This window comes from Pseudoalteromonas sp. S554, assembly GCF_005930865.1.
Taxonomy (GTDB): Bacteria; Pseudomonadota; Gammaproteobacteria; order Enterobacterales; family Alteromonadaceae; genus Pseudoalteromonas; species Pseudoalteromonas marina.
Genome location: NZ_PNDV01000064.1, coordinates 1 through 109,777, shown reverse-complemented (window position 1 = coordinate 109,777; position 109,777 = coordinate 1). Strand labels below are relative to the sequence as shown.

The window sequence follows — 109,777 nt, the reverse complement described above, 5'->3', positions numbered from 1 at the left end:
ATCAACTTATTTCTATTATCAAAACACTGAATCAGTAGTCTGTACAAGTTACCCGTTCGATTTGGTTAGGCTGCACTACCTCGTTTACAACACTTTATTTTTTCCTGATAAATTAATTTTAATCTACATAAATAATGTTGTGATCTGATAGTGTTTATATTTACAAAGTTGCTGATCATTTAACTATACCTGCCGTATAACCCACTTATTAGTTCACTCATCGCTATCTATGTAATGTTATGTAAAGTAAGTTGAGCAAAATTAGTCAAGGTGCTTGAATTACATTCATAAATAGCAGTAATTTAGGTTAAATTATGATTTGGCAATGTAAGCCAACTTTATTGGCACTTAGTGTGATTCTGCTCAGTGGCTGTGCGAGTAATATAAATCCACAGGAGCGCCAACAAGCACCCAGTAATGTTCCTAAGCAGTGGCAACAACAAGCAGCAAGTTCAGTTTTGCAAGTGGATGATGAATGGTTAACGCAACTAAACACGCCATTGCTGAAAAAATATGTTAACCAAGCGCTTAAAAACAATCAGCAACTATTACAAACCAGCTACGATGTTGCCATTACTAAGCAGCAACTTATTGCGTCCGGGGCAGACCTTTGGCCTAGCTTAGATTTATCTACGCGTACTAGTCGAAGTAAAGATAATCGGCCTGTTAGTTATAATAATGCTAGCTCCGTAAGCTTAAACTTAAATTATGAAGTTGACTTATGGGGCAAACTGTCAGATTCAAAACGTGAAGCTAACCTTTCATATTTAGCTCAAAAAGCGCGTTTTGAACAGGCTAAACAGCAGCTTGTTTCGGATGTTGTTCAAGGATGGTTTGATGTTGTGTCTGCACAGCAGCTACTCGATTTATATAAACGCCGTGAAGAAAATGCTAAGCAAAATCTCGATATAATTGAATCGGGTTACCGCCAAGGTATAAACGAATCGCTCGATGTTTATTTAGCCCGCAATGAGCTAAATAACGAACGTTCACGCATAGCTACTCAAACAGCCAGCCTATCCAGTGCTGCAAGACTACTGGAGCGTTTATTAGGTGAGTACCCAAAAGGAGCAATTTCTGCAAGTAATGACTTACCGGTTATTAACACAGAAATTCCACTGGGAATTCCATCTGAACTTATTACCCGAAAGCCTGCATTACTTGCTAGTTGGTACGAACTATTGGCGACCGATGCGTCATTGGCTTACGCACATAAACAGCGCTTTCCTAGTTTAAATTTAACTGCAAGCTTAAGTGATAGCACAGACAGAGTGAGTGATTTATTTTCTCCTTCAAGCCTTGCATGGTCTTTGCTAGGAAGTATTTCGGCACCTATTTTTGAGGGGGGACGTTTACAAGCCAATGAAGAAATTGCACGCCTAAATACACAAAAGCAAGAACAGCAATATCTGCAAACTCTGTACGATGCATTTGGCGATGTAGAAAACGCGATTTCGCAGCAGCAATCTTTAAAGGCTCAATATACAAGCACACTTGAAGCGCAAAAAAATGCACTTGCTGCCGAGCAGTTATCATTTGAGCAATATCAAAGTGGCTTAGTCACTTACACCACAGTATTGGATGCACAAGATCGCTCATTCGATGCGCAAAGTTCATTAATACAAATTAAGAATCAATTAATTGCAAATAGAATCAACCTACATGTTGCCCTTGGTGGTGATTTTGAAAAACCATCAAGCGACCTAAAGAGTAACAACGATGAAAACTAAAACAGCTAAAATTATTATTCCAGCCGCGGTTGTTGTTACCGCTCTTTTAATTGTGTTTTTTATCAAAAGTAACCCGCCAGAAGCGAGGCGTTTTGGCTCAGCACCAAAAGCAGCTATTAGCGTGTCGGTATTAGAGGTTGTGCCTCAAAGTTACCAAGTAATGATAGACAGCTACGGTACAGTAAAGCCTCGCACACAAAGCTTACTTGTTGCTCAAGCATCAGGGCAAATCATCGACGTGAGTGATGAGTTTAGAGAAGGTGGTTTTTTTGAAAAAGGCGACGTGTTACTAAAGCTTGATGATAGAGATCATCAGGCAGAGGTTAAATCTGCACAAGCTAACTTACTCACAGCAGAACAAAGCTTTCTGGAAGAAAAAGCCCGCGGGCAACAAGCACTGACTGATTGGAAGCGCCTTGGTGGTTCAAGCCAAGCCAGCAGCTTGGTACTACGTGAGCCACAATTGGCAGCGGCACAGGCACAAGTGTTATCAGCACAAGCTACTCTTGAAAAAGCAGAGCTTGATTTAGAGCGTACAAAAGTGACTGCACCCTATGCTGGGCGCATACTAAGTCGCAGTGTCGATTTAGGCCAAGTAGTGAGTAACAATACCCAACTTGCCACTATTTACGCTATTGATAGCGTAGAAATTCGTTTACCAATAAAAAATAAAGACCTTTCGTTTGTAAACCTGCCAGAGCAATACCGTGATGGTGCTAAAAACCAAGCCGGTTCGTTAGTCAAATTTAGCTCTGATTTAGTGGGCGAACAAACATGGCAAGGCCAACTTGCACGCACTGAAGGCGCAATTGACGAAAACGCGCAACAACTTTACGTGGTGGCAAAAATAGACGACCCATATAAATCAACCGAGAGTAACCAATACCCAATTAAAATAGGGCAATACATTAAGGCACAAATTGCAGGCAAAACGGTACAAAATGCGTTGATCATTCCCAACAGTACAATTTATCAAGGCACCTATGTTTACGTAGTTGAGGGTGATGCACTAAAACGTAAAGACGTTACTTTTGCATGGCAAAACGCAAACCAAGCAATGATCAAAACAGGATTAAAAGCAAACGACAAGTTGGTTATCACGCCACTTGGTCAAGTGAGTTCGGGCACTAAAGTGAGTATTTTAGGTGAAGAGCCAAAGGAAAAAAAACCTAAAGGTATGCGCCCGTCGCGAGAGCAACTTGAGCAAAAAGCAAAAGAGCTTGGTATCAGTGTTGAAGAGTTAATAAAAAAACGTCGCGCAGCCAATCAAGGAGATAAAGCATGATTGCTTGGTTTACCAAAAACCATGTTGCTGCCAATCTATTGTTAGTAACTTTGTTGTTGTCGGGGCTATTTAGTTTATCGAGTAAAATACCACTTGAGGTGTTTCCGTCTTTCGAAACAGACATGATAAGCGTAGGTGTTAGCCTGCGTGGTGCAACCCCTGAAGATGTAGAGCAGGGCGTAACAATTCGTATAGAAGAAGCGGTACAAGACCTAGAGGGTATTAAACAAATATTTAGCCGCTCGTCAGAGGGCTCAGGCTCTGTAACCATTGAGGTTGAAAGTGGTTACGATCCTCGTGAACTGTTGGCTGATATTAAAAGCCGAGTGGATGCGATTAATACGTTTCCTGGCGATGCCGAAAAACCAATTGTTGCGCTGGCTGAGCGCAAAAGAGAAGTAATAGCTGTTACTGTATCAAGTGATTACGGCGAAAAAGAAACGCGTGAATACGCAGAAACAGTGCGAGATCAAATACTGCGTTTGCCTAATGTAACGCAGGTAGAGCTAAGTGGTGTACGAGATTATGAGTTAGCCATTGAAGTTAGCCAAGACACACTTCGCCAATATAACCTAACCCTTGCGCAAATATCGAGTGCGATTGCTAATTCAAGTTCTGATATTTCTGCCGGTAACTTAAAAACAGAAGGTGGCGATGTACTGATCAGCTCAAAAGGGCAGGCTTACCGCAAAGACGAATTTGCTAGCATAGTAGTAAAAAACCAAGCCGACGGAACAATTATTCGCCTAGGTGATATTGCTACAATAAAAGACGACTTTGAAGAAACGCCAGTGCGTACCCGTTTTAATGGTAAGCAAGCAGCGTTTATAGACGTTTACCGAATTGGCCCGCAAAGCGCGATAACCGTGGCAGACGATGTTAAAAACTATATTGAAGAACAGCAGGCCACGCTACCACAAGGTTTTAAACTAAGCTATTGGGATGACGATTCAGAGTTAGTTAAAAGCCGTATAGCAACCTTAACCAGTAATGCTCTACAAGGTGGTATTTTAGTTCTGGCACTGCTCACGCTATTTTTGCGCCCAGCAATTGCATTTTGGGTATTTATTGGTATTCCAGTATCGTTTATGGGCGCATTTATCGCGATGCCAATTTTTGGTGTAACGCTAAATATAATGAGCTTATTTGGCTTTATTTTAGTGCTCGGTATTGTAGTAGATGACGCCATAGTAACCGGCGAAAACGTGTATACCCATTTAAAAACGGCAAAATCGGGTGAGCAGGCTGCTATATTGGGTACTCAAGAAGTGGCTACTCCCGTTACCTTTGGTGTGCTGACTACGGTTGCTGCCTTTTTACCTTTAGCATTTATTGAAGGGGCACGCGGCGCCTTATTTGCGCAAATTCCGGTAGTCGTCATTCCGGTGTTATTGTTCTCGCTAATTGAGTCTAAATTTGTGTTGCCAGCACATTTAAAATACATAAAATTACGCCACCAAAAAGGTGAACCATCGAAGCTTGAAGCAATTCAACAACGCTTTGCAGATGGCTTTGAAAGTGCAATTTTAAAATATTATCAACCTATCTTAAATACTGCTTTACGCCATAAATTAGCAACGGTAAGTTTATTTGTTGGGGTATTTTTTATAATTTTAACCATGATCACAAGCGGTTGGACTAAGTTTATCTTTTTCCCACGAATTCCGAGCGAAACCGTACGGGTTAACCTAACACTGCCAACGGGTACACCGTTTGAAGTAACCAATAAATACGTGATTGATATGTCTGAAAAGGCCCAGCAATTACAAGATAAATATCGCGACCCTGATACAGGCGAAAGCGTTATTTTAAATATACTCGCCACTACAGGCGGGCGCGGTGGTGTATCCAACTCTGGGGCGGTACGCTTTGAAATTACACCTGCAGAAAAGCGTGAATCAGACATAGGCTCACGCGAGCTTGCAAGTGAGTGGCGCGATTTAATAGGTGTGATCCCTGGCGCTGAAAGCTTAACATTTAGAGCTGAAATTGGTCGAAGTTCAGACCCAATAGACGTTCAATTAAGTGGCACCTCGCTAACAATACTGCAAGATGTGGCTGATAATATTAAAAACCGTTTAGCAACTTACCCAACAGTGTTTGATATTGCCGATAGTATGTCTGATGGTAAAGAAGAGTTACGTATAGAGCTTACACAACAAGGTTTAGCGCTTGGTTTAAATCGTGTAAATGTGGCAGGCCAAGTGCGAAATTCGTTTTTTGGTTCGCAAGTTCAACGTATCCAACGCGGACGAGACGACGTGCGTGTAATGGTGCGTTTACCTATTGATGAGCGCCGCTCGATAGCTGATTTACAAAATATACTAATAAACACCCCCGATGGCGGTTCTGTACCATTGTCGCATGTGGCAACGCTTACGGCAGGGCAAAGCCCATCGACTATAAACCGTATTGATCGTTACCGCACACTAAACGTGACGGCTGATATAGAAAAAAACAACACCAACATGACGGTGCTTCAAGCCGACCTCGCACAATACTTAGACGAGCTAATGCAGCAATACCCGGGGGTTGATTATAAACTTGAAGGTGAAGCTAAAGAGCAAAGAGAGTCGTTTGGCTCACTGGCTTGGGCGTTAGTGTTTGTATTTTTTATAATTTATGCGTTATTGGCTATTCCGTTTAAGTCATACATGCAACCAATTATTGTTATGAGTGTTATTCCATTTGGCATGATTGGCGCAGTAGTCGGGCACTGGATAATGGGGATGGATTTAACCATTATGAGCCTACTAGGTATGCTTGCGTTAATAGGTGTCGTAGTGAACGATTCGCTTGTGCTGGTTGACTTTATTAATAAAAAACGCAGCGAAGGTGGCGATTTAATAGAGGCCGTTAAACTTGCTGGTGCATCGCGCTTTCGCCCAGTTATGCTCACCAGTTTAACCACTTTTATAGGTTTAATGCCGCTGCTGTTTGAAAAAGCCACACAAGCGCAGTTTTTAATACCTATGGCCGTTAGTTTAGGGTTTGGGATAATTTTTGCGACCTTTATTACTTTATTGCTAGTACCAGTCAATTATATGTTGATGGAACGATTTCAAGGCTGGTTTAAATAATACACAAAACGTGTTGATACAAAAGCTGTAGGTATTCAATTGCCTGCAGCTTTTTTGTTTTTAGCTATGCAAAATTGAAAATTATTTAAGGCGTTAAATAGATAAAAGTAGATGTATAAAGAGGTTTGAGTGTGCGTGTTAAAACGCGAGTAGATGATGGTGTTCCCCAAGATACGGTACTCGGTTTCAGTCCTGAAACCAGAAGGTTTCAGGGCGGGAATCTGCGGTTTACCGTAGGCTTCTCGGTACATGCCAAGCTTGCACAATAGTAAACGAACAGAAACCCTGGTATAAAATTTATCGGCTCAGGGACTTAACCCAGCTCCAGTATCCCAGGGAACAAATTAAGTATATAAGACATATGCCAATCCTTAAACCCAAAACGTAAAAAATTAAGTCGTTCGCTTAGTTTTCCCACACCTTTAACTCGCTGTTTACTTTATTGCGTAGTTTTTGAGCGTGATCATACAATTAATTGGAGTTGCTTTTTATCGAGTGGTAGCATTGCTTTAACTAGCAAAGCGAAGGCTTGATTATGAACGATTTACCAGATTACGAAAAAGCTCAACTACTTTTAGAAAAAAACGAAATATTTGTTTCTCCTGCCGAAGCGCATGGTGTTATTAGTGGTTTATTAGCATGTGGACTAAGTATTGACGACAAGGAGTACCTAGGCCTTTTAAGCGATGTATTCAACGATGGTGAATCGTTCGGTAATGGTTTAAAAGCATTCTTTGGCACTATTTATAAGCAAGTTGTTGCAAGCTTTAATGATGAAGAGTTTCAGTTTGATTTATTTTTACCAAGTGATGACGAAACACTCATCGATCAGGCTAATGGGCTCGTATCATGGGTATCGGGATTTATGCTTGGTTTTGGTTTAAAGCAAAAAGATTACGGTAAGCTGTCGGCTGACGTGAAAGAAGTAATTAGCGACTTTAGCGAAATAACACGCCTAGATACCACTTTCGAAGAAACCGAAGAAGATGCTAACGCACTTCACGAAGTTATTGAATATGTACGTGTATCGGCACTACTTTGTTTTGCCGAGCTTGGTAAAGAGCAAAGCAGCCAAAGTGATAAAAAAACGCTTCATTAAACTTAATTAAAAAGTACAACGGGTTAGCTAATAATGGTTGAAATAAAAAAGTCAGAGTTTAAAGCACGTAGAGAACGCTTACTTGCACAAATGGACGATAACAGCATTGCGCTTGTTCCGGCTGCTAGCGAAGTAACGCGAAGCCGCGATACTGACTATGCTTTTAGACAAGACAGCGACTTTTTTTATTTAACTGGTTTTAACGAACCCGATGCTGTATTGGTGCTTTGTAACAACAGCGATACACCCAGCACCTTATTTTGCCTTGATAAAGACAAATTAGCCGAAATTTGGCATGGCCGACGTGTTGGTTTTGATAAAGCCAAAAGCGACTACTTATTTGACGAGGCTTACCCATTAAGTGATTTAGAAGAGCAACTGCTTGAGCTACTAAATGGTAAAAATGCGATTTATTTTGCACAAGGCGCTTATGATTCATTTGATAGTAAAGTGTTTACGCTTTTAGGTACACTTCGTGGCGGGGCTCGCAAAGGCCTTAAAGCACCGAGTACGTTAAAAGAAATTCGCGGCCTTATCCATGAAATGCGTTTGTTTAAATCGCCGAGTGAAATAGAGGTAATGCGCGAAGGCTGTGAAATTAGCGCCCGTGGCCACATGCGAGCTATGCGCTTTTCACATGCAGGAGCAACTGAGTTTCAATTAGAAGCAGAGCTTCATCATCATTATGCAATGAACGGCGCACCTCATCCGGCTTACGGCACAATTGTAGGTAGCGGCGATAACGCTAATATTCTGCATTACACGCAAAATAGCGATGTGCTTAAAAATGGCGATCTAGTACTTATTGATTCAGGTTGTGAGCTACAAGGCTACGCAGCCGATATAACGCGTACATTTCCGGTAAATGGCCAGTTTAGTGAAGAACAAGCCGCGCTTTATAATATTGTTCTTAACGCACAACTGGCTGCCTTTGAAGAAATTAAACCCGGCGGGTTTATGTCGCATGCTAATAAATTAGCAATGGAAGTATTAACGCAAGGCTTACTTGATTTAGGTATTTTAACTGGCGACTTTACTGAACTAATGGCGCAACAAGCCTGTAAAGAATATTACATGCACGGCCTTGGGCATTGGCTGGGGTTAGACGTGCATGATGTCGGTGATTATAAAATAAATAACGTTGAGCGAGCATTTGAGCCTGGTATGGTTTTAACCATAGAGCCAGGACTTTATATAAGCGAAGACTCAAACGCGCCACAAAAGTACAAAGGTATTGGTATTCGTATAGAAGATAATTTACTCGTTACCGAGTCAGGCCATGAAAACCTTACTTTAAGCGTGCCTAAAAGCATTAGCGATATTCAAGCACTTATGCAACAAACTACAAGCGCATAACGGGTGGAGAGCACAATGGCTAAGCAGTTTGATGTTGTAGTAATTGGTGGTGGTTTAGTTGGCGCAAGTTGCGCACTTAGTATTGCTAAAATAAACCCCTCAATAAACATTGCTGTGGTAGAAGCAAGCCAAGTAACCGATGAATACCATCCAAGCTTTGACGACAGAAGTATTGCGCTTGCTCAGCAATCAGTAGAGTATTTACAAACACTTAATTTATTTGATCAAAATGCCCCTTACACCTCTGCTATTAAAAAAGTGAGCGTGTCTGATAGAGGTCATTTTGGTAAAACCCATATTCAAAGCACTGAATTTGCAAAACCTTCTTTAGGGTATGTAGTTGAAGTTAATCCATTTGGGCGCGCGCTTCATCAGCGGTTAGTGCAATCAAGCATTAGCATATTTTGCCCTGATAGCGTAATCGAAATAAAACAAACGTTACATAGCAACGCACTGACTTTGCAAAGTGGCGAACAACTTAATGCCAAGCTAATTATTGTAGCCGATGGCGCGCAATCTCCTACACGCCAATTGCTGGGCCTTAATTTTAATACTCAGCCTTATGAGCAAGGCGCTATTATTGCCAATATAGAAGTAGCCGAAGGGCATAATAACCATGCCTTTGAACGTTTTACTCAGCATGGCCCTATGGCACTATTACCGATGAGCAATAACCGCTATTCATTGGTGTGGTGTATGGAAAAAGAGCAAATTAATTCATACATGGACTTAAATGAAATCGAGTTTTTAAGTGCATTACAATCAGCCTTTGGTTACCGCGCAGGGCAATTTGTTAAAGTGGGTATGCGCGCAAGCTACCCGCTGGTATATGGACAAGCCGAATCGTTAATAGCTCATCGAACGGTGGTTATTGGTAATGCTGCTCATGCTATTCATCCCATTGCAGGTCAAGGCTTTAATTTAGGCTTGCGTGATGTACAAGTACTGAGTGATTTAATTGCCAATAGCCCTAATGAGTTAGGGAGCTATGCGTTTACACGCGAGTATGGCCAGTTGCGCAGCCAAGATATAAAAACAGTGATGACCTTAACAGATGCCTTAGTAAGGTTATTTTCAAATTCATCTCGAGTATTAGCGCTTGGGCGAAGCATTGGCTTGTTTTCAATGGATTTATTCCCCGCATTAAAAGCTCCGTTAGCAAAACAATTAATGGGGCAAGTTAAACAAGGTTCACGTTTATGAAGCAAACACAGGTGTGTATTGTTGGTGGTGGTTGCGTGGGGCTAACGTTAGCCCTTGGGCTTGCTAAGGCTAATATTAGTGTTGTGGTACTCGATGCAGCATCAACACAAGCCCCTCCAACTGATGAATACGGCTTACGCGTAAGCGCACTTAGTATTGCAAGCCAAACATTATTAGAGCAATTAAACATTTGGCCTGAAATTATTGCTCAGCGTGCATGTGCATATACCCATATGGATGTTCGCGATGCCGACAGCTTTGGTAAAATAACCTTTAATAACAAACAACTTGAGCTCGACCATTTAGGTCATATAGTTGAAAACGATATTATTCGCTTTGCACTTATTAAACAGTTAGAGCAGCAAAGCAATGCTACGCTAATGTTTGATACCGAATACCAGCAAATACATCAAAGTGAATCAGACGTATTTATAACCCTTAAAAGCGGCGAGCCTATTATTGCTAAGCTGCTGGTGGCGGCTGATGGCGCAAATTCAGCTATTCGTAAACAATTTAATATGGCGCTGACCTTTAAAGATTACGATCACCATGCATTGGTTGCTACAGTAAAAACAACAGAGCCACACGCAAATACTGCGCGACAAGTGTTTTTACCAACGGGGCCATTAGCATTTTTACCACTAAGCGATGACAATACTCATTCAATAGTGTGGTCTACCAGCCCCCACCATTGCGATGAATTACTAGCAATGGACGACACTACTTTTAATAAAGCTGTAATGGCTGCCATAGATGGCCAATGCGGCCTGTGTGAAGTGCAAAGTAAACGCGCGGCATTTCCACTTAAAATGCGTTACGCCCAGCAATGGGTAAGTGGCAAAGTAGTATTAATGGGCGATGCAGCGCACACTATTCATCCATTGGCAGGGCTGGGTATGAACCTAGGCCTAAAAGACGCCGCGTATTTAATTGAGCTACTTACAAGTGAGAGTAAAGAATTTGCAAGCACCCGCACACTTCGTGATTACGAGCGTACACGCAAGCTCGACGCGCAAAAGCACATAGCCTTGATGCAAGGGCTTAAAGAGTTATTTGAAGGTGCTAACCCAGTTAAAAAGCTAATACGCGGAGTTGGGCTGTCACTCGTTGATAACCTAGGCCCAATAAAACACCTATTCGCCAAAGAAGCGATAGGTAAATAAGTAGGTTGGGTTGAGCGAAGCGAAACCCAACAGGTAAAGTGGTTAGTTTTTAGCTGTCAGCTTTTAGAAAAGAAAAACCGATGTTTAATTTAAACATCGGTTTTTGTTTATATTCTAATTGAGCTTTCTAGTTTTTTCACAAGTATAAAGAACTCAACAAAGTATTCCTTATCAAAAGTAAACCTTCCACAGTGTTCCAAGTTGTCTCCGCAAAATCTCATGTAATTTGAATATTCAATTTCATAAATTAGTTTTACTAGGTTTATATCTAACAAGTAGAGGTAAGGCTTAAGATCTCCTAGCATAATTTTGATTGGAGAAGTTGTATTTAATATTAGCGCATCACTGTTGGTTTCTATTTCAGCCGAAATTTTGTTTCTAGGGTAGTAGGTTCTAGGACCGCCAATAGGAGCATTTAGAACACTATCTGTTAAGTAATTATAAAGTTGTTCCTCGGTTAAAGTTTTACTATTAGGTATTGATCGAGTAGATTTATTTGGCAATAAGATTGAATTATGAATCCCACTCTTTAAAGTATCTACGATCTGGGTAATTAGTGGGTTGCTAATATCCTTAACTTTTTTCTTCTCAGAGCGTTCCTTTAAAGTAATTGTTAAAAAGAAAAATATATAGCTTGAGAGCATTGATATAACTATTGCGCTAATTGCAGACCCTATTGAGCTTGAGCCAACTATAAAACCAGCTGAAAAGCATACGCACACCAAAGCAGAAAAAGTAAAACCCACGGGGAAGTCAAATTTAGTCATTGATTATTATTCCTCACTTTAAGCGCTCCATATTTGCATTTTTATCTTTAACTATGGTCTCTAATTAATTTGCGCAGGTAAAACCTTTTAAGCATCTCGTTAGCTAAAAAGCGCTTTGCGTTAAATCAGTTACAAATTATTTTGTGTTTCCTTCACCATATCTTGCAGTGCATCAATTAACAGTGGGTCGCGCGAGTTTTGTTTAGCAAGTTCTAATGCGTGTTTCATACTAGTAACAGCCTCCTTAAATTGTTTGTCAGCCGTGTAGCCTTGCGATAATCGCATGTGGGAGTAAGCAGCATTTGGGTAACCGCGAGTAAAGTGTTTAAGCGTCGTTATCGCTTTTTTAGTATTACCAAACTTTTGCTGGCGGTGGGCAAATTCTACGTACACATCTTGTGGAATTTTAAGCTCAAATCCGTACTTATCGCTCAGAGCTTGGTAGTAACCGGTAATAAGCGATACATCAGCAAATTTTCCATGCTCGTTTGTTACTTTAAATATTAGGTCGCTAAACAAGTGAATCAGGCTATCGCTAATTGCTGGCAGTATGGTGCCCATATGACTAAAAGTAGGGTAATGCTTATATTCCCACTTTAGCTGTGTGGGCATTTGTTGTTCTATATTTACTAACGTATTTAATGCGCCTGTATAAAAACGTGCGCCTTCACTCGCTACACTAATAAATAACTCTTGAGCACCTTTAGGGTTTTTAGTGTATTTAATAATATTATTTTTTAACTCTTCGTCACTCCACCAACTATTTGGGCTAATAGCTATGTAGTTGTCAAACAATTCAGGCTGATTAACTAAAGTATAAAGCGCTAATGTACCAGCGTTAGAGTGACCAATTAAAGTGTTGTAGCCGTTAGTTGAGTAATTATTGTTTATGTATGGCATGAGTTCATCAGACACAAACTTTAAAAAGTTGTCGGTTTGCCCAGCGTCAGGCCATTTATTTTTAACAAAGGTTTGAAACTCCGTTTTAGGCTCGCCTTCTACTTTGGGTAAGTAGTCACGAATACGGTTAGTTGTATCAATAGCAACAAGCATGGCATTAGGTATTTGCTCGTAATCAACAAGGGACTTTATAACGCCAGACGCCGTATGAAAGTGCTCAACACCATCAAGTAAATAAATAACATAAAGCGGCTGGTCGTCTTTTACAGTGTCAGGTATGAAGATGCTGATTGGCCTATCTTCGTTAAGTATTTTTGATTGTAGAATAACTTTTTTACCAACGGTTATGTCGGTTGTAGCGGTGTTTGAATAGCTAAAAAAAGAGGTGCTAAAAGTAAGTATCAAGGCAAGCGATAATAAAAGCTTCATAAATATCCTTATTTAATAATGTGTTGCTTAATAATTGCACGGCTTTAGGCTTGAGTAAACGTTTATATTTTAGGAGCACATACAGGGCTTTATTAATTAAAAGCTTTGATTTTTTGTGCGAGCAAGCTCAGCGACTTCCAAAAAACGAAGGCACTTACTTTCAATTTACTTATTGATAAAGGGGTATCGAGTAACGCCACCCTGATAGCTTTAACACTTATCTATTAAAGCTTAAAAAACCTGCTTGCTTAATTATCCTACTAAGCGTAAAATGCGCGCTCATTTCGGCTTTTAAACTATTAATTCCTTGCCTTAAACCGACCGGCCGAAACGGTAGAAGGCTCTATTAACCGTAAGGAATATCCATGCGTCATTACGAAATCGTATTCATGGTTCACCCAGATCAGAGTGAGCAAGTTGCTGGTATGATCGAACGTTATACTGGTTCTATCACTGAAGCTGGTGGTTCAATCCACCGTCTTGAAGATTGGGGCCGTCGTCAATTGGCTTACCCAATTAACAAGCTTCATAAAGCTCATTATGTTCTTATGAACGTTGAAGCACCTACTGAAGTAATCAGCGAGCTAGAAACTACTTTCCGCTACAACGATGCAGTGCTTCGTAACTTAGTTATCCGCACTAAATCTGCAGTAACTGAAGCGTCTCCTCTTGCAAGAGAAGAGAAGAAAGAAGCACCAGCTGCTTAATTGTTTTGAGTCCAAGCATGGCGTTTAACTGGCGGTAAATATAAATGGTTAGCCCTTTTATGAATCAGCTGGTTTTATCTGGGGTAGTTTGTAAAACACCCAAGTTAAGCCAAAGCCCTGCTGGCATCCCGCATTGCATTTTTGTTTTAGAACATAAATCGATGCAAACCGAAGCAGACCTTAACCGTAATAGTTATGTAAAGCTTCAGGTTGTTGCCAGTGGAAAGCAAATGCAACAACAGACTCAACATTTGCACGTTGGGCAGGCATTGCAAGTGAGTGGTTTTTTAAATCGCCACGAAGGTCGTAACGGCCTTAGCCAATTGGTTTTGCATGCTCAGCATATAGAAAGAATTATTTGAGGAATTAATCTCATGGCACGTTATTTCAGACGTCGTAAGTTCTGCCGCTTTAAAGCGGAAGGCGTACAACAAATCGATTACAAAGATCTAGCTACTCTTAGAAACTATGTTACAGAAAGTGGCAAAATCGTACCTAGCCGTATTACAGGTACTAGCGCTAAATTCCAGCGCCAGCTAGCAACTGCTATTAAGCGTGCTCGCTACTTAGCCCTTCTTCCATACACTGACTTACATAAGTAAGCAGCGGATTAACAGTTTTTAAAAGGTGTAGAAACATGCAAGTTATTCTACTAGATAAGATCGCTAACCTAGGTAGCCTAGGTGAACAGGTTGTAGTTAAATCTGGTTTCGCACGTAACTTCCTTTTCCCTCAAGGTAAGGCAGTTCCTGCGACTAAAGCTAACATTGAAACGTTTGACGCTCGTCGCGCAGAACTTGAAGCGAAAATCGCTGAACAGTTAGTTGCTGCACAAGCACGCGCTGAAAAACTAGAAGCATTAGCAGAAGTTACTTTAGTATCTAAAGCTGGTGACGAAGGTAAGTTATTCGGTTCAATCGGTACTCGTGACATCGCTGACGCTATCTCAGCTGTTGGTGTTGAAGTTGCTAAGTCAGAAGTTCGTTTGCCTCTAGGTACTATCCGTGAGACTGGTGAATTTGACGTATCAATTTCTGTTCACACAGACGTAACGGCTACTATCAAAGTAATCGTAATCGCTGAAGCTTAATTTTAAATTAAGCGACAAAAGCCGTGCTTTTAGCACGGCTTTTTTGTGCCTAAAATTCAGTGTTTATATTATTAATGTGGTAAAGCCTCCTAATACTCTTCTTATTTAGAATTTAAATTCTTTAAATTTATTTTCATTTCATTCAAACCTTTTACCGCTGTTATTGCGTCTAACTTATCAATACACTTGAAATGGTACCAATACCATAATAATTAAAAGGTGATATCACGGATGTTACACGTTAAACCCGATCAACCCGCTGAATGCGAAAATGCATTGATTGAGCGCGTAAAGTCGGGTGATCAAAGTGCATACACAATGCTTTACCAATTGCATATTAAACGCGTTTACGGTTTGTGCTTGCGCTTATTAGCTGATCAGTCACACGCTGAGGATGCTGCGCAAGAAGTGTTTGTTCAGGTGTGGCACAAAATAGCAATGTTTGATGGTCGTTCGCAGTTTTCTACTTGGTTATACAGTGTGGCGAGTAATATTGCGATTAACTACTTACGTAAACAAAAAAGCTGGGTACAAAAAGTCGTTAGCATTGAACAAGGCGGTATGGATGAGCAATCGGCTAAAGACTGTAAAGGCTTAAACGGCTTAGATAAGCTAATTGTTAGGTTACCTGAGCGTGCACGGATGGTGTTTGTATTGTTTGCAGTAGAAGGTTATCGACATGAAGAAATAGCAGAACAATTGGGTATTGCCGTTGGATCAAGCAAATCACAATATCATCGAGCAAGGCAGTTATTACAAGAGTGGTATGAAAATGAATAAACCAAACTTTGACGACTTTTTAGATAAATCATTAAACACGCTTGATAAAGAGATAACGCCACAAAAAGATCTGTGGGCAGGCATAGAAAGAGCCATTGTAAATACCAATGAGCCTGAGCAATCAGCCGTTACTTTATGGCCAAAGTTAAGCGCAATTGCGGCATGTACCGTTGCTGCACTAGTGGCGCTCAATATGTTTGTAATCAACCCTAAACCACAACCGGTTGTGGCCATAAGTGACTATTTTGCACAGCAAAAGCAAAGCTTACTGGTGCAGTATAAAAATCAAGACGCCTTAACCGATAATTGGCAAACACAATTACAAGAGCTTGAGGAGGCAGAGTATGCTATTAAGCAAGCACTTAAAAACGAACCCCAAAACCAGGCATTGCTAACAATGTTAGCGCAGATTTATCAACAACAACTTGATTTGATTAATAAGGTGCATGCACCTCGTTGGCAAAGTATTTAGGAGAAAAACATGAAAGCAATTTTACTAGGATTAAGCTTATTTCCACTTGCTGTACTTGCAGGAGAAAAAATTGATAAACAAATAGAGGTGCCAAAAGAGGGTACTGTTTTTATTGAGAATCAGCGTGGTGATGTAAGTATTGCAGGTTGGGATAAAAGCGAGTTTAAAGTAGTGGGCGAGCTTGATGATAAGGCAGAAGGTTTTGAGCTCGAAACAAGAGGCGACAATACATATTTTGTTGTGAAAATGCCACGTAAAATGGGCTGGGGCAGTAATGGCGATGGCTCTAAACTAACTATTTTTATGCCGCATAGCAGCGCATTAGACTTTCGTGGTGTTAATGTATCGGTAATAGCTAAAGCACTTAAAAATGGTGCAGAAGTAAATGTGGTTAATGGTGAAATTACCGCACAAAATTTAGCAGGTAATATTAAGCTAACCAGCGTTAACGGTGATGTGAATGCACAAAGCCTGAGCGGTAATATTCAACTTGAAACGGTAAATGGCGAAATAAATGATGAACAGTCTAGTGGTGAGTTACGCTTTAGCGCTGTGAATGGTGATATTAAGTCGTCATCAAGCGCGAGCGATGTTCGTCTTGAAAATGTGAACGGTGACATAAACTTTAAGCTGGCTAGCATCAAAAACCTACGTATAAACACTGTAAATGGTGAAGCTGAAGTTCGTATTGGTGAGCTACTGGACAGTGCAGATGTACGTTTCGAATCAGTAAGTGGCGATGCAGAGTTTTTCTTCCCTACTAATGTATCGGCTAAATTTGAGATTGAAGCCCATGCCAATGGCAAAATTATTAATGAGCTTAGCGATGACAAAGTAAAAAAAGCCAAATATGGCCCAGCCAGTGAGCTTGAGTTTGTTATTAATGGCGGCAATGCAGACGTTGAAATGGATACTATAAGTGGCCGTATTGAGCTTAAAAAGTAAATCGTAAACTTTTGAGTTACAAAAAGCAGGAAAAGATTTCCTGCTTTGCTATTTGCACAACCCCGGCAAGTCGATAGAATAGAGCCATTCAATTTTAGTACTGTGAAGTTATGGCCAAACCAGATAAGCAAGTCGATACCCTTAAAGTTCCTCCCCATTCAATAGAAGCTGAACAATCTGTTTTAGGTGGCTTAATGCTTGATAACCAAGCATATGACCGCGTAGCCGAACTTGTTGTATCTCAAGATTTTTATACTCGTACGCACAAGCTTATTTTTGAAGCAATGACAGAGCTTGCAGAGTTGGGTGATCCAATCGATTTAATTACGATTTCTGAAAGCCTTGAAAAAAATAATAAACTGGCAGGAATTGGTGGTTTTGCTTACTTAGCCGAAATAGCCAAAAATACACCGAGTGCCGCTAATATCGATGCGTACGCTAATATTGTACGAGAGCGTGCGGTTGTGCGTGAAATGATTGGTGTAGCAAATGAAATAGCCGAGGCCGGTTTTAATACCGAAGGGCGTACAAGCCATGACTTATTAGATTTTGCCGAGAGTAAAGTATTTAAAATTGCTGAGCAGCGTTCAAAAAGCACCGAAGGTCCGCAAAGCATACACAACATACTCGAAAAAACCGTTGATAAAATAGAAGAGCTATACCAATCTCCGCAAGATGGTGTAACAGGCGTAAGTACCGGCTATGCTGACTTAGATAAAATGACCACAGGTTTACAGCCTTCAGATTTAATTATTGTTGCAGCACGTCCTTCAATGGGTAAAACCACCTTTGCGATGAACCTTGCAGAGCATGCAGCAATGACACAAGACAAGCCTGTGCTTATTTACTCATTAGAGATGCCCTCTGAGCAAATCATGATGAGGATGCTGGCATCACTTGGTCGTATTAACCAAACTAAGGTACGTACTGGTCAGCTAGACGATGATGATTGGGCGCGTCTTTCATCAACCATGGGCTTGTTGATGGAAAAAGGTAAAATGTACGTTGATGATGCATCAGGGTTAACACCTACCGATGTTCGCTCACGTGCACGTCGTATTGCGCGCGATCATGGTGGTATCAGTATGATCATGGTTGATTACCTTCAGCTTATGCGTGTGCCGAGCTTGTCGGATAACAGAACACTTGAAATTGCAGAAATTTCACGCTCTCTTAAATCACTGGCAAAAGAATTAAAATGCCCGGTTGTTGCGCTTTCGCAGCTAAACCGTACGCTTGAGCAACGTGCTGATAAACGCCCAATTAACTCAGATTTACGTGAATCTGGCTCGATAGAGCAGGATGCCGATTTAATCATGTTTATATACCGTGATGAAGTCTACAACGAAGACAGTACTGAAAAAGGCATCGCCGAAATAATCATAGGTAAACAGCGTAACGGTCCAATTGGTAAAGTGCGCTTGACGTTCCAAGGGCAGTTTTCTCGCTTTGATAACTACGCAGGTCCTGCGATGGATGACGAGTATTAATGCGCTTAGCTACTGCTGAAATTAACTTAACGGCACTTGCGCATAATTTAGCGCAGGTAAAGCGTTTTGCACCAAACAGTAAAGTTATGGCGGTATTAAAAGCCAATGCTTATGGCCATGGTTTGGTTAAAATTGCACAACATTTAAATGATGCAGACGCATTTGCAGTAGCACGTATAGATGAAGCTTTAGCGCTTCGAGCTGGCGGGTTAACAAAACCGATTGTGTTACTTGAAGGCTTTTTTAATAAAGACGATTTACCTATTTTATTGGCCAATAACTTTCAAACTATTATTCATGATGAGTATCAGCTTGCCGCTTTGGAAGAGGCTGAGCTTGAAGCGCCTTTATTGTGCTGGCTTAAAGTAAATACCGGCATGCATCGCCTGGGTATTGCCCCAGAGCAGTTTGATGAATTTTATAAGCGCCTGCAAAAAACACCCAATGCCAATAACACCGTTAATTTAATGACCCACTTTGCATGCGCGGACGATGTAAATAACACCAAGACAGCACAGCAAATTTCACAGTTTGACTGCCTAGTAAATAATATTAACCAAGCACATTGCTTATCTAACTCGGCAGGCATTATTGCTTGGCCGAATGCTCATGGCGATTGGGTACGCCCTGGTTTAATGTTATATGGGGTATCACCTATGGCAAACGCATTGGGTGAGCAGCACCAGCTTAAACCCGTTATGCGTTTAACGACACGTGTTATAGCAGTGCGCCATGTTCCAGCTAACGAGGCCGTAGGATATGGTGGGCGTTGGAAAAGCGATAAAGCGACTCAGTTAGCTGTGGTTGCTATGGGATATGGTGACGGTTACCCGCGACACGCAAAAGAGGGTACACCAGTGGTTATTGGCAAGCAGCGCTATGGTATTGTAGGTAGTGTGGCAATGGATATGATTAGCGTAGACATAGGCCAAAACGAGCACAACATAAAAGTAGGCGACAGAGTCACAATGTGGGGCCCAGAGCTACCAGTAGAAGAAATAGCACAGTGCGCCGATACCATTCCTTACGAGCTTTTGTGTAATATTACACCGCGCGTAAGTTATGAGTATCAGCCATAATTAAATAGTGGTAATTACTCTTTAATAAAGTAAATATCACTAAAGCCCATGCGGGCAAATTCTTGATCACGAAAGTTACGAACAGAAGCTGACCCTTTAGAGGTCATTTCTATTTGCTGTACCATGCTTAAGTAATTCGTTAAATCAATGCCTTCGGCAGCAGCAATTGCTTGATACATGTCGTGGTATTTATCTTTAGCAAAATTTATTTCGCGCGGTTGGTTTTTAAATTTATAGGTTATTCTGCGTGCCATATTACGCTCATTGTAATTGAGTATTAAAGCGATTTTACACTGTATTTAGTAGCGGCTCTAGCATTGAATGACACGATATAACTAGGCACTCAAACCATAGGGTTAATAATGAAATTATCAGTAGAGATTAGTAAGTACCCACTTCACCAAGATTACATTCCTTTTATCAAAGGCTTTATTGATCGATTAAACGAATACGATGGTTTAAAAGTGATTACTAATACACTATCGACACAAATTTTTGGCGATTATGATTTAGTGATGCAAGTACTCAATACCGAAATTAAACGTTCATACGAAGAGTTTGGCAAAGCTATTTTTGTGTGTAAGTTTTTGTCTGGCGATTTATCGCCTCAGTAGTTTTTTCGCCACAATTTAACGGTAACAGCACACTATGGAATTTATAACAAAAACGTTAAGCGGTTTTACTGCCATGTCGCATTGGGAATATATTGCGGTTGTGTTATCAATTGCTTATTTATTGTTAGCTATAAAAGAAAGCCTGTGGTGCTGGCCTGCTGCGTTTTTTAGTACGCTAATTTACACTATCATGTATTGGAATGGCGCATTGCTAATGGAGTCATTACTCAACTTTTATTACATGTATATGGCTGTATTTGGCTGGGTTGTGTGGCGAAAAGGCAAAGCTAATAATAACAACCTGAGTATTAGTTCTTGGTCTATGGAACGTCATGCGCTTTTAATCATACTTACCTCTATTGCGGCAACAGGCATTGGGTATTTTATGACTAACTATACGCATGCTGATTTTGCCTACCTCGATAGCTTTACAACCTGTTTTGCCGTTGTGACGACTTACTTAGTTGCCAAAAAAATCCTTGAAAACTGGTTGTATTGGATAGTCATAGACGCAGCGTCTATGTATTTATATTACGAAAAAGGCTACTACCCAACATTAGCGCTTTTTGTGTTTTACACCCTTATGGCAGGGTGGGGCTTTAAAACCTGGTATGAAGAATACGAGCAAAGCCAAGCTAAGCCACTTGCACAGCTTTAATTCATGAGTGATTACAATGCACTTATAAATAAATGCCGTGCGTTTATAGCGCCAAGCAGCGTTATTTCATGTGTGCCTTTATCACAAGGTTTAAGTAACGAAAATGTGTTAATAAATACGGCTCAAGGGAAGTATTTATTAAAGCGTTACAAAGACCATTGGCCAGAATATGCCTTAGAAGCGCAGCGTCGCCTGAGTGCGTCAAATATATGTCCTTCGCCTGTATGGCTTGATAAACAAAATCAACTGGCTGTGTTTAATTACTTTGACGGTAGTTCCGCAAATAGTCTATCAATCGACGACGTGATTAAAAAGCTTGTCACTGTCCATGCTTACTCAGCTAGCACTGAGCCAATGAACATAGCCCAGGAGCTAAGCTGTTACAAATGCTCACCAGTGTATTTGGAGCATCAGCAGCAAATTAGTGCAGCTGTTAACTTTATTGCAGCCATGCCTATCGAGCTAGGTTTTTGCCACAACGATTTAATTAAAGATAATTTAATAGTGAATGAGTCAGGCAGCTACTTAATTGATTTTGAGTACGCTAAAACTAACGACGTGTATTTTGATTTAGCGGCGCTAAGTGTTAGCTTTGAGCTAAATAAAAATAACGATAATGCGTTATTAAATAGTTACGCTAAATATAAAGATAAACAGGTAGGGTTTGTAACATCAAGCGATAAGCTTAATTGTTATAAGCTGCTATTTTTGATTTTATCTATTGGGTGGTATGAGCAGCGCGACATAAGAGCTCCAGCAAAAAAATTACGCGCGCAGCTGCTAAAACTTATTGCAGCATGTGGCTTTTAAAGGCCACCAAAACGCGCTGCTAATTCTTTATATTTTGCTACTTCATCTGCATCAAACTGCGGTTCGCCGTTTTCATCTTCTGACTTAGCGATTAATAAACTTTCACGTGCAAGACGTTTTACGCGCTCCTCTTTTACACCTAAAAATTCTGCAACTTGCTCCGTAGACATCAAACTCATTATTAATTCCTCTTTTAAATATTTTCATTACTGTGACAATGATAGTTAAAATGTTGCTAAAGCGTAACTATTTTTATCGAATATTAATAAATAACGCGTTTTTATAAAATAGTCACATGTTTTATTCAAAAGTGCATAATTAGTAATCATATAAACTAATGTCGCTAGCATTTGTGTAAAGATGGCTTTATCATTAGCGCATGCTAACACATTGATATCGCGAGTTGATGTGGCGGCAGCAAATGTGCTCTCGTGGTGAAATGGATATCACGTGGCCCTCCGGAGGCTGAGTTGTAGGTTCGATCCCTACCGAGAGCGCCATTTGATTTAACTATGCCCAACACCTTACCTGCGTTTCACTCCTTTTCTAAGTATTAACCATCTTGCTTAAATAGACTTTACTGCCTATTGTTTTGATTATGATAGATATCTAATTACGCCATTGGTGCGTTGTGTTTGTGTTATTCAAATACATCAACAGAACAAAGGTGTATTAATACATTCGTACTTTTGGGAAACACAGTGAATGGATAGTATTGAGCAGCTTAAATTTGATCTGGCAAAGGCAGATGCCAAAATATCTGAGCTAGAAAAAAACGCCTGTTGTAATGATTTATTTATACATATATTTAACTCTTCCCCTGTCCCATTTGTATTGAATGACGCTCACAACACTATTGTCCATGCTAATGATACGTTTGTTAATATGTTTGGTTATGGAGTAAGCGATATACCCACATTAGATGAATGGTGGGGCAAAGTACTTCCTAATAGCCATTATCGCGACTGTGTGATGAACTTGTGGCACAAAAAATTAATCGATTCAAAAAAAATGAATACTCGTTTTGAGCCAATGCAGCTAACTATACAGTGTAAAGATGGGCGTAAACGTACTGTACTTGGCAGTGCCGTTCCTTTAAAAAATGGGGATACCGGTATCATATTAAATATTTTTTATGATATTACTGAACTTGAGTATGAAAATGGCCAAATACGTGAGCTATCTAATATCATTACTGAATTAACCCTTTCTTTAGAACAGCAAAAAAACGATCTCATACTCGAAAAACAAAAAGCCTCAGTAAACACAGAGCGGTTAAGTTTAGCCATGAAGGGCGCTAATGATGGACTTTGGGATTGGGATATTGCTAACGAAAAAATGTATTACTCACCGCGATGGAAATCGATGTTGGGGTATAAAGAAGACGAGCTTACAAATAGTTTTGCTACATGGGAAAGGCTTGTTCACCCTGACGATCTAGCTCCAGCAGTTGCTAAAATCCATTCGTTTATGGAATCTAAAACTAAGCACTATGAAGCTGAGTTTAGAATGCGCCATAAAAATGGTAGCTATGTAAATATTTTGTCTCGTGCTTTTGTTGTTGAAAGTGAGGAAGGTGAAATTACTCGTTTAGTGGGCACTCATGTAGATATTACAGCAAGAAAAAAATCAGAAGAAAAACTCAGCTACCAATCATCTCATGATTCACTCACTGGTTTAGCAAATAGAAGAGAGTTTAAGCGTCGCGTTGAGCTTTTATTGTCAGTAGCTGCTGAAAAACGAGTTGATCATGCTTTATGTTATATGGACCTTGATCAATTTAAAGTAGTGAATGACACCTGTGGTCATTTAGCTGGCGATGAATTACTTCGTCAGCTCGGTTCTTTATTGCAAAAAGTAGTAAGAAAAACAGATGTGGTAGCACGCCTCGGGGGGGATGAGTTTGCTGTATTGATGGAAAACTGCTCATTTGATAACGCCCATCGTGTAACTAGCTTAATTCAAAAAGAAATTGAGGATTATAGATTTGTTTGGGAAGGTCGCAGCTTTCGTATAGGTGTAAGCATGGGGTTGATCCAAATTACCGATAAATATGTGGATTTTACAGAGGTGCTAAAGTTAGCTGATGTTGCTTGTTATATAGCAAAGGAGAAGGGACGAAATAGAATCCATGTTCATTATGATGATGACGAAGAGCTCGCAGTGCGCCAAGGCGAGATGCAGTGGGTAAATAGAGTTCAAGATGCAATAGATGAAAACCGCTTTAAAATATACGCACAATTAATTGAGCCACTCGCTTGCGATAAAAATAAACATTATGAATTGCTATTGCGCATGGTCGATGATCAGGGAGGTATAATTCCTCCGGGTGCTTTCTTACCTCCTGCAGAGCGCTATCAACTGATTGTTAAAGTAGATAGTTGGATGATTGAAAACGCATTTAAGATGATTCTAAATAACCCTAACTTTCTCAAAGGGGTTAACTTCTTGTCTATTAACCTTTCAGGACAGTCACTTACTAATGAGGACTTTTTAAAATTTGTTACAGAGCAACTCAAACTACTGGGTGAACATAGTGAAAAGATTTGTTTTGAAATAACCGAAACAGCCGCCATTTCAAACCTAGAACTTGCCAGTAAGTTTATTACCCAATTAAAAGTGCTAGGGTGCCGTTTTGCACTAGATGACTTTGGAAGTGGCTTATCATCATTTGGGTACCTGAAAAACCTCAAGGTGGACTACCTTAAAATAGATGGGATTTTTGTTAAAGATATTGAGGTTGATCCGATTGATCATGCAATGGTAAAATCAATAAACGAAATTGGCCACGTTATGGGTATGAAAACTATTGCTGAGTTCGTCGAAACTTCACAAATTAAGCAAACTCTATTAGAAATGGGCGTAGATTACGCGCAGGGTTATGCTGTTCATAAACCACAGCCAATAGAGGAACTATTAAAATAATTAGCTTCGAGCAACTAGATTAAAGCCACCTAATTAATAGCGTGGTAAATTTATTTAAATGTACTTTTTTAAGTGAGTGATAAGCAATCCTTTATAGTCATTTATTAACGTAAATGAAACAAATGTTAGACTTGTACAGGTGTAAAATGCTATCAATGGTGTTTAATTACCTATTTTAAATACCTTTATGCTTATTACTCTACCTATCACTGAACTTGTTCCCGGCATGTATGTCGATAGCGTAACTAAGCAACATGAAGGTGTTAATGGAATAAAAATTAAAACCAGTGGTTTGGTTCGTGAAAAATCGATTATAAAACGTTTAGCTACAGAAGGCGTGCTTGAGCTATTAATTGATTTTACTAAAGGCGATGTAGCCATCCCCGCTAAGTACAAGCCAACTTCCAAGTCCCCTGAAAAAAATAAAAATCTAGCGTCTACAAAACTAAGTGATCAAACAAAGGCAAAGCCTGCCAAGGATAAATCAAAACTCGTAAATACACCTGCAAGTATAACGCTTGAGCAAGAGTTTGCTGCAGCCAGTGAAGGTTACGAGCGCCATAGTAAAAAATTAAAGTCGCTATATGGAGATATAACCGCAGGCATGGCCGTTAATGTAAAAGTACTTGATGAAATAGCCGGTGAGATAGTTAGCTCCGTTTTTCGAAATACCAACGCTATGACCATACTTACGCGCGTAAAAGACAAGCACAATTATAACTGGCGACATATGATCAATTGTGCCATTTTTACCGCCGTGTTTGCTAAGTACTTAGGTTACAAGCAAGGGGTTGTTCAACAATTGGCAATGGGCGCATTACTCCATGATTTAGGCCAAGCTAAAATACCACAAGGTATACTATCAAAACCCTCTAAGCTGACCGAATTTGAAATGAGCGCGGTAAAAAAGCATGTATCTCAAGGGCTGATATTAGCAAAAGAGGAAGAGGGTGTAACGCCACTCATGTTAGACATGATAGTAAATCATCATGAGCGATTAGATGGCTCAGGTTACCCCAGAGGTGTAAGTGATCAAAAGCTCAGTCGTGCTGCCCGTATTATGGCTATTGTTGATGTATATGATGCGATGACCGCTGATAAGCTATACAAAGAAGGCGATGAGCCTATTAATGCATTACGTTACTTATTGGCTAGCAACAAGTTATTTGATGCTGAGTTAGTGCAGCGCTTTATAAAGTGTTTAGGTGTCCACCCTGTGGGAAGTATTGTTAAATTAACTAACGAGCGTTTAGCAATCGTGTTAGAGGGAAATACCCAAAACCCTATTAAGCCAAAAGTTAAATTATTTTATAATGCAAAGCATAATCATCACGTAACGCCTAAAGATATAGATTTGAGTACCGACAACCAAGAGCTTAAAATTTTAGCGAGTGTAAAGCCCATGGATTATCAAATTAACTTATCTCGTTTGTTAAAAGATCATCTTCTCGTTTAGCCTTAATACATTGTCGCTTTTGGTTTGCCTGAGCTGATATAAACGCGCCTAAAAAACAACTTCCCATTAGTACCAACCACAACAAAGTGCCAAGCTCTACATGTAAAGCTGTGCAGCAAAATATGAGCGATACAACAGCATTTAACATAGCGCCTAGCCAGTAACGATTAACAGGGTTGTCGCATTGTCCGGCCTGTGTGCATGCGCAGTAATTTGCCTTGTAAAAGAAAAATACACTGGCTCCACAAAAAATGAGACCCACCATAATTAGAACAATCAGCACAGTTTTAACCCGTTGGTTATTTTAAAAAGAGTTTAAAATGCGGCGTAATTTATGTCAATCTAAATGATAATTAATTACATTTAGAGTAATTGCTCTAATAACACATTTCTTGTCCGATGAGTTTTAAATAGTTGTTAAAATGTAGTTAAAAAACGTGTTTTTTAGGTGTTTTTGGTGTGATCATGAAGTTTTTTTCTAAAAATTAATGTAGTGTAGCCGGGTTTTGAATATAAGTAACAACACACATAGCTACCCAAACAGTGAGTTTGGTTAAGGACACAACAATGAAATTTTCTAAAACGCTTATCGCAGCCTCGCTTGCATTTGTTTCAGCTGACTCTTTTGCAGCTGCGTTTCAATTAGCTGAGCAAAACGCATCAGGTTTAGGCCGTGCTTATGCTGGTGAAGCATCTATCGCAGACGACGCGTCTGTTGTTGCACGTAACCCTGCTTTAATGACTTTATTTAAAGATAAGCAACTAAGTGTTGCTGCTATAGCCGTTGTTCCAGATGTTAGCCTTGAGGGCACTGGTACAAACAATGGCATCGACCCGAATGCATTAGATGACGACAGCATTGCGCCTAGCGCCGTTATTCCAGCAACTTATTTCACTATGCCAGTAAACGACAGAGTATCAGTTGGTTTTGGCGCATTTGCTAACTTTGGTTTAGCAACAAAATTTGATGACGACTACGCGGCAGGTCAAATTGCGGGCGAAACAGAAATTGTAACCGTAAATATGAACGCAAGCGTTGCCTATAAAGTAAGCGAGCAGTTCAGCTTTGGTATTGGCTTAAATGCAATTTATGCAGAAGCTAAAATTATTCGCAAGTTTGGTGCTTCAGCTTTACCAATCCCTGCTTCAACGGATGCAGTAAACCTTGAAGGTGATGATATTGGTTACGGCTTAAATGTTGGTTTAATGTACCAATTAGACGAAAACAGTCGTTTTGGTTTTAACTACCGTACAGAAACTGACATCACGTTTGAAGGTGAATACTCAAACGAGCTTCCTTCTGCATTTATTCCTGGTGGATTAGACGGACAGCTTGAACTTCCAGGTTCGGTTGAAATAACGCTACCTGCTATTGCTGAGTTTTCTGGTTCACATCAGTTAGACGAAAAATTAGGCTTACATTACAGTGTATTGTGGACTGGCTGGAGCAGCTTTGATTCATTAGAAGCACAAGTAACAGCACCAACGGGTGATAAGTTTAGCGCATTTGAAAAAACAGAAGATTTCTCTGATGCACTTCGTTACTCAGTAGGTACTGACTACCAGTACAACGAAAACCTATTGTTACGTGCAGGTATTGCGTTTGACGAGTCGCCTGTATCACAACAGCATTTATCAATCTCGATTCCAGACACAGACCGCTTTTGGTTCTCTTTTGGTGGTAACTACATCATCGATAAAAACTCAAACGTTGATTTAGGCGTGAGTATTATTCGTGGTAAAACACAAAACTACACTGAAAAAGATAACTTAGGCTCGCAGTGGTCTTTTGAATCTAAAGGTCATGCTACGCTTATTGGCGCGCAGTACAACTACACGTTTTAATGTAAAAGTGCTTTTAGCTTAATCATTAGGCACAAAAAAAGCCGCTCACTTTTATTAAAGTGAGCGGCTTTTTAATGCCTGCTAAATTGCTTTAGCAGGCAGGTGACTAAAATTATAAGCTTTCAATCTTCGTTTTTTGCTCAAGCAGCTTAGTTTTAGCATCGGTGAATTCAGCTAACTTAGCGTTTTCTTTTGCAAGAACGGCTTCTGGTGCATTGTTTACAAACTTTTCGTTAGCGAGTTTGTTTTGCACTTGCGCTAGGCCTTTTTCTGCTTTTTCGAGTTGCTTGTTGATACGTGCAAGCTCTGCTTCAACATCAATTAAGCCCGCCATTGGGATCATAATTTCAAGGTTGCCAACATAAGAGGTTGCACACGCTGGTGCGTCGTCTTTGTTTTCAAGCATTGTAAACTCTTCAAGCTTAGCCAATGATGCCAAGAACGATTTATTTTCTTCAATACGGCGCACATCTTCGCTCGATGCATTGGCAAGTAATACGCTCAGTGGCTTGCTTGGGCTAATATCCATTTCACCACGAATGTTACGAATAGCTAAAATGAATTGTTTAACCCACTCTAAGTCTTCCATCGCTTTGGCATCAACGCTTGCTTCATTATAAACAGGGAAGCCTTGTACCATAATGCTAGTGCCCGCTGTTTCAAGGCCTGCAAGTGGTGCAACACGTTGCCAAATAGTTTCTGTGATGTATGGCATCATTGGGTGCATTAAGCGCAGTAGGCTTTCTAGTACCGTAATGAGTGTATTACGTGTACCGCGCTGCTGTGCTTCACTGCCTTTAAATAATACAGGCTTAGTTAGCTCTAAGTACCAGTCACAGAACTGGTTCCATGTGAATTCGTAAAGCGTGTTTGCTGCTAAATCGAAGCGGTAGTTATCAAGGTGCTCAGTGTAGGTTTTAACGGTGGCTTCATATTGGCCTAAAATCCAACGATCGGCTAACGAATACTCTTTTTGTGCATCGTTTGCAAAACCACAGTCTTGCTCTTCCGTGTTCATTAATACGTAACGGCTCGCGTTCCATAGTTTATTACAGAAGTTACGGTAACCTTCAAGGCGGTTCATATCCCAGTTAATATCACGACCGGTAGATGCCATTGCTGCAAGGGTAAAGCGAAGCGCATCGGTACCGTGTGCTTCAATACCATTTGCAAATACTTTGCGCGTGTCTTTTTCAATTTTAGCGGCAAGTTTAGGCTGCATCATGTTACCAGTACGCTTTTGTACTAGGTCTTCAAGCTCAATGCCGTCAATCATGTCTAGCGGGTCAAGTACGTTACCTTTTGACTTAGACATTTTATCGCCGTTGTCGTCACGTATTAGGCCAGTAACATACACTGTTTTAAACGGCACTTGTGGTTTACCATTTTCATCTTTTATAAAGTGCAGCGTCATCATGATCATGCGCGCAACCCAGAAAAAGATAATGTCAAAACCCGTTACTAACACGTCAGACGGGTGGAAGGTTTTTAAATCATCGGTGTTTTCTGGCCAACCTTGCGTTGAGAACGTCCAAAGTGCTGACGAGAACCAGGTATCAAGTACATCTTCGTCTTGGCTAAGTGCTACGCTATCTGCAATGTTGTTATCGCGGCGAACTTCCGCTTCGTCGCGACCAACGTATACGTTGCCTTCGCTGTCGTACCAAGCTGGAATACGGTGACCCCACCAAAGCTGACGTGATATACACCAATCTTGTACGTCGTTCATCCATGAAAAGTACATATTTTCGTATTGCTTAGGCACAAATTGAATGTCGCCGTTTTTAACTGCATCTTTAGCAGGTTCTGCAAGTGGCGCAACACGTACATACCATTGGTCGGTAAGTAGTGGCTCAATGACCACACCAGAGCGGTCGCCGTAAGGAACAGTTAGGCCGTGATCTTCAATTTTTTCAAGTAGGCCAAGTTCTTCAAATTCAGCCACAATCGCTTTACGCGCTGCAAAACGATCAAGCCCATGAAAACGCGCTGGAATTGGCGCATCAAGCTCAAGCTCTTTGCCGTCAAAGGTGTAAGTTTCACCTTGCGTTAAAATAGCGGCGTCTTTATCGAAAATATTGATCATTGGCATTTTGTGACGCTTACCAACTTCGTTATCGTTAAAGTCGTGAGCTGGGGTTATTTTTACACAACCTGTGCCTTTATCTTTATCGGCGTGTTCATCAGCAACAATGGTAATACGGCGATTAACGATAGGTAATAAAATGTCTTTACCAATTAAATCTGTGTAGCGCTCGTCATCTGGGTTTACTGCAACACCTGAGTCGCCTAGCATAGTTTCTGGGCGCGTAGTTGCGACTACAATGTAGTCTTTACCGTCTTGTGTTTTAACGCCATCGGCTAGTGGGTAACGTAAGTTCCACATGTGGCCTTGTTTGTCTTTGTTTTCAACTTCAAGATCAGAAATAGCAGTGTGTAATTTTGGATCCCAGTTTACTAGGCGTTTACCACGGTAAATTAGGTTTTCTTTATGAAGGCGAACAAATACCTCTTTAACCGCTTCAGATAAACCATCGTCCATCGTAAAACGTTCACGGTCCCAATCAACTGATGCGCCAAGACGACGAAGCTGTTTAGTGATTGTGCCGCCCGATTCGTTTTTCCATTCCCAGATTTTATTAATAAAATCTTCGCGGCCTAAATCGTGGCGTGTTTTACCTTCTTCAGCATGCAGTTTACGCTCAACCAACATTTGCGTTGCGATACCTGCGTGGTCAGTACCTACTTGCCATAATGTGTTGTTACCTTGCATACGTTTAAAACGCGTAAGGGTATCCATTATTGTATCTTGGAAAGCGTGGCCCATGTGTAAGCTACCCGTGACATTTGGCGGCGGGATCATAATAGAATACGGTACGCCTTGGCCAGATGGCTTAAAGTAGCCTTTTTGTTCCCAGTCTTGATATAGAGACTGTTCAATATCTTGCGGATTGTAGGTTTTATCCATTACACAGAACCTTAAATAAGTACTTAAATTAGTTGGTTAGTTTGCCTGAGTGGCTAGCTATTAATATCTTGCGTGGTGAGATTGGCACCGAGTTGGCGTAGCTTTTTAAAACGCTCGCGGGCTGCTTGTTTAGCAACAGGTTCTACGGGGACAAAATCAAAAACTTGGTTAAATCGGCGAATATAATCAGGTAGCTGAGTGGCCAAGTTTATTAAAACTTTTCGGTTGCCAACAGGTGGCGTAATACCAATTTCAACAGGGGCTCCGCCTTTAGGGCCTTCACCTTGTAAATTGTGTGGTACAAAACTGTCTGGGTCGAATGCCCAAATAATTTCATCAATGGCACAGGCTGTATCGTTATCGTTTACACAAATAAATACACGTTGCCCATTACGATACTGATCGGCCGCTATTTGTGCAGCCAAAGCAAAATGATCATCAGCCTGGGCTTTAGACTCATCTTGTTGCTTTAGAACGAAAAATTTAGCGTTCATGTTCATTGTATCGGGCTTTCCCATGGCATTGAATGTGTACTAGATTAATACACATAAATTAAGAGGCAGATTTTGCCATATAACGGGGTTTGCTTCAATTAATACACAAATAAATAAGGCGCCTAGTGGCGCCTTATTTTGAACTAAACAGGTAATTAATCGTGTGCTGCTTCGCTTACACCCGCTCTGTTCAATAAATACTGAGTTAGCATAGGAACAGGGCGTCCTGTTGCGCCTTTATTTGCACCACTTCGCCATGCAGTACCCGCTACATCTAAATGCGCCCAATTATATTTTTTGGTGAACTTAGATAAAAAACACGCTGCGGTAATTGTGCCTGCCGCGCGCCCACCTAAGTTAGTAAAATCAGCAAATGGGCTTTCTAGTTGGTCTTGGTAATCGTCCCACAGTGGTAGCTGCCATGCACGGTCGCCACTTTGCTCAGACGCTTTCAATAAGTCGTGGGCAAGGGGGTTATGGTTTGCAAGCAAGCCTGTTGCATGAGCACCTAATGCAACAATACATGCACCTGTAAGGGTGGCTACATCTATGACGGTATCTGGGTCAAAACGCTCTACGTAGGTTAACGCATCACATAATACTAAACGACCTTCAGCATCGGTATTAAGTACTTCAACCGTTTGCCCCGACATCGTTGTTAAAATATCACCTGGTCGGTAAGCATTTGAACTAGGCATGTTTTCACAACCAGCTAAAATACCTATTACGTTTATAGGTAATTGCATTTGTGCCAAAGCGCGCATTGCACCTATAACACCTGCAGCACCGCCCATATCGTATTTCATTTCATCCATGGCTTCGCCAGGTTTAATTGAAATACCGCCGGAGTCAAAGGTTAAACCTTTACCAACTAACACAATTGGCGCTTGCTCGTCGCTTGCACCTTTGTAGTTAATAACCGACATAACAGATTCGTTATCACTACCACGGCCAACCGCTAAGTACGAGTTCATACCAAGCTCAGCCATTTTTTCTTCGCCAATAATATCAACGGTGATGTTATCAAAATTGGTAGCTAGCTCTTGCGCTTGTTCGCCTAAATACGCAGGGTTACAAATGTTGGGTGGCATGTTCGCAACGTCTTTACACAACTTGCTGCCAGCAGCGATAGCTAAACCGTGCTCAATCGCACTTTCACCAATAGTGAGTTCGCGGCGCGTGGGTACGTTAAATACAATTTTTCGAAGTGGGCGACGCGGGTCTACTTTTTTACTTTTAAGTTGATTAAACGTGTATAAGCAATCTTGCGTTGTTTCTACGGCTTGGCGTACTTTCCAATAAGTATCTCGGCCTTTTACGTGTTGCTCTGTTAAAAAGCATACCGCTTCCATAGAGCCTGTATCGTTTAGGGTATTTATTGTCTTAGAGATAATTTGTTTGTATTGCTTGTCATCAAGCTCGCGCTCTTTACCGCAACCTACAAGCAAAATACGCTCGCTTAACACGTTAGGGACATGGTGCAATAATAAAACTTGGCCAGGTTTACCCTCTAGGTCGCCACGGCGAAGTAAATTTGAAATATAACCATCACTGATTTTATCGAGTTGTTCACCAATGGGGGATAACCTGCGTGGTTCGTACACGCCAACGACAATACATGCGCTGCGTTGTTTTTCTGGGCTACCACTTTTTACGCTAAATTCCATTGTTGCTCCTGGTTGTGAGTCATTTAAACTAATAAATAAGGCCAAAAATAATATTTTCTAGTCTTAGTAGCTAAGCTTATGTAGAGATAATACTCATTTTAGCTGATTTTTACCGACTCTTACTGTGTAATTGAACTTTATATGCTTAAGGGCTACTAATGCAACATTATATCTTGCACTTAGGTAGGATAATTAATTTTGATGGCTTATAATAATAGCCTATTTGTCGGTATAAACTGTGCAAAATAGCTATTTAACTATTCGACACTCACTATTGTAGTGAAATACTAAGTTTAACAGGGGCGAGCATTGCTTATTTTTCGTTATTTGACCGCTGAGGTTTTAAAATCGCAGGTCGCCGTATTTTTAACTTTAATGACCATTTTTTTATCACAAAAGCTGGTGGTTATTTTAGGTGACGCATCAGAGGGAAGCATTCCTGCTCAATTAGTGCTGTCGATGATTGCGTTAAAGTTACCACAACTTGCCTCGTTAATTCTTCCATTGAGTATATTTTTAGGCATTATTTTAGCGTATAGCCGTATTTACGCCGACAGCGAAATGACGGTATTAAAAGCATGTGGTGTGAGCGAATGGTATGTAGTGCGTGTAACTTTAATATCAAGCGCAGGTTTAGCGCTTTTGGCTGGCGCATTAACTATGTACCTAGCACCGTGGGCCAGTGAGCAAGAGTATCAATTAAAAGAACAAGCTAAAGCTGACGCTGGGCTGTCAGCATTAAGAGCCGGTCGTTTCCAAGAAACAGGTAACGAAAAAGCCGTGGTGTTTATTCATAATATTGAAAATGGTGGCAAAGAGCTAAACAAAGTGTTTGTTGCACAGCTACCAAATAGTGATAACGATGAATTAGCTCGACTAGTATACGCAGAGCAAGGCGTAGTAATTGAAGCGCAAAACGGTGAGCAACAGTTAGTGTTAACCGATGGGAAACGATACGAAACCGACGCAACAACACCAGCATTAAACCTGACCGAGTTTGATGGCTACAGTGTGCAAATTCGTGAACAAGAAATAGAACACCAACGCCGTAAGTTAGAAGCTGTGCCGACTAATCAGTTGCTTGCTATTAATACGCCTGAGTCTATTGCTCAATGGCAGTGGCGTATTGCTATTCCTCTTTCTATTCCACTGCTTACTTTACTAGCAGTGCCGTTAAGTGTGGTTAATCCTCGTCAAGGTAAATTTGCTAAATTGGTACCCGCTATAAGTTTGTATCTTGGGTATTTTATTTTATTAAATGCCGCAAAGTTCGCGATAGAAGATGGCAAAATACCACCGTCAATCGGGCTTTGGTGGATTCACTTGAGTGCCTTATTTATTGGTGGCTTATTAATTATTAAAGGCCGCCCAATAGGCGCTTTGCTTAAAGCTGTTGTCACTAAGCGGGAGTTAAGCTCATGATGAAAACACTCGACTGGTATTTAGGCCGCAGCATTTTACAAACAACAGGCTTTGCTTTATTGGTTTTAGTTGGCATCAGTACCTTAATTAAATTTATTGAACAGTTAAAATCGGTCGGGCGTGGTAGTTACGATTTGATTACCGCCATGCTGTATACGCTGTACAGTATTCCTGGTGATTTAGTGGTGTTTTTCCCTATGGCTGCGCTCATTGGGGGCTTAACAGGGCTTGGTGCGCTTGCTTCAAATAGTGAATTAGTGGTTATGCAAGCTGCGGGTATGTCACGGTTGCAAATTATTGGTTCGGTGATGAAAACCGCCATGTTTATGGCCATTTGTATGATGGCGCTTGGCGAATGGGGAGCACCAGAGGCACAGTTACGTGCACAAGAAATGCGAAACCAAGCTATACATGGCGGAGATGTGTTTAGCGCACAAAAAGGGGTTTGGGCGAAAGATGGAAATAACTTCATAAATATAGAAGATGTGGATGAAAGCGGTAAGCTTAACGGTTTGCACATGTACTATTTTGATAGCTCACTTGAACTTACTCAAATTACTAAAGCTAAAGAGGCAATTAGCCGAAAAGATGGGTGGCTTTTACGTGATGTAAACAAAGTCATTATTACGGATGAGTTAATTACAACTGAACTACACCCAGAAGAGTTTTACCCATCGCAACTAACCGCTGAAAAGTTAGGTGTTGTATCTGTAAAGCCAGAATCGCTGTCATTTACAGGGCTATGGTCGTACTTAAGCTACTTAGAGCAAAATGAGCAAGATACCAGTACTTATGATCTTGCTCTTTGGCGAAAGTTTATGCAACCCGTGTCGGTTGCGGTTATGTTATTGGTTGCGCTTTCTTTTATATTTGGCCCATTACGTACTGTAACTATGGGCGCACGAATAATTATGGGTGTTGTAACAGGCATTGTATTTCATTTAACAAACGAGATATTTGGTCCCGTGGTAATGGTTTACCAAATACCTGCCATAATTGGCGCCGTGCTGCCTAGTGTTATTTTTATAGGCTTTGCGACCTACTTAATGAATAAACGGGTATAAGCGATTATATCTAAAAATAAAAAAGGGTGACTAGTAAGTCACCCTTTTTTGTTTTTAGAGGTTTTATTACTGTGTATATATTAATCGAGCTCGCGGTATATACGTTTGTTCTCTTCTTTTGAAAGAGCAACAACCTCTGTTTTAGATAAGTAATCTTGTAACGCTTTTTTGTTTTTAAAATCAACTAACACAACTAAGTTACCTAAACCAAGTAACGCGCCCATGCAGCGAATAACTGATTGCGACCAACTAATTAAATTGCCATCGTTAGTTTGTACTCTTAATCGCCACGCTCGCATACCAATTGTTTGACCACTTTTGGTCCAAAAGTAACTAAAAAATATAACATTTACGCCCACAAACAACGCACTGCGAATGCCATCTAGTAAAGGTGAATTTTCTATAAATGCAGCAGGGTCTTGACCTTCGGTTTGTTCAATAAGGCCCGTAGAAATTAAAACTTGAATTGCAGCAAAGTACAAAATAGCGGTTAGCATAGATAATGAAATGACGACTAAAGAGTCGTATATTAGCGACGCAAAACGGCGCCAAAAACCAGCACGTGGAAACTCACCCGACATAAAAATACTCTCACTGTTAATGTGTGGCTAGTTTAGCAAAAAAGCGCAAAAATACTAAGCGCTATAGTATGTTGGTATCATTTAACTATTGGTTTAAATAATATCTGTATTTTTAAAGTGCTTTATTTACATGACGCTTTAATTTTTTTAAATGTTAAGAGTTGCCTAAATGTTAAGCGGTTGATCATGCTTATGTAATAAAAGGCTTGCTGCTAACCCTATTGTTTGTATAATGCTTGGCATAGAGACGAAGGCACATAAATAATCCTAAGCTCTAAAGTGGTTTTTCTTTATCTTCTCGTGTTTAGAAGGTTAAAGAAAAATGATGCCAGCGTGATGAAATTGGTAGACATGGGGGATTCAAAATCCCCTTCCGAAAGGAGTGCCGGTTCGAGTCCGGCCGCTGGTACCACTTTTTATAACCTCTGCTAGATTTAGCAGAGGTTTTTTTATGTCTAAAATTTGTGATGACGGACTCGAGCGGCACTCAAGTGCGCAGGTATAAGTTAAAGTCCGGCCGCTGGGTGAGAGTAAACCGAAACGAAGTTTCGCAGTTATTCGAAGTGAGTTCATGGATGAACGATGGATGTAGCTTCATGGACGAATTAATTACTCTGTAATGGGGCTTTTACTAATAGGCTCGAGCGGCACTCAAGATGATATTCTAAATAGTCATATCACTTTGCGTGGCTGTTTTTTCGTATTAGCTTTGTAAATGAATCAGAGGGCATAGGACGGTACATAAAAAATCCTTGCGCCATTTCGCAGTGAGTCTTTGATACGTAATCAAGCGTTTCTTGATCCTCTATTCCCTCTGCAATAATAGCTAAATCTAAGTTATGACCAATATCGATAATACACTTGGCAATGGCAGCGCTTTGTTCATCAGTAATGACATTTTGTAAGAACGATTTGTCGATTTTTAAGTAATCGATAGGCAATAACTGTAAATAACTAAACGACGAGTAACCTTTACCAAAGTCATCCAATGCAAACGCAACACCATAGTGTTTGAGCTTATGCATGGTTTTACTCATCTTCTCTTTATTTTCCATAAAAATAGATTCAGTTAACTCAATAATTAATTGATCGCCACTAATTGATGAGTTTGAAATACTTTCAATAATGTAATCAATAAAATGTTCGTCCTGAAATTCAATAATTGATAGGTTAACTGCAAGCTTTAAAGGCGCGATGCCCTCTAGTTGCCATTGCTCTAATAGCGATATAGCCGAGCTAATAGCAAACTCACCTATTTTTTTTATTAGCCCAGTTGATTCAGCAATAGGAATAAATAAATCGGGCGGTATAGACTCTCCGCTAGCCGTAAACCAGCGCATCAACACTTCAGCTCCCAAAATCTGATTGCAGTCTAAACCTATTTTAGGTTGTAGGTATATTTCTAATTCTTGGTTGTTTATTGCTTTGCGAAGTTCGCGCTCAATATCCATTTGTTCACGGGCATGAGCTTCTAATTTCCTATGATAAAAACGGTAGGCATTTTTGCCATTATTTTTGGCGTCATACATCGCCATGTCGGCATTACTAAGCAAGGAGTCGGGCGTAATACCATCTTGTGGATATAACGCAATTCCAATGCTTGATGATACATATTGAGGTCGACCATTTATAATAAATTCTTTACTTATTGTCTCTAACAACGCCTCGCACAAGTTTTCAATATTATTTTTTGACTTAACAAGCTCAACAAGAATTACAAACTCATCACCACCTATTCGGGCAAGTGTGTCTTGCTCTCTTAAACGGTGGTTAATACGCTCTACCATTTTGATTAGTAGTTCGTCGCCGCCTTTGTGGCCTTCAGTGTCGTTAACTCGCTTAAAGTTGTCTAGGTCTAAAAAGAGCACAGCAGTCATCGAATCATCGCGTCTTGCAAGCGTTAGTGAATGCTCAAGACGGTCCATAAATAATTGACGGTTTGCTAATCCAGTTAGGGCGTCATGGTAGGCTTGAAAATGAATGATTTCTTCATGTTCTTTTTCAACGCTGATATCACGAATACAAAATACACGACCAATAAGTTGGCCATTTTTAAGCTGAGGGAGTGAGCGGTAACTATAATGTTTGTCGTCGATAGATTCAAACTCGCCACTCAATGCCTGTTTTGAGTCTGCTTTTAATTGCGCGATAATATCGGCGCTTTTGTTGCCTTTTTTTATTACTTTATCTATTTGGCTAAAGTAATTATATGCGTTTAAATTAAAGCGCTCGAAGAACTCTCTGGCCATTATATTGGCGCTCACAACGTTACCTTTTAGGTCTAGCACAGTAACTTGTTCGCCTATAGCGTCAAATGTTGCGTTAAGCACACTAATTGAATGTTCTAATTGTTGCTGTGTATCAGAAAGCTCATTAAGTTGGTTTTTAAGTAAGTCATTACGTTCGTTTAATTCGTTAGACGTAATAAATAATGAGCGCTCTAAAATATTAATTTCGCGCTCATTCAGTTCATAAGCATCAGATACCCGCGATATAATATCGGTATACTCTTGAACAAAGCTTTCATTAATCTTACTACGTTTTAACTGGCGTGCTAGCAGTTTGTGCAACTTGTAAACCTCTTAGTCTTCAGTTAGCAAGGTAAGTGTCATGGTTTGATTATGTAAATGACACGGGCCAAAAGGAACATGAGGCGATAACTCGCCGTAAGAGTAAAACCCGGTTCTAGTACAGTTTTCGGGAAGTAAGTCTGCAATTGTTTCAAGTTCTTCTTCAATTAATTGGTCGAGTATCATTCGTCGGCCAACACAACTCACCAAAAGCGCAAGACTTGGCTGGTTGCTGCCCATCATTTGTAGGGCTGCTTCACCTGCCTGTTGTGCTCCATCAATCAGATTTTCGTAGTTTGCGCGCATTAGTTGGCATTTAGCACCCTCTGGGAGATTACCTGCAAAGGTCATGCTTTTTTTATCTTCATCAATACTTAAAATGGTTCTGACTACGGATTGTTCTTCACCAACTTCTTGCATAGATAGCGGGAATAATAAAGCAGAACTTGGCAGCCCGTCAGCGTATTCACCCAGCATCGTTTTGTACAACTCCAGTGACGGACTGTGATCTACTTCGTAAAGGGTATTTTTAGTTGATTTGGTAATTTCGCGTATAGGGCCAAATGGTTTCCACCCGCCCATGGTGCCATGGCTAATATTTAACTTTTCGCCATAAAACCCAACAACAACGACTAAGCCTTTAGTAACGTTATCATTGTGCCATACTATGGTTTCTTTAAAGCGGGCCTGATCACCCGCTAAGCCACCGGTCACAAGTACGTTTTTAGGTAATGCGCCAGTAATACCCTCAATGAGCTCGCTACCATTTATAAGCTGCCCATCAGAAACAACAAACACATAGCGTAAGCCATTATGATCTAATTGATTTACAAGTGCAGCGCCCAAAGAGCTTGAGTCGGCATAGTTACTAATGTTATCTGACTTGGCAACAACATGACTTTTCTCAAAGTGGACGGCGGTCAGCGCTATGCTTTCGTCGTGTATTTCACTACCTTGAATTTCTCCGCTGGTAGAGCACCCTACAATTTCAGCCTCAGGGAAAGATGATTTTAATTGAGACAACATGTGTGATGTTGCCATGGCATGTCTGTCACCAAAAGCAAATACTAATGCAGCATCAGATTTTTTAGGTAGCGACGTTTGCCATTTGCCTTCTTTATAAATAGATTGAAAAGTGTTCATAATTTAAAGGCTTTCCCGCACAGCTATGTTATTAATAATATAGATTATAGGGTAAATGCAGGTAAATCCACATTTGTTACGTTTAATTAACGCTCTTTTGAAGTGCTTACCACTTTATATATTAAGTATTTAACCCTTTTAGATAGGAAATTAGGCTTAACATTTAAAAATTGATTTTTTGCTTAAATACAATGAAATCCAACTTTAATGTTTTAGCGTACAATATAATTAAGTATCATGTTTACAACACGGTTTTAAGAACGTTCATATGACTCAGCTAAGTGCCAAACAAAATATTCAAGCAATTGTTAAAGCTATAAAAGCAGAAGAGGCAGTTCTACGCCAAAAATACCCTTTGCTTGCTCATCAAAATACCATTGGGCTTGTTATATTATTGCTCTCGTTGAGTGCTTTAATTGGTGTTGGGGTTTTGTATTACCTTGCCATTATACCTGCATGGGCTTGTATTATTTTGGCAGCTATGGCGGCTTCGATTTCTCACGAACTTGAGCATGATCTCATTCATAAACAGTATTTTAGTAACCAGCCTTTAATCCATAATTTTATGATGTTGACGGTGTGGTTGATGAGGCCAAACACCATTAGCCCATGGTATCGCCGCAAAATGCATTTACATCATCATAAAACATCAGGTACAAAGCAAGATCTCGAAGAGCGCTTAGTGGGCAATGGCATTAAAAATCCATTTATGCGTGCGCTTGTTATTGTGGACGGTTTACTCGGTTTAGTTATTAATACCAAACGTTTTAGTAAAGAAATTAAAGGATTTAGTTTTTTAAGCGTATTTAATGCGGGCTTTCCAGTAACAACTACATACTTCATTATTTTGTATAGCGTAATTATATTTCACACAGTTAACTTTTTTGTACCCATTGAAGCAAGCACTCCGGCACGAGCGTTAGAGGTTTTAAATGTGTTTGAATTTATGATGATTGTGTTAATTGTGCCTAATATAGTGCGTTCAAGCTCGCTTAATTTTGTCACATCAAGCATGCACTATTACGGTGGCGTAAATAATATGCTTGAGCAAACACACGTAATTACAAGCCGGTTATTTATGCCGTTTCACCTTTTTTGCTTCAATTTTGGTAAAACGCACACTATTCATCACTTTGTACCAAACCAACCTTTTTATTTACGCCAAATGTTAAGCAAAAAAATACTCGACGTAATGCGCCAGCATAATGTACGGTTTAACGATTTTAACAGCATTAAAAATGCAAACGCTTATAAAGCTTAGCTAAAGTTAAGTTTAATTGGCGCATTAAAAAATAAGCAAACATTGCTACATGAGCGGTTTAATCGTTCATGTAACAAACTGGAATTACTCCCACAATGGTAAAAAAACTAGCCTTTCTGGTACCAAATTAGTGAGCTTGTTTAACCCTCCCTTTTATCAATTCAAATAGCTTTATGACTCTAACCTTTATTAAGATGGGTACATTTAAAAAATTTAATTGTCCTCTAAACACAGTTAAAGCTAACACGCGGTGCTGGAGTTAATCCTGAAGGTAAAATACGACTTTAAAATTCTTGGAGATTATAGAGGTTAAAGACTTACAAAGTTTAAAGGAGTTTGCTCCAGCAGTCCGGGGTATAGCGCAATTACCTTACGTTAACTCAGCACTCAAAAGCGGACAGCTGGTAAAGGTATTGAATGAATACGCGCCAAGCCCACAACCTATTAATTTACTTTATCCGTCTCAACGTTTGTTAAGCCCAACTGTTAAAGCTTGAGTAGATTATTTAGTAAACCATTTATCTCAATATAAAAGTAATTGGTAAGCTAGTTTCTAAACCAGTTGGTGGTGAATTTAATAAAACGGCTAATACGTGCAGATTCGTTAATTAGCTGAGGGTGAATTAAATACACATCAGATTGCGGATACTGTAACTGCGTTAATACCGGTTTTAAAGTGTGTGCGTTAATTTCTAAATCTACTAAATACTCGGGGGTGTATATAATTCCCTGACCTTGCAGTGCGAGGTTTTTAAGCATGTGGTTATCATTAATACTTAGTTTTCCCTCAAGCTCAATGGCCCTATCGGAAAAGTGCCAAAGGCTAAATTGCGTGCTGGTTAAACAGCTATGCTTTAATAAATCTTCAACACTGCCTGGCTCACCATTTTTAGCGATATAGCTTGGGGCTGCGCAGCACACCTGCTTATAACTAAATAGCTTTTTGGCAATCATGTTTTGTGGTGGATTAAGGGTTGATCTAAATGCAATATCGTAATTGCTTTGTATCAAGTCGTGAGGGGTGTAGCTGCAGTCTATATTAAACTTAACATCAGGGTACTCTTGATTAAATTGTTCGCAAATAGTGAGCAGGTATCTATTGGTAAATTGGCTCGGCGCGGTAATTCTAATATTGCCAGCAATAGCCTCGTGTTCATGGGCTAATGTGCGTTCTAGCTCTAATAATGTACTTTTAATATTTCCCATACAGCTAAGCACATGCTCTCCCTGCTGGGTGAGCTTTACACTGCGGGTTGTACGAATGAGTAGGGCTCTTTGGTATTCTTTTTCGAGCGCTTTTATTTGCTCAGACAAATACCCCCGGGATATCCCAAGCGCTAAAGCTGCCTTTGAAAAGCTTAAGTGTTTGGCTACTTCGTTAAATAAAAATAACCGTTCAAATTTTTTATGTTCTCTAAGCATTTAAATGAGCACTGTGTTTTTATTGTTTGTTATAACAAGTAATGAGTTTTATTTTTAGTATTTAGTTGAATAATTTAATCGGTAAACTACAAGTCACTCTTTTTTAATACCGATTACTCATGACCAATAAACCGATTTCTCAATTTATACCCAATGCTAGCGAACTTATTTATGGCTGTATGGGCCTGGGTGGCGGCTGGAATAACAACCCAATAACCAAAGCCGACATACACCAAGCACACACAGTGGTAGAGGCTGCGCTTGAAAATAACATTAACTACTTTGACCATGCCGATATTTATACTTTTGGTAAAGCAGAGCAGGTATTTGGTGAAGTTTTAAAAACGCGTACCGACCGTGATAAGTTAATTATTCAATCTAAATGCGGTATTCGCTTTGAAGATGAACATGGCCCTAAGCGTTATGACCTTTCAGGGCAGTGGATAGAACACAGTGTAAATAATAGTTTAGCGCAGCTAAAAACCGATTACTTAGACGTACTTATTTTGCACAGACCTGACCCACTCATGTGCCCACAGGAAATTGCTAGCACTTATAAAAAACTAAAAAGCCAAGGCAAGGTACGTTTTTTAGGGGTGTCTAATATGCAGCAACATCAAATAAAAGCCATTCAACAAGCCCTTTCAGAGCCACTTATTTTGAATCAAGTAGAAATGAGCTTATTAAAAAATGACTGGGTTGAAGAGGGGATATATGCTGGTAACGCGCAAGGCGCAAATATTAACTTTACGCCAGGCTTAATAGAGTTTTGCCAGCACAAAAATATACAGCTGCAGGCGTGGGGAAGTTTAAGCCAAGGGTTGTTTTCAGGTGCTGATATAACCAGCGCTGAAACCCATATCAAAAACACCTACCAATTAGTACAAAGCTTAGCTGCGCAGTACGGCACAAGTGCAGAAGCCATTGTACTGGCATGGTTAAATAGGCATCCTTCAAACATACAACCTGTTATAGGGACTACTAACACAGCGCGTATTAAAGCGTGTGCACAAGTAAGCAAAATACAGTTAACGGCCGCTCATTGGTATGCACTTTACGAAAGTGTAAAAGGTTGCGAGCTGCCATAGTTTAGTAAAGGAGCACTAAAATGATAAAAAACACACTAACAACATTTTTACTAAGCACAGTCGTGGTATTAACGGCTTGTAAAAGTAATCAGCCACCACCGGCCGATAACGCAAACACGGCAAGTGCTAATAATTATTTACAGCGCGATGTACGCGACGATATATTTTATTTTGTATTACCAGATCGTTTTTATAATGGCGATCCGCAAAACGATAATGGTAGCAAAGAGCATGCTATTTCGGCTGGTGGGTTAAATTTAACAACCACCAGTGGTTTTCATGGTGGAGATATAACAGGTATTGAACAAAAGCTAGACTACCTAGAAGCACTAGGGGTTACAGCCATTTGGATGACGCCATTATTACGCAATCAAGCGATTCAATTCGGGGGTGTTGCGCACCATGGTTATTGGATTGTCGATTTTAGCGAAATTGACCCGCACTTTGGTGGTAATGCTTCTTTAAAAAAACTAATTGATGCGGCTCATAAAAAAGGCATTAAAGTATTTTTTGACATAATTACTAACCACACTGCTGATATTATTCGTTACGATGAATGCCACATGCCAGACGGTCAATTTAAAACGGGTTTAACGCATTGTGAATATAAAGCGCTAAATAACCCTAAGCCATATAACCCATTTATTCCAGAGCACTTAAAAAATGTTAAGTACCCACAGTGGCTAAATAATGTCGATTATTATCATAATCAAGGCGACAGCACCTTTAGTGGCGAAAGCTCACTTAATGGTGATTTTAACGGCCTAGACGATTTAAAAACAGAGCATCCGCAGGTGGTGAGCGGCATGGTCGATATTTATCAAAATTTAATAAAAGAGTTTAAGCCCGACGGCTTCAGAATCGATACCGTACGCCATGTAAATCTCGAGTTTTGGCAAACATTTACACCCGCTATTATTGATTACGCTAAGGCGCAAGGCATTCCAAATTTTCATGTGTTTGGTGAGGTTTACGACCCAAATCCTAAAAACCTAAGTGTATTTACTACAGAAGGTAAAATTCCATCGGTGCTTGATTTTGCATTTCAAAAAATAGCGGCCGATGTGTTTTTTAAAGGAGAGAACCCAAGCGCCATTAGCGAGCTGTTTGCACAAGACTCACTATACAAAGATGAAGACAGCCAAGCCGATTTACTTATGACCTTTTTAGGTAACCACGACATGGGCAGACCTGGCTTATTTATAAACCAAACATTTGATCACGAAGGTGACGAGCTTAAATTAAAGCGCAGCCAATTAGCGCATGCGTTTATGTTTTTATCGCGCGGTATACCAGTTATTTACTATGGCGATGAACAAGGTTTTACAGGCGATGGCCACGATATTGATGCACGCGAAGATATGTTTGCATCAAAGGTTGCAAGCTATAACGACAATAACCTTATAGGCATTACCCAAACAACGGCTGATGATAACTTTAATCAGCAGCACCCATTATTTAAAGCTATTGCTCAATTAAGTAAGTTACGAAAAAATCACGAAGGGCTTCGCCGCGGTGAATACAACGACTTATTTTTTGCTGAAAACACTGGCATGTTTGCGTTTTCACGCACAGTAAAAGGCGCAGATCAGGCATATATTATTGTGTTTAATAGCGAAAAAACGCCACAAACAATAGAGTTTAATAGCCCCTATAAACACTTGTCCCCCCTTGTAGCTGCCGAGCAACTTGAGCAACAAAATGGCAAGTTAACGGTCACTTTAAAAGGGCTTAGTTATAGCGTGTATATTGCTAAATAATTAAGGGTTTAGGTTAAGTAAAAGCCAGCTGCTAAGCTGGCTTTTGTATTTAAATAAGCGAAATAGAGTAGGCAGTATTGAAGTAGGTAAACAAGCTGGGTTAGTAATTATAAATGACAATATTGCAGAAAATGTGTCGGCTATCCGTAATATGGAAACTGTATTTAAAAATGGTGTAGGCTATAACTCAACAGCACTTTTCTATAATACTAAATCGGTTGTTGGGCTTCATTAAAATAATAAAGGAAAACAGGATGAAAAAATCACTACTTTCAGTGGCATTAGGTTTTGCTGCACTTGGTACGTTTAACGCGCAGGCAAACCTTGATCAACACGTTAAAAATGTAGAGCAGCAGGTAATTGAATGGCGACGTGACTTTCACCAAAACCCTGAGCTTGGTAATCGCGAAACACGTACCGCAGGCATTGTGGCTAAACACTTAAAGTCGTTAGGTATGCAAGTACAAACCGATATTGCTTACACCGGTGTTGTGGGTATTTTAAAAGGCGCAAAGCCTGGTCCTACGGTAATGCTACGCGCCGATATGGATGCACTACCGGTAACAGAAAAAACAGATGTGCCATTTAAATCAACCAAAACCACAAATTTCCGCGGTGTAGATGTGGGTGTAATGCATGCCTGTGGGCACGACACGCATGTAGCCATGTTGATGGGCGCAGCACAAGTATTGGCCGATATGAAAAGCGAGCTGCACGGTAATATTATGTTTGTGTTTCAGCCAGCAGAAGAGGGCGCACCTATTGGCGAGGAAGGCGGTGCAGAATTGATGCTCAAAGAGGGGATATTTACCAAATATAAACCCGACGTGGCATTTGGTCTTCACATAACATCGAGCTTACACAGCGGCAAAATTGGTTACAGAAGCGGCCCTGCTATGGCCAGTTCTGATAGGTTTGAAATTACTGTTAATGGTCGTCAAGCACATGGTTCAGCACCGTGGACTGGGGTTGACCCTATTGCAGCGGCTGCACAAATTGTAACGGGTGTTAATCATATTGTGAGCCGCCAAGTAAATATAACCAAAGAGCCCGCAATTGTGTCGTTTGGCAAAATAGCAGGTGGAGTGCGCAATAATATAATTCCTGAAAAAGTTGAAATGGTAGGTACAATTCGCAATTTTGATATGAATAATAGAGCACAGATTTTTGAAAAAATAAAAACAACGGCTACACATATTGCTAAGTCGTCGGGAGCAACTGCCGATGTGCATATTCATGAAGGCTACCCAGTAACGGTGAATAACCCTGAGCTTACTGCGCAAATGCTGCCAACCCTCGCAAAAGCGGCGGGTAAAAATAACCTAGTGGAAATGAATAAGATTACAGGTGCAGAAGACTTTTCGTTTTATGCATTAGAAATCCCAAGTGTCTTTGTATTTTTAGGTGGTACGCCAAGAAGCCAAGATTTAAAAACGGTACCAAGTAATCATTCACCTTATTTTTATGCTGACGAATCATCGTTTAAAGTAGGGACTAAGGCATTAAGCCAGCTCGCTGTAGATTACTTAGATAGTAAAAAGTAGGCTGCTAACAATTGAGTTAGTAAAAGTCATAAGCTAACTCAATGTATTTTAAGCGTAGTACGTAAAGATGTATGAAGGCTCTATAGGCCTATGTTAGAGGATTATTATATGAAAATCACAGGAAGCTGTTTTTGTGGCGATATAACTTATGAGGCCACCACACAAAATAACAACGTAATAGTATGTCATTGTAGTGATTGCCAACGGATGTCGAGTGGACCATTTAGAGCCGTTGTAATTGCAGATCCTAATTCGGTTGATTTTACAAAAGGACAACCGAAAGAGTATGTAAAAACAGCGCAAAGTGGCAATAAGCGAGCGCAAGGTTTTTGTGCCAATTGTGGTACATCACTTTATGCAACTAATGAGTCACCTATCGATCGTATATATGGGTTGCGTTTAGGTGCTGTTGATCAGCGAGAGCAATTTAAGCCTTCAGCACAAATTTGGTCAAAGTCAGCACTTACGTGGTTGGCCGATTTACATAAAATTCCTGCTTATGACACCACACCATAAGGTTAAGTTACTATGAAACCGACTTCTTTAATCACGTTATACATAAGTGCATTAATATGCATGAGTGCCCATGCTAGTTCAAGCAATGTTGATTTTTAAATACCACTAAAGTGGCTTCAAACTTACCATTTTCGCAAATAGTAAGAGCAGGCAATACGCTTTATATGTCGGGACAAATAGGGATTAATCCTGAAACCGGTAAGTTAGCAGCGGGTGGTTTTGAAGGTGAAGCTAAACAAACACTTGAAAATATTAAACGCACTTTAGAGCAGCATAACTACAGCATGAGCAATATTGTAAAGTGCACCGTTATGCTTACCAATATTAACGACTTTAAAGCGTTTAACGCTATTTATACGCAATATTTTAGTGCGCCGTATCCAGCGCGTAGTGCATTTGCAGTAAAAGCGTTAGCGCTTGATTCTTTGGTAGAAGTTGAATGTATTGGCGCAATTTAGGAATAGGTTGAAAGTTTTGTCGCTAATTACGTGTCATATAATTAGTAACATTATTGGGATACAACCATGTGCAGTTCACCAAAAAGTAGTCGAGCAGTAAAAAAGTCAGCCATTCATTTCAATGACGAGCTTACCCAAGAGCAACGTATACGCTTTGCAGCAAAGGCTAACTTAGCACAAGAACGCAGAGAGCAACGGGAGCTTGCTAATTCCCGTTACGCTCAAAAGCACCCGCAAATTAAGTCATCAAAAGGTTTTTTTTCGTGGTTGCAGCAATGGGTTAACTAACATTAACCCACATTCTATTTATAGTTGCTTACCAAGAGTAAGATGCTGAAATCATTGCATTGCGTGGTTTACCCGGAAAATATCTATCGCCTGTAAAACTGGTGTAATCAGCTCGCTCTGCATACGCTTTATTGGTCACATTTATAATACGAGCCATAACTTCAAGATTTTTTGTTGCTTGCCACTGGGCGCGTAAGCTAAGAACCGAATGGCCTTCGTATTCATTTAAGTTCTCAGGGTCTGTGTAGTAATGGCCAACATGATGCCATTGAAGTGCAAATTGGGTGTTGTTACGTGCTTGCCACGTAATATCAATATTAGCAATGTTGCGTGGTGCGGTATCTATGTCGTTGCCATTTATGTTTAGGCCGTTAATAACTTGGTTGTTAGTGTAACTATGTTTAGCATGTGTACCTGCAAAGTTAACCGACACGTTATTGGGTAATTGATAATTAAGTTCAAGTTCCACACCTCGATGGCGAGAGCTGCCATCATTTACAGTGAAAAAGTCGCTATCACGGTAAATAGTATTGTGTTTACTCATAGCATACACAGATAAGCCGTAATTAAATGCACTGTATAATCCTTTTATACCAAACTCAGCGTTGTTAGCTATTTCTGGGTTTAAATTAGCGGTGGTCTGCTCGCGTTGTAATTGATATAACTCAGCAGCTTGTGGCGCTCGGTAACCGCGAGAAAAGTTAGCGTAAAACGTGTTATTACTGTTGTATTGGTAACTTATTCCAAGTTTAGGTGAGGCATTACTAAAGCTATTTTTAGTGCTAGCAGGACGACTGTATCGGCACCCACCAAACCCGCACTCGCTACCATCTTCTTTTGTTCTGCCCGCAAGCATATTATTTGTGTAGTCGTACTGCATGTGCTCGTAACGAACCCCGGCTGTTAATAGCCATTTATTTAATTGCCAATTCACGGATGCAAATGGTGCATAAAGTGTGGCATTGACGTTGTAATCGTAATGTTTACCCTGTGGCACGGTAGCCACTAAAAATGCCGAGCCTTGCGTTGCCTCGTTTTGGCTTTGTAAAAAGTCGGCTTGGGTGTACTCGCCATCTAAGCCTAAGTTCAGAGTTACATTGTTATTTATACTGTGCTTATAAAGCGATTGAACCCCAATACCTGTTTGACTGTTTTTTTCAAGCGGTGTACCTGGTAAAAAGTGCTTAAAAAAGTCCATACTTTGATCGCGCATATACACAGTGGTAGAAAGTACATCGTTATTGGCTAATTGCCATGTTGCATTGCTCCACGCTCGCAAAGATGTTGCCTTTCTAAATGCATCAGGATCGAAGTTTTGCTGTGCTATATCTTCATTTTTATAGCTTTCAAACCCAGTAATAAAACCAGCTGTTTGCTGATCTAAATGTGTATAAGTTATACCCGATGTGAGCAATAGATTATCGCGCTCTAGACGATGGCGTATATTGACTTTTTGTTGCTTAACACTTTCATCATCACGGTACCCTGTATCGTCAGTAATGCTGGCGTTTATGCCAATTCCGCTGTTTCCATAGTCTTGCCCTGCACGTAATTTAACGCGTGCATAGCCATATGAGCCATAATCTACACCCAATAAACCGCCGCCTTGAGTTGTGTCGGGTGTTATTACATTAATAACACCATGCACAGCATTTGAGCCATATAAAGCTGAACCCGGCCCTTTTAACACCTCAATGCGTTGGGCCATTTCACTATGCGATTCAAATAGCTCGTTAATATTACAAAAACCCGCAGCGCGAAGCGCTATTCCATCTTCTAAAGTTAGCACACCACCACATGCGCCAGCCCCAGACAAAACTGGCGAGCGAAGCGCAGGTAAATATTCTTGGCCATTGCCGCGTTGTACATTAGCACCAGCAACGCGTTGCAGGGCTTCTTCAATGTGAGTGGGTGCAATGCTCTTAAGTTGCGCCTCGGTTAAGGTAGAAATAGACAATGGAAGGGGTGTAGAAAGCGCTTCGACCCTTGATGCTGTGGTGGTAATAACTTCAATTGAGTCTGTACTTTTCTGATCAGCAACAACAGCTTGGCTAAACGGCAAAATGAGCGGCAAACAATAATATTTCATACATACCTAAAACGTTTGGGGAAATAGCTTGGTTAAATGATATGTGGTTTTTATAGGCTTTTAAACTTGTTGCGTTAAAGTGCATGTATAACCGTAAATTATTGTTCGTAATATTGCTTTATTTGCTTATCAATTAAATTTATATCGACTACACCCGGCTTAAATGCAATATAAACAGGTAAGCTGGATTCATGGAACTGACGAGCGTGAATGCCGACACTGTTTTTTGCAAACCAAAGCCCAGCTTGATAATTAGTGATTATAAAATCAACACGCTTTTTTTCTAATAACTTGAAAGAATCTGACGTTGAAAGTGTATGCATTATATTTTTAGGCAATATATTGTATTTATCAGCTATTTCATTAGGTAAGGCAACGCCTCGGAGCATAGCTATTCTAGTGCTAGAAAAGTCTTTGTTATTTAGGGTGCTTTTATCTAAAGCAAATAATCCAAATTTGGTCACATGTGTAGGGTGCTGAGTAAACTCTAAATGCTTTTCACGTAGGGTATTTGTTGCTAAAGAAAAATAACAGTCGTAATAGTTAAGGGTCATTTCTTTTTTTACGCGTGCCCATGGTAAGTGTATTACTTTAATGTTTAAGCCTAAACTTTGATTTAAGTAATTTATCAGTTCAATGTCTGAACCGGTAAATGTGTTTTTTTGCTCGTCGAAAATAGTATAAGGCGGGTAGTGAGTTGTAACGCAGCGTAATGTTTTACCTGACTCGGCAAGTGCTAACGATGACGCCACTAAAGCGAAGATTAATAAAATAAAACGCATGACTATCAAATCCATTTTCTTTTAAGTATATAAGCTATTTTTTAATTTTAAAGTGAGTGATGAAATTGATGATCTACGCGCTTTTAAGTCGCGTATAAATTTAATTTTTGGAACACACCATGTTTAACGCAGAGCAGCAATCACGCATTATTGAAATGGCGTGGGAAGATAGAACGCCCTTCGAGGCTATTGAACAACTATATGGATTAAAATACCCTCAGCTCGTCGTTTTTATGCGAGAGCACATCTCTAAAGGGAGCTTTAAAGTGTGGCGTAAGCGCCACGCAGGGCGTAAAACTAAGCACTTAAAGTTACGCGATCCCGCTATTATGCGCAGTCATTGTAAAACTCAGTACAAACACCGTTAACACCGTAAATTTAAGCGCTATTTCATTTGATGTTCATCCTAGCTTGTTAGTCTTAGATGACTTTTAGCACTGGAGATACTTATGAAAGCAGCTATTTATATCACACTCATCACACTTGCGCTGTCATCTGTTGGGGCACAAGCTAACCCAAACAAAAACAATCATGGCCAGCACCAAGGTAAAAAGGTTGGCCATAAAAAGCACAAGCATCATGATCATAACTCTCTTTCTAAAAAAGAGAAAAAGCAGCTACTTCGTGCAGGGTGGACTCCGCCAGGTAAAAATAAGCGTTACCATACTGGTGATATTTTAGAGGTTGATATATACAAACGTGGTAGGGTTGTTGAAAGTTCGAGAAATAATGGTACTGTAAGTATCGAAATCGACCGTAAAATTATCCACTTAGTACACGATACACGAGAAATCTTATCAATTTTGAGTCGCTAAATTAATTTAAAGGGATTTAAGTAATGCTTACATTGTTGGCTGTAACTACTGGCTTTTTTTTACTGGTAACTTTACTACCTATGTCATACAGCCAGCACTACTTGGTTAGAAGCTGCGATTTTGTTCGCTTACAAGTGTTTTATATTGCTGGTTTTATATTTGCTAGTTCACTATTTTTGTTATGGCTAAATAGTGATACGCACTATATTTATATTACGCTCGCATCTGTAATTGTTATGGTTTTACAAGGTAAGTGGATCTTTCCTTATACTTGGCTTGCAAAAAAAGAAGTACAAAGCGCGAGCAAAAACAGCGAGCACAGCATAAGAATAATGTCGGCTAATGTGCTAATGTCAAACCACAATAGTGAGCAACTAATAGCGTTGGTGAATCAGCATAAACCTGACTTACTTATTACACTTGAAAGCGATAGCTGGTGGGAAGAAAAGCTATCGGTGCTTAAAAAAAACTACCCTCATTATATTGAATGCCCTAAAGACAATCGCTATGGCATGCATTTATACAGCAAATTTAAATTACTCGATGCGCAAATATGTGAACTCATTGAAGATGATATTCCTTCAATTCATATTTTATTTGAAAACGACGAAGGCCTTGAAATGCAAGGGCACTTTATTCATCCAGCACCACCAAGCCCAACTGAAGAAGATTCATCGCGCCCACGCGACTCAGAACTAATAATGGTTGCCAAAGCAGTTAAAAACCCAACTCGTCCAACAATCGTAGCGGGTGATTTAAACGATGTAGCATGGTCGCGCAGTACGCGATTATTTATGCAAATAAGTGGCTTTTTAGATCCCCGTAAAGGTCGCGGCTTTTATAACACATTCCACGCGGGTTACTTTTTTATGCGTTGGCCGCTCGACCACCTATTTCATAGCCAGGGTTTTAAGGTTAAGCGTATTGAGCGCTTAGCTAAATATGGCTCAGACCACTTTGCGCTGCTTACCGAGCTTTCTTATGAAAATGCTAGTCAGCAGTCATTAGAGGACAAACCCGACGAGTTAAAGCAAGAGGAAGTTGCAGAACTTACCATGAGCAAAGCCGATAAGCGAAAAGTCCCCAGATTTGAAAAATAGTAATTGTTATTAGCTTGTGTAGGTCGGATAAGCGAAGCGCCAACGACTAAGCATTAACGTATGAATATCTAGCGCCTCGGCAACGTCTTTTGACATGACATCGTCTCGTAAGCTTAGCTCGACTGCTTTGATTTTGAAATTAACGGGGTAAACATGTCTTTCTAGATTGGGTATATCTGGGCATTTTAGCCTCCTCAAAGTGATGAGGAGGTGTCCACTAAATCGGGTGAGGAGCATTGTCCTTGTTTAACAGCTTGTTATGAGCTAATTCGTACGCTCATCCAGAATTTCCTTAATTGTAGCTTTAGTTTTCTCTGAGTCTACTTCGTATTCTTCAAATTTAGCCAGACAATAGTTCATTTTTTCATGGTTTATTTTATTGTTTTCATTTGAAGAATTTAGACAACCATTAATCTGTTCACTCGAATAAAACTTATTCGTTTTATTACATGATATTACATGCATTTCAGACCAACCTTGATCAAGCATACATGTGTTAACTTCATCTTTGACTTTATTAAAGTTAAAAGAACAAGCTTTATAGTCAGCAGTTGGATTGGTTTTGGTAGGATGTATCCTAGACTGACAATCGCCCATTTCGATATTCCAATCTTTAGATTTTGTATCTGTAGACTTGCACCCTGCAAGAATATTAAAGGCAAAAATTATTGCTAGCAAAGAGTAAAAATTAATAGTTCCGTTCAAACTTAAAATCTCCATTGAAATCTGACTAACTCATAACGAATGATATGGACTCCCCACTCAGCACATTTTTACCAATGTGCCATAGTGAAGTTGATTATAAGCTTCAAATATGACGAGTCCATATGTCTGTAATTAAAGCTGTTGGCATTGATTTAGCCAAGTTAGTGTTTAGTATTCACGCTATTGATGAGCATGACAAGTGCAAATTTCGCAAAACTGTTAAACGAAACAACCTATTAGCTGAAATAGCTAAATTACCACCGTGTATAATTGGCATGGAAGCTTGCTCTGGCGCGCATTACTGGGCGAGAGAGTTTACCAAACTTGGTCACGATGTTCGTATTATGGCATCTAAGTTTGTTATCCCCTATCGTCAAAATGAAAAGAATGACGCGAATGATGCAGAGGCTATTTGTGAGGCCGCTACCAGACCTAAAACACGCTTTGTCAGTATCAAAAGTGAAGAGCAACAAGCCGTTTTATGTTTACATCGCATTAGGCAAGGCGCTATAAAAGACAGAACTGCACGTATTAATCGATTACGGGGATTGCTTGCTGAGTTTGGCATTATCATGCCTAAAGGTCGCTACCCAGCACAAAAAGCGATTTCTGAAATACTGGAAGATGCCCAGAATAATCTTCCATTTCTTGCCAGAGAGTTACTTAATGACTTATGGCTCAATATTAAAACCCTGAATGAAGAAATACTCAAATACGATAGAAAACTTTATGCGTTAGCCAAACAAATGAAAGATGCCAAACGTTTAATGAGTATTTCTGGTATTGGTGAAATTACAGCAACAGCTGTTGTAGCGACCGTTAATCACGCTAAGCATTTTAATAGCAGCAGATCATTTGCTGCATGGATTGGTTTAGTTCCGCGGCAATATTCAACAGGCGGAAAAGCGCACCTAGGGCGAATTAGCAAACGCGGTGAAAAACATATCCGCACTTCACTTATTCATGGCGCAAGAGCTGTTATTGCTAACTGTAAAAACAAAACCGACCGTACGAGTATGTGGATAAAAGACCTTATTGAACGACGAGGGTTCAAACGTGCCACTGTTGCGCTGGCCGCTAAAAATGTCCGTCTAATATGGGCTCTATTACACTCAGAAAAAGAGTATCAGGCTGACTATGTGAAATGATTTTTTAAAGTAGTAAGGTAAACCAAAAGGTTAACCCCACCGAGTCTGTGCATTAGCAATTGACGATAACACGGTCAGACCGAGAGCAAAAAAGCCTGTTTAATCGGGAAGAGATTATTAATTAATACTCTGTTTAATGAATGAGGCATTGCTCAAGCGCAAATCACCAGAGCGATAGCGTAACAAAGCTAATAAACGCCGAATGTAGAGCTGCTGTCAGATCTTCTTGTTGTCAGAGATGCTATTGCTTGACAAAGGGGAGTCCATGTAGCCTCATTAAGAGGAAATTTATAGTTGGCTAAAATGTTGAACGCAGTGAAAACAGCCAACTGTAAATTTTCCTGCTTTAATGCTTTGTTAGGAGTACTTACTCCTGATATCTAGAAACAGCAAGTGCTTTAGCTTTATCGACTGCTGAAACACCACTATCTATAAGGATTTTACCCAAAATTTCATCGCTTCTTTGAGAAGCCATATTTGAGTATTTATTTCCTATCTTTTCGGCGACATAACACCAAGCATAAGCTTCTTGTAAGTCTAGTATTGGTTTTTCAGTTGATAACGAAACACATAAACCAAAAGGAGCTAATTCGTATTTAAACTTCGCTGATTCTAATAGAAACTCAAGTCCCAAATTAGGATTAAATTCCTTTCTTTCTTCTTTAAATAACTCAGTACCGATCACGAACAATTACTCTGGTGCATATTTACTTTTATCAACTGCAAATACCGTAGCTGACATTAGAAACGATAGTAGAAAAATATGCAGCCTCATCAGTACTCCTAACAATTTAATCAAAGGGCACTTTTCCCATATTTGCGTAAAAAGGTCCTTATTTTATGAGTTTCTATTATTAGCAAATAGTGTAACTTATTGCCAGCTATAAATATTATGCTTAATGTAGGTTATTTAAGCATGTAGAAAAAAGGAAAGTCTCCTCTTATTATTCCCAAACTAGCGCTCACCTAGGTCAAGGTTGCTTTGCATTGTGAATTCATCGTTGCCTTTTTGGTCAACCCTTGGGTTTTTATCTGATTTTTAAGCTCTGATTTTGTCGCATTTATAGTGTTTTTCTAGCTTGCTCAATGCATTCAAACTTTTTACTTGTAACGCTTTTTATGTTTTGTTCACCACCGCATTCAATTGCAGCCATTTTTTTGTGGTTATATGCATTGTAGGTTTGTGCTAAAGCACCTGCTGATAATGCTACCGCTGCAATAACGACTAATTTTTTTATCGTTTTATTCATGTTTAATCCTTTATGCTGCTGTACTTAATTGAGACTTTTGCTATTAAGGCATTCAGCTTTTTATGAAATATTGAATAAGTAGTAAATAAGTTAGCAGCCATTAAGCTGGCTTAAAATCCTAAATTTGTAACAGTGTATGTTTGCTAAACTATTTTTGATTATTAGCGCTTAGCGAGCTTTTATTTGTTAAGCATAAAAAAGCCTAAAAGCGGCAGTTCGCTTTTAGGCTTAATATTTATTGCTGCTATTTTATTCAATAACAGGTATGTTGCATTGTATTATGCGTTGGCAATCATAATGCTCTTAATATTCACAAATTCGCGCATACCAAAGCCACCATGCTCTCGGCCGTAGCCACTTTCTTTAACACCACCAAAAGGCAGGTTAGGCTGTGCAAGGCCGTAACCGTTAATGTTGATCATACCGGTGTCAAAGTGCTTTTTAGCCAGTTCAATGGCTTTTTTCTCATCTTTTGAAAAAATACCACCGCCTAAACCATAGCGAGAGTCGTTGGCGATACGCATGGCATCGTCGTTGTCTTTTGCTTTAATTAGCGAAGCAACGGGGCCAAATAATTCGTCGTCGTATGCAGGCATACCTGGCGATAAGTTGTCGAGAATTGTAGGCGGGTAGTAGTAACCCGTTTGCGATGGAATTTCACCACCCGTTACAATATTTGCGCCTGCTTTAACCGATTGCATGACTTGGTCATGAATACCGTCGCGTAAATCTTCACGTGCCATTGGGCCAAGGTCTGTGTCATCGGCCATGGGGTCACCCATTTTAAGGGCTTCAAATTGTTCTTTAATTTGTGCTTTAAAGTCATCGTAAAGTGACTCAACTACAACAAAACGTTTTGCTGATACACAGGTTTCACCGTTATTGATCATACGTCCTGTTACACAGGTTTTAACGGCAAGTTCTAAATCGGCATCATCCAGTACTAAGTAAGCATCGTTACTGCCAAGCTCCAGTACTGTTTTTTTAACGTGTTTACCGGCTTCTTCGGCTACTTTTTTACCCGTACCATCACTGCCTGTAAAGGTTACACCGCTAATTGCTTTGTGGGCAATTAGGCTGCTTGCTGTTTTACCATCAATAAGTAAATTGCTAAAGCAATGCTCCGGGAAACCGGCTTGTTTAAATAGGGCTTCGATTTCTTCAGCCATGCCAAAAACGTTACCTGCGTGCTTAAGCACGGTCGTGTTACCGGCCATAATGTTAGCTACGCTGTAGCGAATAACTTGATAAAGCGGGAAGTTCCAAGGTTGAATGCCTAATAAAACGCCCGTAGGTTGGTAACTAATAATGGCGCGGCCACCGTCCATCTCTCGTTCTTCGTCCGCTAAAACTTGTGGGCCGTTTTCAGCTGTATAACGACAAATTCCGGCACATAGTTCAACTTCTTGAAAGCCTTGCTCATACACTTTACCCATTTCTTCGGTCATTAATTTCGCAATGGCTTCTTTTTGTTCTTCAAAAAGTGTTGCGAGGGCATTTAAAGGTTTTGCGCGTTCGCTAAATGACGTTAAACGCCACTTTAAATATGTTTCGTGAGATTTTTCGATTACTTGCTCTGCCTCATGCTGAGAAAGTAGCGTGTAGGTATCGATGGTTTGCTCAGTTGCCGGATTAATCGTTTTAACTGTATTGCTCATTCCTATCTCCTTACAATTTATGTAAGCAGATAGATGCAAATCAAAGGCCAATATAATCGCAGAAATGAACTTTCTTTAACTTGTTGATTATTATTGGTTATTTTATTTTTAAAGTCTTATTTTACTTTTCGAATTTATAATTTTGTAAATTAGATGAAGTAAAAAGTACTAGTCAGTGCAAAATTTACAAACTGATTAATAAATTGTACTTGGCTTTAAAATAGTGTTTGTGCAATTTGTTTGAGCAGGTAGGTTTCTCGTAAAATAGAAAGGCCTTGTTTTTCACTAGTGGCTAATGTGCGTTCGTTATGTGCAATTGCATCGTTTATATCAACCCACTTTGCGGTCATGCCATTTTGCTGTTCGTAGTGCTCTAATTTTGCTTTGCCAAATTCATCGGCAATATTACACACGTAGCAATACGATTTAATATGAATAATATCAAAGTCGTTTTTATACCAAGGGCGGTATTCTTCGTAGAGACCAAAATCTTTAACCACAGTAATATTTTTAGCGCCGGTTTCTTCGCTCAACTCGCGAATTAAGCCTTGTTCAATGCTTTCGCCCTCATCTACGCCACCGCCTGGTAGGCTATAATCTTCATAACGATTTGTGTACATAACTAATATTTTATTGTTTTTTATTACAATGGCACGAGCGGTAATGCGTGTGAAATGAGTGCCTTGATTTATATTAATACCAGAGTGGATTAAGGTTTTTAATTGCTGCATTTCATCTCCTTTTATTAACATACGAGTATATCAGCTGTATAAGTGTTACTTGCAAATAAAAATTGTTTTTATTGTGATCGTTATGCTTTCAGCTTACGTAAATAGAGGGTTGATATAATAGGACAATAAATCATTTAAGTTATTTTAAAAGATTAGCTCAATACGTACCTTTAAATTAGTTCTTAGGATGCGTAGAATAAAAAAAAAGAACAGGGATTTATCATGTTAAACATACTTTTAGTAGATGATGACGTTGAATTTAGTGACGTTGTTTGCCACATAGTCGAATTCCTCGGCCACAATATAAGCACCGCAACCAGTTTAAAAGAAGCACACCAATGGTTTGAAAATAATACCTTTGATCATGTGTTACTTGATTTCATGTTACCTGATGGAAGCGGACTTCATTTGCTTGACCATTTAAAAATAATTGGCCAGTCTCCAAAAATTACACTCATATCGGGCCACCCTTCAGTGAAGGGAATATTGGCTGATATGTGTGAGCCTAATATTGGGCACCTTCTAAAACCCCTTCAACGCGAAGATTTAGAGCTTGTTTTAAATGGCCCTAAAAAAGTAGCCGTTAAAAAGGCAAAAACCAGTGGTATTACGCGTCATTTTGGCAGCTTAATTGGCGAGTCTGAGCCAATGCACAAACTGTACAATATGATTGAGCGAGTAGCCAAAACAAATGCCAATGTCATGTTAATGGGCGAAAGTGGCGCAGGTAAAGAAGTTGTGGCTCAGGCAATACACAATGCAAGCCAGTGCGAAGGCCCATTAGTGGCTAGTAACTGTGGTGCACTTTCGAAAGAGCTGATTGGCAGTGAATTATTTGGCCATGAAAAAGGCGCATTTACAGGTGCAATTGCGCGTAAAGAAGGGGTATTTGAGCAATCAAACGACGGTACTTTGTTTCTAGATGAAGTAACCGAAATGCCAATTGATATGCAGCCTAATTTATTGCGTGTTCTTGAGACTAAAAAAGTAACCCGTGTAGGGGGCAATAAAGAAATTCCAACCAATTGTCGAGTAATCTCTGCAACTAACCGAACGTTAGAAGACTTGGCTCAAAACAACGTTATTCGTGAAGATATTTACTTTAGACTCGCAGTGTTTCCTATTGATATTCCGCCTTTAAGAGATCGAAAAGACGATATTCCATTGTTAGCAAAAGCATTTTTAGATCAGCTAAACGATGAGAATGGCACCGCATTTAGTTGGACTGCTGCACAGCTTAAAGAGCTGCAAAGTTATGAGTGGCCGGGCAATGTGCGTGAAATTCGCCATGCTATTCACCGTGCCTTTATCATGAGTGACCCTAAATCAGGCGAAGTGACACTGCCAGATAATCTAGAGTCGCCATTTTCACGTGTAAATAATCAAAGTGCTGATAACGCAGTGTCGGCTGGACAAACCATAGAAGAAGTTGAAAAAGAGCTCATTCATGCAACGCTCGACAAGGTACAAGGGAATAAAACACTTGCCGCACAAATGCTAGGAATTAGCACTAAAACACTTTATAACCGCCTTAATGCTTACGGTGGTATTGGCGAGTATAAATAAGTTGAGAGGTAACATGACACAGAACAATCAACCGGAGCCGCTTAATAAATTAGTTCATGACGCAAGAGCCCCTTTAAATCGTATTTCAATGAATGCTGAACTAATTAAGTTAGTACTTGAAAACGATATGCCAAAAGAAAAGGCACTCGAGGCACTAAATAAAATTATTAGCAATTGCCAACAATGCAGTGAAAGCTTACAAAAAATTGTTGATTCACAATGATGAAAGCGTGTTTTATGCGCAAACAGGAAACTAAATAAGCATGCAAAAACAACAAGGTAAAGCGAATGTTACGTGGGCGGCTTTTATAGTTGTGGTGTTATCTATTATTGTGGGTAATGCATTTTTGGCATTAAATACAATTCAAGGGTTAACCCAAACACAAAAAAGCTTAGACAACACTAGCATGCTAAGTTCCGCAATAGAGCAATTGCATTTATCTATTGTACAGGCCGAGTCTGGGCAGCGTGGCTATTTATTAACGGAAGAAGATGATTACCTTACACCTTACTTCGATGCAATTGGCCAGTTAGAAGCACAAACAGACCATGTTAAATCACTGCATTCGGAAATTGATGGTCAGTCTGAACGAATAGCCCAGCTGCTTGTTTTAGTACAAAGTAAAATTAAAGAGCTTAAAAAAACAGTTAACTTAGCGCTTGATGACAAAGAGCGCCGTGCTTTAGCTATTTTAAATACCCACAACGGCCGAGAGCTTTACAAGCAAATTCGTGAACGCGTTAATGATATTCAAGACCGCGAACTACTGTTTAAAGTGAGCCATTTTTCAAAGCTTGCTCAAATCAAAAACGAGGCCAAAATTACGTTTGCGATTACCGCTATTACTAGTGCAATACTGATTATAGGCATGTTTGTAATGACACGCTTAAACCTCAGAAATGCCGCTCAATATCGATTTGACCTTGAGAAACAAAACGAAACATTGGCTAGTAAAGTATCTGAACGCACGCAAGAGCTAACCTTGTATTCAGACGAGTTAAGCAGAAGTAACCGGGAGTTGGAAGAGTTTGCTTTTGTGGCAAGCCATGATTTGCAGGAACCTCTTCGTAAAATTCAAGCATTTAGTGACCGGTTAGAAACCATGTTCAAAGATGATTTAGGCGAAAAAGGCTTAGATTATATTGGCCGTATGAAAAACGCCGCACAGCGAATGTCGAACTTAATTAACGACTTGTTAGAGTTTTCGCGTGTTACTACGCGTGGTAAAGACTTTGATGATACTAACTTAAACGAAGTAGTTGACGATATTCTTAGCGACTTAGAGATTGCAATAAAAGAGTCAGATGCACAAATTGAAGTGGCAGAGTTACCTGTTATTCAAGCAGATAAAAGCCAAATGCAGCAACTTTTTTTAAACTTACTCTCGAATGCAGTTAAGTTTAGACGCCCAGATGTGAGTCCGCATATAAAAATTAGTTACGAACATGAGGCTATTTTTAATGAAGATCACAATGCGGAATTAAGCTTTCAAGTAATTACCATAAAGGATAATGGCATAGGGTTCTCTCAAGACTATGCTGATAAAATATTTGTACCGTTTCAGCGTTTGCATGGTCGCTCACAGTATAAAGGGACAGGTATTGGTCTTTCTGTGTGCAGACGGATTGCAGAGCGCCATGGCGGTACTATTACAGCTCAAAGTAAAGACGGTGAAGGTGCAACCTTCATTATAAAACTACCAGTGGAAGCTGCGCTTTTCACTTTGCAAGGAGAGGCTTAAATGCCCTACACAAAAGTTAAACCAATTACTATTTTAATGGCAGATGACGACGAAGATGATCGTTTATTAACGCAAGATGCACTTGCTGAAAGCCGAGTACTTAACGAGCTGCACTTTGTAGAAGATGGTGTTGAATTACTTGAGTATTTGGAGCGCAAAGGAAAGTTTGCTGATAAAGAAGTATCGCCGCGTCCTGGGCTAATTTTACTTGATTTGAACATGCCAAGAATGGATGGCCGCGAGGCGTTAGAGGCGATTAAAGCAAACCCAAATTTAAAAGGGATTCCAGTTGTTATTTTAACCACATCGAAACAAGAAGAAGATATGGTTAAAGGGTATAACTTAGGTGCAGCTTCTTACATTACCAAGCCTGTTACTTTTGATGGCTTAGTTGATTTGATGAAAACCCTTGGGAAATATTGGGTTGAGTTTGTAGAGTTGCCAAGTACGTTTAACGATTAATGGAGATAGTATGTTAGATAAAGTGACTCAGTTGCTACTTGTAGAAGACGATGAAGATGATTACATACTCACCTGCGACTATTTGGAGCAATTAGACTCACATACGTTTAACGTTCAATGGGTAAGCTCTCCAGAGCAAGCAATAGAAACGCTAAGTAAAAACGAGCACGACATTTGTTTGCTTGATTACCGCCTTGGGGCATCTAATGGGCTCGATGTTTTAAAAGAAGCGATAGCTAATGGCTTTAGCGGGCCTATTATTATGCTTACGGGGCAATCGGATGATGAACTAGATTCTGCGGCACTTGACGCTGGAGCTGTTGATTACTTGATTAAAGGAGAAATGAGCTCAAGCCGTTTTGCCCGTGCAATTCGTTACGCCCTTGCCCGAAAAGATGTAGAGGGGGAGCGCGTAGAGCGCTTAAAAGCGGAAGCTGAAAACCGCTCAAAAGACCGTTTTTTAGCACATTTAAGCCACGAGTTACGTACACCGCTTTCATCAATTTTAGGTTACACAGAATTGTTAATGCAAAGCGACTTTAGTCAACAAGCCGAAAACGAGCTAGGGGTGATTTACCGAAATGGTAAACACTTACTTAGCCTCCTTAATGACGTATTAGACTTATCGAAAATAGCCGCAGATAAACTAGAGCTCACACCTAGTGAAGTAAACCTCGATAGCATGCTTGCAGATGTATACACGTTAATGCGTGTATCGGTGCTTGATAAAGGGTTAGCACTTAAGTTTGAATCAGACCAAGCGCTCCCGCTAGTTGCCCGCCTTGATGCGACGCGTGTTCGTCAAATACTAATAAATTTAATTAATAACGCCGTTAAGTTTACAGATAAAGGCGAGATAGTTGTTAAGGCTTGGACGCAGCATGTTGACGGCACAGAGATGCTCTTTTTTAGCATTAAAGATTCAGGCATGGGGATTGCACCCGAAAAGCAGCAACTTATTTTTAAACCATTTGAACAAATAGCCGATGTAGAGTCGCGTTCAGTTGGCGGTGCAGGTTTGGGCTTGGCAATATGTGCCGAGCTATTGTCTCGTATGCAGGGCAATATAAGTTTGCATTCAGAAATAGGCAAAGGGTCGACCTTTACTATTTCGGTATACCCAGGTGACATAAGTGATGTTGAGCGACAAGTGCTCAACTTTAGCAGTGCCCCACAGTTACAAAGTAAATTAACACCCACTAAAGTACACGGGCGAGTACTGGTTGTTGATGATTTGCGCGATTTACGAATGCTGGTAGGGCATATGATCAGTAGCTGCGGTGCGCGAGTAGACTACGCAGAGCATGGCCAGCAAGCACTTGAAAAAGTGCGTATAGCCGACGCCTATAAAGCGCCATACGATATTATTTTTATTGATATTCATATGCCAATAATGGGTGGTAAAGAAGCAACCATTGAGCTTAGAAAAATGGGCTACAAAGGACCAATAATTGCGCTTACAGCTGCCACAATGAAAGGCATACATGAAGAGCTTGCAGCACTTGGTTTTAATGACGTAATACCAAAACCAGTTGACAGCAGTGCACTATATCAATGCCTTCAGGATTACTTAGTTTCGCCTGAAAATGCGCCTCAGGCAAAAGATATTCAAGTCAAAGCGCTAAGTGAAAAAAGGCAGCGCTTTTTATTGGTAGAAGATGATGACGATGCTGCACAAATAACCCAGTTGCTTTTAGAAAGCTTAGGAGTAGAGACGGTTATAGCGTCAAGCTGTGCGCAGTGTTTGCAAATACTTAACCACGATCAGCAATTTGATAAAGTATTGTTAGATATGCATTTACCAGATGGTAGCGGAATTGACTTAGGTGAGCAGGTTAATGAACGATACCCTGAGCTGCGATTAGTTATTGTAAGTGGTGCGGAACCTGATCCTACAGAGATAAAAGATTTAAATATTGATCGTGTTTTATTAAAGCCTATTAATTTAGGCTTATTAGAAACACTTATAAGTTAAAGCGTGAGGTTTAAATTATATGCAGTTTATAACACTAGACTCTGAAAGATTAACGCCTTCAAAAGTCGTCTGCGTTGGCAGGAATTATACGGCCCACATTGCAGAGTTAAATAACGAAACTCCCGATGAAATGGTGTTATTTAATAAACCTAACAGCGCAATTACACACACTCTAAGAGCTCAGCATAATGGCGATGTTTTGCACTACGAGACAGAGTTATGCTTTGTAGTAAAAAACAGAAAATTTGTAGGTGTTGGTCTTGGGCTTGATTTAACAAAACGCACCGTACAAAGTAAACTAAAAAATAAAGGATTACCATGGGAGCGCGCAAAGGCGTTTGATGGCTCTGTTGTTTTTAGTGAGTTTGTTGCATTAAGTGGCAGCGCACACGACTTTACGTTTGAGTTAAAAATTAACGGCCCCGTTATTCAGCAAGGCGATACTCACTTCATGCTAAATAAACCAGAGGCTATTTTACAAGAAATCAGCGAGTTTATGAGCTTAGACGATGGTGACGTAGTCATGACTGGTACGCCTTCAGGTGTTGGTGAAGTGGCTGAAAACAGTACTTTTTCTGTTGCTCTGTACGCTAATGAACAGTGTTTGATTGAGCATCAGTGGCAGGTAGCTTAAAGTTAATAACCTGCTGTTGATAGTGTTTGTTGAAGTCAGCAAAACTAGGGTTTAAAAAAGCATGCTGGCTTTTTATGTACTCAGGTGACTGTAAAATGGTTGTTTTTAATGCATTGTTAATCCTTTTTATTGCTTGAGTTGCAAAGTTATTTTTTGCTTTTACAGCACAGCCCACGGCACCTCGTATAAAGCCAGTCTCTTTTTCAGCCAAAGGGATACTGGTTATGTTATTAAACCTTCCTTGTTTATTAAAGTAGTCAGCCATAAATGGGTAATCAATAGAGTAGTCTAAAAAGCCACGGCTTAAGCGCGCAATCACGGCTTGGCTTTCGTTTTCGCTACTCCAGCTAAATGACGAGCTATTATTAAGTTTTGTATTGCTAATAATTGTGTTTATTCTATTTGAAAATTTGCGTGCCGCGGCTTGGCCGTAAATGTAGTTTTGATCGGCTAATAAATTAATTAAATTAATTGGTAAGCCGTGTTTTTTTGTTAATTTTGGGGCTAATTCTGTGGTTGTTAATACGGAGAATGGCGGGTAGACAGTGGTTGGGTTTGATAGTTTGAGTATGTGATTATCTTGTTTTCTATAAATAACACATGGAAAGCATACATTTTTACCTTCATTTAAATATTTATTTATACGCTGCTGTGGCACAACAAGCCGTGTATGCTTTACATCAGTAATTGTGTTAATTAGTTGCTCTGTTAAGTTGTCACAAAGCCCACCTTGTGGCGCTTTATCGCTTTTAGTTATGTGAAAAGGAGGTGTGTAACTTTGTAGCCAAATTATTTCTTTAATGGGCTCTGCTTGCTTAGTTTTGCCAAGTGCTGTGAACGATGAAAATAACAAACTAATTATTAATACGCGTTTTACCATTGCATAAACTTTCTTTAAAAAGTAATACTTTTAGTATAGATAGTAATTAACAATAATAAACAATCATTTTTTATTAGTTAAAAAAGCAGGTAGTGATTTACCTGCTTTTATACCTTTTAAAAAACTAAAGTTAGTAAGGCATAGGATAGTTTTTGAAAATAGTCCCTATGCTCGTTAAGGTTTCGTCGTTTAAAGTGATATTAAAAGCGTCTATGTCTTCTTTTAACTGCGCCATAGTTGTGGCGCCAATTATAGAAGACGTTACTCCATCTACCTGATTACACCACGCAAGAGCAAGTTGTGCTGGCGTCATATTGTTTGCATGTGCAAGCTCTGCATATAGCTTGGTTGCTTGTTGGGCATTAGGGGTATCTCTAAAAATACCATTACGTTGTGCGAAGCTCCACCGCGAGCCTTTAGGACGAGCACCCTCTAGGTATTTACCTGTTAGCAAACCGGCTGCTAAAGGTGACCAAGGTAGGTAAGCAATATCTTCATGTACACATTGCTCAATCAAATAAGGCCAATCTTTAGCATGAGCTAAGCTAAATTCATTTTGAATCGACACCATGCGTGGCAAGTTGTGCTCTTTTGCCAAACTTACAAATTGGCTGATCCCCCAAGGTGTATCATCAGAAAGTCCGCAATGTTTAATTTTGCCCGCTTTAACACAGTCGTTAAGGCCTTCTAAAATATCAAGCATGCCAGCTTGGTGAGCTTGTGTATCTACATCACTAAATTTAAGTATTCCTGGCCACTGCCTTGCAAAATGCGGTGTTGAACGATTAGGCCAATGTAATTGGTACAAATCAATATAATCGGTTTGCAAGCGCTTAAGGGAATTATCAACCGCCTCTATAACTGCTTGGCGGGTTATATCGCCACCCTCTCGTACCCACGATAGGCCATTACCCGCTACTTTTGTTGCCAGTACTATGTCGCTTCGTTTTTGTTGATTACGAGAAAGCCAGTCGCCAATAATTTGCTCTGTTTTACCGTAGGTTTCAGGCGAGGGAGGTACGGCATACATTTCAGCTGTATCAATAAAATTTACGCCACGCTCTAATGCATAGGCTATTTGATCGTCTGCGTCGCGTTGAGTGTTTTGAACGCCCCAAGTCATACTGCCTAGACAGACTCTTGAAACGTTAACCCCGCTGCTACCAAGTGGGCTGTATTGCATAGGAATTCCTTATGACTCGTCTTGTGCGTATTTTAGTAAGGCTGATAAAAGTGGTTCTGTAATGGGGGCTTTTGCACCCGTTTTAAAATCAAACATCACTACTTTTGATGTGCCCGTGGTGGTTATCGCACTTTGTGCGTGACTAAATACACTGTAATTCATTACAAACCGGTCGGTTTTAATATCTGAAATAGTGACCCCAACAGTTAGAGTGTCGGGAAAGGTAACGGGGCGCTTATAGCGAATAGTATTTTCACTTATAACAGGGCCAACTCCACCGGGTTTAATGGTGTCGAATAAGTTTAGTTTATTTAAAAAGTCTATTCGGGCTATTTCAAAATAACGCAGGTATACCACGTTGTTAACGTGCTGAAGGGCATCCATGTCGGCCCATGCTACAGTGATGTCGGTATGAATAGGGTGATTATCTTTGAACCTTTGCATGTACTTATAGCTCTTAACTTTAAAGCACTTAGATTATCAATATGAACTAGTGAGCTCAAGGGAATTTATAATTAGGTGGTTTTAAAAAACTTTGTAACCAATTGATTTTGGTATACAGTTAAAAAACACACACAGGAGCACACACATGCAAAATATAATTAATTGGTTATTAGCTAGTTTAGTTTTTATAGCGTCGTTTACCTGTTATGCAATGGGTAACGCCTCTGGTGCTATTATTCTTATTTTGGCAGGGTTCTTTTTTGAGGTTTTGCTTTGGCTACGAAGTATGAAAGAGCAAGAAAGCACTAAACGTCTTTTTTAATTGCCAGTGAGCTTGATTATAAATAGGGATTACATAATAATGACTGTATAAATAAACAGTCTTTATTGTGGTGATGAAAAAGTTTATACACATAGATATGGACTGCTTTTATGCGGCGGTAGAAATGCGAGACAACCCAAAGCTCGCAAATGTACCGCTTGCTATTGGCGGCAACAGTCGGCGTGGCGTGCTATCTACCGCCAACTATATAGCCAGAGAGTTTGGCGTGCGCTCTGCGATGTCTAATTACCATGCTAAGCAATTATGTCCCGATTTGGTTATTGTGCCCGGACGTATGGCTGTTTATAAAGAAATATCGAGCCAAATACGCGAAGTGTTTAGTCGTTACACCCACCTTGTAGAACCACTCTCTCTTGACGAAGCATACCTTGACGTTACTGACAGCAAAGCGTGTAAAGGCAGTGCTACACTCATTGCTCAGCAAATAAGAGCTGATATATACAACGCAACAGGGCTAACCGCTTCTGCAGGTGTGGCCCCAGTTAAATTTATTGCCAAAATAGCCAGTGACGAAAATAAGCCAAATGGCCAATTTGTTGTACTGCCTGATGAGGTTGACCCATTTTTAGAACAGCTGCCGCTAGGAAAAATTCCCGGTGTGGGTAAAGTGACATTAGAGAGATTAAATCTTAAAGGGCTTTATACAGGGAAAGATGTGCGTGAAAAAGGGGTGAACTGGATGCAGCAACACGTTGGTAATTTTGGTGTGTCGCTTTATCAAAAATGTGCGGGAGAATACATTGGTAGCGTTTCAACCGAGCGAATACGTAAGTCTTTAAGTGTTGAGCATACCTACGAATACAATAAAACCAGTCTGCATGAATGCTTGGATCAGATCCCTAGCTTAATAGATGAATTAACGCGTAGGCTTGATAAGCAACAATTACAAAATCGTATTAATAAATTAAGTGTAAAAGTGAAGTTTGCTAATTTTGTGGTGACCTCAGCCGATCAGGCTTATCATCAATTAAATACCGAAATTTTTGTTCAGTTACTTACTAAAGCGTATCAACGTGGTTTGCAGCAACCAGTTAGGTTATTAGGCATTGGCGTCGGTATTAAAAGCCAGCCTGAGCATAATTTACAATTGAGTATTTTGGATTGATGCGTGACGCTTTTACAAAGCGTTTTAGATAAATTAAACGCTTATCGCATCTTACTGGTCTTCAATATACAAATCGACGATAATAAAGGTCTATGTTTTTAACAGGATCTGTATTTATGGCATACCCTAAAGCTGTGTTAGCCCAATTAACAAGCGCTAGTCTTGAATGTGCATCACATGACGCACTGATCATCATAAGTGATGACTTTTCTAAATTACCTAATAATTCTCTTCGCGATGCCGTTTTAGCTCAGTCAAAAATTGATGCGCGCATTGGCAAGCAGGTAACCTTACTTGTTATTGAAAATAAGCGTGTAATTTTAGCGCCAACGGGGCCGCTAAATAGAGACTACGACGATGTTCGTCGTTATTTTGATGCCGCTAAACTGGCAATCAATGAAGCCAAGTTATCAGGTAGTGTTAATCCAGCCTTGTTTTTACCAAGTTTGTCAGGCGATAGCCGTTATCAGCATGCGTTAGAAGTTTCATTTTTAGGTATGTGCCAAGCACTTTGGCAGCCTTTAGAAGCGCGTGAGTACCACGGCGAAAAGATTGAGCCGATAGCCACTATTGGGTTAATTAATGCCAGTTCACAAACAGTTAAATCTGTTAATGCTATTGCGGCTGGCCAGTACGCTGCTCGTGATTTATGTGGTACCGAGCCTGAGCGCATGGCGCCACCTCGCTTTGCTGATTACTGTGTTGATTTATTTAAAGGCACAAATATAGCCGTTGATGTAATAGACGATATTAGGGCTATTGATAAAAATTACCCCATGTTAAGTACTGTTGCGCGTGCATCTTATGCGGTTGAGCGTCATCATCCACGAGTTGTGAAGCTTGAGTATGTGCCTGAGGGCGAAGTTACCCGTACTCTTATGTTTGTTGGTAAAGGCCTAGTTTACGATACCGGCGGTGCAGATCTAAAAGTGGGTGGTTATATGGCGGGTATGAGCCGTGACAAAGGCGGTGCGGCCTCGGTTGCAGGGTTTATGAAAGCCGTGGCTGACTACCAACCAGAAGGTGTGAAGGTTATTGCTTACCTAGCGGTTGTGCGTAATTCAATTGGGTCTGACTGTTTTGTACCTGATGAGATAATTACAAGCCGCGAAGGTGTACGCGTACGTATTGGTAACACGGATGCTGAAGGGCGCTTGGCAATGGGGGATCTACTAAGCGAAATGAAAGATTTAGCTAAAACAGAGGTTAACCCTACATTATTTACCGTTGCAACGCTTACAGGTCATGCCGCAAGAGCAATGGGTCCTTATGGTGCCTATGTAGAAAATGGCCCAGCAAGGCTTGCTAAAGTTTCGCGCCAAATTGCTGATTTTGGCGATTTATGGGCTGATGGTGCAGAAGTATCGCGATCGCGCCGTGAAGATTACGACTTTATAAAGCCACGTACGTTGGCGGATGATGTGCTTTCAAGTAACAACGCAGCTTCTGCAGTAACGGCACGTGGTCACCAATTCCCTATGGCGTTTTTAGCTGTTGTTGGCGGGTTAGACAAGCACGGAACAGACTCTACACAGCCGTTGCCATACGTGCATATGGATATTGCCGGTAGTGGTGTTGAAGGTGGTGATTGGCAACATGGCAAACCAACAGCCGCATCTGTTGCTAGTTTATTTGCCTGTTACTGCTTATAAACAGTTAACTACTTAAATGAAAAGCCCTGTTTAACAGGGCTTTTTTTTACTTAGTTTAATTTGAATCGATTAACAATAGATGAAAGCTCCGTACTACTTTGTTTAAGCTTGTCACTGGCACTATTGAGTTGCTTGGTATTATCTAACGATTGCTCAGTTGATTGAGATAAATCGTTTATGCGCAGGTTCACCTCATCTGCAGCTTGAGTTTGCTGCTCTGTTGCACGTGCAATTTGGCTGTTCATTTCAGTGATAACAGATACGAGTCGTTCAATTTCATTGAGTGAGTTATTTGCAGAGGATGCCTGTTCAACGGTTGAGACAGAAAGCGTTTGGCTGGCTTTAACTGCGTCTACAGCCGCTCGGGTACCTTCTTGTAGTTTACTGATCATTGATTGAATTTCGTCAGTGCTTTGTCCTGTTCTACTGGCAAGCGTACGTACTTCATCGGCAACGACTGCAAATCCCCGACCATGCTCACCAGCACGTGCGGCTTCAATCGCAGCATTAAGCGCGAGTAGGTTTGTTTGTTCAGAAATACTTCTAATTACATCCAGTACAGAGCCTATGTTTTGACTTTCATTTGCTAAGTCTTCTGTTACACGACTTACTGTCTCGATGTTTGCCGAGAGCGTTTCTATGGCGGTTATTGTTTCTGCGACTACGTGTTTACCCGTTGATGCGTTATGTGCCGCATCATTAGCGGCTTGCTCTGCGGCTTCTGCGTTGCTGCTCACATCATGTATTTGATGGGTCATTTGCTCCATTGCCGCTGCAACTTGTGTCGAGCTGTCGTTTTGTAGCTCTATGAATGATTGGCTAGTTTTTGTTGAGTCATCAACGGTATGGGCGTGTTCGTTAACATCGTTTGCGCTTTGCGATACATGTACCAACGATTCACGCATTTTTGAAACAAATAAATTAAATGAATGTGACAGCTTCGAAATTTCATCGTTACCTTCTTCATTTAAAGTGCGGGTTAAGTCACCTTCACCCTGCGAAATATCTTTCATCATGTTAGCGGCAAGTCGCGTGGGTAGTAATACACTGCGTCCTATAAAGTAACTAAACACAATAACAGCTATGATCATCACTACGGCGTTTAAAATAATAAGGTTACGTTGAGACGAAAAAGCAGCATCTATGGTATCTAAATATACACCTGAGCCAATTATCCACTGCCATTGGTTAAACCCTTTTACAAAGGCAACTTTATCAACGGGTTGTTCTTCACCGGGTTTTGGCCATTTGTAAGGAATAAAGCCTTCGCCATCTTTTTTAGTAATATTAACCATTTCAACAAACAACGCTTTACCGTCTGGATCTTTATTGTTAGTTAAATCTTTACCTTCAAGGGCGGGTTTTATTGGGTGCATTACCATTTCAGGTTGGTAGTTGTTTATCCAAAAATAATTAGTTTTGTCATAGCGTAAAGCACGAATTGCATTCATTGCTTGCGTTTGTGCCTGCTGCTGTGTGAGTGTGTTGTTTTGTTCAAGTGTGTGAAAGTGTTCAATAATACTATAAGCAGTTTCCACTACATTTTGTGTTTTTAGGTATTGTTCGTATTTAAGGGCTTTATATTGGTTGTTTAAGCTAGAAACACTCAATACAATCAAGCCAAAAATAACAATGCCAACCAACATAGCAAAACGCTGAAAAATACTAAAACGTCGAAGATTAAGCATGTGCGTATCCTTTAATTATTTGCACAAAAAAGTGCATCAAATAAGTTTAGTAAAAATATGCGTTTAATCTAGGGCTAGTTTATATTTCGAGGTTAAATTTAAAGCTGTATTTGAGGCATTTAACTAAGGCTGAGTTTAAGACTCTTTTTAAATAAAAAAGGCTGATTAAAAATCAGCCTCAATAAGTTAGTTACTGTTTGTTATTTAACATCAAAATGACGGTTAAAGAAATTTGTAATAGTTTGGTGTAAATGAGTTTGAACTTGCTTACCGCGCAAGCTATGTTTTGAACCTGGGTAGGTCATCATTTCAAACTGTTTTTCACTGTCTTGTAGTTGTTTAAATAGTTTAGTTGCATGAGTAAACAATACATTGTCGTCTGCCATACCGTGATAAATCATTAGTGGTCCCTTAAGACCATCGGTATATGGAAATACTGCGCTGGCTTCATACCCTTTTGCATTCGTATCAGGGTGACCTAAATAACGCTCTGTGTAATGAGTGTCGTATAATGCCCAATCAGTTACCGGAGCACCTGATACACCGGCAGTAAAGTAGTCACCAGCTTTAAACATGGTCATAAGCGCCATATAGCCACCGTAGCTATGGCCGTAAATACCAATGCGTTTGGCATCTACGTAGTCAAGTGTACGTAAAAATTCAACGCCTTTAATTTGGTCTGCTACTTCAACGTCACCTAGGTTTTTGTATATAGCGTCTTCAAACTTTTTACCACGGTTGTACGAACCACGGTTATCAAGTTGAAAAATTACATAACCTTGTTGCGCCATATATTGAAAGTATAAATTTTTACTGCGCCAGCTGTTTGTAACGCGTTGAGCATGCGGGCCGCCGTATACGTTAACAATGACTGGGTGCTTTTTACCCGCACTCATATTAGTTGGCTTGAATAAGCGGTAATGCATTATTTGTCCATCGTCGGCTTTTAACGTGCCGTACTCAGGTGTTGCTAAATTGCTCAAATAAGGTGTAAGTGGGTGGCTGTTATCTAGCTTATTTTCTTCAAGCCAAGTAATAAATTCGCCGTTAACTTTACGCAGTGCTGCCGACTTAGGCTTATTAACAGAAGAACTTGTGTCAATAAAGGTTTTATTATCTTTTGCTAGCACTACGTTGTGGTACTGGCCTTCTTCAGTAATTCGTTTAGAGTCACCTTTTTTAAATAAAGGTGCGCTGTATAAGTGGCTTTCAAGTGGTGTGTCTTTTCTGCCAGCAAAGTACACAATGCCTTTTTTCTCATCAATGCCTTTTAGGCTATCAACAGCCCAGTCACCCGATGTAATTTGACGAACTAACTGTCCATTTGTGCGGTAAAGATAAAGGTGCTTAAATCCATCACGCTCAGAAGCCCACACAAAGTGTTTTTTGTCTTTTAAAAAAACGAGGTCAAAATGTAGGTTGATCCATGTATCGCTGTTTTCGGTTAGGGCTACTTTTTGCTTTTTAGACTCAGAGTCATAAAAGCGAAGCTCGAGTGTTTGTTGCGAACGGTTTTGCCATTGGTAAGAAAGTGTTTTGCTGTCTTTTAACCATTTAGCGCGTGCAATATAAATATCTTCGTCTTTACCTAAATCAATCCAATCAACATGTTGATTGTTTAATTTAACCACACCGAGTTGAATTTTAACGTTGTCGGTACCGGTAAATGGATAACGTTGATTAAAGAGCTTTACTTCGTCAGCGTATATTTCGTTGCGAATAGCTTCTTTAACAGGTGACTCATCAACACGTGTATAAGCAATTTTAGTTTCATCGCCCGACCACCAGTAGCCAGTCATGCGGCTCATTTCTTCTTGCGCTACAAATTCGGCCATACCATTTTTAATAACGCCGCCACCGTCTTGGCTTAATTGAATTTCTTTACCTGAATTAAGTGCTAACGCGTATAGGTTTTGTTCGCGTATAAACGATACATAGTTTCCTTTTGGCGAAAAGCGTGCATCGGTTTCAAATGCATCTGTGTTAGTTAGCTTTTTACTTTTAGCTGAGGCTAAGTCGTAGTAGTACAGATCGCCATTAAGCGGAAATAAAAGTGCTTTGCCATCGGTTGACCATGTGTATTCTAGAATACCTTTGCCAAAAATACGTTGGCGTTCGCGGCGTGCTTTTTCTTCGTCTGATAGGTTTTCAGGGCCAGAAAATAATTCGGCTGAATCGACCAATACACGATTAGTGTTATCTTCTAAGTTGTATTCCCACAAATCGTAGCGGTTGTAGTCGTCAGTTTTACCCTGTAGGTAAGTTACACGGCTTCCATCAGGTGAGAATTTAAGTTGAACGGGAGATTTACCTGATAGGCTTGGATCATCAAAAATGCGTTCTAGCGATAAAGGTTTTGCTTGAACGCTGATAGCGCCCACAATCAGTGGTACAGCGAGTGAGAGGTGTTTTATTTTTTTTAGCACAAGGTTACCTTAGCTCAGTATAAATATTATTTTGAATGGTAAAGCCAAGCGTGTGCAACTGCAACTAAATGCTATAAAGTAGCAATTATTAAAGATTAACAAGGAAAAACACAATGACAGATAGCGACTTTGAACTGGCCGTTGAACTTAAACGAGATTGTATAGAGTTAGCCGATTGGCCACTGTGCAAGGTGCTTTTATTAAACGATAGCCTGTACCCGTGGTTTGTATTAGTGCCTAGGCAAGCTGGTTTAAAAGAAATAATCGACTTATCTGAAGACGATCAAGTGGTGTATTTAAAAGAGTCTGCAAAACTAAGTAAGTTACTTATTGAGGTTTTTAACCCAGATAAATTAAACGTCGCAGCTTTAGGGAATATGGTGCCGCAATTACACATTCATCATATTGCACGATTTAAAACTGATAAAGCGTGGCCTGCGCCAATATGGGGTAAGTTTGCGGCAGTCCCTTACACTGAAGAACAAATAGAAAAAATAAAAGCACGTTTTTAAAAGCGAAAACATTTACACAAGTGAGGATTAACATGAAATTACTTAAAACCCTGAGTACTAGCTTATTTATTATTGCGCTATCGGGCGGTTATGTTACAGCTACTGAGCCGCTAAATAATACTGAGGTTGTAAAAAAGGCAGATATTAAGAACTTTGCTGCTCATAGCAACCTTGTGTATTCGGCTGCGCAGCCTAGTAAAGAGCAATTAAAGCAATTGTCTAAAGCAGATGTGAAGCACGTTATAAATTTACGTGGAGCAAATGAACAAGATTGGGATGAAGGCGAGTTTGTTCAGGCGCTTGGTATGGATTATCACGCATTACCTATTTCTGGCGCGCAAGATATTACAGTAGAAAATGCCCGCAACTTAGCCAGTTTACTTAAAAAGCTAAACGGTGAGCCAGTTTTGGTTCATTGTGCAAGTAGTAATCGGGTCGGTGCTTTAGTCGCTATATCAGCCCATGAAGACGGATTAAGCGTTGACGAAGCACTCGAAAAAGGAAGACGTTGGGGGATGAAAAGCCTTGAATCTAAAGTGCGTGATATTATAAGCAAATAAAAATAAAGGCGTTACAAGGTTAACTGTAACGCCTTTTAGTTTTAGTTAAGACCAAGTACGTCTTTACCTTGTTTAAAGGTCACATCTACAGGGATGTTTGCTTGGCTTAGTTTTTCTAAATCTTTGGTGAGAGACTCTTTAATATCACCATGGGTTGCAATCAGCTGGTCGACTTTTTGGTAATCGCCGTCACCTTGCAAAGTTAAAATTAGACGAGAAAGCTTCGCCATAGCAATACTCATTTTTTCCATATTAACGCGGTAAAAGCCTTCTTCATTTTTAGAAAATGCGCCTTCTTGTGCAAAAAAGTTAAAGCGAATCATATTCGCTTTACCGTGTGCACTTGATGCGCCAAAGCGCACTGAGCGGAAAATACCGGCCATAAAAGTAATGTAGTAATCTTCAATGGTTCCTTCGCTGATTTCGCCTTTGTTTAATAACTGCTCAACCATGTATAAACCTAAAATGTCGGCTTTACCTTCTTCAAGTGCGCTTGCGTGCTCTTGTAATGATTGGCGAACCGTTCCTTTACCCGTAATGGTATTTTTAATACCTAAACCATGCGCTACTTCATGGAACATGGTGTTTGCAAAAAAAGCATCAAAGGTAATGTGCTTTCGTTGTTCAGGCACGATTAACTGCTCTGAAATAGGCACTAAAATTTTATCAAATTTAGCGCGCATAGCATTTTTAAGTTGTAGGCGGCGCGTGCCTTTTTCTAACTGTACCTGTTCATCGTTAGGTAAGTTGATTGCAATGGTTTTGCTGCCCGCATTTGAATGACCTGCATAATAAACAACGTCGTAGGCATTTAAGTCAGCATCTGAACCAGGTACTTCGTGTTTGTATTTGTCATCAACAGGTAAACCTTTTTGAAGTTCAGGCAAAAAGGCTGCAAACTTGGCAAGACGTTCGCTCCACTTTAAATCTTTGATTAATACATAAGATTCATAGGCAGTACGATACCCAAATAGTTGATCTTCGTAAGTTTCAATTGGTCCAATAACAACATCAATGGGGTTGTTTTTCATGTCCATCCACGCAAAATCAGAGACCTGAAAGTCATCTTTTTGCAGCGCGTCCGCACGAAGATTTAAGTAATTTGCAAACTCTTTATTGTCGGCAAGTTTGCTGGCTTGGCGAAGAAGATCGGCTGCCTTTGCAAGTTCTGTTGCGTACTCTTTTGAGTAAGGCACGCTGTAAAGCTTGCCTTGTTCGTCGCGTTTGATAATTGAGTATAAGCCTGTTTTGTCTTCAACGTCTGCGTTGTTAAGCTCTTCTTTAGTTATATCCGCTGGGTAAAACTGCGCACCTAGTGGCTTTTCTTTATAGCCTGAAAGAAACGTTTCATCGCCATTTAAACGATCCCACGGGCCGTAGTTTATGTCAGCAAATTTGCGAATTTGTTGATCGGTTAGCTTTGCTAAAAATGTTTCTTTATCTTCACCAAATGCTTGTTTCCAAAATAAGGCATCCATTATTTTTGATGCATCTATAAGGATGGCAATCATTGCTTTTTGATTGTCACTTAAGTGTGATAAATCGCTTTGTAAGCTAAAGTCGGTGTATATATTTAAGCGTTGTTCATCAACATTAATAAGCTCAGGCCCCATTACTTTTACGGGTGTTTGCGATGTGGTCTCGGCAGGTGACGAAGGTTTATCTGAACACGCACTCAGAAAAACAACACCAGAGAGTAAAATGGCTTGGCTAATTTTATTTAAGATCATTATTTTGCCTATTTAAAAGTTAATTTAATGATAAGTAGATGCTTGTTGGGAGGCTCGTTGACGGCACGCTACTATATTGTGCCAGCATTAAAGCAAACCTAAACAGTAAATAGCAAGTATTAGGCGGTGTATGGGCAATAGTGTCGTTGAAAATGAGAGACAGAAATAAAGTTATAAAATTTTCTTAACTTTAACGGTAAGTTAGGCAATACTGATTGTAAGTTCATTATTATAAAAATTAACTGTTGTAGCGTGTAGTAATATTACAACTAAAAAGGATGACTGCTTTATGTCTACAGAGAATGCATTATTAACAATATTAGTTGATAGAATAAATAACGATACGCTTGTATTACCTACACTCCCTGAGGTTGCGATTAAAGTTCGCCAAGCTGCAGACGATCCTGAAGTTAATTTGATGCAAATGTCGGAAGTTATTTCACAAGACCCTTCGTTATCTGCTCGAATGATCAAAGTGGCTAATAGTGCAATCATGGGACGTGCGGTTAAGGTATCTACCTTACATCAAGCAGTCACCCGTATTGGATTGCGCCAAATTAAAAATATAGCGACAGCGATGGCAATGGAACAACTATTTGTTTCTAACAACGACCTTATTAAAGGCTATATGGGTAAGGCGTGGCAAAAAACATTAACTGTGGCGAGCCATTCCATTACGCTAATGGAGTTTTACTTACAAAATAATAAACGTACCTCGTTAAATCGCGACTCAATTACCTTAGCTGCCTTAGTTTATAATATTGGTGTGCTGCCTATCTTAACTGAGGCTGAGCGTCACCCTGAAGTGTTTGCAAATCCTAGCTTTTTAGCACATGCCATTCAAAAACTAAGTGGTAAAATTGGCTCATCAATCATGGATGCGTGGGAATTTCCTGCAGAGTTCTCCGATGTAGCACTAAGTTGGGCAGATCCAAGCTATAAACCAGAACAAATAAGTTATGTAGATTTTATTCGAATTGGGGCTATTTTAGAGGGGACTTTACAGGTATCTGATAAATCAGCTGCTTTACAAACGTATATAGATAAAGGTGTTATTTCATCTATGCAGTTGTTTTCAAGCGATGAATACAATGAAATGCTTTCAGATGTAAAAGACATGTTTAGCTAATTAAGCCTTAAATTTAGCGCAATAAAAAAGCACGATTTAATCGTGCTTTTTTATTGCTATTAAACTGTCGGTTATGGATTGGCTAAATCATCTGCATCACCTAAACCTTGGGTTAGCTCTTCTAGCAACTGTTTAATTTCTTCTGATGCTAAAATGAAGTCAGCATCAAGTTTTACTGCCATATCTTCTTTAGGTATGTCAGCGTTTTCTTCTTTCAGTGTATCTGAATAACTTAGACGTTTAATTGACCCATCATTTTGAAGCATGAATTTAACACGTTCTTGCCAATCAAGTGCAAGCTTAGTAACGCGTTTACCACTTTCAAGATGTGATTTAACTTCATCACATGACAAGTCATGGCCTTTTAATTTAACTTGCGCGCCACTATCATCAGCTTCTTCAAGTTCAGCGTCAGAACCAATTGCAAAGCCTTCAGGTGTGCTGAAGTTAGTTAGCCAATCGGTTAAAAATACATCAAGGTCATAATTTGCAAATGCAGGCACAACTGGAAGCGTACCTAACGATTTACGTAACAGTGCTAACAGCTCTTCAGCTTTATTAAAGCTTGCACTATTAACCACAACCCAACCGTTTTCTTGGTCAATAAATGCAAATTGTAAGCTCGACTTTTTAAATGCTTGCGGAAGTAGGGTGTGAAGAATATTTTCTTTAAGTTCGTCTTTTTCTTTCTTTTTAACGGGGCGGTTTTCTTCAGCTTCAATTTGATCAACTTTTTCGGCAACTAATTCGTTGATGACTGATGCGGGTAATACTTTTTCTTCGCGTTTAGCACACACTAAAATACTTTTTTGAGAGAAGTGAGAAAGTGCTTCGCTATGCTTTCCAAATGCTTTCGTCCAGCCAAACGTAGAGAGCTCTTGACCTGTGCAAGGACGAAATAGATCTTGTTCTAATGCTTTATCAAAGTCTTCTTGTGTGTACGAAACATCTTGTTTAAAGCGGTAACAAATAAGGTTACTAAACCACATAGGGGAGATAATCCATCTGAAAAATTTGCTCAATCATAGCAATAAAAGTCGCTCCTCGAAATGACTGATTAACGACTATTTGAATTAGCTTTGATTGAATATAGACAGAGGCTTAGCCATGTTTTTAGGAAATTGTATAAAATAGTGCAATCCTTGGCCAGGTTCGCTTGTCGCTTCAATTGAGCCGCTTAATGTCTGTTTAACTAAATTAAACATTATGTGAGTGCCCAAACCACTACCACCTTCATCTCGTTTTGTGGTGAAAAACGGATTGAATAATTTTTCCAGCTGCTCAGCGGTGACTCCGTTGCCGTTGTCTTTATAGTTAATGGTTAGGTTGGTTTCGTCACTTGTGATGTTAATGTCCATAACACCATTGTCTTTACCTTCAAAACCATGAATAAGCGAATTAACGATGAGATTAGTAAATATTTGGCTTATGGCGCCGGCTGGCAAATTTAATACTAGGTCATCAGGGCATTGTAGATTAATAGTGTGCGATGTTTTTTTCAATTTAGGGTGAAGCGATCGAATTACTTCATTTACATAATCTTTAAAGTTTATGGTACGCACAGCTTCACTGGCTTGGTCTACAGCAATTTGCTTAAAACTTGCAATAAGGTCAGAGGCTCTATCTAAATTTGTTGTAAGCAAGCTTGTGCTTTGTTTGGCTTCGTTAATAAACTCTTCCAACGCCTTAGGGGAAAGTGTTTTTTCAGCATAGGCACTTTCTAACTTATTTAAACGCTCTTCTAAAAATGATACTGCAGTAACGCCGATGCCAATAGGCGTGTTTATGTCGTGTGTAATACCTGCAACGAGGCCGCCTAATGCCGCCATTTTTTCTGTACCAACGAGTCGCTCTTGAGCCAGTTTTAATTCATCAATATAGCGTTGAGATTCCGCTTGTTTGGTGATCAGTTCTTTTTCGGTACTGCGGCGAAGGTCTACCTCATCTGTTAATACTATTTTTTGTTTTTCTAATTCATATTTTTGCTGTTGTAATTCCATCATTGCTTGACTTAAGTTAGACGTTTTACGCGCAACATCCTGCTCTAATTGTATGTTATGTTGGTCTAACTTCTCGTTGCTAACAATTAATTTATTTTGAGTTCGTTCAAGCTCTTTTCTGTACTGAACCACCTTATCGATTAAGTTATTAAACGAGTGTTCCATTACCTTAAGCTCATTGTGTTCTTCGGTCTCAATTTCGATGTGTTGCCCTTCTAGCTCATCGAGTTGCAGGTTTTCAATTTGTTCGGTGAGCTGATAAAGCGGGTCGGTAAGTAGCTTTCTAAAGGCCATTAAAAATAAGATAATTAAAAATGTAGTCTTAATCATGGCATTACCAATCAAAAAGTAGATTGAAACCATTATTCTACTTAATACAACTTCTCGACTTGAAAATAACGTAACATCACCGACTTGTGTGGCTCGTCCTGAAAATTCGAATATGAGTGGGAATGTATACCCAAACAAGCCTGATTTAGAGTCTTCTAGCATGGCTTCTTCTTGGACAAGTTGCTGGCTATAGAGTTTATGAATATCTAAAGAGCGACCAAGTTGCGAAATAACTTCACCACTGTCATCACGCACTATGATCCCTTCTATCATGGGGATAGCGAGTAGCCCTTCTGCGGTGGTGATTGTTTGTTTTGTATTAAGCTCCCAAATAGCTCGTGTTAAGCTACGGCTGAAGGTTTTTTGTAAGGTTGCTAATTCATCTTTTATGTAATCTTTAGTGTTTAAATACTCAGCAAGCACCTGTCCGCATGTCACTACAAAGGTAAGCAAAAAATAGACCGATAACACACTGGTCAATAATCTTTTAGAAAGGCTTTTCTGTAGCATGAGAGGTCAACAATTCCTTGAGATATAATTAAGTATTTACACTACTATTTAAAATTTAGTCAATAAATGCTTAAAAACAAATAATAAATGATTTATTTTATGATAAATAAGGGCTGATTTTTGCTTTTGTTTGCCACATACTAACTGCTTAAGAGTGTTTGTATATTATTGATTAACTAGTTTTTGTTTGTTTTTTATACTTTCAAGTAATAATAAACTATCCCTTTTGGCTTGTTAAGTTTATTCAATAATAGATTGTTACAAAATGTGGACAAAAAGCCCAGGTATTATGTTGTAAATATAGGTACTATTGCACTGGGGTATGATCTTACCAACGACAACCGCCCTTAACGACATTAATTATGCTTATTTAGTAGTTTTATAATATGAATTTTTCTATTTTAGTGTGTGATGACTCAACAGTTGCACGAAAACAAGTAATCAGATGTTTGCAACAGTGTATAGATGCAGATATTCAGCAAGCTACAAATGGCGCACAAGCTATTGAATTACTGAAAACTAACCGCTTTGATTTGTTATGCTTGGATTTAACTATGCCTGAGATTGACGGCGTTGGCGTTCTTGAATACATAAAAACAAACAAGATTGAGTGTTTTGTACTTGTTATTTCTGCTGATATACAAGAGAAAATGAAATTACGTGTAGCTCAGTTAGGTGCTATCGATTTTATTAATAAACCAATAGATAAAACAAGAATGGACAATATTTTGCATAAATTTGGCATTCACTAGGTTTTTTTATATCGAAAAAGGCTGTTTTATCTTTTAATTTGCACTTGACAGCATAGCCTTTGTTAAGGCAGTCTTACCCCATGAAAACAATTAATCGCGTACTGACCATTATTATTACAACCACCATTCTTTCTGGATAGTGGCATAGGTCGGTGCAACAAATTTAAAGGCCTGTGTTCACTTAGAACACAGGCCTTTTTTCGTTTTATGGGATGAGGAACATAAACAATGCGCGTTTTAAAATTTGGTGGATCATCACTTGCCGACTTTGCCTGCCTAGAGCAGGTAGCTCATTTAGTTAAAGCACAATTAAAAGATGAAATGCTTTTGGTATTATCGGCGCCCGGTGGAATGACCGACTCACTAGTTGCTCTAGCGAGTTCGGCAGAACAAGGCCAAGACTTTAGCTCTTTATGGGAGGCTTTAACGAGTCGTTGTAACGAGCTAAAAGCAGCCGTGGAAAAAGGGTATGGCCCAATTGACCACTGGCCAAATTTTGAAGAACTAAAAAATAAGCTTGATGGTGTATCTTTAATTAAGTGCTGCCCCGATCAAGTGCGTGCGTTTGTTATAAGCTTTGGCGAGCGAGTAAGTGTGTCGCTTATGCAGCGCTTATTGAACTCACATAAAGCGGTTTATTTAGAGGCGACAAGTTGCGTTGCATCAACAGGTGGTTTTATTGATGCTGAAGTTGATTTAGTTGCAAGTAAAGCGCATTTTCAAGCGGCATTAAAAGAAAAGCCAGCCACGATTTATATCATGCCCGGTTTTACAGCAAGCAATGATAAAGGCGAGCTTACAACACTGGGGCGCAATGGATCTGATTACTCAGCGGCTATTGCAGCGGCGTGTTTAGAGGCAGATGTTTGCCAAATTTGGACTGATGTTGATGGTGTTTACAGCGCAGATCCTCGTTATATCAAAAAAGCCACTAAAGTTGACTTTTTGTCATACAAAGAGGCAATGGAGCTTTCTTACTTTGGCGCTAAAGTACTTCACCCAAAAACTATTTTGCCTTGTGCCAAAGCGGGCGTGCCGTGTGAAATAAAAAATACGCATAACCCTGATGCCCAAGGGTCGCTAATTGGAAATGACTTTTCATCAGACGAGCCCGTAAAAGCAATTTCAAGCCTGCAAGACTTAGCTATGCTGACTGTCTCGGGTCCAGGAATGAAAGGCAAAGTGGGTATGGCCTCTAAAGTTTTTAATGCGCTTGCTCACGATAACGTATCTATAGTGTTGATCACGCAATCGTCTTGTGAATTTAGCATTAGCTTTTGTGTACATGAGAGCGACTTAGCCTTTGCTTTAACTGCTTTACAAACAGCGTTTGAGCTTGAATCTCAAGCAGGTTTAATTGAGCCTGTTCAAGTACAGCGTAATTTAGCCATAGTAACGCTTGTGGGTGATAACATGCGCGCACATCGTGGTTTAGCCGCTAAGTTTTTTGCATCCCTTTCTCAAGCACAAGTAAACATTGTGGCAATTGCACAGGATTCTACTGAAAGTGCTATTTCAGCTGTGATTGACGGTGAGTTATGTAACGACGCAGTGAAAATATGCCATGAGAACTTTTTCACGCATGTGCCTTCAATTGATGTGTTTTTACTAGGGTGTGGCTTAGTAGGGCAAGAACTGATATCTCAATTAGAGCGCCAACAAGCATGGCTTGAAAAGCGTAACATTAAACTTAATTTGTACGGCGTTGCTAACTCTCGTCAGTTGCATCTTGATAGCGAGGGTATCGCCTTTAGTGATTGGCAGCAAAAATTAGCAGTATCAGAGCAGTCATTTGACCTAAAACTGGTTGAGCAATTTGTTAAGCAAAGTCATTTAGTTAATCCTGTGCTGGTGGACTGTACATCGTCTGATGCACTTGCAGCGCAATATGTTGACTTTTTAAATGCGGGTTTTCATGTTGTTGCAGCCAATAAAAAGGCAACAACCAGCTCATATACGTATTATCAAGATTTAATTGCTGCTACACAAAAAAATAACCGCAAGTTTTTATACGAAACAAACGTAGGTGCAGGCCTTCCTGTTATCGATAATTTGCAGTCTTTATTTGGTGCAGGAGATGAATTACTAGAATTTAGCGGTATTTTATCGGGCTCATTGTCATACATGTTCGGTGCTTTACAAGATGGTTTATCACTGTCAGAGGCAACCATTAAAGCAAAAGAAAGTGGTTTTACAGAGCCAGATCCTCGTGATGATTTATCGGGAACTGATGTTGCGCGAAAGTTGTTAATTATTGCACGTGAAGCCGGTATGAAATTAGAGCTAACCGACATTGAAGTAGAGTCGGTATTACCACAAGGGTTTGCCGAAGGAGACAGTATTGATGAGTTTATGGCAAAATTACCTAGCTTAGACGCTGACTTTAACGCACGTATTGAGCAAGCGGCAAGTGAAGGGAAAGTTCTTCGTTACGTTGGCACAATTAAAGAAGGCCACTGTAAAGTAGGTATTGAAGCGGTTGATTCATCACATGCGCTTAATGTTATTCGCGATGGTGAAAATGCGCTTGCAATTTTAAGTCAATACTACCAACCACGTCCTTTTGTAATTCGTGGTTACGGCGCTGGCTCTGAAGTAACTGCTGCAGGTGTATTTGCAGACGTTTTAAAAACATTATCGCGCTAGGAGTCGAAAATGATTGAAGTATATGCGCCTGCATCTATTGGTAATTTTGCAGTTGGATTTGATGCGCTAGGTGCTGCTCTTGCGCCAATTGATGGTAGTTTATTGGGGGATGTAGCACTTGTTAGCGCAGCCCCTTGTGATGAGTTTGTTTGTTCAGGCGAATATGCTCATAAATTACCAAGCGATGCGAAAGAAAACTTAGCTTATCAGTGTCTAGTGCACTTTAGAGCTCATGTCGCACCAGATATGCCAACGGTAAAGCTAGAGCTTAAAAAAAACCTGCCAATTGGTTCTGGATTAGGATCGAGTGCTTGTTCGGTGGTTGCTACATTTGCAGCGCTTGATAAGTTTGCAAAAACACAGTTAAGTCAAGTACAGCTAATTGAGTTGATGGCAGATTTTGAAGCCGTTGTAAGTGGCGGACGCCATTACGATAATATTACGCCGTGTTATTTAGGCGGTTTGCAGCTAACTGGCGATTTAATTCCTAATAAATCTATAGAACTACCTGTTGATGAAAACTGGTATTACGTTGCGGCGTTTCCAGGCTTTTCGCTTAATACAGCAAAAGCGCGTTCTGTTTTGCCAAAAGATCTTAGCATGCATGCAAGCGTTGAGTTTGCGCAGCGTTTATCCTCTTTTAGTAGCTTGTTATTAACAGCACGTTTTGACGATGCATTAAGCATAATGAAAGACGAAATAGCAGAACCTTACCGTGCACCGCTTATTACTGGTTTTAGCGAGGCGAAAGCAAGTTTACCCGCACTTGGAGCTGAGGTAGTTAGTATTTCAGGCGCAGGGCCTACCTTATTTACTGTATGTAAAACACTTGAAGCAGCCGAACAATGCGCTAAATGGTTAAAGGATAATTATATAAATGAGCAAGGTTTTTGCCATATTTGTAAGTTAGATAACGACGGCACGCGTCAATTAAATGTTTTATAGGATTAGAAGTCATGCAATTACATAATTTAAAAGATAACTCACAAAAAGTGTCGTTTGTTGAAGCAGTAAAAACAGGACTTGGACGTAACCAAGGAGTGTTTTTTCCTGAATCGTTAGCGCCCATGGCTGATGTTGACGCATTACTTGATATGGATTTTGTTACGCGCAGTAGCAAAATTTTATCCCATTTAATTGGTGATGAGTTGCCAAGTAGCACTGTTGCCGACATGGTTAAAAATGCGTTTAATTTTCCAGTTAAGTTAGTCGAGGTAGAAGAAAATACCTATTGTTTGGAGCTATTTCATGGTCCTACGCTGGCCTTTAAAGATTTTGGTGGGCGCTTTATGGCTGAATGCTTAGCGCAGTTTAACCAAGGTGAAAAAGTGACTATTTTAACAGCAACATCAGGTGATACTGGTGCAGCGGTTGCGCATGCATTTTACAATAAACCAAACATTGATGTGGTTATTCTTTATCCTAAAGGAAAAATTTCACTTGCTCAGCAAAAGCTATTTACTACCTTAGGTGGCAATATTCATTGTTACGCGGTTGATGGCAGTTTTGACGATTGCCAAGAACTTGTTAAGAAGTCGTTTTTAGATGATGAAGTTAAATCTACACTTGGCTTAAATTCAGCAAATTCGATAAACATAAGCCGCTTAGTCGCTCAGGTGTGTTATTACTTTGAAGCGATTGCACAACTGCCAAAAGAAAAGCGTGCAACAGCGCATATTTCTGTACCAAGTGGTAACTTTGGTAATGTATGCGCTGCAATGATTGGCGCTGTAATAGGGTTGCCAGTTGGAAAGTTAAGTGCAACAACCAACCAAAACGACACCGTTCCTCGTTTTATACTTGATAAAAATTGGTTGCCTAATGCAACGCTTGAATCGCTTTCAAATGCGATGGACGTGAGTAAGCCGAATAACTGGCCACGTGTGCAAACTATGTTGGACAACAACTGGTTTAGTTACGATAACTTTTACTCAATTAGTGTTGACGAAGAAAACACTCAAACGGTGATGAAAAATATTCATCAAACAGGGTATGTTGCAGAGCCACATACAGCAATTGCCTACCAAGGTTTAGTCAATAACCGAGCTCCGGGTGCTGCGGGCATCTTTTTAGCAACTGCACATCCAGCTAAGTTTAAAGAAAGTGTAGAAGGTATACTAAATATTGAACTTGATATGCCAAAGCCATTGAGCGACGCTTTGGCTAAACCATGTCTTGCAAGCGACATAAACGCCGATTACGACGCTTTGCGTAAAGAAATACTGGCTAAGTTAGCTTAAATATTAAGTAAACACGAAAGCGGCTATGGCCGCTTTTTTGCACATTTTAAACCGTGAAATAGCTTTTTTAATTAACTAATTAAATGTAATAAATAAAAAACATTTAAAATAATTATGTAAGTTATTTAAAAATATCATCTTAAAAAGGGTGTGAAATAGTTTCAATCCCTGATTAAATATCCTCAACTTAAGAACGTAGGCAAAGTGCGGTTTTAAGCGTACAATATAGCCTCTAAAAAATACCATACACGTTGCCCAGGAGCCCCCAATGTTAGAACGTAGCATGAATATTTCGGACTTTGATCCAGAGTTATTTGACGCGATGAGTAAAGAAACATCACGTCAAGAAGAGCACATTGAGTTAATTGCATCTGAAAACTACTGTAGCCCACGCGTACTAGAAGCGCAGGGTTCTCAACTTACTAACAAATATGCTGAAGGCTACCCGGGCAAACGTTACTACGGTGGCTGTGAGCACGTTGATGTGGTTGAGCAGTTAGCGATTGACCGCGCAAATGAATTATTTGGTACAGATTACGCAAACGTGCAACCACATGCGGGTTCGCAAGCCAATGCCGCTGTTTTCCAAGCCTTATTAAGCCCGCTTGATACAGTACTTGGCATGAGCCTAGCACACGGTGGCCATTTAACTCATGGCTCACACGTAAACTTTTCAGGTAAAACATATAACGCAATTCAGTATGGCCTAAACGAAGAGACTGGCGAAATTGATTACGCACAAGTTGAAGCGTTAGCACTAGAGCACAAGCCAAAAATGATTATCGCAGGTTTTTCTGCTTATTCAGGTATTGTTGATTGGGCTAAGTTTCGCGAAATTGCAGACAAAGTAGATGCTTACTTGTTTGTTGATATGGCGCATGTTGCAGGTTTAATTGCTGCGGGTGTTTACCCAAGCCCAGTACCATTTGCACATGTTGTTACTACAACAACGCATAAAACATTAGCGGGCCCTCGTGGCGGTTTAATTATTTCTGCATGTGGTGACGAAGCAATTTACAAAAAGCTTAACAGTGCTGTATTCCCTGGTGGCCAAGGTGGTCCTTTATGTCACGTTATTGCTGCAAAAGCAGTGGCATTCAAAGAAGCTTTACAACCAGAGTTTAAAGAATACCAAACACAAGTTGTTAAAAATGCGCAAGCAATGGTTAGCGTATTACAAGAGCGTGGCTACAAAGTTGTTTCTGGTAAAACAGACAATCACTTGTTCTTACTTGATTTAATCGATAAAGACATTACAGGTAAAGATGCTGATGCAGCATTAGGCAATGCGAACATTACGGTTAACAAAAACTCAGTTCCAAATGATCCGCGTTCTCCATTTGTAACGTCTGGCTTACGTATTGGTTCTCCTGCAATCACGCGCCGTGGTTTCAAAGAGGCTGAATCTAAAGAGCTTGCTGGCTGGATCTGTGATGTACTAGACAACATTGCTGATGAGTCTGTTCAAGCGCAAGTAAAAGAAAAAGTGAAAGCAATTTGTGCAAAACTACCTGTTTACGCTTAATAAAGTAAAACGGTAATTTAGATCACATAAGCAATCATGCTATTATAAAAGCCGCTTTTTAGCGGCTTTTTTGTTTTTAAAACGGATACCTTTAGTTATGCATTGCCCATTTTGTACAGCAAAAGACACCAAAGTTATAGATTCCCGCCTTGTTGGCGGTGGCCATCAAGTTCGCCGCCGTCGTGAGTGTAACGATTGCCATGAACGTTTCACCACGTTTGAAGGGGCAGAGCTGGTTATGCCGCGTGTTGTAAAACAAGACGGCAGTCGCGAACCGTTTAACGAAGATAAGTTACTAAATGGTTTAAATCGTGCACTTGAGAAGCGTCCCGTCAGTACAGAACAGGTTGATGAAGTAGTCAATATAATAAAGTCGCAATTACGTGCAACGGGTGAGCGAGAAATTTCAAGCCATTTGGTGGGTGAATGCATTATGGAAGCGCTTAAAAAGTTAGATAAAGTCGCTTATGTAAGGTTTGCGTCAGTATATCGCTCGTTTGAGGATATACGAGAGTTTGGCGAAGAAATTGCCCGTTTAGGGGAATAAGCATGAGCAGCCAATCAGCATTTACCGAGCACGATAAACTATATATGGCGCGTGCTATTGAGCTTGCTAAAAAAGGTCGGTTTACCACAACACCTAATCCGAATGTTGGCTGTGTACTTGTAAAAGATAATCAGATAATTGGTGAAGGGTTTCATCAGTTAGCAGGGCAAGGACATGCAGAGGTAAATGCACTTGCTGTAGCCGGCGAAAAAGCAAAGGGTGCAACTGCCTATGTAACACTTGAACCTTGTAGCCATTACGGGCGCACGCCCCCCTGTGCTGAAGGACTTAAGGCCGCTGGTATTAAAAAGGTGATTGCAGCCATGGTTGATACCAACCCGCAAGTGGCAGGTAAAGGCCTTAAAATACTGAGTGACGCCGGAATAGAAGTTGCTCATGGGTTGCTTGAACAAGAGGCTCGCGCATTAAACTTTGGTTTTTTTAAGCGTATGGAGCAAGGGCTTCCTTACGTAACTTGTAAATTAGCAGCCAGTATAGACGGTAAAACAGCGCTAAAAAACGGAAAAAGTAAGTGGATCACAGGTCCTGCTGCACGAAAAGATGTGCAGCTATACCGCGCTCAAAGCTGTGCCATTTTAACGGGGGCCGATACGGTTCTTGTTGATAATGCAAAACTTAATGTTCGAGCAAGTGAGTTACCGTATTCATTACCAACCAACTTACCGCTACGTCAGCCGGTGCGTGTTATAATAGACTCGCAAAACAGATTAACACCTGACCTCGCGCTATTTAAAATAGCGCACCCGGTAATTATATTTACTACCAAGGTTGATAATTCAATGCAGTGGCCGCATTTTGTTAAGCACATAGCGGTGCGCGAGCAACAGGGTAAGGTTGATTTAACCGATGTATTACAAACACTAGCAAAGCATCAGTTTAATAATATATGGCTGGAAGCTGGGGCAACCCTTGCGGGGAAAATGACCGAGCTTGATTTAATTGACGAGTATGTTTTTTATATCGCACCAAAACTGATGGGTTATGATGCTAAAAGTTTAGTAAACTTCCCTGAATTGACGAGTATGCAAGATACTATCGATTTATCTTTTAATGAGTGTGTTCGCATTGGTGACGATTTACGTATCAACGCGTTAAAAAAGCACGCATTAAAATCATTTAACAAAGAAGAGTAGCGCTATGTTTACTGGGATAATAGAAGCCACAGGCAAAATTGCTTTATTACAAAAAAAACAAGGCGATTTAGCCATTCGTATTCAAAGCGCCGACCTTGATATGAGTGACGTAAAGCTGGGTGACAGTATTGCAACAAATGGCGTGTGTTTAACGGTAGTTGATAAACATGTTGATGGTTTTAGCGCTGATTTATCTAACGAAACAATTCATTTAACTGGTTTTGCACATTATTCAATAGGGCAAACAGTTAACCTTGAAAAAGCGATGCAACCGGTTTCGCGTTTAGGTGGGCATTTAGTGTCTGGCCATGTTGATGGTATTGCAACAATAACGGCGATTACAGCTAATGCAAGAGCTACTGAATATTGGCTGACAACCGATGAAAGTTTAATGAAATACATACCGTACAAAGGGTCGGTATGTATTGATGGTATAAGCCTGACAGTTAACGCTGTTGAAGGTAATAAATTTAAATTAACAATTGTGCCGCACACCAGCGGTCAAACAACAATTGCCGACTTTAAAGTAGGCACTCAAGTTAATTTAGAAGTCGATCAAATTGCACGTTATTTAGAGCGTCTTATCAAAGGCGCAGAGCAGCCAACCGGCGCAGATATATCAATGAGCTTACTCGCAAAAGCGGGCTTTATTAAATAACGAAACTGACAACTTACACGAGCGAATTTATGAATTTACACAGCGCACAAGAAATTATAGATGACATTAAAGCCGGTAAAATGGTTATTTTAATGGACGATGAAGACAGAGAAAATGAAGGCGATTTAATAATAGCTGCTGAACATATTAGCGCAGAAGCAATTAACTTTATGGCTACTCATGGCCGTGGTTTAATTTGTTTAACGATGACACAAGAGCGTTGTGAGCAACTAGACTTGCCTTTAATGGTTAAAAATAATGGCGCTGCGTTTTCAACTAACTTTACTATGTCGATAGAAGCATCAAAAGGCGTAACCACAGGTATATCAGCAGCAGATAGAGCACGCACGGTACAAGCAGCTATCGCTAAAGGTGCTGTTCCTAGCGATATTGTACAGCCGGGTCATATTTTTCCGATTATGGCACAGCCAGGTGGTGTATTAACACGTGCAGGTCATACAGAAGCCGGTTGTGATTTAGCGCGTTTAGCAGGGCTTGAAGCGTCTTCTGTTATTGTTGAAATTTTAAACGCTGATGGCACCATGGCACGCCGCCCTGATTTAGAAGTTTTTGCTAAAGAGCACGACATTAAAATTGGCACAATTGCTGATTTAATTGAATACCGCAATTTAAACGAAACCACAATCGAAAAAGTGGCTAAGTGTAAACTGCCAACAGAGCATGGTGAATTTGACTTAGTCACTTACAAAGACACTATTGACGGTCAGTTACACTACGTACTGCTCAAGGGTGAAATTAAAGCGCAAGAACCAACCTTGGTGCGTGTGCATTTACAAAGTACATTTAACGATATTTTACTTTCGGATAGAAGCGCAGACAGAAGCTGGGGCTTATCGGATGCAATGGCATACATAGCTAAAAATGACGGTGTGCTAGTCATTTTAGGTAAACAAGAAAGTACTGAAGAGCTTGAAGCAACAGTTAAAGCATTTGCTGCTGCAGACGCTGGTGAAAATGTTACACCGCGTAAATTTCAAGGTACTTCTCGTACTGTTGGTGTAGGCTCACAAATTCTTGCAGATTTAGGAATTGAGCAAATGCGATTAATGAGTCGCCCTAAAAAATACCATGCACTTTCGGGCTTTCATTTAGAAGTTATTGATTACATTGAGCCACAATAGGCAAACGCTTAAACTAGGCTATTTTATTATTATTATGGTATGATGCGCAGCAATTTTTGCGCAATCGCAACCGCTTGAACTTATTTTTAGGGTTATCAAATGAAAATTATTGAAGGTAATAAGTACGCACCGGGCAAAAAATTTGCCATTGTCATTTCTCGTTTTAATGACTTTATTGGTAGCAGCCTACTTGAAGGTGCTGTTGATGAGCTAAAACGTACCGGTGGTGTATCTGATGACGACATTACTGTGATTTATGTACCGGGTGCAGTTGAATTACCTTTAGCGGCAAAACGCGTTGCAGCAAAAAAAGAGTATGATGCAATCATCGCTTTAGGCGTAGTGATAAGAGGTGGAACACCACACTTTGACCTAGTTGCTGGCGAGTCAAACAAAGGTCTTGCGCAAGTATCACTTGAGTATGATATACCGGTTGCATTTGGCGTATTAACCACTGAAAGCATTGAACAAGCTATTGAGCGCGCAGGTACCAAAATGGGTAACAAAGGCGGCGAAGCTGCTTTGGGTGCGCTTGAAATGGTTAATGTGTTAGATAAAATTTAAGTTTAAGGAATTTTTGTGAAACCAGCAGCAAGACGTAAAGCACGTATCTTAGCACTTCAAGCCGTTTATTCTTGGCAACTAAGCGGTAATGCAATTGCCGACATCGAGCAACAAATGTTGATCGAAAACGACGTTACTAAAATTGATGTTGAATACTTTAAAGATTTAGCCTCAGGTGTAGCTGTAAATTATAAGCTACTTGATGAATCAGTATCACCTCATTTAACGCGTCCATTTGATGACTTAGATATGGTTGAGCGAGCAATTTTACGTTTAAGCAGCTACGAACTTAAGTTCCGTGAAGATGTACCTTACAAAGTTGCTATCAACGAAGGTATTGAGCTTGCCAAAATATTTGGCGCAGAAGATAGTCATAAATTTGTAAACGGTGTACTTGATAAAGCTGTAAAGCATTTACGCAAGTAATAGTATTTTTCTCTGACTTTGCTTTCAGAGATTTACTTTATATAACCGTTAAAAGGAGAGCCGGCATAGGTCGGCTTTTTTGTGTATGAAGGAATTTGAATTAATTAACCGCTACTTTAAAGGTCGCGGTATTTCTCGTCGTGATGTTAACCTAGGTATAGGGGATGATTGCGCGCTTGTCACTGTTCCACAAAATTGCCAACTTGCAGTCACAACCGATACTTTGGTTGAAGGCGTGCACTTTTTTGAAGATATTTCTCCTCGCGCATTAGGGCATAGAGCGCTTGCTGTTAATTTAAGTGATTTAGCTGCAATGGGTGCTGAACCTACGTGGGTATCTGTTGCACTAACGTTACCGACAATAGATTCTCAGTGGATTGCAGAATTTACTGAAGGTATGCATGAAATTGCAGAATACTTCAATGTACAAATTATTGGTGGCGATACCACTCAAGGGCCACTCACTATTACTATTTGCGCTAAAGGTACCGTGCCGGAAGGTAAGGCACTACGCAGAAGTGGTGCAAAAGTAGGTGATTGGATTTATGTTACGGGCCCTTTAGGGGACGCAGGTCTTGCTATTGAAGCTCGTAAGCAAGGTATTAAAATAGATCCAACGCATTTAGAATACTTAAACAATCGATTTGACTACCCAACACCGCGCGTTGCTGCGGGTCAGGTCATCCGTGGGCTTGCAACGTCAGCTATTGACGTATCAGATGGATTACTTGCCGATTTAACACATATTCTTGAAATGTCCCAAGTAAATGCAGAGATTAATGTTGAGAGTATTCCTACATCAGAGGCAATGAAAGCAAGCTTAGATTTTAATAAGCAATTACCGTTTATTCTTAGCTACGGCGATGACTATGAATTAATTTTTACTGTTCCCGATAACAATAAAGGTATGCTTGATTTAAAGCTAAGCCAATATGGTGTGGATATTACCTGTATTGGGCAGATAAAAAGTGGTAACGGTAAGATTGAGCTTTTACAAAATGGTGAAATGTTTAACTTTGAGCAACAGGGCTTTGAGCATTTTACAAAGGAGCAGGTTTGAATAAGAACCGATTATTTAACTTAAAACGCCCACACCAGTTTTTTGGTTTAGGGTTTGGTACTGGTCTTGCACCAAAAGCGCCGGGTACATTTGGCACATTTGCAGCATTGCCATTTATATTTATAACAATGCATTATCCAATCTGGTTACAAATAGTATTTGCAGTTGTGATCAGTGTATTTGGTATTTGGGCATGCGGTAAAACAGCTGATGATCTGGGTGTGCATGACCATCCTGCTATTGTGTGGGATGAAGTCGCTGGCTACTACATCACCATGATAGGTGCAGCATTAAATTGGCAAACTTTATTAGTTGGCTTTTTACTTTTTCGCTTTTTTGATATTGCAAAACCAGGCCCGATTCGTATGTTAGACAAACGCGTACATGGTGGCTTTGGGATTATGGCGGATGACGTGTTAGCGGGTATTTTTTCATTGATTTGTTTGCAAGCATTAATAAAAGCAGGTTTACTACCCTTTTAGTGTTTATATTTGATTAGTTTAACTAGGTGGCAGCGTATGATGCGATTTTTACTGGTGTGTGTACTGATGTTGTGCGCAATGCCAAGTGGGGCTTCAATTACTGACTATGTTGTTAAACAATGGAATATTAAAGACGGCTTACCGTCACAATCATTAAAAAGTGTAGTGCAAGATCAGCAAGGCTACATTTGGCTAGGCACACAGTTTGGTTTGAGCCGCTTTGATGGCACTACGTTTACAAACTACAATACCCAAAATAGCGCTTTTTTACCAAGCAATGGCATTAATAAGCTTTTAATCGATTCGAATGGATTACTTTGGGTTGGTACTAGAAGTGGTTTAGTGGTTATTAATCCAGCGACCTTTGCAGCGCAGGCATTTAACATTAAAGGCCCTGTAAGGGATATTCTAGAAGACTCCAAAGGGGGCACTTGGATAGCCGCAAACGGGTTATATTACGTTGGTCGTGGTCAAGTTAACTTACGCGGTCAATCTAAAGCTATTTTACCAACGGCTAATGCAACCGTTATAACTCAAATAGTGGGTTCAGTGAGCCAAATGGCGCTTTCGCCAGAAGGTATTTGGCTTGTAAACGATCGTCACTTGTTACGCTTAACTAAAAACTCCTCCGATTTTGCCAAACTGCGTTTAGAGCTTACTGCTAAAATATCGTTACCCGAGCGTTTAGCTCAAACGATCGTTCATGATCTTGCATTTTTAAATGGGAATTTATATTTAGCTTCGGAGCTAGGCGCTTACTTTTTAGATTTAGACGACGAGCTAAGGCCCTTTCCATTACCCAACGCGAATAACTCTGCTGTGTATAAATTTATGAGTGACAGCGATGGTGGTTTATGGATTTCCACTTATGGGCGCTTGTTATTCAGAGATAAATCCAGCCAATGGCAATGGGTTGAGCCGAGCCAGCTAGATCAAAGTATTTGGTTTGCTGATATTTTTAGAGATGATAAAAATAATATTTGGTTAGCAAGCTTCAGTGAAGGGTTGTGGCTTGCTCACGAAGGGCGAGTAGAAAGGCACGCTGCTGTTTCACAAATGACTGAAGCGGTTATGGCGCTGAGCCAAGCTCCAGATGGTAAATTATGGGTCGCTAATAAAAGTGGTGTTGGTTATTTTGACTTGAATAAAAGTTATATTAACTTAATTCCAAGTAGTCAGTATGGGCGTGCCTCAGTACACGATTTACAGTTTGATGGAGAGCGCGTATACATCGCCACAGGGCGAGGGTTGTTCGTATACGAAGACGATAAACTCTTTAGTGTGCCTGGGCGTGCACTGCGTGATAATCCCGTTTTTGCTATAAGTCGCTCTAGTAAAGGCGGGTTTTGGATTGGCACCGGCCGTGGGCTCTACAGGCTCAACTTTGCAGGTTTAACTCCCTTTGCTTATAACGCCTTTTTAGGCAGTAAATTTATAACTTATGTACTAGACAAAGGAAACTTTGGTGTCATAGGTACCAGTAAAGGTGCGTATTACTTTACTGATCGCGGTATCGAAAAGGTCGGGGATCAAACTTCACTTGAAAGTGCTTATATTACAAGTGTTTTGCATATTGATGGCGTGGGTATTTTAATAGGCTCGCTTAATGATGGATTATTTTACCGAAGTACGCAGGGCCAATGGCGACAGCTTGATGCCGCAAATGGGTTACCGTATGGCTCTATATTTAGCTTGGAGTACGACGAAAAATTAAATAACGTGTGGGTTAGCACCATGAAAGGTGTTTACAGAATGCCAGCGGAGCAGTTCAAAACAAACATAGAAAGTTTAAAAGTAGAAGAGGTGATTTCGTCATTCGATCGCCAGCTTGATGGCAAAGCTAACCAGTGTTGTAGTGGTTTAGGCCATGATGCAGTTGTCAATATGGGCAGCTCAATGTGGTATCCGAGCCTACAAGGTGTTGTTGAGATACCTAAAAATGTAGAGCTATTTGGGGTGCTGTCGTTAAAACCAACTATTGAAACAATTACAACTCCTGAGCGTAATTTAACAACCGCTGCGCTAGGTAAAAAGCCGACTTTAGAAACTGACGAGCGAGACATAACACTAACCTATACGGCGATAGACTATTATGCGCCAAACAGTATTGAGTTTAGGTATCAGTTAAGTGGTTTGGACAATGATTGGCGTTATGCAAACACGCGCCGCGAGGCTATTTATACCAACTTACCTGCTGGGGCATTTTTATTTCAGTTAGAGGCAAAACGCCAAGGTGAAGATTGGTCAAAGGCGCAATACGTAGAGTATGAGTTTGTTGTGCCAGAGCGGTTTGATGAAACGATTTACTTTAGATTACTGATCACCAGTGGCTTTATTTTACTTCTTTACTTAGTATTTTGGGTGCTTAAAGCGCAAGAGCGCAGAAAACAAGAAGTGCTTGAAGGTTTAATTACAGAGCGTACGTTAGAGCTTCGACAAGCGAATGATAAGCTTGGGCAAGTTAACTCACAACTTAAACTTGTAAGCCACTCTGATGAGCTTACAGGTTTGCGTAGCCGTCGTTTCTTGTTTGATCAATTACCAAAAGATATTGAGCATTTTCAACGTAATTCACAGTCATTACAGGCTCAAGGGAAATCACTTGTACTGGTTATTATTAATTTAGATAACTTTAGCCGTATAAATGATGCCTTTGGTCCAATTGCAGGTGACAGCTGTTTGCAGCAAATGGCTGCGCTATTAAACTCGCGTACGCAGGGCTCTGACTACGTAGCGCGCTGGAGCGGTGATGAGTTTTTATTACTTTTACGTGACTTTAAGTGCAATAAAATAGACAGTTACTCTTCAGAGCTTTGTAAAGCGATTGCAGAGTATTCTTTCCAATTACCTAACGGAAATATGACAAATATAACTGCCTCAATTGGTTGGTCTTTCTACCCATTACCCTTACTTGGTGGGCAAGTAATTAGTTGGGAAACCTCTATTAATTTAGCTGACATTTCGCTTCATCAAGTTAAAAAACGCGGTGGCGACGGTGTAGCCCATATTACTTTCGACGAGCAGCTAGATGCATTTGAGTTTGAACAAAACTCTAATGTAGAGCAGCAACTGGGTATGCTACAGAGAAATGGTTTGGCCGATATAAAAGTGTGGATGCGATAATACCTGACCAAAGTGATTGGTCAGGTATGGTGAGGTTAACGCTATTGATTTAGCCAAGCTGGTAATATTGCGACTGACTCAGGTGCCGTAAATGCAGTGCTTGCATCGGCGCTAATATCACCGCCGGCAATACTTAAAATATTGTTAAAACGCATAACTACATTATTTGATTTTTCAGCTACGTATAAATCTGTCCCGGTATACATAATATCGACAGGATTACCCAGTAGGGTATTTGGACCGCTAATCGTGGTACTGATGTTTACCAACCCCGATGCCATTGCCACGTTATTTAATACATATATTTTTCCATCATCAGCAACAGTAGTGCTACCGACATCAGAGAGAATTAACGAGCCACTTAGCGAGTCGTAGTCGATGCCATGTATATTAGTGGGCGCTTCTACTGCGGTTCCAGCATTTGCAGGTGTTATAAGTCTGTCTTCAACAGCAATATTTGCATTTCCGGCCATAAGCTTGCTTTTGACTTCGTCGAATACAGCAACGGTTCCATTTGTGAGTGCGACAAAAGCACGGTCAGTATTTACATCGTAATCAACGTCCCAAGGACGCGCACCGTTAGCAAAAGTAAGGGTCATTAATGGGCTTGCATCTCCTGTGGTACACGTTGAAAATATTGAGATACTTGGTGTATCTGCGTTATTTTCTGCAACCAAAATCATACCGCTATCAGAAGCTACATCAAGACCTTTAGGAGATATAAGGCCTGTATTTGTTCCAGTAATAATACTGTCTTGGTTTGTATTATACGTTTGTCCATCTCTGTTTATTGCCACCTTATTTGAAATAGCAATACCGCCAATAGAAGTTGTACTGTTATCGAACGTTGTATAGCTATTACCTGCTTTATCAAAAGTTACACTCTCGATAGTTTGACCCGCATTATAGTTGCCAATTTCTGTGCTAAGTTGTGAACTTAATCGACTAATTTGCCCCGTTGTTTCACCTGTAGTACCCGGATTACTGCTAACAGCAACCCCAAGTAGCGCCATATTAGCGGCATTACTATCTGAAATATCAGCCATTTCATTTTGCATACCCAGTTTGGTAATTGACTCAGGTTTAATAGTTGAAGTGACTAAGTCTGGAGTAATATCGCCGCTTTCACCTGAAAAAATATTGCTAAATACAAGAACAGCATCATTTGATTTTTCGGCTACACGCAAGTCACTCCCTTCAAGGCTAATATCAACCGGGTTACCAAGCATTGTTGCTGGGCCGGCAATACTGCGTGCAACGCTCACTAAGCCATCTGCGGTTGATGCATTATTGATTACAAATAACGAACCATCGGTTGCATCTGATGCACTGCCTACATCAGATAAAACAAGTTTATTAGTATTTGAATCATAAACAATGCCATGAATATTTACAGATATTTGCGTACCATCATTATTGCTAGGGGTAATTGTACGACTTGGCATAGCGGCAAATTCACCACCAACAAAATTATCGTAAACGGCTACATCACCATTTGTAAGTGCTACATAAAGACGGTCATTTGTTTCATCATAATCAACATCCCACGGTGCAGCTTCTGTTATGGTTGTGCCTAATGGCGTTGCGTTACCCGCGGCTGTAGCGCCAAAAGTAGTTATCTGCATCGCGCCAAAGTCAGCAATAAAAATAAGGCCACTTTTTTGTGCTACGGCAATTCCTTTAGGGTTTACGAGCGTAGTGTTAGCACCTGTTATTTCGCGATCAGTATTTGCATCATAGCTGCTGCCATCAGCACGGTTAGCAAGCTGACAGATAGTTTTAATACTGCCACTTTCGCTGTCGCTTGCTTGTAATAAATTACCTAAGCTATCAAAAGCAACGCCTTCGTTAGCTGTTGTGTTAAAAGTTTTTAATTTAGAAGCACTTTGGTCAATTAAATCAATGGTACCCGTGTTGGTTTCTCCATTGTTTGCCAAAATAAATGTGGCTGATGCAAAGCCTGGGTTGCCATTTGTTCCATCAGTACCATTTTGTCCGTCGGTGCCTGCAATACCATCTACGCCGTTTTTACCATCGTCTGAGCTACAGCCTGTAATGCCGATTAATACTGCAAGTGTTAACGCTGAAAAACTAAGCGTATGTTTCAATGTGTTTTTTTGTGCTGTATGAGTTGTTAAATTAGCTTTATTCATCATTTTTACCTTCTAAATATTCCATTAAATTTAGGTAAATAAAGGGCTTGCTTATAAAGCACAGACTAAGCAGCACTGATTATTTACATGTTAACCTCACAGCAATAACGGCTTAAAAGTTAAATTGGATGCAAAAAATAATGATAAAAACGAAAAAGGAGCCAACAGGCTCCTTTTTATAAACAGTTAAAATAATTAACTAAGCAGTAAATGACCTTATTGAACTTAAAATACCTTGCTCGCCTAAGCCCATTTCATCGTGCATTTCGTCTTGCGTGCCGTGCTTAATAAACTCATCAGGAATACCTAAGTTAAGTATTTTAACATTGGCCTGCTGGCTAGCTAAGTATTCGTTAACCGCAGAGCCTGCACCACCGGCAATGGCATTATCTTCAAGTGTAACAATTACATCATGATTTTTAATAATGTCGTTTAACAGTGAAGTATCAAGCGGCTTTATAAAGCGCATGTTAACAAGCGTTGCATTAAGTTCATTTGCAGCAAGTTGTGCGTTTTCAAGCAATGTACCAAATGACAAAATGGCAATCTTTGAACCTTCTTTTACTGTATTTGCTTTACCAATTTCGAAAAGTTGCATATCGCTTTGAATATCTGCCGTACCAGCGCTTCCACGAGGGTAACGAACAGCAACCGGGCAATTAGCTTTGTAACCGGTGTACAACATTTGGCGGCATTCATTAGTATCGCTAGGTGCCATAATAACCATATTAGGAATACAACGCATAAAGCTGAGATCGTATGCGCCTTGATGTGTTTCGCCATCGGCACCAACAATACCTGCTCGGTCAATGGCAAATAATACAGGGAGGTTTTGTAATGCAACATCGTGAATGAGCTGATCGTATGCGCGCTGTAAAAAGCTTGAATAGATAGCAACAACAGGCTTTAAGCCTTCACATGCAAAACCTGCGGCTAGAGTTACAGCATGTTGTTCAGCAATTGCGACGTCAAAATACTTATCAGCATGTTCTTTTGAAAAGCGCACCATGCCCGAGCCTTCACGCATGGCAGGAGTGATAGCCATTAACTTATCATCTTGCTGCGCCATGTCGCATAGCCAGTCGCCAAATACTTTTGAAAAAGTAGGGGCGCCCGGTTTTGATTTAGGCAAGCTAGATGTGTTTGGATCAAACTTAGGGACGCCGTGGTAGCCAATAGGGTCGGCTTCAGCTGGCTTGTAACCCTTACCTTTTTGCGTTTTTATATGAAGAAGTTGTGGGCCTTTTAAATTACGCATATTACGTAATGTATCAACCAGCATGTTTACATCGTGCCCATCAATTGGGCCAATATAATTTAAGCCAAGTTCTTCAAAAAACGTACCAGGGATAACCATGCCTTTAAGATGCTCTTCCATTCTGCTGGCAAGCTCTTTAACAGGCGGTACGCCAGACAGTAACTTTTTACTTCCTTCGCGAATGTTGGTGTAAAAGCTACCAGATAGAATACGCGCAAAGTGGTTGGTTAATGCGCCAACGTTTTCTGAAATCGACATTTCGTTATCATTTAGAATAATAAGCATGTCTGATTTTACATCGCCTAAATGGTTCATCGCCTCAAATGCCATACCCGCAGTAATAGCGCCATCACCAATAACTGCAACCGTTTTACGCCCTGCGCCTTCTTTTTGTGCAGCAATTGACATGCCCAAAGCTGCAGAAATTGAGGTGCTAGAATGGCCAACACTAAATGTGTCGTAGTCACTTTCATCTCTAAATGGGAATGGGTGCAGACCATCCTTTTGGCGAATAGTATGCATTTGGTCGCGGCGACCCGTTAAGATCTTATGCGGGTAGGCTTGATGCCCAACATCCCACACTACACGATCTTCTGGTGTGTTATATACATAATGAAGTGCAACTGTAAGCTCAACTGTGCCTAAACCAGACGCTAAATGACCGCTACTTTGCGATACAGAGTTAAGTAAATACTCACGTAGCTCATTGCTAAACTCGGGAAGTTTATCTTGCGCTAAGTCTCGTAATTGAGCTGGTTTGTCAACCAAGTTAAGTAATGGATACTTGCTACTATCAAGTGTCATGGCTTTTTTATATCCTTCGATCACATTCGCTTTCAAATGGGAGTGAACAACGAATGTTAAGTAATAATGTCAGTGCTATTTGCAATACGCTTAAACTGTGACTAGTGGTCACGTTCAATAAGGTAATTTGCCAGCGACGCAAGAAGCGTAGTATCTGCATCAATAAGTGCTAACGCTTCGTGGGCTTGTGTTATTAAATTTTGCGCCTTTTCTTTAGCGCCTAGCATACCTAATAACGCCGGGTATGTCGCTTTATTCGCTTCTATATCTGAGCCTTGTGGTTTACCTAGTATAAAGGTGTCACCTTCCACGTCTAAAATATCGTCGTGTACTTGAAATGCCAGCCCTATAGCATACCCAAAAACGCTCAAGTTTTCTAAAGTTTGTTCATCTGCTTTTTCACTGCACAGTGCACCTAGCGTTATAGCACAGTTAATTAGTGCACCGGTTTTTAACTTGTGGATGCGCTCAAGCTCTTGTACAGAAACAACTTTGTCAGTTGCGGCAATGTCTAAACCTTGTCCTGCAACCATCCCTTCAATACCTGATGCATGTGCAAGTGCAGCAATCATTTTTACTTGTGATTGCGCTGAGCAATTAAAGTTATGTGTGGCTATAAGTTCAAAGGCGAGAGTTTGTAATGCATCACCCGCTAAAATGGCTTGCGCTTCGCCATACACAATATGGCAAGTGGGGTAGCCGCGGCGTAAATCGTCATCATCCATAGCTGGTAGGTCGTCATGTACTAATGAATAACTATGAATGCATTCTATGGCTGCAGCCAAAACGTCTAAGTCACTTTTTTTAGCGCCTAGCATTTCACCAACAGCGTACACCAAAAAAGGGCGCAGCCTTTTTCCACCATTAAATAAGCTGTAATGAGTGGCTTCTTTTATTGTTTTATCGCTATCGAGCGGTTGTTCAAAGTAGCTATTGAGTGTAGTAGCTACATCTATTTGAGCACGTTCAATATAGTCTTTTATGCTCACAACTATTCCATATCATTATTAAAGTTTGTAAGTGCTGACTTTTCGCTATTACCCATTAAAATAGATACTTTTTGTTCTGCTTGCTGTAGTTTTTCAGATGACGCACCAGCGAGTGCAATACCACGCTCGAACTGCTTTAATGATTGTTCAAGCGATAAATCACCTTGTTCCATTTCACTAACAATTGTTGATAATTCTTCTAGTGCTTTTTCGAAACTTAAGTTTTCAGGTTTTTTAGTCGCCATCTTTATTTCAGCTTACATGATAAATTTAGGAGCCAATTTTAGGGGGAATGCTAAACTAGGTCAAAGGATGATATGAGTTTTTTACATTTAGCGCGATTAATCGCGTGTTAATCAGTGCTATTAGTCAGGAAAACTCGATAATTAGGCAGTGCGCCTAACTTGATATAAAATAATAAATATAACTTTTATGTTTATTTACAAAAATGACTTAAGCAATTCAGTATGTTGCCGATAAGCAGTTAATAATAAAAAGTTTATGATAAGGCATTTAAACATGAAATCTCTGGAGGAAATGTGGATTTAGCAACCATAATAGGGATCCTAGGCGCAATAGGCTTAATTGTCATGTCTATGTTTATGAGTAGTAGCGGTGAAATGGGCATGTTTGCCGATGCGCCTTCAAGTGTAATTGTATTTGGTGGCTCGCTGTTTATTGTTTTATCAAACTTCACGATGTCTCAGTTTTTAGGGATAGGTAAGGTTGTTGGTAAGGCATTCATGTTTAAAATTGAGTCGCCTGAAGAGTTAATAGAAAAAGCAGTAGAGCTTGCGGATTCTGCTCGTAAAGGTGGCTTTTTAGCACTCGAAGAAGCTGAAATCCCAAACCCATTTATGCGTAAAGGCGTTGACATGCTTGTTGACGGTCATGACGCAGATGTTGTGCGTGCTACACTTCAAAAAGATATTTCCCTAACCACCACCCGTCATGAACTAGGTGCTGGCTTATTTAAAGCACTTGCCGACATAGCTCCCGCAATGGGAATGATTGGTACATTGATAGGCCTCGTTGCCATGTTATCAAACATGGACGACCCCAAAGCTATCGGACCTGCAATGGCCGTGGCACTATTGACCACTCTGTATGGTGCATTTTTGGCGAATGTAGTAGCAATTCCGATTCAGGTAAAACTTGAGCTGCGTAAAGACGAAGAAGCGATGAATCAGCGTTTGATTCTCGATGCTATTTTAGGAATTCAAGATGGTCAAAACCCCAAAGTTATTGAAGGTATTTTGAAAAACTACTTGGCTGAGTCTAAGCGTAAAGTTGATACCGAGGAGTAACCATGTCTGATGAAGAGTGCAAATGCCCACCCCCCGGTTTGCCTGCTTGGATGGGTACATTTGCTGATTTAATGTCGCTATTGATGTGCTTTTTTGTACTCTTATTGGCATTCTCAGAAATGGATGTACTTAAATTTAAACAAATTGCAGGTTCAATGAAGTTTGCTTTTGGTGTGCAAAATAAAATTGAAGTTAAAGATATCCCAAAAGGGACATCGGTTATCGCTATGGAATTTACTCCAGGTAAGCCAGAGCCTACACCAATTGAAACTATTCAACAGCAAACCGTTGAAATGACCCAGCAAATGCTAGAGTTTCAGGCTGGTGATGAAAGTTCAGCGGGCGGCAGGCAAGAACAGCGAGGCGATAAACGTGGCGGTGAATCTAGAAGTACCTCACAAGAGCAGTCATCAGAACAAGCAATATCCGCTGCAGATCAAGAGCAAACAAATGAGCTGGTTAAAAAAATAGCGCAGCAGTTAGAAAGGCAAATAATAGATGGTGCAATAGAACTTGAATCATTAGGTCAGCAAATTATTATTCGTATTAGAGAAAATGGCTCGTTTCCTTCGGGCAGTGCTTTTTTACAACCTAAGTTTAAACCGATTATTCAAGACATTGGCGAACTTTTAAAAGACGTACCAGGTGAAATTACAGTATCAGGGCATACAGATGATTTTCAGGTATCAAATGAGTTATACGTAAATAACTGGGATTTGTCGTCTAAGCGTGCAGTGGCTGTTGCTAGCGAATTGCAAACAGTTCAAGGGTTTGATAAAACACGAATGATGGTTGTAGGGCGAGCTGAAACTCGGCCGCTTGTGCCTAACGAGACAAATGAAGACCGACGTCGGAATCGCCGAGTTGAAATATCTATATTACAAGGTAAGGCAAAAGAGTCTGATCTTATTGATGTGAGATAATGCTCAAATTATAAAGCTGGGCTTAATTAGTAGCCCAGCTTTAAGTTTTACAAATTATTACCAGTCTCTATTTATTGAACCTGACAATAAATCAAAAACTCTCCCTCTTTAAAATAGTTATGCTAAACTACTGTTTATATAACCAGTTGTAGGCCGGCACATGAAACTCTACATCGCAGAAAAACCATCACTTGGACGTGCAATTGCAGATGCGCTCCCAAAACCACATAAAAAACACGACGGTTACATTGAAGTCGCCAATGGTGATTGTGTTTCGTGGTGTATTGGCCATTTGTTAGAACAAGCTGAACCAGATGATTACGATGAACGCTATAAAAAATGGCAATTAGAACATCTCCCTATAGTACCTGAGCAATGGCAGTTAAAAGCTAAACCTAAAACTCGTAAGCAATTAACTATTCTAAAAAAGCTAATCAAACAGGCATCAACGTTAGTTCATGCTGGCGATCCCGACCGTGAAGGGCAGTTACTTGTAGATGAAGTGATAGAACAAGCCAAAATAAGCAAAGCTAAAAAGCAAGGTATTCAGCGTCTACTTATAAGCGATTTAAACTTAGCTGCAGTTAAAAAAGCGCTTAGTTGTATGCACTCTAATCGGGAATTTATTCCATTAAGTGTATCAGCACTTGCACGTTCACGAGCAGATTGGCTTTTTGGTATGAACCTCACTCGGGCTTATACTTTAGCGGGACAAAAAGCAGGGTTTGGTAATGTACTCTCAGTTGGGCGCGTACAAACGCCAATTTTGGGTTTAGTGGTAAATCGTGATACTGAGATAGCTAATTTTATATCAAAACCATTTTATGAGGTGCTAGCTAGTTTAGTTACTCCTGAGAAGCAGGTATTTAAAGCAAAATGGGTACCGAGTAAAGCTTGCGAACCTTATCAAGATGAAGAGGGGCGAGTGCTAAATAAAGCATTGGCCGAAAACGTGGCTTCGCGTATAACTAATCAAACAGGAGAGGTGACATCGCTTGAACAAAAACAAAAAAAGCAAAGTGCACCTCTACCTTATAATCTATCAGCACTGCAAATAGATGCAGCAAAGGCATTTGGTATGGCTGCTCAACAGGTGCTTGATATTTGCCAAACACTTTATGAGCGCCATAAATTAATTACTTATCCTCGCTCAGATAATCGATATTTGCCTAAAGAACATCATTTAGATGCACCTTCAATTTTAAAAGCAATTGCAACTAATGACGGTCAAAAAGTGGAGTTAGTAAATGGTGCAAATGCTAAGCAGCGCAGTAAGTGCTTTAATGACGCAAAAGTAGCTGCGCATCACGCTATTGTACCTACGGCAAAGCAATTAAAGTCAGCTAGCTTAGCCAAGGATGAAGCAAAAGTGTATCAGCTTATTTGTAGGCATTATTTGATTCAGTTTTACCCAGACTATATTTATAACGAAACTAAAGCAGAGGTGACAATTGCTGGTGGTTTATTTAAAGCCAACGCTAAACAAGAAGTCAGTTTGGGTTTTAAGGTATTAATGGGTAAATCAGAATTAAAAGAAGAGGCTACTTTACCTTACCTTGAAAAAGGGATGGACCTGATATGTACACAAGGTGATGTAGTAGAAAAGCATACTTCACCTCCCGCTCATTTTACTGATGCAACTTTACTGAGTGCTATGACGGGGATTAGCCGTTATGTAAAAGATCCACATATCAAAAAAGTATTAAAAGATACTGATGGTTTAGGTACAGAGGCTACTCGTGCAGGCATTATAGAGTTGCTATTTAAACGGCGCTTTTTAAAGCGTGAAGGCAAAACAATCAAAGCCACCGAAACAGGCCTTGCATTAATTAGTGTTTTGCCTGAAGGTTTAGCAAGTCCTGACTTAACAGCAAAGTGGGAGGCGAGTTTAGGAAGCATTGCTCAACAAGCAATGAGCTACCAACAATTTTTACAACCGTTACTGGTGGAGCTTGAAGGCTTTGTAATGCAAGCAGCTAATTGCGATAGCCATGTATTTTCAAAACTGCCCCAAACACCGCCTAAAAAGCGTTTTGCCAAGCGCAGTAAAAAAGCACCATTTAAAAAATCTAATTATAAAAAGAGCTCAACAACAGTTTAATGGCTGAGCCCTTAAGTGGGATTTATTTTGTATTAAATAATGCAACTGCCACATTACTCATGGCTTTTATACCAGTAGGTAAAGCTACTTTATAATCAGGTGCAAATTTACTTGAGTGCAATGAAGGGAGTGTTTCGTTGTTTTTTATTGCTTTTGCGTATTGCTGTTGATTAACACCGCCTAACCAAAATAATGTAATTGGGATATTTTCGTCGGTACGGCCATAAAGACCAAAGTCTTCACCTGCCATTACGGCTTGGGTTTCAAGTACGTTTGTGTCGCCTATCGCATTTTTAATAGCACTTCGTACTATATTAGTTTGCGAAGGATTATTATAAGTAGATGGAATTGATTCATCCTCATGAACTATAACAGCAGGGTAATCACTTTCATCAAGCCCTGCGCTTTGCGCAATACCTGCGGTTATGCGTTTTATTGCAGCAATTTGCGCATTGCGTACATCTGGGTTGTAACTACGCAGTGTAAGTTGCAGTTTCACTTCATCAGAAATAACATTATGTTTGGAGCCGCCATGTATAGAACCGACTGTTATAACAGATGGTTCTAAAGGTGAAAGTTCGCGACTTGTAATCGTTTGTAAAGCAAGTACTGTGCGCGCAGCAATAACTACCGGATCAATAGTGGTATGAGGGTACGCGCCATGGCCGCCTTTACCTTTTATATTAATATCAACAGAATCCACACTTGCCATGGTATATTCATTTTTCATAGTTACTTTACCAGCAGGTACACTGGCACTAACATGCAATGCAATAACGTGGTCGGGCTTTGCGTATTTACTAAATAAACCCTCATTTAGCATCGCTTTAGCTCCACCTCCAACCTCTTCTGCAGGTTGTGCAACCATCATTAATGTCCCTTTCCATTTATTTTTATGAGTAATGAGTTGCTCGGCAGTGCCTATAAATGAGCTCATATGAATATCATGGCCACAGCCATGCATAACACCAACTTTTGCACCATGCTCGTCAATAACTTTTACAGTTGAAGCGTAGGGTTTACCTGTTTGCTCGGTAATAGGTAAGCCGTCCGTATCTGTGCGTATCATAACTGTTGGGCCATTGCCATTTTTAAAAATACCAACAACACCATACCCACCTACATTTTCTGTAACCTCGAATCCAAGCATATTAAGCTTGTTAGCTATTTTTTTACCTGTATTTTTTTCGCTGTATGAAAGTTCTGGCGATTGATGTAAATCGAGGTAAAACTTTTCAATACTAGGCATTGTTTTGTTTAGGTCTAGGTCTAGGTCAAGTCCTTTAGCTTGCAAAAGCGGAGCTGCAAATAAAAATGCAGCGCTAAGGTAAGATAGTTTCATGATTTGCCTCATTAATTGATTATGTATGCCGAGTGATTTAGTTATACGACTTGTATTTATTATGTTAATCACCATATAAAACCCTAAATAGATAAGTATGGCAATCAATTCAATGAGTAATATAGTAAGTATTAATGCACAAAACCTTCAGCAGGTCCTTGGAGAAACATCACAACAAAAATTAGTATTACTTAACTTTTTCTCACCTCAAAGTCCTGATTGTATTGGGCAGGCTGCAATTTTAGATAAAATAGCGGCTGACTATACAAGCCATATAGTAATAGCAAATTTAGATTGTGATGCAGAGCAAGCATTAGCTTCACAATTAGCACAACAGGTTGGCTTACAAACGCTGCCTACGCTTGTGCTATTAAAAGACTCTGCCCCTGTCGATTTGCTTGCAGGTACCCAAACTGAGTCACAAATACGGGAAGCCCTATCTAAGCACTTACCTGCTCAACAGGATTTGCTATTAGAACAAGCTAAGCAGGCTCTACTTAAATCAGACCTCAATGCAGCGTTTAATTATGCAAAGCAAGCATACGAAATAGATAATACTAATGTACGTATTAAATTAGTGCTTGCAGATATTTGTATTCAAATTCACAAATTAGATGAAGCTCAAGCATTAATAGAAACGATTGATTCGCAAGATCAAGATGCGTACTTCAATAACATCAAAGCAAAATGCGAAGCTGCTTTAGATGCAAAAGATTCTCCAGAGATACAACAAAAGCAACAGCAAGTAGATAAGTATCCGAACGATTTAGAACTTAAAGAAGAGCTCAGTGCTTTATTAAACGAAGCAGGAAGAAAAGAAGAGGCATTAGAAGTGCTATTCAAAGTACTACAAAAGGACCTTAACTATAACGAAGCTAAACCAAGCTTTTTAGCTATAATAGCTTCTCTACCAGATGGCGATGCGCTCGCAGCTAAATACCGTAGAAAGCTATACAGTATTTTATATTAAAAGCTGATTATAAGTTCGGCTAAATAAAAGCACCTTTATTAAAGGTGCTTTTTTATTGATGGCTCTTAGATGTTAAAGCAGAGAAAATCAGCTTAAAAAGTAAAGTTATACACAGGGTTTTGTGAGTAACTTGTGTTTAGGGTGTGCGCTTGCTTGGGGTGCAATTTAAATCACTTTTTTAGCTAAAAAAGGCTTGCGTTAAATTCGCGCCTCCCTATAATGCGACCCCACTGAGACGGCAGAGCAGGCAACGCTTAGCGAGGCAAGCAAGTCACTTAGTGAGTCGAGGAGACCTTTCGTTGAGATGTTTACTCTGCTATCAGTCAGTGTTGC

The 109,777-nt window shown here is 40.0% G+C and carries 99 protein-coding genes, 2 tRNA genes, 1 other RNA gene and 1 pseudogene; 69 read left to right on the top strand and 34 right to left on the bottom strand.

Annotated features, from left to right (window positions below):
• The first annotated feature begins 314 nt into the window (after positions 1-314).
• Genes CWB65_RS14295 through CWB65_RS14285 form a run of 3 tightly spaced genes read left to right on the top strand, consistent with a single transcriptional unit; the run spans position 315 to position 6,095 of the window.
• A complete protein-coding gene (locus tag CWB65_RS14295) occupies positions 315-1,730 on the top strand; it encodes an efflux transporter outer membrane subunit (protein WP_138740825.1) in 1,416 nt (471 codons plus the stop codon).
• Positions 1,720-3,015, top strand: a complete 1,296-nt coding sequence (locus CWB65_RS14290) for an efflux RND transporter periplasmic adaptor subunit (RefSeq protein ID WP_138740824.1) — start codon at positions 1,720-1,722, stop codon at positions 3,013-3,015. Before CWB65_RS14295 ends, CWB65_RS14290 begins: the two co-directional genes overlap by 11 nt.
• Positions 3,012-6,095, top strand: coding sequence for an efflux RND transporter permease subunit (locus CWB65_RS14285; RefSeq protein WP_138740823.1), 3,084 nt, complete (start codon positions 3,012-3,014; stop codon positions 6,093-6,095). The genes CWB65_RS14290 and CWB65_RS14285 overlap by 4 nt, the downstream gene beginning before the upstream one ends.
• A 159-nt stretch (positions 6,096-6,254) precedes the next feature.
• Here CWB65_RS14285 and ssrS read toward each other — a convergent pair.
• Positions 6,255-6,437: non-coding RNA, 6S RNA (ssrS, locus tag CWB65_RS14280), on the bottom strand.
• 193 nt (positions 6,438-6,630) lie between these two features.
• Between ssrS and CWB65_RS14275 the strand changes: the two genes are divergently transcribed.
• The 4 genes from CWB65_RS14275 to CWB65_RS14260 are packed head-to-tail and all read left to right on the top strand — an operon-like array spanning position 6,631 to position 10,916.
• Positions 6,631-7,194: a UPF0149 family protein gene (locus tag CWB65_RS14275; RefSeq protein WP_008131954.1), complete on the top strand. Its 564-nt coding sequence runs from the start codon at positions 6,631-6,633 to the stop codon at positions 7,192-7,194.
• A 33-nt stretch (positions 7,195-7,227) separates the two neighbouring features.
• A complete protein-coding gene (gene pepP / locus CWB65_RS14270) occupies positions 7,228-8,550 on the top strand; it encodes a Xaa-Pro aminopeptidase (protein WP_138740822.1) in 1,323 nt (440 codons plus the stop codon).
• A 15-nt stretch (positions 8,551-8,565) separates the two neighbouring features.
• Positions 8,566-9,753, top strand: a complete 1,188-nt coding sequence (gene ubiH, locus CWB65_RS14265; protein ID WP_138740821.1) for a 2-octaprenyl-6-methoxyphenyl hydroxylase — start codon at positions 8,566-8,568, stop codon at positions 9,751-9,753.
• Entirely contained in the window at positions 9,750-10,916 is a 1,167-nt protein-coding gene (locus CWB65_RS14260) for an FAD-dependent monooxygenase (RefSeq protein WP_138740820.1), read from the top strand. Before ubiH ends, CWB65_RS14260 begins: the two co-directional genes overlap by 4 nt.
• A 107-nt stretch (positions 10,917-11,023) precedes the next feature.
• Here the strand turns inward: CWB65_RS14260 and CWB65_RS14255 are convergent, their stop codons facing one another.
• On the bottom strand, positions 11,024-11,683 hold the full coding sequence (locus CWB65_RS14255; protein WP_138740819.1) for a hypothetical protein: 660 nt from the start codon (positions 11,681-11,683) through the stop codon (positions 11,024-11,026).
• A 129-nt stretch (positions 11,684-11,812) separates the two neighbouring features.
• Positions 11,813-13,012 (bottom strand): alpha/beta hydrolase-fold protein, encoded by a 1,200-nt coding sequence (locus CWB65_RS14250; protein WP_138740818.1) that lies wholly within the window; start codon positions 13,010-13,012, stop codon positions 11,813-11,815.
• 365 nt (positions 13,013-13,377) lie between these two features.
• Between CWB65_RS14250 and rpsF the strand changes: the two genes are divergently transcribed.
• The 9 genes from rpsF (at position 13,378) to alr (ending at position 19,575) form a co-directional block, all read left to right on the top strand.
• Positions 13,378-13,719 carry a 30S ribosomal protein S6 gene (rpsF, locus tag CWB65_RS14240; RefSeq protein ID WP_006793724.1) on the top strand — a complete coding sequence of 114 codons (342 nt, stop codon included), beginning with the start codon at positions 13,378-13,380 and terminating at the stop codon, positions 13,717-13,719.
• Positions 13,720-13,763: 44 nt separating this feature from the next.
• Complete coding sequence (priB, locus tag CWB65_RS14235; RefSeq protein ID WP_006793722.1) at positions 13,764-14,081, top strand: primosomal replication protein N; 318 nt, start codon at positions 13,764-13,766, stop codon at positions 14,079-14,081.
• A gap of 12 nt (positions 14,082-14,093) precedes the next feature.
• On the top strand, positions 14,094-14,321 hold the full coding sequence (rpsR, locus tag CWB65_RS14230; RefSeq protein ID WP_006793721.1) for a 30S ribosomal protein S18: 228 nt from the start codon (positions 14,094-14,096) through the stop codon (positions 14,319-14,321).
• 35 nt (positions 14,322-14,356) lie between these two features.
• The gene (rplI, locus tag CWB65_RS14225; RefSeq protein WP_006793720.1) at positions 14,357-14,809 is read left to right on the top strand and encodes a 50S ribosomal protein L9; all 453 of its coding nucleotides are present in this window, start codon (positions 14,357-14,359) and stop codon (positions 14,807-14,809) included.
• A gap of 231 nt (positions 14,810-15,040) precedes the next feature.
• The gene (locus CWB65_RS14220; protein ID WP_039038449.1) at positions 15,041-15,589 is read left to right on the top strand and encodes an RNA polymerase sigma factor; all 549 of its coding nucleotides are present in this window, start codon (positions 15,041-15,043) and stop codon (positions 15,587-15,589) included.
• Positions 15,576-16,061, top strand: coding sequence for a hypothetical protein (locus tag CWB65_RS14215; RefSeq protein ID WP_006793718.1), 486 nt, complete (start codon positions 15,576-15,578; stop codon positions 16,059-16,061). Before CWB65_RS14220 ends, CWB65_RS14215 begins: the two co-directional genes overlap by 14 nt.
• 9 nt (positions 16,062-16,070) lie before the next feature.
• Positions 16,071-17,006 carry a DUF4097 family beta strand repeat-containing protein gene (locus CWB65_RS14210; RefSeq protein WP_138740817.1) on the top strand — a complete coding sequence of 312 codons (936 nt, stop codon included), beginning with the start codon at positions 16,071-16,073 and terminating at the stop codon, positions 17,004-17,006.
• 110 nt (positions 17,007-17,116) lie between these two features.
• Complete coding sequence (gene dnaB / locus CWB65_RS14205; RefSeq protein WP_006793716.1) at positions 17,117-18,496, top strand: replicative DNA helicase; 1,380 nt, start codon at positions 17,117-17,119, stop codon at positions 18,494-18,496.
• Positions 18,496-19,575 (top strand): alanine racemase, encoded by a 1,080-nt coding sequence (gene alr / locus CWB65_RS14200; protein WP_006793715.1) that lies wholly within the window; start codon positions 18,496-18,498, stop codon positions 19,573-19,575. Before dnaB ends, alr begins: the two co-directional genes overlap by 1 nt.
• Before the next feature lie 14 nt (positions 19,576-19,589).
• On the opposite strand, the gene CWB65_RS14195 is transcribed toward alr, so the two are convergent.
• Positions 19,590-19,829: a DUF2960 domain-containing protein gene (locus tag CWB65_RS14195; RefSeq protein ID WP_006793714.1), complete on the bottom strand. Its 240-nt coding sequence runs from the start codon at positions 19,827-19,829 to the stop codon at positions 19,590-19,592.
• Between the two features lie 108 nt (positions 19,830-19,937).
• On the opposite strand from CWB65_RS14195, the gene CWB65_RS14190 reads away from it, so the two are divergent.
• From CWB65_RS14190 to CWB65_RS14180, 3 genes are read left to right on the top strand one after another with little or no spacing between them, the layout of a single operon-like run.
• The gene (locus CWB65_RS14190) at positions 19,938-20,189 is read left to right on the top strand and encodes a YkoF family thiamine/hydroxymethylpyrimidine-binding protein (protein ID WP_006793713.1); all 252 of its coding nucleotides are present in this window, start codon (positions 19,938-19,940) and stop codon (positions 20,187-20,189) included.
• 34 nt (positions 20,190-20,223) lie between these two features.
• The gene (gene pnuC / locus CWB65_RS14185) at positions 20,224-20,847 is read left to right on the top strand and encodes a nicotinamide riboside transporter PnuC (RefSeq protein WP_138740816.1); all 624 of its coding nucleotides are present in this window, start codon (positions 20,224-20,226) and stop codon (positions 20,845-20,847) included.
• Between the two features lie 3 nt (positions 20,848-20,850).
• Positions 20,851-21,657: a phosphotransferase gene (locus CWB65_RS14180; RefSeq protein ID WP_138740815.1), complete on the top strand. Its 807-nt coding sequence runs from the start codon at positions 20,851-20,853 to the stop codon at positions 21,655-21,657.
• On the opposite strand, the gene CWB65_RS14175 is transcribed toward CWB65_RS14180, so the two are convergent.
• Positions 21,654-21,836 (bottom strand): hypothetical protein, encoded by a 183-nt coding sequence (locus CWB65_RS14175; protein ID WP_006793710.1) that lies wholly within the window; start codon positions 21,834-21,836, stop codon positions 21,654-21,656. The genes CWB65_RS14180 and CWB65_RS14175 overlap by 4 nt on opposite strands.
• 246 nt (positions 21,837-22,082) lie before the next feature.
• Here CWB65_RS14175 and CWB65_RS14170 point away from each other — a divergent pair.
• The 3 genes from CWB65_RS14170 to CWB65_RS14160 all read left to right on the top strand — a co-directional run bounded on the left by CWB65_RS14170 (position 22,083) and on the right by CWB65_RS14160 (position 26,038).
• A tRNA-Arg gene (locus tag CWB65_RS14170) sits at positions 22,083-22,157 on the top strand.
• Between the two features lie 205 nt (positions 22,158-22,362).
• On the top strand, positions 22,363-24,582 hold the full coding sequence (locus CWB65_RS14165; protein ID WP_138740814.1) for an EAL domain-containing protein: 2,220 nt from the start codon (positions 22,363-22,365) through the stop codon (positions 24,580-24,582).
• 187 nt (positions 24,583-24,769) lie between these two features.
• Positions 24,770-26,038 (top strand): cyclic di-GMP phosphodiesterase, encoded by a 1,269-nt coding sequence (locus CWB65_RS14160; protein ID WP_138740813.1) that lies wholly within the window; start codon positions 24,770-24,772, stop codon positions 26,036-26,038.
• Here the strand turns inward: CWB65_RS14160 and CWB65_RS20075 are convergent.
• Positions 25,998-26,321: a hypothetical protein gene (locus CWB65_RS20075; RefSeq protein ID WP_082014454.1), complete on the bottom strand. Its 324-nt coding sequence runs from the start codon at positions 26,319-26,321 to the stop codon at positions 25,998-26,000. The two genes, CWB65_RS14160 and CWB65_RS20075, sit on opposite strands and share 41 nt — an antisense overlap.
• A 284-nt stretch (positions 26,322-26,605) precedes the next feature.
• Here CWB65_RS20075 and CWB65_RS14150 point away from each other — a divergent pair, with 284 nt between their 5' ends.
• The gene (locus CWB65_RS14150) at positions 26,606-27,883 is read left to right on the top strand and encodes an outer membrane protein transport protein (RefSeq protein ID WP_039038442.1); all 1,278 of its coding nucleotides are present in this window, start codon (positions 26,606-26,608) and stop codon (positions 27,881-27,883) included.
• 112 nt (positions 27,884-27,995) lie between these two features.
• Here CWB65_RS14150 and CWB65_RS14145 read toward each other — a convergent pair whose 3' ends face one another.
• The 3 genes from CWB65_RS14145 to pepA form a co-directional block, all read right to left on the bottom strand.
• Positions 27,996-30,851: a valine--tRNA ligase gene (locus tag CWB65_RS14145; RefSeq protein WP_010557833.1), complete on the bottom strand. Its 2,856-nt coding sequence runs from the start codon at positions 30,849-30,851 to the stop codon at positions 27,996-27,998.
• Between the two features lie 53 nt (positions 30,852-30,904).
• Positions 30,905-31,351, bottom strand: coding sequence for a DNA polymerase III subunit chi (locus CWB65_RS14140; RefSeq protein ID WP_006793705.1), 447 nt, complete (start codon positions 31,349-31,351; stop codon positions 30,905-30,907).
• 149 nt (positions 31,352-31,500) lie between these two features.
• A complete protein-coding gene (gene pepA, locus CWB65_RS14135) occupies positions 31,501-33,012 on the bottom strand; it encodes a leucyl aminopeptidase (RefSeq protein WP_010557831.1) in 1,512 nt (503 codons plus the stop codon).
• 309 nt (positions 33,013-33,321) lie between these two features.
• On the opposite strand from pepA, the gene lptF reads away from it, so the two are divergent.
• On the top strand, positions 33,322-34,434 hold the full coding sequence (gene lptF / locus CWB65_RS14130; RefSeq protein ID WP_006793703.1) for an LPS export ABC transporter permease LptF: 1,113 nt from the start codon (positions 33,322-33,324) through the stop codon (positions 34,432-34,434).
• Entirely contained in the window at positions 34,431-35,498 is a 1,068-nt protein-coding gene (gene lptG, locus CWB65_RS14125; protein ID WP_138740812.1) for an LPS export ABC transporter permease LptG, read from the top strand. Before lptF ends, lptG begins: the two co-directional genes overlap by 4 nt.
• 80 nt (positions 35,499-35,578) lie before the next feature.
• Here the strand turns inward: lptG and CWB65_RS14120 are convergent, their stop codons facing one another.
• Positions 35,579-36,079, bottom strand: coding sequence for an RDD family protein (locus CWB65_RS14120; protein WP_006793701.1), 501 nt, complete (start codon positions 36,077-36,079; stop codon positions 35,579-35,581).
• A 327-nt stretch (positions 36,080-36,406) separates the two neighbouring features.
• Between CWB65_RS14120 and CWB65_RS14115 the strand changes: the two genes are divergently transcribed.
• Positions 36,407-36,491, top strand: a tRNA-Leu gene (locus tag CWB65_RS14115).
• Between the two features lie 265 nt (positions 36,492-36,756).
• Here the strand turns inward: CWB65_RS14115 and CWB65_RS14110 are convergent.
• Positions 36,757-38,649, bottom strand: a complete 1,893-nt coding sequence (locus CWB65_RS14110; RefSeq protein WP_039038441.1) for an EAL domain-containing protein — start codon at positions 38,647-38,649, stop codon at positions 36,757-36,759.
• A 12-nt stretch (positions 38,650-38,661) separates the two neighbouring features.
• Complete coding sequence (locus tag CWB65_RS14105) at positions 38,662-39,792, bottom strand: FIST signal transduction protein (protein ID WP_039038440.1); 1,131 nt, start codon at positions 39,790-39,792, stop codon at positions 38,662-38,664.
• A 268-nt stretch (positions 39,793-40,060) separates the two neighbouring features.
• Here CWB65_RS14105 and CWB65_RS14100 point away from each other — a divergent pair, with 268 nt between their 5' ends.
• Together CWB65_RS14100 and CWB65_RS14095 are read left to right on the top strand one after the other, a co-directional pair.
• Positions 40,061-41,053, top strand: coding sequence for a fatty acid desaturase (locus CWB65_RS14100; protein WP_039038439.1), 993 nt, complete (start codon positions 40,061-40,063; stop codon positions 41,051-41,053).
• Between the two features lie 293 nt (positions 41,054-41,346).
• Positions 41,347-41,550 carry a LysR substrate-binding domain-containing protein gene (locus tag CWB65_RS14095; RefSeq protein WP_052242911.1) on the top strand — a complete coding sequence of 68 codons (204 nt, stop codon included), beginning with the start codon at positions 41,347-41,349 and terminating at the stop codon, positions 41,548-41,550.
• 49 nt (positions 41,551-41,599) lie between these two features.
• Here CWB65_RS14095 and CWB65_RS14090 read toward each other — a convergent pair whose 3' ends face one another.
• The gene (locus CWB65_RS14090; RefSeq protein WP_006793696.1) at positions 41,600-42,475 is read right to left on the bottom strand and encodes a LysR family transcriptional regulator; all 876 of its coding nucleotides are present in this window, start codon (positions 42,473-42,475) and stop codon (positions 41,600-41,602) included.
• Positions 42,476-42,594: 119 nt separating this feature from the next.
• Between CWB65_RS14090 and CWB65_RS14085 the strand changes: the two genes are divergently transcribed.
• The 7 genes from CWB65_RS14085 to CWB65_RS14055 all read left to right on the top strand — a co-directional run bounded on the left by CWB65_RS14085 (position 42,595) and on the right by CWB65_RS14055 (position 48,129).
• Positions 42,595-43,563, top strand: a complete 969-nt coding sequence (locus CWB65_RS14085; RefSeq protein WP_039038437.1) for an aldo/keto reductase — start codon at positions 42,595-42,597, stop codon at positions 43,561-43,563.
• A 20-nt stretch (positions 43,564-43,583) separates the two neighbouring features.
• Entirely contained in the window at positions 43,584-45,323 is a 1,740-nt protein-coding gene (locus CWB65_RS14080) for an alpha-amylase family glycosyl hydrolase (RefSeq protein ID WP_039038436.1), read from the top strand.
• A gap of 43 nt (positions 45,324-45,366) precedes the next feature.
• Positions 45,367-45,558 carry a hypothetical protein gene (locus CWB65_RS14075; protein ID WP_039038435.1) on the top strand — a complete coding sequence of 64 codons (192 nt, stop codon included), beginning with the start codon at positions 45,367-45,369 and terminating at the stop codon, positions 45,556-45,558.
• A 19-nt stretch (positions 45,559-45,577) separates the two neighbouring features.
• Positions 45,578-46,867 (top strand): M20 family metallopeptidase, encoded by a 1,290-nt coding sequence (locus tag CWB65_RS14070; protein WP_039038434.1) that lies wholly within the window; start codon positions 45,578-45,580, stop codon positions 46,865-46,867.
• Positions 46,868-46,975: 108 nt separating this feature from the next.
• Positions 46,976-47,383, top strand: a complete 408-nt coding sequence (locus CWB65_RS14065; protein ID WP_039038433.1) for a GFA family protein — start codon at positions 46,976-46,978, stop codon at positions 47,381-47,383.
• Positions 47,384-47,547: 164 nt separating this feature from the next.
• Positions 47,548-47,841, top strand: a complete 294-nt coding sequence (locus CWB65_RS14060; protein ID WP_235420638.1) for a Rid family detoxifying hydrolase — start codon at positions 47,548-47,550, stop codon at positions 47,839-47,841.
• Between the two features lie 66 nt (positions 47,842-47,907).
• Positions 47,908-48,129 (top strand): hypothetical protein, encoded by a 222-nt coding sequence (locus tag CWB65_RS14055; RefSeq protein ID WP_039038431.1) that lies wholly within the window; start codon positions 47,908-47,910, stop codon positions 48,127-48,129.
• A 28-nt stretch (positions 48,130-48,157) separates the two neighbouring features.
• Here the strand turns inward: CWB65_RS14055 and CWB65_RS14050 are convergent, their stop codons facing one another.
• Both CWB65_RS14050 and CWB65_RS14045 read right to left on the bottom strand, forming a co-directional pair.
• On the bottom strand, positions 48,158-50,218 hold the full coding sequence (locus tag CWB65_RS14050; protein ID WP_138740811.1) for a TonB-dependent receptor: 2,061 nt from the start codon (positions 50,216-50,218) through the stop codon (positions 48,158-48,160).
• Between the two features lie 98 nt (positions 50,219-50,316).
• Positions 50,317-51,000 (bottom strand): transporter substrate-binding domain-containing protein, encoded by a 684-nt coding sequence (locus tag CWB65_RS14045; protein ID WP_138740810.1) that lies wholly within the window; start codon positions 50,998-51,000, stop codon positions 50,317-50,319.
• Between the two features lie 119 nt (positions 51,001-51,119).
• Between CWB65_RS14045 and CWB65_RS14040 the strand changes: the two genes are divergently transcribed.
• The 3 genes from CWB65_RS14040 (at position 51,120) to CWB65_RS14030 (ending at position 52,915) form a co-directional block, all read left to right on the top strand.
• Positions 51,120-51,368, top strand: a complete 249-nt coding sequence (locus CWB65_RS14040; protein WP_006793686.1) for a TIGR03643 family protein — start codon at positions 51,120-51,122, stop codon at positions 51,366-51,368.
• A gap of 81 nt (positions 51,369-51,449) precedes the next feature.
• Positions 51,450-51,815: a hypothetical protein gene (locus CWB65_RS14035; RefSeq protein WP_138740809.1), complete on the top strand. Its 366-nt coding sequence runs from the start codon at positions 51,450-51,452 to the stop codon at positions 51,813-51,815.
• A 23-nt stretch (positions 51,816-51,838) separates the two neighbouring features.
• The gene (locus CWB65_RS14030; protein WP_138740808.1) at positions 51,839-52,915 is read left to right on the top strand and encodes an endonuclease/exonuclease/phosphatase family protein; all 1,077 of its coding nucleotides are present in this window, start codon (positions 51,839-51,841) and stop codon (positions 52,913-52,915) included.
• Between the two features lie 27 nt (positions 52,916-52,942).
• Here CWB65_RS14030 and CWB65_RS14025 read toward each other — a convergent pair.
• Together CWB65_RS14025 and CWB65_RS14020 are read right to left on the bottom strand one after the other, a co-directional pair.
• A pseudogene (locus tag CWB65_RS14025) lies at positions 52,943-53,099 on the bottom strand (transposase); the annotation flags it as partial.
• Between the two features lie 80 nt (positions 53,100-53,179).
• A complete protein-coding gene (locus CWB65_RS14020) occupies positions 53,180-53,620 on the bottom strand; it encodes a hypothetical protein (protein ID WP_138740807.1) in 441 nt (146 codons plus the stop codon).
• A gap of 122 nt (positions 53,621-53,742) precedes the next feature.
• Between CWB65_RS14020 and CWB65_RS14015 the strand changes: the two genes are divergently transcribed.
• Positions 53,743-54,768: an IS110 family RNA-guided transposase gene (locus CWB65_RS14015; RefSeq protein ID WP_039038424.1), complete on the top strand. Its 1,026-nt coding sequence runs from the start codon at positions 53,743-53,745 to the stop codon at positions 54,766-54,768.
• A gap of 367 nt (positions 54,769-55,135) precedes the next feature.
• On the opposite strand, the gene CWB65_RS14010 is transcribed toward CWB65_RS14015, so the two are convergent.
• The 4 genes from CWB65_RS14010 to CWB65_RS13995 form a co-directional block, all read right to left on the bottom strand.
• The gene (locus CWB65_RS14010; RefSeq protein ID WP_039038423.1) at positions 55,136-55,453 is read right to left on the bottom strand and encodes a hypothetical protein; all 318 of its coding nucleotides are present in this window, start codon (positions 55,451-55,453) and stop codon (positions 55,136-55,138) included.
• A gap of 376 nt (positions 55,454-55,829) precedes the next feature.
• Positions 55,830-56,018, bottom strand: coding sequence for a hypothetical protein (locus CWB65_RS14005; protein ID WP_006793677.1), 189 nt, complete (start codon positions 56,016-56,018; stop codon positions 55,830-55,832).
• A gap of 278 nt (positions 56,019-56,296) precedes the next feature.
• Entirely contained in the window at positions 56,297-57,676 is a 1,380-nt protein-coding gene (locus tag CWB65_RS14000) for an NAD-dependent succinate-semialdehyde dehydrogenase (protein ID WP_138740806.1), read from the bottom strand.
• A 215-nt stretch (positions 57,677-57,891) separates the two neighbouring features.
• Positions 57,892-58,407 carry an NUDIX hydrolase gene (locus CWB65_RS13995; protein ID WP_138740805.1) on the bottom strand — a complete coding sequence of 172 codons (516 nt, stop codon included), beginning with the start codon at positions 58,405-58,407 and terminating at the stop codon, positions 57,892-57,894.
• 222 nt (positions 58,408-58,629) lie between these two features.
• Between CWB65_RS13995 and CWB65_RS13990 the strand changes: the two genes are divergently transcribed.
• Genes CWB65_RS13990 through CWB65_RS13965 form a run of 6 tightly spaced genes read left to right on the top strand, consistent with a single transcriptional unit; the run spans position 58,630 to position 64,786 of the window.
• A complete protein-coding gene (locus CWB65_RS13990) occupies positions 58,630-59,973 on the top strand; it encodes a sigma-54-dependent transcriptional regulator (RefSeq protein WP_006793674.1) in 1,344 nt (447 codons plus the stop codon).
• A gap of 13 nt (positions 59,974-59,986) precedes the next feature.
• Positions 59,987-60,196 carry a hypothetical protein gene (locus CWB65_RS13985; RefSeq protein WP_006793673.1) on the top strand — a complete coding sequence of 70 codons (210 nt, stop codon included), beginning with the start codon at positions 59,987-59,989 and terminating at the stop codon, positions 60,194-60,196.
• A gap of 34 nt (positions 60,197-60,230) precedes the next feature.
• Entirely contained in the window at positions 60,231-61,715 is a 1,485-nt protein-coding gene (locus CWB65_RS13980; RefSeq protein WP_096801178.1) for a sensor histidine kinase, read from the top strand.
• Positions 61,716-62,177, top strand: coding sequence for a response regulator (locus tag CWB65_RS13975; protein ID WP_008126515.1), 462 nt, complete (start codon positions 61,716-61,718; stop codon positions 62,175-62,177).
• Positions 62,178-62,187: 10 nt separating this feature from the next.
• Positions 62,188-64,152: a response regulator gene (locus CWB65_RS13970; RefSeq protein WP_138740804.1), complete on the top strand. Its 1,965-nt coding sequence runs from the start codon at positions 62,188-62,190 to the stop codon at positions 64,150-64,152.
• 19 nt (positions 64,153-64,171) lie between these two features.
• Positions 64,172-64,786: a fumarylacetoacetate hydrolase family protein gene (locus tag CWB65_RS13965; RefSeq protein WP_138740803.1), complete on the top strand. Its 615-nt coding sequence runs from the start codon at positions 64,172-64,174 to the stop codon at positions 64,784-64,786.
• Here the strand turns inward: CWB65_RS13965 and CWB65_RS13960 are convergent.
• The 3 genes from CWB65_RS13960 to CWB65_RS13950 form a co-directional block, all read right to left on the bottom strand.
• Positions 64,743-65,666 carry an ABC transporter substrate-binding protein gene (locus tag CWB65_RS13960; RefSeq protein WP_138740802.1) on the bottom strand — a complete coding sequence of 308 codons (924 nt, stop codon included), beginning with the start codon at positions 65,664-65,666 and terminating at the stop codon, positions 64,743-64,745. The two genes, CWB65_RS13965 and CWB65_RS13960, sit on opposite strands and share 44 nt — an antisense overlap.
• Positions 65,667-65,796: 130 nt before the next feature.
• Positions 65,797-66,849 carry an aldo/keto reductase gene (locus CWB65_RS13955; RefSeq protein ID WP_039038417.1) on the bottom strand — a complete coding sequence of 351 codons (1,053 nt, stop codon included), beginning with the start codon at positions 66,847-66,849 and terminating at the stop codon, positions 65,797-65,799.
• A gap of 9 nt (positions 66,850-66,858) precedes the next feature.
• Positions 66,859-67,293 (bottom strand): acyl-CoA thioesterase, encoded by a 435-nt coding sequence (locus CWB65_RS13950; protein WP_006793666.1) that lies wholly within the window; start codon positions 67,291-67,293, stop codon positions 66,859-66,861.
• A gap of 145 nt (positions 67,294-67,438) precedes the next feature.
• Between CWB65_RS13950 and CWB65_RS19885 the strand changes: the two genes are divergently transcribed.
• The 3 genes from CWB65_RS19885 (at position 67,439) to CWB65_RS13940 (ending at position 70,393) form a co-directional block, all read left to right on the top strand.
• Positions 67,439-67,615 carry a hypothetical protein gene (locus CWB65_RS19885; RefSeq protein ID WP_006793665.1) on the top strand — a complete coding sequence of 59 codons (177 nt, stop codon included), beginning with the start codon at positions 67,439-67,441 and terminating at the stop codon, positions 67,613-67,615.
• Between the two features lie 73 nt (positions 67,616-67,688).
• Positions 67,689-68,741 (top strand): DNA polymerase IV, encoded by a 1,053-nt coding sequence (dinB, locus tag CWB65_RS13945; RefSeq protein WP_138740801.1) that lies wholly within the window; start codon positions 67,689-67,691, stop codon positions 68,739-68,741.
• A 116-nt stretch (positions 68,742-68,857) separates the two neighbouring features.
• The gene (locus tag CWB65_RS13940) at positions 68,858-70,393 is read left to right on the top strand and encodes a M17 family metallopeptidase (RefSeq protein WP_138740800.1); all 1,536 of its coding nucleotides are present in this window, start codon (positions 68,858-68,860) and stop codon (positions 70,391-70,393) included.
• 50 nt (positions 70,394-70,443) lie between these two features.
• Here the strand turns inward: CWB65_RS13940 and CWB65_RS13935 are convergent, their stop codons facing one another.
• A complete protein-coding gene (locus tag CWB65_RS13935; RefSeq protein WP_006794285.1) occupies positions 70,444-72,081 on the bottom strand; it encodes a methyl-accepting chemotaxis protein in 1,638 nt (545 codons plus the stop codon).
• Between the two features lie 200 nt (positions 72,082-72,281).
• On the bottom strand, positions 72,282-74,507 hold the full coding sequence (locus CWB65_RS13930; protein ID WP_138740799.1) for a S9 family peptidase: 2,226 nt from the start codon (positions 74,505-74,507) through the stop codon (positions 72,282-72,284).
• 113 nt (positions 74,508-74,620) lie between these two features.
• Here CWB65_RS13930 and CWB65_RS13925 point away from each other — a divergent pair, with 113 nt between their 5' ends.
• Positions 74,621-75,019: an HIT domain-containing protein gene (locus CWB65_RS13925; RefSeq protein ID WP_008126549.1), complete on the top strand. Its 399-nt coding sequence runs from the start codon at positions 74,621-74,623 to the stop codon at positions 75,017-75,019.
• Positions 75,020-75,051: 32 nt separating this feature from the next.
• Positions 75,052-75,579 (top strand): protein tyrosine phosphatase family protein, encoded by a 528-nt coding sequence (locus CWB65_RS13920; RefSeq protein WP_138740798.1) that lies wholly within the window; start codon positions 75,052-75,054, stop codon positions 75,577-75,579.
• A 41-nt stretch (positions 75,580-75,620) separates the two neighbouring features.
• Here CWB65_RS13920 and CWB65_RS13915 read toward each other — a convergent pair whose 3' ends face one another.
• Complete coding sequence (locus tag CWB65_RS13915) at positions 75,621-77,309, bottom strand: DUF8614 domain-containing protein (RefSeq protein ID WP_138740797.1); 1,689 nt, start codon at positions 77,307-77,309, stop codon at positions 75,621-75,623.
• Between the two features lie 289 nt (positions 77,310-77,598).
• Here CWB65_RS13915 and CWB65_RS13910 point away from each other — a divergent pair, with 289 nt between their 5' ends.
• Positions 77,599-78,438 (top strand): HDOD domain-containing protein, encoded by an 840-nt coding sequence (locus tag CWB65_RS13910; RefSeq protein ID WP_138740796.1) that lies wholly within the window; start codon positions 77,599-77,601, stop codon positions 78,436-78,438.
• A gap of 71 nt (positions 78,439-78,509) precedes the next feature.
• Here the strand turns inward: CWB65_RS13910 and rdgC are convergent, their stop codons facing one another.
• Entirely contained in the window at positions 78,510-79,427 is a 918-nt protein-coding gene (gene rdgC, locus CWB65_RS13905; protein WP_006794279.1) for a recombination-associated protein RdgC, read from the bottom strand.
• Between the two features lie 84 nt (positions 79,428-79,511).
• Positions 79,512-81,278, bottom strand: a complete 1,767-nt coding sequence (locus CWB65_RS13900) for an ATP-binding protein (RefSeq protein ID WP_010557802.1) — start codon at positions 81,276-81,278, stop codon at positions 79,512-79,514.
• 386 nt (positions 81,279-81,664) lie between these two features.
• On the opposite strand from CWB65_RS13900, the gene CWB65_RS13895 reads away from it, so the two are divergent.
• From CWB65_RS13895 to CWB65_RS13830, 14 genes are all read left to right on the top strand, one after another.
• Complete coding sequence (locus tag CWB65_RS13895; protein WP_006794277.1) at positions 81,665-82,030, top strand: response regulator; 366 nt, start codon at positions 81,665-81,667, stop codon at positions 82,028-82,030.
• Positions 82,031-82,258: 228 nt separating this feature from the next.
• Complete coding sequence (gene thrA / locus CWB65_RS13890) at positions 82,259-84,676, top strand: bifunctional aspartate kinase/homoserine dehydrogenase I (protein WP_138740795.1); 2,418 nt, start codon at positions 82,259-82,261, stop codon at positions 84,674-84,676.
• 9 nt (positions 84,677-84,685) lie between these two features.
• Positions 84,686-85,621 carry a homoserine kinase gene (gene thrB / locus CWB65_RS13885; RefSeq protein WP_008132165.1) on the top strand — a complete coding sequence of 312 codons (936 nt, stop codon included), beginning with the start codon at positions 84,686-84,688 and terminating at the stop codon, positions 85,619-85,621.
• Positions 85,622-85,632: 11 nt separating this feature from the next.
• Positions 85,633-86,916: a threonine synthase gene (gene thrC / locus CWB65_RS13880; protein ID WP_138740794.1), complete on the top strand. Its 1,284-nt coding sequence runs from the start codon at positions 85,633-85,635 to the stop codon at positions 86,914-86,916.
• A 268-nt stretch (positions 86,917-87,184) separates the two neighbouring features.
• Positions 87,185-88,441, top strand: a complete 1,257-nt coding sequence (gene glyA, locus CWB65_RS13875) for a serine hydroxymethyltransferase (RefSeq protein ID WP_006794273.1) — start codon at positions 87,185-87,187, stop codon at positions 88,439-88,441.
• Positions 88,442-88,538: 97 nt separating this feature from the next.
• Complete coding sequence (nrdR, locus tag CWB65_RS13870; RefSeq protein WP_006794272.1) at positions 88,539-88,988, top strand: transcriptional regulator NrdR; 450 nt, start codon at positions 88,539-88,541, stop codon at positions 88,986-88,988.
• Positions 88,989-88,990: 2 nt separating this feature from the next.
• Positions 88,991-90,142: a bifunctional diaminohydroxyphosphoribosylaminopyrimidine deaminase/5-amino-6-(5-phosphoribosylamino)uracil reductase RibD gene (ribD, locus tag CWB65_RS13865; protein ID WP_138740793.1), complete on the top strand. Its 1,152-nt coding sequence runs from the start codon at positions 88,991-88,993 to the stop codon at positions 90,140-90,142.
• 4 nt (positions 90,143-90,146) lie between these two features.
• Positions 90,147-90,800 (top strand): riboflavin synthase, encoded by a 654-nt coding sequence (locus tag CWB65_RS13860; protein WP_006794270.1) that lies wholly within the window; start codon positions 90,147-90,149, stop codon positions 90,798-90,800.
• A gap of 29 nt (positions 90,801-90,829) precedes the next feature.
• Positions 90,830-91,942, top strand: a complete 1,113-nt coding sequence (gene ribBA, locus CWB65_RS13855; protein WP_006794269.1) for a bifunctional 3,4-dihydroxy-2-butanone-4-phosphate synthase/GTP cyclohydrolase II — start codon at positions 90,830-90,832, stop codon at positions 91,940-91,942.
• Positions 91,943-92,041: 99 nt separating this feature from the next.
• Positions 92,042-92,506 (top strand): 6,7-dimethyl-8-ribityllumazine synthase, encoded by a 465-nt coding sequence (gene ribH, locus CWB65_RS13850; protein WP_006794268.1) that lies wholly within the window; start codon positions 92,042-92,044, stop codon positions 92,504-92,506.
• 15 nt (positions 92,507-92,521) lie between these two features.
• A complete protein-coding gene (nusB, locus tag CWB65_RS13845) occupies positions 92,522-92,932 on the top strand; it encodes a transcription antitermination factor NusB (RefSeq protein ID WP_006794267.1) in 411 nt (136 codons plus the stop codon).
• An 85-nt stretch (positions 92,933-93,017) separates the two neighbouring features.
• Positions 93,018-93,992, top strand: a complete 975-nt coding sequence (gene thiL / locus CWB65_RS13840; RefSeq protein ID WP_138740792.1) for a thiamine-phosphate kinase — start codon at positions 93,018-93,020, stop codon at positions 93,990-93,992.
• Positions 93,989-94,474 carry a phosphatidylglycerophosphatase A family protein gene (locus tag CWB65_RS13835; RefSeq protein WP_006794265.1) on the top strand — a complete coding sequence of 162 codons (486 nt, stop codon included), beginning with the start codon at positions 93,989-93,991 and terminating at the stop codon, positions 94,472-94,474. Before thiL ends, CWB65_RS13835 begins: the two co-directional genes overlap by 4 nt.
• Positions 94,475-94,510: 36 nt before the next feature.
• Entirely contained in the window at positions 94,511-97,597 is a 3,087-nt protein-coding gene (locus tag CWB65_RS13830; RefSeq protein WP_138740791.1) for a ligand-binding sensor domain-containing diguanylate cyclase, read from the top strand.
• Positions 97,598-97,638: 41 nt separating this feature from the next.
• Here the strand turns inward: CWB65_RS13830 and CWB65_RS13825 are convergent, their stop codons facing one another.
• The 4 genes from CWB65_RS13825 to CWB65_RS13810 form a co-directional block, all read right to left on the bottom strand.
• On the bottom strand, positions 97,639-99,750 hold the full coding sequence (locus CWB65_RS13825) for an NHL repeat-containing protein (protein ID WP_138740826.1): 2,112 nt from the start codon (positions 99,748-99,750) through the stop codon (positions 97,639-97,641).
• Between the two features lie 199 nt (positions 99,751-99,949).
• Positions 99,950-101,812, bottom strand: coding sequence for a 1-deoxy-D-xylulose-5-phosphate synthase (dxs, locus tag CWB65_RS13820; RefSeq protein ID WP_039038405.1), 1,863 nt, complete (start codon positions 101,810-101,812; stop codon positions 99,950-99,952).
• A gap of 101 nt (positions 101,813-101,913) precedes the next feature.
• Entirely contained in the window at positions 101,914-102,801 is an 888-nt protein-coding gene (gene ispA / locus CWB65_RS13815) for a (2E,6E)-farnesyl diphosphate synthase (RefSeq protein WP_006794261.1), read from the bottom strand.
• A 2-nt stretch (positions 102,802-102,803) separates the two neighbouring features.
• Positions 102,804-103,046, bottom strand: a complete 243-nt coding sequence (locus CWB65_RS13810) for an exodeoxyribonuclease VII small subunit (RefSeq protein WP_006794260.1) — start codon at positions 103,044-103,046, stop codon at positions 102,804-102,806.
• Between the two features lie 294 nt (positions 103,047-103,340).
• Here CWB65_RS13810 and pomA point away from each other — a divergent pair, with 294 nt between their 5' ends.
• From pomA to CWB65_RS13795, 3 genes are all read left to right on the top strand, one after another.
• Complete coding sequence (gene pomA / locus CWB65_RS13805) at positions 103,341-104,108, top strand: flagellar motor protein PomA (protein ID WP_008132143.1); 768 nt, start codon at positions 103,341-103,343, stop codon at positions 104,106-104,108.
• Positions 104,109-104,110: 2 nt separating this feature from the next.
• Positions 104,111-105,031, top strand: a complete 921-nt coding sequence (locus tag CWB65_RS13800; RefSeq protein WP_138740790.1) for a flagellar motor protein MotB — start codon at positions 104,111-104,113, stop codon at positions 105,029-105,031.
• 160 nt (positions 105,032-105,191) lie between these two features.
• Positions 105,192-107,132 (top strand): DNA topoisomerase III, encoded by a 1,941-nt coding sequence (locus CWB65_RS13795; RefSeq protein ID WP_138740789.1) that lies wholly within the window; start codon positions 105,192-105,194, stop codon positions 107,130-107,132.
• A 22-nt stretch (positions 107,133-107,154) separates the two neighbouring features.
• Here the strand turns inward: CWB65_RS13795 and CWB65_RS13790 are convergent, their stop codons facing one another.
• On the bottom strand, positions 107,155-108,474 hold the full coding sequence (locus tag CWB65_RS13790; RefSeq protein WP_138740788.1) for a M20 metallopeptidase family protein: 1,320 nt from the start codon (positions 108,472-108,474) through the stop codon (positions 107,155-107,157).
• A gap of 112 nt (positions 108,475-108,586) precedes the next feature.
• On the opposite strand from CWB65_RS13790, the gene CWB65_RS13785 reads away from it, so the two are divergent.
• Positions 108,587-109,444 (top strand): tetratricopeptide repeat protein, encoded by an 858-nt coding sequence (locus tag CWB65_RS13785; protein ID WP_138740787.1) that lies wholly within the window; start codon positions 108,587-108,589, stop codon positions 109,442-109,444.
• The last annotated feature ends 333 nt before the right edge of the window (positions 109,445-109,777 follow it).

Excerpts from the sequence above, each read along its gene's own strand:
- CWB65_RS14070 (WP_039038434.1), top strand. The coding sequence starts at position 45,578 with ATGAAAAAATCACTACTTTCAGTGGCATTAGGTTTTGCTGCACTTGGT.
- CWB65_RS14165 (WP_138740814.1), top strand. The coding sequence starts at position 22,363 with ATGGATAGTATTGAGCAGCTTAAATTTGATCTGGCAAAGGCAGATGCC.
- CWB65_RS14175 (WP_006793710.1), bottom strand. The coding sequence starts at position 21,836 with ATGAGTTTGATGTCTACGGAGCAAGTTGCAGAATTTTTAGGTGTAAAA.
- CWB65_RS14040 (WP_006793686.1), top strand. The coding sequence starts at position 51,120 with ATGTTTAACGCAGAGCAGCAATCACGCATTATTGAAATGGCGTGGGAA.
- CWB65_RS13915 (WP_138740797.1), bottom strand. The coding sequence starts at position 77,309 with ATGATCTTAAATAAAATTAGCCAAGCCATTTTACTCTCTGGTGTTGTT.
- CWB65_RS13925 (WP_008126549.1), top strand. The coding sequence starts at position 74,621 with ATGACAGATAGCGACTTTGAACTGGCCGTTGAACTTAAACGAGATTGT.
- lptG (WP_138740812.1), top strand. The coding sequence starts at position 34,431 with ATGATGAAAACACTCGACTGGTATTTAGGCCGCAGCATTTTACAAACA.
- pnuC (WP_138740816.1), top strand. The coding sequence starts at position 20,224 with ATGGAATTTATAACAAAAACGTTAAGCGGTTTTACTGCCATGTCGCAT.
- CWB65_RS14055 (WP_039038431.1), top strand. The coding sequence starts at position 47,908 with ATGTGCAGTTCACCAAAAAGTAGTCGAGCAGTAAAAAAGTCAGCCATT.
- CWB65_RS13790 (WP_138740788.1), bottom strand. The coding sequence starts at position 108,474 with ATGAAACTATCTTACCTTAGCGCTGCATTTTTATTTGCAGCTCCGCTT.
- thrC (WP_138740794.1), top strand. The coding sequence starts at position 85,633 with ATGCAATTACATAATTTAAAAGATAACTCACAAAAAGTGTCGTTTGTT.
- CWB65_RS13985 (WP_006793673.1), top strand. The coding sequence starts at position 59,987 with ATGACACAGAACAATCAACCGGAGCCGCTTAATAAATTAGTTCATGAC.
- CWB65_RS13900 (WP_010557802.1), bottom strand. The coding sequence starts at position 81,278 with ATGCTACAGAAAAGCCTTTCTAAAAGATTATTGACCAGTGTGTTATCG.
- CWB65_RS13795 (WP_138740789.1), top strand. The coding sequence starts at position 105,192 with ATGAAACTCTACATCGCAGAAAAACCATCACTTGGACGTGCAATTGCA.
- ribH (WP_006794268.1), top strand. The coding sequence starts at position 92,042 with ATGAAAATTATTGAAGGTAATAAGTACGCACCGGGCAAAAAATTTGCC.
- CWB65_RS14045 (WP_138740810.1), bottom strand. The coding sequence starts at position 51,000 with ATGCGTTTTATTTTATTAATCTTCGCTTTAGTGGCGTCATCGTTAGCA.
- CWB65_RS14080 (WP_039038436.1), top strand. The coding sequence starts at position 43,584 with ATGATAAAAAACACACTAACAACATTTTTACTAAGCACAGTCGTGGTA.
- CWB65_RS14035 (WP_138740809.1), top strand. The coding sequence starts at position 51,450 with ATGAAAGCAGCTATTTATATCACACTCATCACACTTGCGCTGTCATCT.
- CWB65_RS13935 (WP_006794285.1), bottom strand. The coding sequence starts at position 72,081 with ATGCTTAATCTTCGACGTTTTAGTATTTTTCAGCGTTTTGCTATGTTG.
- CWB65_RS14275 (WP_008131954.1), top strand. The coding sequence starts at position 6,631 with ATGAACGATTTACCAGATTACGAAAAAGCTCAACTACTTTTAGAAAAA.
- thrA (WP_138740795.1), top strand. The coding sequence starts at position 82,259 with ATGCGCGTTTTAAAATTTGGTGGATCATCACTTGCCGACTTTGCCTGC.
- rpsR (WP_006793721.1), top strand. The coding sequence starts at position 14,094 with ATGGCACGTTATTTCAGACGTCGTAAGTTCTGCCGCTTTAAAGCGGAA.
- CWB65_RS14060 (WP_235420638.1), top strand. The coding sequence starts at position 47,548 with ATGTCGGGACAAATAGGGATTAATCCTGAAACCGGTAAGTTAGCAGCG.
- CWB65_RS14290 (WP_138740824.1), top strand. The coding sequence starts at position 1,720 with ATGAAAACTAAAACAGCTAAAATTATTATTCCAGCCGCGGTTGTTGTT.
- ribBA (WP_006794269.1), top strand. The coding sequence starts at position 90,830 with ATGAATTTACACAGCGCACAAGAAATTATAGATGACATTAAAGCCGGT.
- CWB65_RS13810 (WP_006794260.1), bottom strand. The coding sequence starts at position 103,046 with ATGGCGACTAAAAAACCTGAAAACTTAAGTTTCGAAAAAGCACTAGAA.
- CWB65_RS13825 (WP_138740826.1), bottom strand. The coding sequence starts at position 99,750 with ATGAATAAAGCTAATTTAACAACTCATACAGCACAAAAAAACACATTG.
- CWB65_RS13960 (WP_138740802.1), bottom strand. The coding sequence starts at position 65,666 with ATGGTAAAACGCGTATTAATAATTAGTTTGTTATTTTCATCGTTCACA.
- CWB65_RS14260 (WP_138740820.1), top strand. The coding sequence starts at position 9,750 with ATGAAGCAAACACAGGTGTGTATTGTTGGTGGTGGTTGCGTGGGGCTA.
- dxs (WP_039038405.1), bottom strand. The coding sequence starts at position 101,812 with ATGACACTTGATAGTAGCAAGTATCCATTACTTAACTTGGTTGACAAA.
- CWB65_RS14050 (WP_138740811.1), bottom strand. The coding sequence starts at position 50,218 with ATGAAATATTATTGTTTGCCGCTCATTTTGCCGTTTAGCCAAGCTGTT.
- CWB65_RS14120 (WP_006793701.1), bottom strand. The coding sequence starts at position 36,079 with ATGTCGGGTGAGTTTCCACGTGCTGGTTTTTGGCGCCGTTTTGCGTCG.
- dinB (WP_138740801.1), top strand. The coding sequence starts at position 67,689 with ATGAAAAAGTTTATACACATAGATATGGACTGCTTTTATGCGGCGGTA.
- CWB65_RS14195 (WP_006793714.1), bottom strand. The coding sequence starts at position 19,829 with ATGGCACGCAGAATAACCTATAAATTTAAAAACCAACCGCGCGAAATA.
- CWB65_RS14100 (WP_039038439.1), top strand. The coding sequence starts at position 40,061 with ATGACTCAGCTAAGTGCCAAACAAAATATTCAAGCAATTGTTAAAGCT.
- CWB65_RS14285 (WP_138740823.1), top strand. The coding sequence starts at position 3,012 with ATGATTGCTTGGTTTACCAAAAACCATGTTGCTGCCAATCTATTGTTA.
- CWB65_RS13860 (WP_006794270.1), top strand. The coding sequence starts at position 90,147 with ATGTTTACTGGGATAATAGAAGCCACAGGCAAAATTGCTTTATTACAA.
- CWB65_RS13970 (WP_138740804.1), top strand. The coding sequence starts at position 62,188 with ATGTTAGATAAAGTGACTCAGTTGCTACTTGTAGAAGACGATGAAGAT.
- pepP (WP_138740822.1), top strand. The coding sequence starts at position 7,228 with ATGGTTGAAATAAAAAAGTCAGAGTTTAAAGCACGTAGAGAACGCTTA.
- CWB65_RS14030 (WP_138740808.1), top strand. The coding sequence starts at position 51,839 with ATGCTTACATTGTTGGCTGTAACTACTGGCTTTTTTTTACTGGTAACT.
- CWB65_RS14065 (WP_039038433.1), top strand. The coding sequence starts at position 46,976 with ATGAAAATCACAGGAAGCTGTTTTTGTGGCGATATAACTTATGAGGCC.
- dnaB (WP_006793716.1), top strand. The coding sequence starts at position 17,117 with ATGGCCAAACCAGATAAGCAAGTCGATACCCTTAAAGTTCCTCCCCAT.
- CWB65_RS14180 (WP_138740815.1), top strand. The coding sequence starts at position 20,851 with ATGAGTGATTACAATGCACTTATAAATAAATGCCGTGCGTTTATAGCG.
- CWB65_RS14005 (WP_006793677.1), bottom strand. The coding sequence starts at position 56,018 with ATGAATAAAACGATAAAAAAATTAGTCGTTATTGCAGCGGTAGCATTA.
- CWB65_RS13995 (WP_138740805.1), bottom strand. The coding sequence starts at position 58,407 with ATGCAGCAATTAAAAACCTTAATCCACTCTGGTATTAATATAAATCAA.
- CWB65_RS13920 (WP_138740798.1), top strand. The coding sequence starts at position 75,052 with ATGAAATTACTTAAAACCCTGAGTACTAGCTTATTTATTATTGCGCTA.
- CWB65_RS14210 (WP_138740817.1), top strand. The coding sequence starts at position 16,071 with ATGAAAGCAATTTTACTAGGATTAAGCTTATTTCCACTTGCTGTACTT.
- CWB65_RS14220 (WP_039038449.1), top strand. The coding sequence starts at position 15,041 with ATGTTACACGTTAAACCCGATCAACCCGCTGAATGCGAAAATGCATTG.
- CWB65_RS14140 (WP_006793705.1), bottom strand. The coding sequence starts at position 31,351 with ATGAACATGAACGCTAAATTTTTCGTTCTAAAGCAACAAGATGAGTCT.
- CWB65_RS13895 (WP_006794277.1), top strand. The coding sequence starts at position 81,665 with ATGAATTTTTCTATTTTAGTGTGTGATGACTCAACAGTTGCACGAAAA.
- CWB65_RS14105 (WP_039038440.1), bottom strand. The coding sequence starts at position 39,792 with ATGAACACTTTTCAATCTATTTATAAAGAAGGCAAATGGCAAACGTCG.
- thrB (WP_008132165.1), top strand. The coding sequence starts at position 84,686 with ATGATTGAAGTATATGCGCCTGCATCTATTGGTAATTTTGCAGTTGGA.
- CWB65_RS13800 (WP_138740790.1), top strand. The coding sequence starts at position 104,111 with ATGTCTGATGAAGAGTGCAAATGCCCACCCCCCGGTTTGCCTGCTTGG.
- nrdR (WP_006794272.1), top strand. The coding sequence starts at position 88,539 with ATGCATTGCCCATTTTGTACAGCAAAAGACACCAAAGTTATAGATTCC.
- CWB65_RS13975 (WP_008126515.1), top strand. The coding sequence starts at position 61,716 with ATGCCCTACACAAAAGTTAAACCAATTACTATTTTAATGGCAGATGAC.
- CWB65_RS19885 (WP_006793665.1), top strand. The coding sequence starts at position 67,439 with ATGCAAAATATAATTAATTGGTTATTAGCTAGTTTAGTTTTTATAGCG.
- CWB65_RS14150 (WP_039038442.1), top strand. The coding sequence starts at position 26,606 with ATGAAATTTTCTAAAACGCTTATCGCAGCCTCGCTTGCATTTGTTTCA.
- CWB65_RS13965 (WP_138740803.1), top strand. The coding sequence starts at position 64,172 with ATGCAGTTTATAACACTAGACTCTGAAAGATTAACGCCTTCAAAAGTC.
- ubiH (WP_138740821.1), top strand. The coding sequence starts at position 8,566 with ATGGCTAAGCAGTTTGATGTTGTAGTAATTGGTGGTGGTTTAGTTGGC.
- CWB65_RS14145 (WP_010557833.1), bottom strand. The coding sequence starts at position 30,851 with ATGGATAAAACCTACAATCCGCAAGATATTGAACAGTCTCTATATCAA.
- CWB65_RS14295 (WP_138740825.1), top strand. The coding sequence starts at position 315 with ATGATTTGGCAATGTAAGCCAACTTTATTGGCACTTAGTGTGATTCTG.
- pepA (WP_010557831.1), bottom strand. The coding sequence starts at position 33,012 with ATGGAATTTAGCGTAAAAAGTGGTAGCCCAGAAAAACAACGCAGCGCA.
- rplI (WP_006793720.1), top strand. The coding sequence starts at position 14,357 with ATGCAAGTTATTCTACTAGATAAGATCGCTAACCTAGGTAGCCTAGGT.
- CWB65_RS13990 (WP_006793674.1), top strand. The coding sequence starts at position 58,630 with ATGTTAAACATACTTTTAGTAGATGATGACGTTGAATTTAGTGACGTT.
- CWB65_RS14015 (WP_039038424.1), top strand. The coding sequence starts at position 53,743 with ATGTCTGTAATTAAAGCTGTTGGCATTGATTTAGCCAAGTTAGTGTTT.
- CWB65_RS13940 (WP_138740800.1), top strand. The coding sequence starts at position 68,858 with ATGGCATACCCTAAAGCTGTGTTAGCCCAATTAACAAGCGCTAGTCTT.
- CWB65_RS13955 (WP_039038417.1), bottom strand. The coding sequence starts at position 66,849 with ATGCAATACAGCCCACTTGGTAGCAGCGGGGTTAACGTTTCAAGAGTC.
- glyA (WP_006794273.1), top strand. The coding sequence starts at position 87,185 with ATGTTAGAACGTAGCATGAATATTTCGGACTTTGATCCAGAGTTATTT.
- CWB65_RS14190 (WP_006793713.1), top strand. The coding sequence starts at position 19,938 with ATGAAATTATCAGTAGAGATTAGTAAGTACCCACTTCACCAAGATTAC.
- CWB65_RS13950 (WP_006793666.1), bottom strand. The coding sequence starts at position 67,293 with ATGCAAAGGTTCAAAGATAATCACCCTATTCATACCGACATCACTGTA.
- thiL (WP_138740792.1), top strand. The coding sequence starts at position 93,018 with ATGAAGGAATTTGAATTAATTAACCGCTACTTTAAAGGTCGCGGTATT.
- CWB65_RS13785 (WP_138740787.1), top strand. The coding sequence starts at position 108,587 with ATGAGTAATATAGTAAGTATTAATGCACAAAACCTTCAGCAGGTCCTT.
- CWB65_RS13910 (WP_138740796.1), top strand. The coding sequence starts at position 77,599 with ATGTCTACAGAGAATGCATTATTAACAATATTAGTTGATAGAATAAAT.
- CWB65_RS14085 (WP_039038437.1), top strand. The coding sequence starts at position 42,595 with ATGACCAATAAACCGATTTCTCAATTTATACCCAATGCTAGCGAACTT.
- CWB65_RS14090 (WP_006793696.1), bottom strand. The coding sequence starts at position 42,475 with ATGCTTAGAGAACATAAAAAATTTGAACGGTTATTTTTATTTAACGAA.
- rdgC (WP_006794279.1), bottom strand. The coding sequence starts at position 79,427 with ATGTGGTTTAGTAACCTTATTTGTTACCGCTTTAAACAAGATGTTTCG.
- CWB65_RS14000 (WP_138740806.1), bottom strand. The coding sequence starts at position 57,676 with ATGAGCAATACAGTTAAAACGATTAATCCGGCAACTGAGCAAACCATC.
- CWB65_RS14250 (WP_138740818.1), bottom strand. The coding sequence starts at position 13,012 with ATGAAGCTTTTATTATCGCTTGCCTTGATACTTACTTTTAGCACCTCT.
- CWB65_RS14215 (WP_006793718.1), top strand. The coding sequence starts at position 15,576 with ATGAAAATGAATAAACCAAACTTTGACGACTTTTTAGATAAATCATTA.
- CWB65_RS13830 (WP_138740791.1), top strand. The coding sequence starts at position 94,511 with ATGATGCGATTTTTACTGGTGTGTGTACTGATGTTGTGCGCAATGCCA.
- CWB65_RS14160 (WP_138740813.1), top strand. The coding sequence starts at position 24,770 with ATGCTTATTACTCTACCTATCACTGAACTTGTTCCCGGCATGTATGTC.
- rpsF (WP_006793724.1), top strand. The coding sequence starts at position 13,378 with ATGCGTCATTACGAAATCGTATTCATGGTTCACCCAGATCAGAGTGAG.
- alr (WP_006793715.1), top strand. The coding sequence starts at position 18,496 with ATGCGCTTAGCTACTGCTGAAATTAACTTAACGGCACTTGCGCATAAT.
- CWB65_RS14255 (WP_138740819.1), bottom strand. The coding sequence starts at position 11,683 with ATGACTAAATTTGACTTCCCCGTGGGTTTTACTTTTTCTGCTTTGGTG.
- priB (WP_006793722.1), top strand. The coding sequence starts at position 13,764 with ATGGTTAGCCCTTTTATGAATCAGCTGGTTTTATCTGGGGTAGTTTGT.
- ribD (WP_138740793.1), top strand. The coding sequence starts at position 88,991 with ATGAGCAGCCAATCAGCATTTACCGAGCACGATAAACTATATATGGCG.